This is a genomic window from Bradyrhizobium zhanjiangense (assembly GCF_004114935.1).
Lineage (GTDB): Bacteria > Pseudomonadota > Alphaproteobacteria > Rhizobiales > Xanthobacteraceae > Bradyrhizobium > Bradyrhizobium zhanjiangense.
Map to the genome: position 1 here is coordinate 3,901,463 of NZ_CP022221.1, position 111,270 is coordinate 4,012,732.

General features: G+C 64.5%; 114 protein-coding genes and 4 pseudogenes (2 of these 118 only partly in view). 58 read left to right on the forward strand and 60 right to left on the reverse strand.

Going from position 1 to position 111,270, the window contains the following annotated elements; genetic code table 11:
- Window positions 1–493: the beginning of a sensor histidine kinase gene (locus tag XH85_RS18300; protein WP_128932923.1), read on the reverse strand. The gene continues 878 nt to the left of window position 1, outside the view; the window shows 493 of its 1,371 coding nt (coding positions 1–493); its start codon is at window positions 491–493; the stop codon falls past the left edge of the window.
- Between the two features lie 212 nt (window positions 494–705).
- On the opposite strand from XH85_RS18300, the gene XH85_RS18305 reads away from it, so the two are divergent.
- The 5 genes from XH85_RS18305 to XH85_RS18325 all read left to right on the forward strand — a co-directional run bounded on the left by XH85_RS18305 (window position 706) and on the right by XH85_RS18325 (window position 5,059).
- Window positions 706–1,476 (forward strand): MotA/TolQ/ExbB proton channel family protein, encoded by a 771-nt coding sequence (locus tag XH85_RS18305; RefSeq protein ID WP_128932924.1) that lies wholly within the window; start codon window positions 706–708, stop codon window positions 1,474–1,476.
- Entirely contained in the window at window positions 1,473–2,159 is a 687-nt protein-coding gene (locus XH85_RS18310) for a hypothetical protein (RefSeq protein ID WP_128932925.1), read from the forward strand. Before XH85_RS18305 ends, XH85_RS18310 begins: the two co-directional genes overlap by 4 nt.
- Window positions 2,152–2,757, forward strand: a complete 606-nt coding sequence (locus XH85_RS18315) for a hypothetical protein (protein ID WP_091888981.1) — start codon at window positions 2,152–2,154, stop codon at window positions 2,755–2,757. The genes XH85_RS18310 and XH85_RS18315 overlap by 8 nt, the downstream gene beginning before the upstream one ends.
- 116 nt (window positions 2,758–2,873) lie before the next feature.
- Window positions 2,874–3,614 carry a metallophosphoesterase family protein gene (locus XH85_RS18320; protein ID WP_128932926.1) on the forward strand — a complete coding sequence of 247 codons (741 nt, stop codon included), beginning with the start codon at window positions 2,874–2,876 and terminating at the stop codon, window positions 3,612–3,614.
- A 5-nt stretch (window positions 3,615–3,619) separates the two neighbouring features.
- A complete protein-coding gene (locus XH85_RS18325) occupies window positions 3,620–5,059 on the forward strand; it encodes a serine/threonine protein kinase (RefSeq protein ID WP_128932927.1) in 1,440 nt (479 codons plus the stop codon).
- A gap of 22 nt (window positions 5,060–5,081) precedes the next feature.
- Here the strand turns inward: XH85_RS18325 and XH85_RS18330 are convergent, their stop codons facing one another.
- The 4 genes from XH85_RS18330 to rpe all read right to left on the reverse strand — a co-directional run bounded on the left by XH85_RS18330 (window position 5,082) and on the right by rpe (window position 6,481).
- The gene (locus XH85_RS18330; protein ID WP_128932928.1) at window positions 5,082–5,273 is read right to left on the reverse strand and encodes a hypothetical protein; all 192 of its coding nucleotides are present in this window, start codon (window positions 5,271–5,273) and stop codon (window positions 5,082–5,084) included.
- Between the two features lie 25 nt (window positions 5,274–5,298).
- Window positions 5,299–5,478 (reverse strand): hypothetical protein, encoded by a 180-nt coding sequence (locus tag XH85_RS18335; RefSeq protein ID WP_128932929.1) that lies wholly within the window; start codon window positions 5,476–5,478, stop codon window positions 5,299–5,301.
- 5 nt (window positions 5,479–5,483) lie between these two features.
- Window positions 5,484–5,627, reverse strand: a complete 144-nt coding sequence (locus tag XH85_RS45160) for a hypothetical protein (protein ID WP_164940187.1) — start codon at window positions 5,625–5,627, stop codon at window positions 5,484–5,486.
- A gap of 152 nt (window positions 5,628–5,779) precedes the next feature.
- Window positions 5,780–6,481, reverse strand: a complete 702-nt coding sequence (gene rpe / locus XH85_RS18340; RefSeq protein WP_128932930.1) for a ribulose-phosphate 3-epimerase — start codon at window positions 6,479–6,481, stop codon at window positions 5,780–5,782.
- A 282-nt stretch (window positions 6,482–6,763) separates the two neighbouring features.
- Between rpe and XH85_RS18345 the strand changes: the two genes are divergently transcribed.
- Entirely contained in the window at window positions 6,764–7,573 is an 810-nt protein-coding gene (locus XH85_RS18345) for an EF-hand domain-containing protein (protein ID WP_128932931.1), read from the forward strand.
- Here XH85_RS18345 and XH85_RS18350 read toward each other — a convergent pair whose 3' ends face one another.
- From XH85_RS18350 to XH85_RS18360, 3 genes are all read right to left on the reverse strand, one after another.
- Entirely contained in the window at window positions 7,574–7,798 is a 225-nt protein-coding gene (locus tag XH85_RS18350) for a KTSC domain-containing protein (protein ID WP_128932932.1), read from the reverse strand.
- A 261-nt stretch (window positions 7,799–8,059) separates the two neighbouring features.
- Window positions 8,060–9,061: a P1 family peptidase gene (locus XH85_RS18355; RefSeq protein WP_128932933.1), complete on the reverse strand. Its 1,002-nt coding sequence runs from the start codon at window positions 9,059–9,061 to the stop codon at window positions 8,060–8,062.
- Between the two features lie 58 nt (window positions 9,062–9,119).
- On the reverse strand, window positions 9,120–11,957 hold the full coding sequence (locus XH85_RS18360) for a PAS domain S-box protein (RefSeq protein WP_128932934.1): 2,838 nt from the start codon (window positions 11,955–11,957) through the stop codon (window positions 9,120–9,122).
- A gap of 235 nt (window positions 11,958–12,192) precedes the next feature.
- Between XH85_RS18360 and XH85_RS18365 the strand changes: the two genes are divergently transcribed.
- On the forward strand, window positions 12,193–12,576 hold the full coding sequence (locus XH85_RS18365; RefSeq protein ID WP_128932935.1) for a response regulator: 384 nt from the start codon (window positions 12,193–12,195) through the stop codon (window positions 12,574–12,576).
- A 76-nt stretch (window positions 12,577–12,652) separates the two neighbouring features.
- Here XH85_RS18365 and XH85_RS18370 read toward each other — a convergent pair whose 3' ends face one another.
- The 5 genes from XH85_RS18370 to XH85_RS18390 form a co-directional block, all read right to left on the reverse strand.
- On the reverse strand, window positions 12,653–13,771 hold the full coding sequence (locus XH85_RS18370; RefSeq protein ID WP_128932936.1) for a branched-chain amino acid ABC transporter substrate-binding protein: 1,119 nt from the start codon (window positions 13,769–13,771) through the stop codon (window positions 12,653–12,655).
- 171 nt (window positions 13,772–13,942) lie between these two features.
- Window positions 13,943–14,686, reverse strand: coding sequence for an ABC transporter ATP-binding protein (locus tag XH85_RS18375; protein ID WP_091888961.1), 744 nt, complete (start codon window positions 14,684–14,686; stop codon window positions 13,943–13,945).
- The gene (locus tag XH85_RS18380; RefSeq protein ID WP_128932937.1) at window positions 14,683–15,516 is read right to left on the reverse strand and encodes an ABC transporter ATP-binding protein; all 834 of its coding nucleotides are present in this window, start codon (window positions 15,514–15,516) and stop codon (window positions 14,683–14,685) included. The genes XH85_RS18375 and XH85_RS18380 overlap by 4 nt, the downstream gene beginning before the upstream one ends.
- Window positions 15,513–16,814, reverse strand: coding sequence for a high-affinity branched-chain amino acid ABC transporter permease LivM (gene livM, locus XH85_RS18385; protein ID WP_128932938.1), 1,302 nt, complete (start codon window positions 16,812–16,814; stop codon window positions 15,513–15,515). Before livM ends, XH85_RS18380 begins: the two co-directional genes overlap by 4 nt.
- 24 nt (window positions 16,815–16,838) lie before the next feature.
- Window positions 16,839–17,756, reverse strand: a complete 918-nt coding sequence (locus XH85_RS18390) for an ABC transporter permease subunit (RefSeq protein WP_128932939.1) — start codon at window positions 17,754–17,756, stop codon at window positions 16,839–16,841.
- A 269-nt stretch (window positions 17,757–18,025) separates the two neighbouring features.
- Between XH85_RS18390 and XH85_RS45165 the strand changes: the two genes are divergently transcribed.
- Window positions 18,026–18,187: a hypothetical protein gene (locus XH85_RS45165; protein WP_164940188.1), complete on the forward strand. Its 162-nt coding sequence runs from the start codon at window positions 18,026–18,028 to the stop codon at window positions 18,185–18,187.
- Between the two features lie 188 nt (window positions 18,188–18,375).
- Complete coding sequence (locus XH85_RS18400) at window positions 18,376–18,900, forward strand: hypothetical protein (RefSeq protein WP_128932940.1); 525 nt, start codon at window positions 18,376–18,378, stop codon at window positions 18,898–18,900.
- Here the strand turns inward: XH85_RS18400 and XH85_RS18405 are convergent.
- The 3 genes from XH85_RS18405 to XH85_RS18415 form a co-directional block, all read right to left on the reverse strand.
- Window positions 18,862–19,254, reverse strand: a complete 393-nt coding sequence (locus XH85_RS18405; RefSeq protein ID WP_091888951.1) for a carboxymuconolactone decarboxylase family protein — start codon at window positions 19,252–19,254, stop codon at window positions 18,862–18,864. The genes XH85_RS18400 and XH85_RS18405 overlap by 39 nt on opposite strands.
- A gap of 111 nt (window positions 19,255–19,365) precedes the next feature.
- Complete coding sequence (gene pcaD, locus XH85_RS18410; RefSeq protein ID WP_128932941.1) at window positions 19,366–20,148, reverse strand: 3-oxoadipate enol-lactonase; 783 nt, start codon at window positions 20,146–20,148, stop codon at window positions 19,366–19,368.
- A 37-nt stretch (window positions 20,149–20,185) separates the two neighbouring features.
- A complete protein-coding gene (locus XH85_RS18415; protein ID WP_128932942.1) occupies window positions 20,186–21,541 on the reverse strand; it encodes a 3-carboxy-cis,cis-muconate cycloisomerase in 1,356 nt (451 codons plus the stop codon).
- 169 nt (window positions 21,542–21,710) lie between these two features.
- Between XH85_RS18415 and XH85_RS18420 the strand changes: the two genes are divergently transcribed.
- The 11 genes and pseudogenes from XH85_RS18420 to adhP all read left to right on the forward strand — a co-directional run bounded on the left by XH85_RS18420 (window position 21,711) and on the right by adhP (window position 30,923).
- Entirely contained in the window at window positions 21,711–22,157 is a 447-nt protein-coding gene (locus XH85_RS18420) for an SRPBCC family protein (RefSeq protein WP_128932943.1), read from the forward strand.
- Window positions 22,158–22,292: 135 nt separating this feature from the next.
- The gene (locus XH85_RS18425; protein ID WP_091888943.1) at window positions 22,293–22,778 is read left to right on the forward strand and encodes a (2Fe-2S)-binding protein; all 486 of its coding nucleotides are present in this window, start codon (window positions 22,293–22,295) and stop codon (window positions 22,776–22,778) included.
- A gap of 33 nt (window positions 22,779–22,811) precedes the next feature.
- Window positions 22,812–23,618: an FAD binding domain-containing protein gene (locus tag XH85_RS18430; protein WP_128932944.1), complete on the forward strand. Its 807-nt coding sequence runs from the start codon at window positions 22,812–22,814 to the stop codon at window positions 23,616–23,618.
- Window positions 23,619–23,680: 62 nt separating this feature from the next.
- The gene (locus tag XH85_RS18435; RefSeq protein WP_128932945.1) at window positions 23,681–24,604 is read left to right on the forward strand and encodes an AAA family ATPase; all 924 of its coding nucleotides are present in this window, start codon (window positions 23,681–23,683) and stop codon (window positions 24,602–24,604) included.
- Window positions 24,605–24,767: 163 nt separating this feature from the next.
- A complete protein-coding gene (locus tag XH85_RS18440) occupies window positions 24,768–25,970 on the forward strand; it encodes a vWA domain-containing protein (protein ID WP_128932946.1) in 1,203 nt (400 codons plus the stop codon).
- A gap of 10 nt (window positions 25,971–25,980) precedes the next feature.
- Window positions 25,981–26,304, forward strand: coding sequence for an XdhC family protein (locus XH85_RS18445; protein WP_008564652.1), 324 nt, complete (start codon window positions 25,981–25,983; stop codon window positions 26,302–26,304).
- Window positions 26,305–26,306: 2 nt separating this feature from the next.
- Window positions 26,307–27,008: an XdhC family protein gene (locus XH85_RS18450; RefSeq protein WP_128932947.1), complete on the forward strand. Its 702-nt coding sequence runs from the start codon at window positions 26,307–26,309 to the stop codon at window positions 27,006–27,008.
- Window positions 27,005–28,609, forward strand: a complete 1,605-nt coding sequence (locus tag XH85_RS18455) for an NTP transferase domain-containing protein (protein ID WP_128932948.1) — start codon at window positions 27,005–27,007, stop codon at window positions 28,607–28,609. Before XH85_RS18450 ends, XH85_RS18455 begins: the two co-directional genes overlap by 4 nt.
- Window positions 28,610–28,818: 209 nt before the next feature.
- Window positions 28,819–29,208, forward strand: a complete 390-nt coding sequence (locus XH85_RS18460; RefSeq protein ID WP_091888931.1) for a DUF4189 domain-containing protein — start codon at window positions 28,819–28,821, stop codon at window positions 29,206–29,208.
- Between the two features lie 174 nt (window positions 29,209–29,382).
- Window positions 29,383–29,793 carry a DUF2000 family protein gene (locus XH85_RS18465; protein ID WP_128932949.1) on the forward strand — a complete coding sequence of 137 codons (411 nt, stop codon included), beginning with the start codon at window positions 29,383–29,385 and terminating at the stop codon, window positions 29,791–29,793.
- 135 nt (window positions 29,794–29,928) lie between these two features.
- Window positions 29,929–30,923: pseudogene (gene adhP / locus XH85_RS18470) on the forward strand (alcohol dehydrogenase AdhP).
- 105 nt (window positions 30,924–31,028) lie between these two features.
- On the opposite strand, the gene XH85_RS18475 reads toward adhP, so the two are convergent.
- The 3 genes from XH85_RS18475 to XH85_RS18485 are packed head-to-tail and all read right to left on the reverse strand — an operon-like array spanning window position 31,029 to window position 32,260.
- Window positions 31,029–31,442 (reverse strand): GFA family protein, encoded by a 414-nt coding sequence (locus tag XH85_RS18475; RefSeq protein WP_128932950.1) that lies wholly within the window; start codon window positions 31,440–31,442, stop codon window positions 31,029–31,031.
- 12 nt (window positions 31,443–31,454) lie between these two features.
- The gene (locus XH85_RS18480; RefSeq protein WP_128932951.1) at window positions 31,455–31,928 is read right to left on the reverse strand and encodes an SRPBCC family protein; all 474 of its coding nucleotides are present in this window, start codon (window positions 31,926–31,928) and stop codon (window positions 31,455–31,457) included.
- Window positions 31,925–32,260 carry an ArsR/SmtB family transcription factor gene (locus XH85_RS18485; RefSeq protein WP_128932952.1) on the reverse strand — a complete coding sequence of 112 codons (336 nt, stop codon included), beginning with the start codon at window positions 32,258–32,260 and terminating at the stop codon, window positions 31,925–31,927. The genes XH85_RS18480 and XH85_RS18485 overlap by 4 nt, the downstream gene beginning before the upstream one ends.
- A 108-nt stretch (window positions 32,261–32,368) precedes the next feature.
- On the opposite strand from XH85_RS18485, the gene XH85_RS18490 reads away from it, so the two are divergent.
- The 6 genes from XH85_RS18490 (at window position 32,369) to XH85_RS18515 (ending at window position 38,367) form a co-directional block, all read left to right on the forward strand.
- Window positions 32,369–33,064: a TetR/AcrR family transcriptional regulator gene (locus XH85_RS18490; RefSeq protein ID WP_091888919.1), complete on the forward strand. Its 696-nt coding sequence runs from the start codon at window positions 32,369–32,371 to the stop codon at window positions 33,062–33,064.
- On the forward strand, window positions 33,061–33,849 hold the full coding sequence (locus tag XH85_RS18495) for an HlyD family secretion protein (RefSeq protein ID WP_128932953.1): 789 nt from the start codon (window positions 33,061–33,063) through the stop codon (window positions 33,847–33,849). The genes XH85_RS18490 and XH85_RS18495 overlap by 4 nt, the downstream gene beginning before the upstream one ends.
- A complete protein-coding gene (locus XH85_RS18500) occupies window positions 33,846–34,778 on the forward strand; it encodes an ABC transporter ATP-binding protein (protein ID WP_128932954.1) in 933 nt (310 codons plus the stop codon). The genes XH85_RS18495 and XH85_RS18500 overlap by 4 nt, the downstream gene beginning before the upstream one ends.
- A gap of 12 nt (window positions 34,779–34,790) precedes the next feature.
- Window positions 34,791–35,954: an ABC transporter permease gene (locus XH85_RS18505; RefSeq protein ID WP_128932955.1), complete on the forward strand. Its 1,164-nt coding sequence runs from the start codon at window positions 34,791–34,793 to the stop codon at window positions 35,952–35,954.
- 30 nt (window positions 35,955–35,984) lie between these two features.
- Window positions 35,985–37,292: an adenylate/guanylate cyclase domain-containing protein gene (locus XH85_RS18510; RefSeq protein ID WP_128932956.1), complete on the forward strand. Its 1,308-nt coding sequence runs from the start codon at window positions 35,985–35,987 to the stop codon at window positions 37,290–37,292.
- Window positions 37,293–37,452: 160 nt separating this feature from the next.
- Window positions 37,453–38,367, forward strand: coding sequence for a PhzF family phenazine biosynthesis protein (locus XH85_RS18515; protein ID WP_128932957.1), 915 nt, complete (start codon window positions 37,453–37,455; stop codon window positions 38,365–38,367).
- 180 nt (window positions 38,368–38,547) lie between these two features.
- On the opposite strand, the gene XH85_RS18520 is transcribed toward XH85_RS18515, so the two are convergent.
- Both XH85_RS18520 and XH85_RS18525 read right to left on the reverse strand, forming a co-directional pair.
- Entirely contained in the window at window positions 38,548–39,009 is a 462-nt protein-coding gene (locus XH85_RS18520) for a DUF488 domain-containing protein (protein WP_128932958.1), read from the reverse strand.
- Window positions 39,010–39,017: 8 nt separating this feature from the next.
- Complete coding sequence (locus tag XH85_RS18525; protein WP_128932959.1) at window positions 39,018–39,854, reverse strand: DUF72 domain-containing protein; 837 nt, start codon at window positions 39,852–39,854, stop codon at window positions 39,018–39,020.
- A 101-nt stretch (window positions 39,855–39,955) separates the two neighbouring features.
- Here XH85_RS18525 and XH85_RS18530 point away from each other — a divergent pair, with 101 nt between their 5' ends.
- From XH85_RS18530 to XH85_RS18545, 4 genes are all read left to right on the forward strand, one after another.
- Window positions 39,956–40,321 carry a hypothetical protein gene (locus XH85_RS18530; RefSeq protein WP_128932960.1) on the forward strand — a complete coding sequence of 122 codons (366 nt, stop codon included), beginning with the start codon at window positions 39,956–39,958 and terminating at the stop codon, window positions 40,319–40,321.
- An 87-nt stretch (window positions 40,322–40,408) separates the two neighbouring features.
- The gene (locus XH85_RS18535; protein ID WP_128932961.1) at window positions 40,409–40,603 is read left to right on the forward strand and encodes a hypothetical protein; all 195 of its coding nucleotides are present in this window, start codon (window positions 40,409–40,411) and stop codon (window positions 40,601–40,603) included.
- 257 nt (window positions 40,604–40,860) lie between these two features.
- Window positions 40,861–41,994, forward strand: coding sequence for a glycosyltransferase family 2 protein (locus tag XH85_RS18540; RefSeq protein ID WP_128932962.1), 1,134 nt, complete (start codon window positions 40,861–40,863; stop codon window positions 41,992–41,994).
- 6 nt (window positions 41,995–42,000) lie between these two features.
- On the forward strand, window positions 42,001–43,503 hold the full coding sequence (locus tag XH85_RS18545) for a glycosyltransferase family 39 protein (RefSeq protein WP_128932963.1): 1,503 nt from the start codon (window positions 42,001–42,003) through the stop codon (window positions 43,501–43,503).
- Between the two features lie 36 nt (window positions 43,504–43,539).
- Here XH85_RS18545 and XH85_RS18550 read toward each other — a convergent pair whose 3' ends face one another.
- Window positions 43,540–45,429: a CHASE2 domain-containing protein gene (locus XH85_RS18550; protein ID WP_128932964.1), complete on the reverse strand. Its 1,890-nt coding sequence runs from the start codon at window positions 45,427–45,429 to the stop codon at window positions 43,540–43,542.
- A gap of 62 nt (window positions 45,430–45,491) precedes the next feature.
- Complete coding sequence (locus tag XH85_RS18555; RefSeq protein ID WP_128932965.1) at window positions 45,492–46,016, reverse strand: FecR domain-containing protein; 525 nt, start codon at window positions 46,014–46,016, stop codon at window positions 45,492–45,494.
- Between the two features lie 679 nt (window positions 46,017–46,695).
- Between XH85_RS18555 and XH85_RS18560 the strand changes: the two genes are divergently transcribed.
- Window positions 46,696–47,802, forward strand: a complete 1,107-nt coding sequence (locus tag XH85_RS18560; protein WP_164939647.1) for a DUF2778 domain-containing protein — start codon at window positions 46,696–46,698, stop codon at window positions 47,800–47,802.
- Between the two features lie 123 nt (window positions 47,803–47,925).
- Here the strand turns inward: XH85_RS18560 and XH85_RS18565 are convergent, their stop codons facing one another.
- Window positions 47,926–48,519 (reverse strand): cysteine hydrolase family protein, encoded by a 594-nt coding sequence (locus XH85_RS18565; protein ID WP_164940190.1) that lies wholly within the window; start codon window positions 48,517–48,519, stop codon window positions 47,926–47,928.
- Window positions 48,520–48,648: 129 nt separating this feature from the next.
- Here XH85_RS18565 and XH85_RS18570 point away from each other — a divergent pair, with 129 nt between their 5' ends.
- Window positions 48,649–49,482 carry a LysR family transcriptional regulator gene (locus tag XH85_RS18570; RefSeq protein ID WP_128937325.1) on the forward strand — a complete coding sequence of 278 codons (834 nt, stop codon included), beginning with the start codon at window positions 48,649–48,651 and terminating at the stop codon, window positions 49,480–49,482.
- Between the two features lie 176 nt (window positions 49,483–49,658).
- Window positions 49,659–50,411 (forward strand): signal peptidase I, encoded by a 753-nt coding sequence (lepB, locus tag XH85_RS18575; RefSeq protein ID WP_128932968.1) that lies wholly within the window; start codon window positions 49,659–49,661, stop codon window positions 50,409–50,411.
- A gap of 289 nt (window positions 50,412–50,700) precedes the next feature.
- Here lepB and groL read toward each other — a convergent pair whose 3' ends face one another.
- Window positions 50,701–52,341 carry a chaperonin GroEL gene (groL, locus tag XH85_RS18580; RefSeq protein ID WP_060736470.1) on the reverse strand — a complete coding sequence of 547 codons (1,641 nt, stop codon included), beginning with the start codon at window positions 52,339–52,341 and terminating at the stop codon, window positions 50,701–50,703.
- 44 nt (window positions 52,342–52,385) lie between these two features.
- On the reverse strand, window positions 52,386–52,700 hold the full coding sequence (locus XH85_RS18585; protein ID WP_128932969.1) for a co-chaperone GroES: 315 nt from the start codon (window positions 52,698–52,700) through the stop codon (window positions 52,386–52,388).
- Between the two features lie 381 nt (window positions 52,701–53,081).
- Between XH85_RS18585 and XH85_RS18590 the strand changes: the two genes are divergently transcribed.
- The gene (locus XH85_RS18590; RefSeq protein WP_128932970.1) at window positions 53,082–53,369 is read left to right on the forward strand and encodes an usg protein; all 288 of its coding nucleotides are present in this window, start codon (window positions 53,082–53,084) and stop codon (window positions 53,367–53,369) included.
- Window positions 53,370–53,376: 7 nt separating this feature from the next.
- Here XH85_RS18590 and XH85_RS48265 read toward each other — a convergent pair whose 3' ends face one another.
- From XH85_RS48265 to XH85_RS48275, 3 genes are all read right to left on the reverse strand, one after another.
- Window positions 53,377–53,793 carry an O-linked N-acetylglucosamine transferase family protein gene (locus XH85_RS48265; RefSeq protein WP_430649012.1) on the reverse strand — a complete coding sequence of 139 codons (417 nt, stop codon included), beginning with the start codon at window positions 53,791–53,793 and terminating at the stop codon, window positions 53,377–53,379.
- Window positions 53,794–53,916: 123 nt separating this feature from the next.
- A complete protein-coding gene (locus tag XH85_RS48270) occupies window positions 53,917–55,197 on the reverse strand; it encodes an O-linked N-acetylglucosamine transferase, SPINDLY family protein (RefSeq protein ID WP_430649011.1) in 1,281 nt (426 codons plus the stop codon).
- A complete protein-coding gene (locus tag XH85_RS48275; protein WP_430649010.1) occupies window positions 55,166–55,489 on the reverse strand; it encodes a tetratricopeptide repeat protein in 324 nt (107 codons plus the stop codon). Before XH85_RS48275 ends, XH85_RS48270 begins: the two co-directional genes overlap by 32 nt.
- Window positions 55,490–55,709: 220 nt before the next feature.
- On the opposite strand from XH85_RS48275, the gene XH85_RS18600 reads away from it, so the two are divergent.
- Entirely contained in the window at window positions 55,710–56,237 is a 528-nt protein-coding gene (locus tag XH85_RS18600; RefSeq protein ID WP_128932971.1) for a cupin domain-containing protein, read from the forward strand.
- 132 nt (window positions 56,238–56,369) lie between these two features.
- Here XH85_RS18600 and XH85_RS18605 read toward each other — a convergent pair whose 3' ends face one another.
- On the reverse strand, window positions 56,370–57,620 hold the full coding sequence (locus XH85_RS18605; protein ID WP_128932972.1) for a NupC/NupG family nucleoside CNT transporter: 1,251 nt from the start codon (window positions 57,618–57,620) through the stop codon (window positions 56,370–56,372).
- Between the two features lie 172 nt (window positions 57,621–57,792).
- Here XH85_RS18605 and XH85_RS18610 point away from each other — a divergent pair, with 172 nt between their 5' ends.
- Window positions 57,793–59,031 (forward strand): MFS transporter, encoded by a 1,239-nt coding sequence (locus tag XH85_RS18610; RefSeq protein WP_128932973.1) that lies wholly within the window; start codon window positions 57,793–57,795, stop codon window positions 59,029–59,031.
- Between the two features lie 135 nt (window positions 59,032–59,166).
- Here the strand turns inward: XH85_RS18610 and XH85_RS18615 are convergent, their stop codons facing one another.
- The 5 genes from XH85_RS18615 to XH85_RS18635 all read right to left on the reverse strand — a co-directional run bounded on the left by XH85_RS18615 (window position 59,167) and on the right by XH85_RS18635 (window position 64,291).
- Window positions 59,167–59,925 carry an SDR family oxidoreductase gene (locus XH85_RS18615; protein WP_091888875.1) on the reverse strand — a complete coding sequence of 253 codons (759 nt, stop codon included), beginning with the start codon at window positions 59,923–59,925 and terminating at the stop codon, window positions 59,167–59,169.
- A 24-nt stretch (window positions 59,926–59,949) separates the two neighbouring features.
- Entirely contained in the window at window positions 59,950–60,708 is a 759-nt protein-coding gene (locus XH85_RS18620; RefSeq protein ID WP_128932974.1) for a proteasome-type protease, read from the reverse strand.
- Window positions 60,709–60,913: 205 nt separating this feature from the next.
- A complete protein-coding gene (locus XH85_RS18625) occupies window positions 60,914–61,756 on the reverse strand; it encodes a transglutaminase family protein (RefSeq protein WP_128932975.1) in 843 nt (280 codons plus the stop codon).
- Between the two features lie 167 nt (window positions 61,757–61,923).
- A complete protein-coding gene (locus XH85_RS18630) occupies window positions 61,924–62,868 on the reverse strand; it encodes an alpha-E domain-containing protein (RefSeq protein WP_091888869.1) in 945 nt (314 codons plus the stop codon).
- A 4-nt stretch (window positions 62,869–62,872) separates the two neighbouring features.
- Entirely contained in the window at window positions 62,873–64,291 is a 1,419-nt protein-coding gene (locus XH85_RS18635) for a circularly permuted type 2 ATP-grasp protein (protein ID WP_128932976.1), read from the reverse strand.
- Between the two features lie 221 nt (window positions 64,292–64,512).
- Here XH85_RS18635 and XH85_RS18640 point away from each other — a divergent pair, with 221 nt between their 5' ends.
- The 3 genes from XH85_RS18640 (at window position 64,513) to XH85_RS18650 (ending at window position 66,539) form a co-directional block, all read left to right on the forward strand.
- Window positions 64,513–65,250, forward strand: a complete 738-nt coding sequence (locus tag XH85_RS18640) for a competence/damage-inducible protein A (protein WP_128932977.1) — start codon at window positions 64,513–64,515, stop codon at window positions 65,248–65,250.
- A gap of 42 nt (window positions 65,251–65,292) precedes the next feature.
- On the forward strand, window positions 65,293–65,820 hold the full coding sequence (gene gpt / locus XH85_RS18645; RefSeq protein WP_128932978.1) for a xanthine phosphoribosyltransferase: 528 nt from the start codon (window positions 65,293–65,295) through the stop codon (window positions 65,818–65,820).
- Window positions 65,821–65,921: 101 nt separating this feature from the next.
- Window positions 65,922–66,539 carry a hypothetical protein gene (locus XH85_RS18650; protein WP_128932979.1) on the forward strand — a complete coding sequence of 206 codons (618 nt, stop codon included), beginning with the start codon at window positions 65,922–65,924 and terminating at the stop codon, window positions 66,537–66,539.
- A 20-nt stretch (window positions 66,540–66,559) separates the two neighbouring features.
- On the opposite strand, the gene XH85_RS18655 is transcribed toward XH85_RS18650, so the two are convergent.
- Entirely contained in the window at window positions 66,560–67,582 is a 1,023-nt protein-coding gene (locus tag XH85_RS18655; RefSeq protein ID WP_128932980.1) for a methionine synthase, read from the reverse strand.
- Window positions 67,583–67,687: 105 nt separating this feature from the next.
- Between XH85_RS18655 and XH85_RS18660 the strand changes: the two genes are divergently transcribed.
- From XH85_RS18660 to XH85_RS18670, 3 genes are all read left to right on the forward strand, one after another.
- Window positions 67,688–68,296, forward strand: coding sequence for a 2-hydroxychromene-2-carboxylate isomerase (locus XH85_RS18660; RefSeq protein WP_128932981.1), 609 nt, complete (start codon window positions 67,688–67,690; stop codon window positions 68,294–68,296).
- Window positions 68,296–69,273: an NADPH:quinone oxidoreductase family protein gene (locus tag XH85_RS18665; RefSeq protein ID WP_128932982.1), complete on the forward strand. Its 978-nt coding sequence runs from the start codon at window positions 68,296–68,298 to the stop codon at window positions 69,271–69,273. The genes XH85_RS18660 and XH85_RS18665 overlap by 1 nt, the downstream gene beginning before the upstream one ends.
- A 430-nt stretch (window positions 69,274–69,703) precedes the next feature.
- Window positions 69,704–70,657, forward strand: coding sequence for an IS110 family RNA-guided transposase (locus XH85_RS18670; protein WP_128932983.1), 954 nt, complete (start codon window positions 69,704–69,706; stop codon window positions 70,655–70,657).
- A 17-nt stretch (window positions 70,658–70,674) separates the two neighbouring features.
- Here XH85_RS18670 and XH85_RS18675 read toward each other — a convergent pair whose 3' ends face one another.
- The 8 genes from XH85_RS18675 to XH85_RS18710 all read right to left on the reverse strand — a co-directional run bounded on the left by XH85_RS18675 (window position 70,675) and on the right by XH85_RS18710 (window position 81,288).
- The gene (locus XH85_RS18675) at window positions 70,675–71,565 is read right to left on the reverse strand and encodes a crotonase/enoyl-CoA hydratase family protein (protein ID WP_128932984.1); all 891 of its coding nucleotides are present in this window, start codon (window positions 71,563–71,565) and stop codon (window positions 70,675–70,677) included.
- 293 nt (window positions 71,566–71,858) lie between these two features.
- The gene (locus tag XH85_RS18680) at window positions 71,859–73,280 is read right to left on the reverse strand and encodes an amidase (RefSeq protein ID WP_128932985.1); all 1,422 of its coding nucleotides are present in this window, start codon (window positions 73,278–73,280) and stop codon (window positions 71,859–71,861) included.
- Window positions 73,273–74,445 carry a M20 aminoacylase family protein gene (locus tag XH85_RS18685; protein WP_128932986.1) on the reverse strand — a complete coding sequence of 391 codons (1,173 nt, stop codon included), beginning with the start codon at window positions 74,443–74,445 and terminating at the stop codon, window positions 73,273–73,275. The genes XH85_RS18680 and XH85_RS18685 overlap by 8 nt, the downstream gene beginning before the upstream one ends.
- Before the next feature lie 13 nt (window positions 74,446–74,458).
- Window positions 74,459–75,964, reverse strand: a complete 1,506-nt coding sequence (locus tag XH85_RS18690; RefSeq protein WP_128932987.1) for a M81 family metallopeptidase — start codon at window positions 75,962–75,964, stop codon at window positions 74,459–74,461.
- A 297-nt stretch (window positions 75,965–76,261) separates the two neighbouring features.
- The gene (locus tag XH85_RS18695; protein WP_128932988.1) at window positions 76,262–77,911 is read right to left on the reverse strand and encodes an ABC transporter ATP-binding protein; all 1,650 of its coding nucleotides are present in this window, start codon (window positions 77,909–77,911) and stop codon (window positions 76,262–76,264) included.
- Window positions 77,912–78,067: 156 nt separating this feature from the next.
- Entirely contained in the window at window positions 78,068–78,955 is an 888-nt protein-coding gene (locus XH85_RS18700; protein WP_091888843.1) for an ABC transporter permease, read from the reverse strand.
- Between the two features lie 19 nt (window positions 78,956–78,974).
- On the reverse strand, window positions 78,975–79,916 hold the full coding sequence (locus tag XH85_RS18705; protein WP_164934790.1) for an ABC transporter permease: 942 nt from the start codon (window positions 79,914–79,916) through the stop codon (window positions 78,975–78,977).
- 241 nt (window positions 79,917–80,157) lie between these two features.
- Entirely contained in the window at window positions 80,158–81,288 is a 1,131-nt protein-coding gene (locus XH85_RS18710) for a M20/M25/M40 family metallo-hydrolase (RefSeq protein WP_128932989.1), read from the reverse strand.
- Between the two features lie 269 nt (window positions 81,289–81,557).
- Between XH85_RS18710 and XH85_RS18715 the strand changes: the two genes are divergently transcribed.
- Window positions 81,558–83,168 (forward strand): ABC transporter substrate-binding protein, encoded by a 1,611-nt coding sequence (locus tag XH85_RS18715; RefSeq protein ID WP_128932990.1) that lies wholly within the window; start codon window positions 81,558–81,560, stop codon window positions 83,166–83,168.
- A 233-nt stretch (window positions 83,169–83,401) separates the two neighbouring features.
- Window positions 83,402–84,993: pseudogene (locus XH85_RS18720) on the forward strand (glycosyltransferase family 39 protein).
- A 9-nt stretch (window positions 84,994–85,002) separates the two neighbouring features.
- On the opposite strand, the gene XH85_RS45170 reads toward XH85_RS18720, so the two are convergent.
- The 4 genes and pseudogenes from XH85_RS45170 to XH85_RS18735 all read right to left on the reverse strand — a co-directional run bounded on the left by XH85_RS45170 (window position 85,003) and on the right by XH85_RS18735 (window position 87,424).
- The gene (locus XH85_RS45170) at window positions 85,003–85,140 is read right to left on the reverse strand and encodes a hypothetical protein (protein WP_164940303.1); all 138 of its coding nucleotides are present in this window, start codon (window positions 85,138–85,140) and stop codon (window positions 85,003–85,005) included.
- Between the two features lie 54 nt (window positions 85,141–85,194).
- A pseudogene (locus XH85_RS18725) lies at window positions 85,195–85,329 on the reverse strand (MFS transporter); the annotation flags it as partial.
- Between the two features lie 103 nt (window positions 85,330–85,432).
- Complete coding sequence (locus XH85_RS18730) at window positions 85,433–85,873, reverse strand: hypothetical protein (protein WP_128932991.1); 441 nt, start codon at window positions 85,871–85,873, stop codon at window positions 85,433–85,435.
- A gap of 300 nt (window positions 85,874–86,173) precedes the next feature.
- Window positions 86,174–87,424 carry a multidrug effflux MFS transporter gene (locus XH85_RS18735; RefSeq protein ID WP_128932992.1) on the reverse strand — a complete coding sequence of 417 codons (1,251 nt, stop codon included), beginning with the start codon at window positions 87,422–87,424 and terminating at the stop codon, window positions 86,174–86,176.
- A 354-nt stretch (window positions 87,425–87,778) separates the two neighbouring features.
- On the opposite strand from XH85_RS18735, the gene XH85_RS18740 reads away from it, so the two are divergent.
- The 4 genes from XH85_RS18740 (at window position 87,779) to XH85_RS18755 (ending at window position 92,095) form a co-directional block, all read left to right on the forward strand.
- Entirely contained in the window at window positions 87,779–89,077 is a 1,299-nt protein-coding gene (locus XH85_RS18740; protein ID WP_245474150.1) for a hypothetical protein, read from the forward strand.
- A gap of 722 nt (window positions 89,078–89,799) precedes the next feature.
- Window positions 89,800–90,546, forward strand: coding sequence for a phosphatase PAP2 family protein (locus tag XH85_RS18745; RefSeq protein WP_128932994.1), 747 nt, complete (start codon window positions 89,800–89,802; stop codon window positions 90,544–90,546).
- Window positions 90,547–90,807: 261 nt separating this feature from the next.
- Complete coding sequence (locus tag XH85_RS18750) at window positions 90,808–91,059, forward strand: acyl carrier protein (RefSeq protein ID WP_128932995.1); 252 nt, start codon at window positions 90,808–90,810, stop codon at window positions 91,057–91,059.
- A 616-nt stretch (window positions 91,060–91,675) separates the two neighbouring features.
- Complete coding sequence (locus XH85_RS18755; RefSeq protein ID WP_128932996.1) at window positions 91,676–92,095, forward strand: twin-arginine translocation pathway signal; 420 nt, start codon at window positions 91,676–91,678, stop codon at window positions 92,093–92,095.
- Window positions 92,096–92,120: 25 nt separating this feature from the next.
- On the opposite strand, the gene XH85_RS18760 is transcribed toward XH85_RS18755, so the two are convergent.
- Together XH85_RS18760 and XH85_RS18765 are read right to left on the reverse strand one after the other, a co-directional pair.
- On the reverse strand, window positions 92,121–93,323 hold the full coding sequence (locus XH85_RS18760) for an FAD-dependent monooxygenase (RefSeq protein WP_128932997.1): 1,203 nt from the start codon (window positions 93,321–93,323) through the stop codon (window positions 92,121–92,123).
- A gap of 19 nt (window positions 93,324–93,342) precedes the next feature.
- Window positions 93,343–93,588 carry a zinc-finger domain-containing protein gene (locus XH85_RS18765; RefSeq protein WP_007602543.1) on the reverse strand — a complete coding sequence of 82 codons (246 nt, stop codon included), beginning with the start codon at window positions 93,586–93,588 and terminating at the stop codon, window positions 93,343–93,345.
- Window positions 93,589–93,895: 307 nt separating this feature from the next.
- Here XH85_RS18765 and XH85_RS18770 point away from each other — a divergent pair, with 307 nt between their 5' ends.
- Both XH85_RS18770 and XH85_RS18775 read left to right on the forward strand, forming a co-directional pair.
- Window positions 93,896–95,032: a hypothetical protein gene (locus tag XH85_RS18770; RefSeq protein WP_128932998.1), complete on the forward strand. Its 1,137-nt coding sequence runs from the start codon at window positions 93,896–93,898 to the stop codon at window positions 95,030–95,032.
- 165 nt (window positions 95,033–95,197) lie between these two features.
- On the forward strand, window positions 95,198–95,953 hold the full coding sequence (locus tag XH85_RS18775) for an alpha/beta fold hydrolase (RefSeq protein WP_128937326.1): 756 nt from the start codon (window positions 95,198–95,200) through the stop codon (window positions 95,951–95,953).
- On the opposite strand, the gene XH85_RS18780 is transcribed toward XH85_RS18775, so the two are convergent.
- A complete protein-coding gene (locus XH85_RS18780; RefSeq protein WP_164940790.1) occupies window positions 95,911–97,314 on the reverse strand; it encodes a hypothetical protein in 1,404 nt (467 codons plus the stop codon). The genes XH85_RS18775 and XH85_RS18780 overlap by 43 nt on opposite strands.
- Before the next feature lie 276 nt (window positions 97,315–97,590).
- Between XH85_RS18780 and cysE the strand changes: the two genes are divergently transcribed.
- Window positions 97,591–98,415, forward strand: a complete 825-nt coding sequence (gene cysE, locus XH85_RS18785) for a serine O-acetyltransferase (RefSeq protein WP_091889465.1) — start codon at window positions 97,591–97,593, stop codon at window positions 98,413–98,415.
- A gap of 130 nt (window positions 98,416–98,545) precedes the next feature.
- Complete coding sequence (locus tag XH85_RS18790; protein WP_007602550.1) at window positions 98,546–98,764, forward strand: DUF3126 family protein; 219 nt, start codon at window positions 98,546–98,548, stop codon at window positions 98,762–98,764.
- A 16-nt stretch (window positions 98,765–98,780) separates the two neighbouring features.
- Here the strand turns inward: XH85_RS18790 and XH85_RS18795 are convergent, their stop codons facing one another.
- The 3 genes and pseudogenes from XH85_RS18795 to XH85_RS18805 all read right to left on the reverse strand — a co-directional run bounded on the left by XH85_RS18795 (window position 98,781) and on the right by XH85_RS18805 (window position 102,527).
- Entirely contained in the window at window positions 98,781–100,097 is a 1,317-nt protein-coding gene (locus XH85_RS18795; protein WP_128932999.1) for an FAD-dependent oxidoreductase, read from the reverse strand.
- Entirely contained in the window at window positions 100,094–100,399 is a 306-nt protein-coding gene (locus XH85_RS18800; protein WP_091889461.1) for a ferredoxin family protein, read from the reverse strand. Before XH85_RS18800 ends, XH85_RS18795 begins: the two co-directional genes overlap by 4 nt.
- A gap of 2 nt (window positions 100,400–100,401) precedes the next feature.
- A pseudogene (locus XH85_RS18805) lies at window positions 100,402–102,527 on the reverse strand (molybdopterin-containing oxidoreductase family protein).
- A gap of 195 nt (window positions 102,528–102,722) precedes the next feature.
- On the opposite strand from XH85_RS18805, the gene XH85_RS18810 reads away from it, so the two are divergent.
- Window positions 102,723–103,622 carry a helix-turn-helix domain-containing protein gene (locus XH85_RS18810; protein WP_245474153.1) on the forward strand — a complete coding sequence of 300 codons (900 nt, stop codon included), beginning with the start codon at window positions 102,723–102,725 and terminating at the stop codon, window positions 103,620–103,622.
- Between the two features lie 285 nt (window positions 103,623–103,907).
- Here the strand turns inward: XH85_RS18810 and XH85_RS18815 are convergent, their stop codons facing one another.
- Window positions 103,908–104,615 carry a hypothetical protein gene (locus XH85_RS18815; RefSeq protein ID WP_128933000.1) on the reverse strand — a complete coding sequence of 236 codons (708 nt, stop codon included), beginning with the start codon at window positions 104,613–104,615 and terminating at the stop codon, window positions 103,908–103,910.
- Window positions 104,616–104,837: 222 nt separating this feature from the next.
- On the opposite strand from XH85_RS18815, the gene XH85_RS18820 reads away from it, so the two are divergent.
- From XH85_RS18820 to XH85_RS45940, 3 genes are all read left to right on the forward strand, one after another.
- Complete coding sequence (locus XH85_RS18820; protein ID WP_091889455.1) at window positions 104,838–105,167, forward strand: DUF6949 family protein; 330 nt, start codon at window positions 104,838–104,840, stop codon at window positions 105,165–105,167.
- A gap of 94 nt (window positions 105,168–105,261) precedes the next feature.
- Entirely contained in the window at window positions 105,262–105,792 is a 531-nt protein-coding gene (locus tag XH85_RS18825; RefSeq protein ID WP_128933001.1) for a gamma carbonic anhydrase family protein, read from the forward strand.
- Between the two features lie 130 nt (window positions 105,793–105,922).
- Entirely contained in the window at window positions 105,923–107,515 is a 1,593-nt protein-coding gene (locus tag XH85_RS45940; protein ID WP_245473505.1) for a PAS-domain containing protein, read from the forward strand.
- Between the two features lie 160 nt (window positions 107,516–107,675).
- Here XH85_RS45940 and XH85_RS45180 read toward each other — a convergent pair whose 3' ends face one another.
- Window positions 107,676–107,849, reverse strand: coding sequence for a hypothetical protein (locus XH85_RS45180; protein WP_164940301.1), 174 nt, complete (start codon window positions 107,847–107,849; stop codon window positions 107,676–107,678).
- 96 nt (window positions 107,850–107,945) lie between these two features.
- Between XH85_RS45180 and XH85_RS18835 the strand changes: the two genes are divergently transcribed.
- Both XH85_RS18835 and XH85_RS18840 read left to right on the forward strand, forming a co-directional pair.
- The gene (locus XH85_RS18835) at window positions 107,946–108,275 is read left to right on the forward strand and encodes a hypothetical protein (RefSeq protein WP_128933002.1); all 330 of its coding nucleotides are present in this window, start codon (window positions 107,946–107,948) and stop codon (window positions 108,273–108,275) included.
- A gap of 103 nt (window positions 108,276–108,378) precedes the next feature.
- On the forward strand, window positions 108,379–108,717 hold the full coding sequence (locus XH85_RS18840; RefSeq protein WP_128933003.1) for a hypothetical protein: 339 nt from the start codon (window positions 108,379–108,381) through the stop codon (window positions 108,715–108,717).
- A gap of 195 nt (window positions 108,718–108,912) precedes the next feature.
- On the opposite strand, the gene XH85_RS18845 is transcribed toward XH85_RS18840, so the two are convergent.
- The 4 genes from XH85_RS18845 to XH85_RS18860 all read right to left on the reverse strand — a co-directional run.
- Entirely contained in the window at window positions 108,913–109,407 is a 495-nt protein-coding gene (locus XH85_RS18845; RefSeq protein ID WP_128933004.1) for a hypothetical protein, read from the reverse strand.
- 177 nt (window positions 109,408–109,584) lie between these two features.
- Window positions 109,585–110,316: an aspartate/glutamate racemase family protein gene (locus XH85_RS18850; RefSeq protein ID WP_128937329.1), complete on the reverse strand. Its 732-nt coding sequence runs from the start codon at window positions 110,314–110,316 to the stop codon at window positions 109,585–109,587.
- A 20-nt stretch (window positions 110,317–110,336) separates the two neighbouring features.
- On the reverse strand, window positions 110,337–111,215 hold the full coding sequence (locus XH85_RS18855) for an ABC transporter permease (protein WP_128933005.1): 879 nt from the start codon (window positions 111,213–111,215) through the stop codon (window positions 110,337–110,339).
- Between the two features lie 3 nt (window positions 111,216–111,218).
- Window positions 111,219–111,270, reverse strand: the 3' portion of a protein-coding gene (locus XH85_RS18860; protein ID WP_128933006.1) for an ABC transporter permease. 908 nt of this gene lie beyond the right edge of the window; only the last 52 of its 960 coding nucleotides appear in the window; its start codon lies off the right edge, out of view — the gene reads right to left on this strand; the stop codon is at window positions 111,219–111,221.

Below are 111,270 nucleotides of genomic sequence, written 5' to 3' on the forward strand. Positions count from 1 at the left end.
TCACGTTGAGGATGTACTCCCAGGCGAGCGAGATTGCGGCGGCGGCGTCCGGCGTCGCAACCACCGTGCCGGCGGCTGCCGCGCGGGGACTGACAGGCCGCACCACCTCGGCGTGGCTGCCGAGGAAGGTCGGCACGATCGATGCGAACCAGCGCGGCGGTGTCTTGCCGATGCCTTGGCTCTGGCCGCAGAGCGGCTTCTCGAACGCCGCGGCTGGCTGGAACTCGACGCAGACGCCGGGCGAGATCAGCTTCATCGTCTCCAGCGTGCGCCAATCCGGAATCGGCAAGAGATGCTCGCGGGCTCTGCTGCTGCGCAGCAAGAGCTCACGCCAGTACAGCGCCTGAAGCGCCTGCGCGACCCGCTGCGCGGAGGCCGCCGTCGCCCGGTCGACGCTGCGGTAGGCGTCGAACGTGGCCCACACCGTCGCCGCTCCCAGGCACAGCGCCACAATGAGCAGCAGACGGGCGACGAGCTGAAGCACGAGGCGCATGCGATCACCCCCAACGTTTGGTAAGCTCAGCCTAACAACGCCGCCGCGCCTTGCCAATTGCGGGGAACGGCAGGATGGCAGCTCGGGCAAATTTCCCAAGCCGGATTGGGCATGAGTCTTTGGACCTGGCGCGGCGGCTTTGATCTAATCGGGCAAGAATCTTTCTCGGCCAATCGTCGCAGCCAATCGGCGCAAGTCAGGAGCAGTGCAGCATGAGTTCTATGACGATTGGACCGATCGCGGGCCAAGCTGCCGACCCATCCGAGCGCAGCGCACTGCTGTTCTGGATGATCTTCACCGGGCTCTCGGTCTTCGCCGTCGTGCTCTTGTGGCGCTTCGGCCTGATCCACCTGATGCTGACCTCCGACCGCACCTACATTTCGAGCGTGATCGCGGTGCTTTATGTCGTCACCTGCGGCCACTGCTTCCTGCGGACGCGGGCGATCGCCCGTGAGGGCGCAGCGGCACGGCGCTGCCGGGCGGTGCTGTCGGCCGTCGGCGGCAGCAAGGCGCTGGATGCAGGGGCGACGGCGCTGCCGCGGGGCCTCGTGCGCGATCACATCGAGAGCCTCGTGACCAAGGCCGCCGCGCAAGGCTACCGGCCGGTCGACCAGACGCTGCTGCTGCGGACGCTGGCCGACCGGCTGCGCGGCTCCAACGGCTTCGGCGCTTTCGTCTCGGACACGCTGATGAAGCTCGGCCTGCTCGGCACCATCATCGGCTTCATCATCATGCTGGCGCCGATCGCGGGCCTGGATGCCGCCGACAAGACCGCGATGCGCTCCTCGATGGGGCTGATGAGCGACGGCATGGCGGTGGCGATGTACACGACGTTGGCGGGCCTCGTCGGCTCGATCCTGGTCCGCATCCAGTACTACATGCTGGATGCGGCGACCCAGCGGGTGTTCTCGGATGCGGTGGTGCTGACCGAGACCTATGTGACCCCGGTCCTGGAGCGCAGGGGATCTGGGACGCCGTCATGATGGATGATTTCGGTCTCTATCCGCGCGAGGAGGCGTTCGATCCGCTCGGCGTGATGCTGTTCAAGGCGCTCCAGGTGATCGCGTTCCTGTTCTTTCTGGCATTGCTTGCGGTCTCGCCGGATGCCAAGGACGGCAAGATCGATTCCAAGGCCGAGTTTATGATCACGCTGGACTGGCCGGACAATCACCCCGACGATCTCGACCTGTTCGTGCAGGACCCTGCCGGCAACATCGCCTGGTACCGCCACCGCGAGGCCGGCTTCCTCACGCTGGACCGCGACGATCGCGGCGGCGCCAATGACTTCATCATCGTCGCCGGCAAGAAGATCGCCTCGCCCATCCGCGAGGAGATCGTCACCGTGCGCGGCATCCTCGCCGGCGAATACACCGTCAATGTCTCGCATTTCGTCGCGACGACCGGCGAGCCCGTGACGGCCAATGTGAAGGTGCAGAAGCTCAATCCGACCGCGCAGGTGATCTTCGACAACAAGTTTACGCTCGACCACACCGGCGACGAGAAGACCGCAGTCCGGTTCCGGCTCGATGCCGAGGGCAAGGTGGTCAATGTGGATCAGCGGCCGAAGTCGCTGCTGGAGACGTTTCGCAGCAGTTGGCGCAACGGCGGCGATGTCGATCCCAAGACCGGTGTGAGCAAGAACGCTGTGAGGGTGCGCCGTGATTAGCCTGCAGACGGTCATCCTCTCGCTGTCGGTCGCCTACGCCGTCGTAGGCGCGCTGCTGCTGGTCGTTCTGGTCTATGCGCGGCTGCACTGGTCCCTGAAGGCGGTCGCGGTGGTCGTGACCAGCGCCTTCTATGTCGTCAGCTTCACCGAGATGCGCGGGCTGCTCGGCTGGGCCAGCTCCGACCGGATGCCGGCCGCCTTCAAGCTGCTCCAGGCCCGCATCGTCGAGCCGCATTCGCTGGAGGGCGATCCCGGCTCGATCTATCTCTGGGTCGAGGCGCTGGACGAAGACAATCGCCCGAGCGGCATTCCGCGGGCGTTCCGGGTGCCTTATGACGACAGGCTGGCCGACAAGACCCATGCGGCGCAGAACGAGATCGCGGCCGGGCATCCGCAGGGCGGGCGCGCCGCCGATTTCGGCGGCGGTGACGGCAGCCTGATCGACATGGTGCGGGAATATGTGACGCCGAAGACGATCCTGGAGACCAGTGGCGGCGATTCCTCGACCGGCGAGTTCAATGCCCCGCCGGCCGGCGCGCAAAGCGCTGTGTTCACGCCGCTGCCGCCGCCCCGGATGCCGCCAAAGGACGAGCAATAGGCCCTTCACCATCGCGGCAGCGACCCGCTGGAAAACCGACCCGCGCCGGCGCATGTTCTTGACGTCCCTCAATTTGGCCTTATCGGCTTCCGATAAGATTTGAGGGTGGAGGGTACGTGCTCCTAGCTGTCTTCTCGGATATCCACGGCAACCGGCAGGCGTTCGAGGCGTGCCTGAAGATCGCCCGTGCGAAGGGCGCGGAGCGCTTCGTCCTGCTCGGTGATTTCGTCGGCTATGGCGCCGATCCGGAATGGGTCGTGGACACAGCGATGGAGCTCGTCGCCGGCGGCGCCATTGCCGTGCGCGGCAATCACGACCAGGCGGTCAATTCCTCGGCCGAGACCATGAATGTCGAGGCGCAGGTCGCGATCGAATGGACCCGCGGCCGGCTCGATAGCGCGCAGCGGCGGTTCCTGGCCGAATTGCCGATGCTGGTGGAGGACGACGGCCGTCTGTTCGTGCATTCGGAAGCCTCCAGCCCGCAGCGCTGGCACTATGTCCGATCAACGGCCGATGCCGCCAAGAGCCTGATATCGACGCCCGCCCACGTCACCTTCTGCGGCCACATCCACAGGCCGGCGCTCTATTCGATGTCGGTGACGGCGAAGATGACGAGCTTTGTGCCGAAGACCGACGTGTCCGTGCAGCTCTTGCGCGGGCGGCAATGGCTTGCCGTGCTCGGTTCGGTCGGCCAGCCCCGCGACGGCGATCCATCCGCGGCCTTCGTGCTGTTCGACACGGTTTCGTGCCAGATCACCTATTGCCGCGCGCCCTACGATATCGAGACGGCCGCAAACCGGATCCGCGAGAACGGCCTGCCGCATTGGCTGGCCGACCGCCTCTCGCAGGGGCGCTGACGGCGATGCCGAAACCGCTGGTCAAATCAGGCGCTGTGATCGACGGCTTCACCATCGGCGAGTGCGTGCATGCTGGCGGAATGGCGACGCTGTGGACCGTCACCCATCCCGGCATCGATGTGCCCATGCTGATGAAGATCCCGCGGGTGTCGGAGGGCGAGGATCCCGCCGCGATCGTCTCTTTCGAGATGGAGATGATGATCCTGCCGCGGCTCGCAGGGCCGCACGTGCCGGCCTGTTTCGGCACCGGGGATTTCGCGCACCAGGCCTATGTCGTGATCGAGCGCATCGTCGGCACGACGCTCTACAAGCGGCTGCCGGACCTGCCGCTGCCCTATGACGAGGCGCGGCAACTCGTGGCGAAGATTGCGACCGCGCTCGCCGACCTGCACCGGCAGAACGTGATCCATCACGACATCAAGCCAAGCAGCATCATGTTCCGCGAGAGCGGCGAGGCCGTGCTGATCGATTACGGCCTGTCGCACCACAACCATCTGCCTGATTTGTTGCAGGAAGAATTTCGCCTGCCTTACGGGACCGCGCCTTACATGGCCCCCGAGCGGCTGCTTGGTGTTCGTGACGATCCGCGCAGTGACCTGTTCTCGCTCGGCGTGCTGCTCTATTTCTTCACTACGGGCGAGCGTCCGTTCGGCGAGGGTGAGACGTTGCGCGCGATGCGGCGCCGGCTGTGGCGCGATCCCTATCCGCCGCGCGCATTGCGCGCTGACTATCCGCCCTGGCTCCAGGAGGTGGTGCTGCGCTGCCTCGAGATCGAGCCGGTGTGGCGCTATCCAACGGCATCACAGCTCGCCTTCGACCTCACCCATCCGGATCAGGTCAAGCTCACCGCGCGCGCGGAACGGCTGAAGCGTGATTCCCTGGGCATCGCGTGGCGGCGCCGCTTCAATCAGGGCGTCATGCAGCCACGGGCGAAGTCGGATGTCGCGGCGCAGATCGCGTCGAGCCCAATTCTTGCGGTGGCGCTCGACACGGTGGAGGGCGCACCGGAGCTGAACGAAGCGCTCCGCGTGACGACCGCGCGCATCCTCGCCACACTGCCCTCGGCGCGGCTTGCCTGCCTCAACGTGCTCAAGCTCAACCGCATCGCGATCGACCGGACGCTCGACGAGCAGGGCTCCAACAAGCATATCGACCGCCTGGTCGCGCTCCGGCATTGGGCGACGCCCCTCAAGCTGGATGAGAGCCGGCTGTCGGTTCATGTGCTGGAAGCCGTCGATCCCGCCGCTGCGATCCTGGAGTTCGCCGCGGTCAATCATCTCGACCACGTCATCATCGGGGCACGGCAGAGCTCGTTCCGCCGTACGCTGCTCGGCAGCGTCTCGGCCAAGGTGGCCTCGGAAGCAGCCTGCACCGTCACCGTGGTGCGGCCGCCGCGAATGGCGGGGGATGCAGCCGAAGCGGATGCCGGCGAGGCGGCCGGATAGGGCTGCGCCTCCGAACGGCGGATCAGGCCGCGTGGACGGTGTGAGCAGCGCGCTTACGGCGGATGGGCCAGGAGAATTGCGGGCCGGGCTCGCCGTGATCCGCACTGCCGCCAAAATACTGGATGATCTCGCGGCAGGGCTCGCAGTTGAACAGGTTGCGCGACGCGGACGCCTTCGTCATTTCCTTCAGGCAGTTCGGGCAGTGCGGCTTCATGGTGGGCGGTCCGGAAAAGGAAATCTCAGTGTCGGCGCTGCGAGGAGAACGAATGGTCGAGGTCCGAATTGTCAGGCCAGGCATCGTTGTCCAGCGTGCCGTCGGCGCGTTCGAGGCGGCCGAACAAGTCATCGAGGCTCAGATGCGGGCGACGCGGGATCCGGCACCTGCGCTTCGGCTGGCGCTTCACGAGTGCGATCTGCATCGCGCTCAGTCCCGGTGACGATGAAGCGGGATGATGCGGGCCGAAGTTGGGGCCTTCACCGGTCGCGCCACGTAGAGGCTGCGAGCTGCAATCGCCGCATTGAATCCGAACCACAACGCTACGCCAGTCCAAACCAGGGTCGTCGTCATGATGTGCTCCCGTCAAAAGCAGGCAGGAGTCACTTGCGGTGATTTGCGCGAATCAGTGAAGTCCGGATGAGTACGGATCAAGATTGCAGTTTCTAGGCATTGCGCGCTGCAACACCGCTAAGATCCGCAGGTTTGCGGGCTCCCGATCCAGCTCAAATCGCTTCGCCGCGCGCCCCTAGCGCCGCGTTGCGGATGGCCGCGATGTTGGTCTTGTAGGCCTCCTGCGTGCCGCCCCTGAACACGGAGGTGCCAGCGACGAAGGCGTTGGCGCCCGCCGCCGCGAGCGCGCCGGCAACGTCAGGGCCGATACCGCCGTCGACCTCGATGTCGATCGGGCGTCCCGCAGTCATCGCGCGGATGTCACGGATCTTGCCGATCGCGGAGGGGATGAAGGTCTGGCCGCCGAAGCCGGGATTGACCGACATCACCAGCACGAGGTCGACCAGGTCGAGCACGTATTCGAGCGCGCTGATCGGCGTGCCCGGGTTGAGCGAGACGCCGGCCTTCTTGCCGAGCGCGCGGATGGCCTGGAGCGAACGGTGCAGATGTGGACCTGCCTCCGCATGGACGGTGATGTGGTCGCACCCGGCTTTCGCAAAGGCCTCGAGATAGGGGTCGCAGGGCGAGATCATCAGATGCGCGTCGAAGATCTTCTTCGTGTGCGGGCGCATCGCCTTGATGACATCAGGACCGTAGGAGATGTTGGGAACGAAGTGTCCATCCATCACGTCGAGATGGATCCAGTCGGCGCCGGCGGCATCCACCGCGCGCACCTCCTCGCCGAGCTTGGAGAAATCCGAGGCCAGGATCGAGGGTGCTATGGCCAGGGGGCGGGGGGCGAAGGCTTGGGTCATGGCGCGGTTTCCGGTGGCGGCCGAAACAAGAATGGCCTCGCCTAACATGGGCCTCCGCAGCGGGCAATGCAGGGGGAAGCTGCTTCCTGTGGGCGGAAATTTCTGCCGCGACCGGCACGAATTGCCGGTGTTCCCGGACCGTGCAAGGCGCAGCGAAGGCGGATTTCATTGAGCTTTTCACGCTGGCACGACGCTTGCTGACGTCTCTTTCTGGCGTCATCTCTTGCTGACGTCGTCTTCGGAACATTGGCCGCGGCATGCCGCATCGGTTGGAGTTGTGCAATGTTGTTCGCCCTCGGTGCCGTAGGCAGTGCGCTCGACGTGATCCAGTCGCTGACGAGCTCGAAATCGTCATCGGCAACGCAGAAGACGGGATCTTCCCAAGGCGCAACCAATCCATTCGCGATCGACAGCGGCAGCAGCAGCACGACCAGCGGCGCGACCTCGTCGATCAATTCGGGCAGGTATCCGCAGATATCGCCCGAAACGATGAATGCGTTGTTCGCGGCGCAAAGCCAGTCGACCGACGGCGCGAGCGGGGCGACCAGCTCGACCTCGTCGAGTTCGGCGTCCTCGACCTCGAAGGACCGGGAGGCGGCGCTGAAGGATCTGTTCTCGCAGATCGATGCGGATGGCGACGGCAAGATCACCAAGTCCGAGTTCGAGGATGCGCTGGGCGCCGGCGGCACCAATCTGGCGCAGGCCGACGACGTGTTCTCGAAGATGGATGCGAACTCGGATGACAGCATCAGCCTGGATGAGATGTCGAAGGCGCTGACGAGCGGCCATGGCCGCCATCACGCGCAAGGCGCCGGCGGATCGGGCGATGCGTCGGGCGGCGGATCGGAGTCTTCGTCGAAGGCAAGCAGGGGGTCGACCTCGACGACGACGACCAATGCCGACGGCTCGACCACCACCACCGTCACCTATGCCGACGGTTTCAAGATGTCGACGACTGTGCCTGGCGCGTCCAGCTCTTCAAGCGCGAATGGTGGCGGCAATTCGCCCTATGATTGGTTCGGGCAGATGATGCAGCGTCAGGCGCAGGCTGTGTCCGCGACCGCGTCCTCTTCGATGTCGATGAGCGTGTGATCAGGATCCGGCGCGTCCGGAGTATTCACGCGTGATCTCGTGACAGGCATAGCGGTCACGGATGTGCTGGTTGAAGAACGTTCCCTTTGAGCGCGCATCCTTGAACGCGGCAACGACCTCGGCCGGAACGTCCTCGTAGACATACAGGCGACCGCTGACGAAAGTCACCTTCAGCTCGCGCATATCGGGCGCATAGCGAAAGAAGCGGATCACGGAAGACGGCATGACGGTGCACCTTAGCCCGTCAGGCAAACGCGGCATCCGCCAATTCGTTGCTAAAGCATGACGAGATGAAGCTCGATAGCTGCAACAGGGAGGTGGGCTCCCTCTCCCGCTTGCGGGAGAGGGTTGGGGAGAGGGTGCTTCCGCAATGGGACAATCGCCTAGTGGAGAGAGCCCTCACCCGGCGCTTCGCGCCGACCTCTCCGCAAGCGGGAGAGGTGAGCGGCCCGCGGCAATCGATTCAACCTAATTTCCGTTTCGCTTCTAGCCAAACCGATCCCTCCAAGCCGGCTGGGCGCCCGCGAACGGCAAGGCCGACGCGCTGTAGACGCCACGCGCGATCGCGCGTGCGACCACGTTGGCAGCGATCGTGCCAAGCTCGGTGAGGCCGACCAGCGGCTCGATCGGCTTCGCGCACGTCGCGGCGGCGAACAGCACGTCGCCGTCGGTCGGCGCGTGCACCGGATAGATCGCGCGGGCAAAACCGGTATGCGCGATCATCGCCAGCCGCTTGGCCTGGGGTTTGGTCAGCACCGCATCAGTGACGATGGCGCCGATAGTGGTGTTTTCGCGCGCGCTCGCCGCGGGACCGCCCTTGATGCGCATGCGGAGCATGTCGTCGGTGAATCTGTCCGGCAGCCCGCGTCCGCCGAATTCGCCGTCCACCTCGAACGGCGCCGCCCAGAACCACGGTCCGTCGCCGACGGTGACGCTGCCCACCGCGTTGACGGCGACGATCGCCGCGACCTTGACGCCATCGGGCGTCACCGCCGAGGCCGAGCCGAGCCCGCCTTTGAACGTCGCGGTGGTGGCACCGAGGCCGGCGCCGACGCTGCCGAGCGCGAAGTCCGTGCCGGCGGCGGCTGCTGCTGCCGCGGCGTAGCCGAGGTCACGATAGGGCGAGAAGCGTCCCCAGGCCTTGTCGCCACCATTGAGGAGGTCGAACAGGATCGCGCCCGGCACGATCGGGATCAGCGCTTCGCGAACCCGGAAGCCGCGACCCTGCTCGGCGAGCCAGGCCTGCACGCCGCCGCCGGTATCGAGGCCAAAGGCGGAGCCGCCCGACAGCGCGATGGCGTCGACGCGCTCGACGGTGTTGGCAAGATCGAGCAATGCGTCCTCGCGCGTGCCGGGTCCGCCGCCGCGAACGTCTATGGCGGCGACCGCCGGAGAATCGAAGACAACCGCGGTCGCGCCCGAGCCGACTTTTGCGTCTTCGGCATGGCCGACGCGGACGCCGGCGATGTCGGTGAGGAGATTTTTCAAACTGGCCTCGTGAGCTGAGAGGAGTTCGCACCTGCGATAGCGCAGAGACGTCGCAGGCTCAACTGGCGAGGGCCGTCCTGAGCATCTTGGCGAGCTCGGACTTGCGGTAGGGCTTGGCCAGCAGCAGCACGCCGGAATCCAGCCGGCCGTGATGGACGATGGCGTTCTCGGTGTAGCCCGAGGTGAACAGCGTCTTCAGGTCGGGGCGGCGCTTGTGCGCTTCGTCAGCAAGCTGGCGGCCGTTCATGTTGCCGGGCATGATGATGTCGGTGAAGAGCAGGTCAATGGTCTTGTCGCTGTCGATGATGGTGAGGGCCTCGGCGCCGTTGGCGGCCTCGAGCGCGGTATAGCCGAGGCTCTTGACCTGCGTCACAACATATTGCCGCACCAGCGCGTCATCCTCGACGATCAGGATCTTCTCGTTGCCGCCGGCGATGGGCGCATTCTGGAGCGCTTCGAACTCGGTCTCCTGCACCCCGGTCGAGCGCGGCAGGTAGATCTTCACGCTCGTGCCGTGGCCTTCCTCGCTGTAGATCTTGATGTGGCCGCCAGACTGCTTGACGAAGCCGAACACCATGCTCAAGCCCAGGCCGGTGCCCTTGCCGACCTCCTTGGTGGTGAAGAAAGGATCGAACACACGGTCGATCAGGTCCGCCGGAATTCCGCTGCCGGTGTCGCTGACTGCAATCATCACGTAGCTGCCGGCGACCATGTCAGGGTTCATGCTGGCATAGCCATCGTCGAGGAAGATGTTGCGCGTCTCCAGCACCAAGGTGCCGCCGTCGGGCATGGCGTCGCGCGCGTTCAATGCCAGATTGAGGATCGCGGTGGAGAGCTGGCCCGGGTCGACCAGTGTCGGCCAGGCATCCTCGGTGAGCTGCGGCACGATCGTGATCTGCTCGCCGAGCGTGGGATGCAACAGCTTGGCGGCTTCGAGCACCAATGCGTTGACGTCGATCTCGCGCGGCTGCAGCGGCTGCTTGCGCGCGAAGGCAAGCAGGTGCTTGGTCAGCTGCGCGCCCCGCTCGGCGGCATCGTCGATCAACTTGGTGATGGCGGCAAGTTCGGGCCGGTCGGCGACGGCGTCGCTGAGAATGCCGATCGTGCCCGTGATGACGGTCAGCACGTTGTTGAAGTCGTGGGCGACGCCGCCGGTCAACTGGCCGATGGAGTCCATTTTCTGGACCTGCCGGAGCTGGGCTTCGGCGGCCTGCTTGTCGGTGAGGTCGCGGCCGATGAAGAAGTGGCGCTTCACCGGCTCCGACCAGGTGCCCATCCAGTTCAGCGTGACTTCGTGACCGTCGTAATGATAGTAGCGCGCCTCGAAACTGCGCTTGACCGCGCCGCGCCGGGCCGCGCGCATCTCGCTCCGCGTGTTCTCGAGATCGTCGGGATGGATGAACTCGGTCGCGCTGTGCCCGACCATGTCCTCAGGGCTGTAGCCGAGGATGTTCTTCACGCTCGGGCTGATCTGGACGAAATTGCCATAGCCGTCAGTGACCAGGATCAGGTCCTGCGATGTCTCGAAAATGCGCTGGCGTTCTTCGGTCTCGCGGCGCAGCTTTTCTCTCGCCTGCTTCTCTTCGGTAATGTCATGCGCGATCTTGGAGGCGCCGATGATCTCGCCATGATCTGTGCGCAAAGGGGAGACATTCAGGACAACGTCGAGCGGGCGTCCGTCTTTCCGGATGCGGATCGTCTCGTGCTGCGCGATCGACTCGTTGCTGGCGATCCGGTTGAGGATGCTCCTGACTTCGCCCTTGAGATCCGGCGGCACGATGATGTCGATCGGCTTGCCGATCGCCTCCGCAGCGGAATAGCCGAACAGATGTTCGGCGGCCTTGTTCCAGCCGGTGATGATGCCGTCGAGCGTTTTCGTGATGATGGCGTCGTTGGAGGACTCGACCACCGCGCCATACAGGGCGAGACGCTTGCCGTAATAGTCGCGTTCCGAAGCCGATTGCTGGCGCAACCTGCCGACGAGGCCCACCGTATGCGCCTGAAGGCGGACATTCTCGATGAGGAGCACCGCGAGCACGAAGGTCGCCGCGCCGAGCCCATAGAGCCGGCCGGCATAGAAGCCCAGATCGAAGCGTGCGACGTTGACGATCGCCGACAGCGCGATGTCGAACAGCCAGGCGCACATGACGACCATGAGCCAGACGTCGATCACCGAATGCGGCCTGCGGAACCAGAGCGAGACGAGCGCGGCAAAGCTCAGCGACCACACGAAGGACACGACACCGATCATTGTCGGCGTGTAGCGGCCGTCGCGCAGCAGGACCGGCAACAGATCGTGCTGCACGGTGACGATCCAAGTGAAGACCGCCATCGCGGCGATGATGCCGAGCACGCTGGCGCAGATCGCCCTCCTCGTCGCAGTCCGAACCCGCGGGCCTCCGTCCTTTTCCTTCAGCCAGGCATAGCCCAGCACGCATAGCGGGAAGACGCCGTGCCAGATCATGTAGAGCCAGACCGTGGTCTGCCGGCCCGCGCCGAAGAGCCCGGTCGGTGTGAACAGGCCGGGGAAGGTGAGGGCATGGACCAACGCCGCTGCGGCGGTGAAGAGATAACCGGTCGCGAGCCACAGCAACGCACGGGTCCGCAAGACTGCAAATTGCGACAGCAGCAGCACTGCCGTGACGATGTCGCTCACCGCGAGCGCCGATTGATAACTCGCCACGAAGGCGGGGACGGGCAGGAGCGGGGTACCCGCGAAGGGCACGGCCGCCGCGAACAAGATCGAGGACACGCCGACAATCGTCAATGCCGCGCTGCGGTCGGTCGAGGTGGCCGGCAGGGTCGAAAGAAATGTGCTTCGGTCGATCGGTGTAGGCACGTCCACCTCTCGCGGGTCGGTCTTGAGCAGGTCAGCTTTGAGCAGGGTTTTGAGCATCTCCGCTTCGTCTCATTCGGCCGTCAGCCTCGTTCATGGTAGCGAGTTCTGGCGCGCATCGTGAACGGAACCGGTGACGACTCAACCGAAGGTTACAGATTACTTAATTTCGGCGGGAACGCGGTATAGGACGGGTAAGATGCGCTTTTACTGGGTGGTGTCATAATGCCCCTCCGTCCCGGCGGGTTCCAGGTTTGAATCAGCGATTTTGATCTCAATATCGGAAGTTGTCCCCATGCCTCGCGTTCTGATCATCGACGACCAGAAGGACGTCCGCGCGATGGTCGCGATCGTGCTTCGGGTCAATCGTTTCGAGGTCGTAGAGGCTGAAAGCGGTGCGGCCGGGCTGAAAGCCTTCGCGGAAAGCTCGTTTGACGCGGCGATCGTCGACATCTTCCTCGGTGATACCAGCGGCGTCGACGTTATCGCGACCCTGCGTGAGCGCGCGCCTGCGCTGCCCGTCGTTGCGGTGTCCGGGATGACGACCCTCGATTTCATGGAATCGCCTCACCTCGCCGACGTGGTCTGCCTGCAAAAGCCGTTTCGGCCGAATGATCTCCTGCAAGCCCCGCGAAAGGCCCAGGCCGCGGCCGGCGGCGAGCTGCCGGCAGCCGTCTGACCTCACGCAAGAAGAAACGCCCCGGGGCAAGCCGGGGCGTGGTGGTGATTGGTCGGTCTGAGGCCACGCCAGCGGGCTAGGTGCCGCTGCCGGCGATCTCGGAGTAGCCGCCCTTGGCATCCCATTTGTAGACGACGTAGTCGATCTGCTTGATGTCGCCCTTGGCGTCATACTCGATCGGGCCGATCACGGTGTCCCACTTGCCGGCCTTCATCGCCGCCATGACCTTCTTGGGGTCGGTGGTGCCGGCCTTCTTGGCGGCCTGCGACCAGACCTGCATCGCCGCGTAGGTGTAGAGCGTGTAGCCCTCGGGATCGATGCCCTTGGCCTTGAAGGCCTCGACGATCTTCTTCGCCGTCGGCTTGTTGCGCGGATCGGGGCCGAAGGTGAACAGGGTGCCTTCGCCGGCCGGACCGGTGATGGAGGCGTACTCCTTGTCGGCGAGCGCGTCGCCGGCCATCAGCACGGTCTTGAGGCCCTGATCGCGCATCTGACGCAGGATCAGGCCGCTCTCCTGATGATAGCCGCCGACATAGACGAGGTCGATGTTGTCACGCTTCAGGCGCGAGACGATCGCGTTGAAGTCCTTGTCGCCCTTGTTGTAGGACTCGTACATCTTCTCGGTGATGCCGGCCTTGTTGAGCGCTTTCTTGGTCTCATCGGCAAGACCCTTGCCGTACGTGGTCTTGTCGTTGAGGATCGCGATGTTCTTGCCCTTGAAGTTCTTGGCGATGTACTGCGCCGCGATCAGGCCCTGCTGATCGTCGCGGCCGCAGACGCGCGCCACGTTCCAGAGCTTGCGCTCGGTGAACAGCGGGTTAGTCGAGGCGGGCGTGATCTGGAGCACGTTGCCGTCGGCATAGGCTTCAGAGGCGGGGATCGACGACGACGAGCAATAGTGCCCGGCCACGAACGGGATTTTCGCGCCGGCGATCTTCTCAGCGATCGAGCGCGCCTGCTTCGGATCGCAAGCGTCGTCCTCGACGGATAGCGCCAGCTTCTTGCCGTTGACGCCGCCGGCGGCGTTGATGTCGGTCACGGCCATCTCGGCGCCGTTCTTCATCTGGCGGCCGAAGGCGGACTCGCCGCCGGTCATCGGGCCAGCGACTGCGACGCTGACATCCTGCGCGAATGCCGCGCTCGACAGCGCGAGCGATGCGCCGAATGCCAGACCGATGAGCTTCAGTGATTTCATGAGATACCTCGCGGGTGGTCGCCTGTGGGAGTTGCCGGGATTGCCCGGTCCAAACCGGTCCCATTCTCGAATGAAATTGCCGAGAAGTCACCGGCAAAATACGGGCGTGGGCGGAGATATCTCGCCACATTGGGCCGCACGTGGTTCGCCCATAGTCGCCCTTGGGGGGCGTCAGCCGTGCCGGCCGCCTTCCAGATAGGCGGCGCGAATCTCGGGGCGCTGCAACAACTCGGCGCCGGTCCCCGCCAGCGTGATCAGACCATTGACCATGACATAGCCGCGATGGGCAAGCTTGAGGGCATGGTTGGCGTTCTGCTCGACGATCAGGACGGTCAGGCCGTCCTGCCGGTTCAGGGTGCGGATCGCATCGAAAATCTGGCGGGCGATCAGCGGTGCCAGCCCGAGCGAGGGCTCGTCCAGCAGGAGCAGGCGGGGACGGCTCATCAGGGCGCGGCCAATTGCCAGCATCTGCTGCTCGCCGCCGGACAGGGTTCCACCGCGCTGGGCAAAGCGTTCCTTCAGCCGCGGAAACAGCGTGAACACGCGCTGGAGCGTCGCCTCGCGCTCCGCATCGGTGCATCCGGTGGCATCCGCCCCCATCTGGAGGTTTTCCGCAACGCTCATGCGCGGGAAGATGCGGCGGCCTTCTGGCGATTGCGCGATGCGCAAATGCGCAATCTCGTGGGTGGGAACGTCGGTGATGTCGCGACCTTCGTACAGGATCTGGCCGGCGCGGGCGCGCGGCTTGCCGAAGATCGTCATCATCAGCGTCGACTTGCCGGCGCCATTGGCGCCGATCAGGGCAACGATCTCGCCGGCATTGATCTCGACATCGACGCCCTTCAGCGCCTCGATCTTGCCGTAGGCGGCACGAAGACCGTGGATCGCGAGCAGGGGAGTGGGGGCCGACGTCACGTCCCGCTCTCCATCACGGCCACGGCCTCGTCCTCGTCGGCGCCGAGATAGGCGGCGATCACCTTGGGGTCGTCACGGACTTCGCGCGGGGATCCTTCCGCGATCTTGACGCCATGGTCCATCACCACGATGTGGTCGGAGATCTGCATCACGACCGACATGTCGTGCTCGATCAGCAGGATCGAGGTGCCGAGCTCGTCGCGGATCGAGAGCAGGAGTTCGCCCAAGGCGGCGCTCTCGCGCGCGTTGAGGCCGGCCGCGGGTTCGTCCAGGCACAACAGCGCGGGCTCGGTGCACATGGCGCGCGCGATCTCGAGCCGGCGCTGATCGCCATAGGCGAAATTGCCGGCAGCGTCGTCGGCGCGGTCGAGCAGATTGACCCGCCTGAGCCAGTCGGTGGCGAGATCGATCGCGCGCTTTTCGGCGTCGCGGTAGGCGGGGACGCCGAGGAGACCGAGGAGGGTGAAGCCGGAGGCGCGCATCAATGGGTTGTGCTGCGCCACCATCAGGTTCTCCAGCGCGGTCATGCCGGGAAACAGGCGGATGTTCTGGAAGGTGCGCGCGACCTTGGCCTGCTTGGCGATGCGGAAATCGTTCAGCCGCTCCAGCGCGATGACCTTGCCGTCGTCATGCTTCAGGCGAATGGTGCCGCCGCTCGGCTTGTAGAAGCCGGTGATGCAGTTGAAGACGGTGGTCTTGCCGGCGCCGTTCGGTCCGATCAGTGCGGTGATCTTCTTCCGCTCAGCCGAGAGCGACAGGTCCTGCACGGCGACGATGCCGCCAAAGCGCATGGTGAGCCGGTCGACGCTGAGAATCTTGTCGCCGCTCATCCGTGCCCTTCCTTGACGAGGTCGGAGGAGATCGCCTGCGCTTTGGTCAGATACACGGTGGGGGAGCGGTGGCCGATCAGGCCGCGCGGCCGCCAGATCATGATCAGCACCATCGCCATGCCGAACACCAGCATGCGATAGGTTTCGAGGCCGCGGAACAGCTCGAAGCCGCCAATCATGGCGAGCGCTGCAAGCGCGACGCCGAGCTGCGAACCCATGCCGCCGAGCACGACGATGGCGAGCACCAGCGCCGATTCCTGGAAGGTGAAGGATTCCGGGCTGATGAAGCCCTGGCGCGTGGCGAAGAACGCGCCGGCGAAGCCGCCGAACATGGCGCCCGTCGCAAACGCCGTGAGCTTGGTGGTCGTGGTGTTGATGCCGAGCGCGCGGCAGGCGACCTCGTCCTCGCGCAAGGCCTCCCAGGCTCGTCCGATCGGCAGGCGGCGCAGGCGGATCGTCACCCAGTTGGTCAGGAGCGCAAGCGCCAGGATCAGGTAGAACAGGAAGATGATGCGGTGGGTCGCCGAATACTCGATGCCGAGCCTGGCGGCGAGCCCCTCATCGCTGTTGTCGAGCGGGATGCCGAAGAAGGTGGGACGCGGAATGCCGCTGACGCCGTTGGGACCGCCGGTGAGCTGCTGCCAGTTGATGATGACGAGGCGGATGATCTCGCCGAAGGCGAGCGTCACGATGGCGAGATAGTCGCCGCGCAGACGCAGCACGGGGAAGCCGAGCAGCACGCCCCAGAATGCGGCGAGGATGCCGGCGAGCGGCAGGCAGATCCAGAACGACCAGCCGAAATTGGTGGCGAGCAGCCCGTAGGAATAGGCCCCGACGGCATAGAAGGCGACGTAGCCGAGATCGAGCAGGCCGGCGAGGCCGACCACGACGTTCAACCCCCAGCCCAGCATGACATAGGTGAGCACGAGGATCGCGAGGTCGAGGATGTAGCGCTGGTCATAGAAGAAGACAGGTACCAGCAGCGTGAAGATCAGGAGCGCCGGCGCGAGAAAGCGGCCGATGAAGGACACACCGCTCTGCACCGCAGGCGGCACCAGCTTCTCGCCGCCATTGGGACCGATCCATTGCCGCACCAGCTCGATCAAGATCGAGCCGCCGAACACGATGGCGACGAGGGAGGCGAGCTCACCGAAGCGCGTCCAGTAGGTGAGCTGGCCGGAAGAGCCCGCCTCGGTGCGGATACCGACCATCAGCGAGAACAGCACCAGCGCGACCAGCGCGTTGATGACGGCTGTCTTCAGGAGGGAGAGGATGCCCGTTGCGGATCTGGCCGTCATGGTCGAGGGAGCTGTCACGCGGCGTCAGACTTTTTCGACTTCGGGACGGCCGAGCAGGCCGGTCGGCATGAAGATCAGCACGACAATCAGGATCGAGAACGCCGCGACATCCTTGTACTCGACCGAGAAATAGGCCGACCAGAACGTTTCGATCAGACCGATCGCAAGCCCGCCGAGCATGGCGCCGGGCAGCGAGCCGATGCCGCCGAGCACGGCTGCGGTGAAGGCCTTGATCCCGGCGACGAAGCCCATGAAGAAATCGACCAGGCCATAATAGAGCAGGTACATCAGGCCCGCGACCGCGGCGAGCGCGGCGCCGATCACGAAGGTCATGGAGATGGTGCGGTCGACGTTGACGCCGAGCAGCGCCGCCATGGTCTGGTCCTGTTCGCAGGCGCGCATGTCGCGCCCGAGCCGGGTGCGCGAGACCAGCCAGGTGAAGATCGCCAGCAGCACGATGGTGGTAATGACCACCATGATCTGGATGTTGGAAAGCTGGATCACGAAGCCGTCCGGGCTCTCATGCAGCGTGTAGCCGCCGGTGATGAAGGGCGGGATCGGCTTGACGCGGGCACCTTGCGTAACTTGCGAGTAGTTGGTCAGCACGAACGACATGCCAATCGCCGACAGCATCGGAGCGAGGCGGAAGGAATGGCGCAGCGGCCGGTAAGCGATACGCTCGATGGTCCAGCCATAGAGCGCGGTGATCGCCATCGAAACCAAGAGAACCACGAGCAGGATCACCGGGATTGCGGTGAGGCCGAACGAGATCAGGATCAGGAAGGTGATCAGCGCAATGAAGCCGCCGATCATGAAGATGTCACCATGGGCGAAGTTGATCATGCCGACGATGCCGTAGACCATCGTGTAGCCGATCGCGATCAGGCCGTAGATCGAGCCCAGGACGAGACCGTTGATGAGCTGCTGGGCGAAATAATCCATGCGCTGCCGTTTACCAAACCTGACGCGGCTCAAAGGGAGAGAGAGTTCTCAAGTTTCTTCTCGGGCCCCGGCAGCCCTTGAGCGTTCTTCCGGTTTTTGTAACAGGAGGGAACTGGCGGCTGCAACTGGCCAGATCCCGACATCAAGGCTTGTACAGAGGTCATTTTCACCTTCGGTTCCCACGAACAGTGAGGAACCGGGTTCCTGGGCAACCAAAATGGAGGGCGGCCGTTGTCTCGCCTCTGTCGTCCAACAAGGGAGTTCCCCGAATGACGAAGCAACAGAACCAGAATCCGGGTCAGCAGAATCAGAACCCCGGCCAGCGCACCCCTCAGCAGCAGCAGGGCGGCGGGCAGAAACCCGGACAGCAACAGCAGGATCCGATGCGCCAGGGCGACCGGCCCGGTCAGCAACAGGGTCAGGACAAGTAATTTGGGAGCCCAGGCGTGAGAATAGGGGCCCTGCCGTAAGGCGGGGCCTTTTTATTGCGGCGCCCCGGTCCACCGGGCAGTTAAGGTAAACAAAGGGTTTAAATTGCCGTCACAGTCCGATGCGAGTTAGCTCCGGCAAAGCCGCTGCCTTCCGTTGAGGGCCTTCGGCAAACCAAGCGGGAAGCGGCATGTTCAGGAATTGGCGGATCGGCTCGGTCAACGGCGCGCTGCTGGCGGCCTATTTCATCTCGGCCTGGACCCTCGTCGCCTTCAGCATCATGGTGGCACCGGTGCACGGCCTCTATGAGCGGCCGAGCGTCGCGGTCGCGCTGTTCCTCAGCGACCATCTCGAGATGACGGGAATGAGCACGGTGCGGGCCGCCTGGCTGCTGGCCCTGGGCCGACTGACCGTCGTGGCGTTCTTCGTGATCTATCTCGCGCTGCTCTGGATCCCCCGCACGCGGAAGAATGGCGGCAGCGACGAGGCGCTCGGCATTGCCCTGGCGATCGGCAGCCTGATCTCGTTTGCCAGCATGGTGATGGCCTCGAAGGTCGGCGAGATGGCCGCGCTCCGGCTGCACGCCACCGAGCTCTTGCTCTTGCTCGGTGCCGCCATCGTAGTGGTGATCGAGAAGCCGGCGACGGCGCCAAAGACCGTCGAGACCGCCGCACCGCTAGGTCTTGAGCAGGCCGAGCTCCTGCACAATCGCTGAGGCTTCCTTCACGGCGTGGTTCGCCGCCGGGACGCCGCAATAGATCGCCTGCTGCAGCAGGATTTCCTTGATGTCGTCGGGCGTGAAGCCGCCCTCGGCAAGCGCGGCGCGCACATGCAGGCGGAATTCGTCCCATTGCCCGAGCGCGACCATGGTGCCGATCACCAGCACCCGCCGCGTGCGCTCGTCGAAATGCGGCCGCGTCCATATCTCGCCCCAGGCATAGCGGGTGATCAGGTCCTGGAAGTCGGTGTTGAACGCGTTGCGGCCCGCGATCGACTTGTCGACCCAGGCGTTGCCCAGCACCTTTCGGCGCACATTCATGCCGGCATCGCGGCGGTTCTGGTCGTCCATTGTGTTTCCTCCTTCGTCATTGCGAGCGTAGCGAAGCAATCCAGAAATGCGTCCGCGGAGACAGTCTGGATTGCTTCGTCGCTACGCTCCTCGCAATGACGCGTTGTGAGATCAGCGCTGTGTCAAGAACCCCACCACCGCGTCCGTAAACGCGTGCGGCTGTTCGACGTTGGAAATGTGGGCGGCGTCGATGATGGTCATGCTGGCGCCGGGAACGTTCGAGCGGATCAGTTCGGCTGCCGAGATCGGCGTCGCCATGTCGTGGCGGCCGGCGATCACCAGTGTCGGGCTCTTGATCTTGGGAAGCAGCGCGCGCTGGTCCAGCGTCGACAGCGCCTCGCAGCAGGCGAGATAGCCCTTGACGGGGGAGGCGAGCAGCATCGACTTCATTCTGGCGGTGATCTCCGGCTCGCGCTCGCGGAAGTCCTGGGTCAGCCAGCCCGCGATCACGGCATCCGCGACCGCCGCGATGCCGCCCTTCTTCACGGCGTCGATGCGCTCCAGCCATTTAGTCGGCTCGGCATAATAGCAGGAGGTGTTGGCGAGGACGATCTTGCCGAAGCGTTCCGGCGCGTTGGCGCCCAGCCATTGCCCGACCATGCCACCCATTGACAGGCCGCACCAATGCACCTTCTCGATGTTGAGATCGTCGAGGATCGCGAGCACGTCGCGGCCGAAGCGCTCCATCGTGTAGGGACCGGGCGGCACGTTCGATTTGCCGTGGCCGCGGCGGTCGTAGCGGATGACGCGGAACACCTGCGTCAGCGCCTTCATCTGCGGCTCCCACATTTGCAGCGTGCAGCCGAGCGAGTTGGAGAGCATCAAGGTCGGTCCGCCGTCGCGGCCCTCGACGGAGACGTTGAGCAGGCATCCGTCGGCATCGATCATGGGCATGCGGCGTCTCCGTCGTATTTGGTCGTAATTGCGGTTCTTATTCGCGGTCCAGGCTGTCGAGCAGCCGGTCGATCAGGGCTTGGGAAGCTCCTTGATAGGCCATCGGCTCGAACAATGCCGCAATTTTTTCCGGCGGCAGATGAGCAGTGACTAGCGAAACAGCCGACAGCACCTCGCGCAGATGCTTCTTCTCGGCGACCGCGCGCTTGCTGGCGGCTTCGACGAGATGATGCGCATCGCTCTTGCCGATCTTCTCTGCCAGCGCAAAGGTGACCGCTTCCGCCATGATCAGGCCATGCGTCGCATCGAGATTGCTGCGCATGCGCGCGGCGTCGACGTCGAGGCCTTCGGCGATGTCGACGATGGCGGCAAGCGCCCCCGAGGTGACCAGCATCAATTGCGGCAGCGTCGGCCACTCCGCATGCCAGGGGCCGGCACTGCGCTCATGATCCTGCACCTGCGCGGCCAAAATCGTCGCGGCGAGCTGCGGGGCCATGGTCGCAGCGCCGAGAGCGCTTGCGGCGGCAACCGGGTTGCGCTTGTGCGGCATGGTCGAGGAGCCGCCGCGGCCTTCACCGGCAGGCTCGAACGCTTCGGCGACATCGGTCTGCATCAGCAGCGAGACGTCGCGCGCGATCTTGCCGCAGCTGCCGGCGAGAATTGCAAAGCAGGAGGCGGCTTCCGCGATGCGGTCGCGATGGGTGTGCCAGGGCGCCTCAGGCAGCGGCAGGTTCAGCTCCTCCGCCAGCCGCTCGGCGACCGCGAGTCCCTTGTCGCCGAGGGCTGCGAGGGTGCCGGCGGCGCCGCCGAATTGTAGCGCGAGACCCTCGCGGGAGAGCCGCCTGAGGCGGCAGCGGGCGCGGGCAAGGCTTGCAGCGTATTCGGCGGCCTTCAACCCGAACGGCATCGGCAGCGCGTGCTGGAGCCAGGTCCGCGCTACCATCGCGGTGGCGCGATGGGCTCGCGCCAGCGCGGCAAAACCCTTGATGGCGCGGCTGAGGTCGGTGTCCAGCGCATCGATGCCAGCGCGCAGCGTGAGCATGGTTGCGGTATCGATGACGTCCTGGCTGGTCGCGCCCCAATGCACGTAACGCGCGGCTTCCGCATCGGCCTTGCCGACATTGGCGGTCAGCGCCTTGACCAGGGGAATCGCGAGATTGCCTGATCGCGTTGCCGCCTCGGCCAGGGCTGCCATATCAAAGGCATCAGCCTTGCAGGCAGATGCGATCGGCCCCAGCGCGGATGCGGGAATCACAGCTGTGGCGGCCTCGGCCCGTGCCAGGGCTGCCTCGAAATCGAGCATGTTCTGAAGGGTCGACCGGTCGTCGCAGACCGCGCGCATGGCTGCGCTCGACAGCATCGGCGCGAGCAGGGGGGAGAGGGAAGTGCTCATATTGTGCGGGACCTAACCACCATGGCCCGCCTGTGCCAATCCCAAACTATCGGCGCAAGCTTTTTGCAGTTGCGAATATGCATTGCACGGGACCGGAGGCCGCCCTTTCCTTTACGTCCTCCGTGCGTTACTTGAACAGCATTATAGTTGTGCGATCCGGGAGGCACCCATGGCCATGACGATGAACGGCGAAGTCCAGCTTGCGGCGTCGCGCGAGGCCGTGTGGGACAAGCTCAACGATCCCGAAGTGCTGAAGGCCTGCATTCCCGGCTGCGAGGAGCTGGAGAAAACTGACGACGGCGGCTTTCGCGCAACGGCGAAAATGAAGGTCGGCCCGGTATCCGCGCGCTTCAGGGGCAAAGTCATGCTGTCCGATCTCGACCCGCCCAATGGCTACAAAATCTCTGGTGAGGGTGAGGGCGGGGTGGCCGGCTTCGCCAAAGGCGGCGCGGCCGTCAAGCTCGCGGAGAAGGACGGCGGCACGCTGCTCTCCTACGACGTCGAGGCGCAGATCGGCGGCAAGTTGGCGCAGCTCGGCCAGCGCCTGATCAACGGCGCTGCCAAGAAGCTGGCCGACGAATTTTTCGCGAACTTCGCCAAGGCGGTACAGGGCTGAAGGCTATCGCCTTTCGGCATGGCGCCTTGCGTCCGGGGTGATGTTGCCCCCGGGCATAATGGCCCATATGATGGGTTGGAATAATTATAAGAACCGCTTCGATGGGACCCGTCGGGGCGCTGATAGAGAGTGCTTATGGCAAAAATCTCCCTCATCGTGAACGGCAATCCAGTCACGGCCAACGTCGATCCCCGCACCCTCCTGGTGCAGTTCCTGCGCGAGAATCTGCGGCTGACCGGGACCCATGTCGGCTGCGACACCTCGCAGTGCGGCGCCTGCGTCGTGCATCTCGACGGCAAGGCCGTGAAGTCCTGCACCACACTGGCGGTGATGGCCGACGGCCACGAGGTCAAGACGATCGAGGGACTGGCCGCGGACGGTGCGCCGCTGCATCCGATGCAGGAAGCCTTCCGCGAGCATCATGGGCTCCAGTGCGGCTTCTGCACGCCCGGCATGATCATGACTGCGATCGACATCGTGCATCGCAAGGGCCATGAGCTCGACGACAACACCATCCGCGAAGAGCTGGAAGGCAATCTCTGCCGCTGCACCGGCTATCAGAACATCGTGGCCTCGATCTCCGCCGGCGCGAAGGCGATGGCCAAATCCGATCTCGCGTAAACCGCGCGCGCACTCCGCGATCAGGACACACCCATGTACGAATTCAAATATCATCGCCCTGGGACCGTTCGCCAGGCGGCCAATCTCCTGGTGAAGAACGAAGACGCCAAGGTGATCGCCGGCGGCCACACGCTGATCCCCGTCATGAAGCAGCGTCTCGCCAACCCGCCGCATCTGGTCGACCTCTCTCACATCGAGGGGCTCGACACGATCGAGATGAAGGGCCGCTCGCTGGTGATCGGCGCCACCGCCAAGCACGCCGAGGTCGCGGCCTCCGCCGTCGTCGGCGAGGCGATCCCGGCGCTCGCCAGCCTTGCCGGCGGAATCGGCGATCCCGCCGTGCGTCACAAGGGCACGATTGGCGGCTCGCTCGCCAACAACGATCCAACCGCAGATTATCCGGCCGCGGTGCTCGCGTTAGGGGCCACCATCGTCACCAACAAGCGCCGCCTCAAGGCCGAGGAGTATTTCCAGGGCCTGTTCTCGACCGCGCTGGAAGCTGACGAGATCATCACCAAGGTGATGTTTCCGCTGCCGAAGAAGGCGGCCTACATCAAATTCCGCAACCAAGCCTCGCGCTATGCGCTGGTCGGCGTGTTCGTGGCGCGGCGTCCGTCGGATGTACGCGTCGCCGTCACCGGTGCGGGCTCCGAAGGCGTGTTCCGCGTCACCGCGTTCGAGGAGGCCCTGAAGAAGCGCTTCTCGGCGAAGGCGCTTGACGGCATTGCGGTGCCGGCGGAAGGCCTCAACAGCGACATCCACGGCAGCGCCGAATACCGCGCGCATCTCATTGGCGTGCTGACGCGCCGCGCCGTCGATGCCGCCAATGCCAAGGGATGAGCTGACCTCATCCCTCGGCCCAAATCTGTCCCCGGTGAGGGCGTAGCGAGACTGGCTTTTTCATGACTTCAGCGGCCTCTTCTTCCGGTGCTTTGCCGGCATCGGTCGATGCGATGCTCGAACTCCTGACGTCGCGCGGCTACCTCGCCGAGCGAGCGCTGGCCACGGTGACCTACCTGTCGCTGCGCATGGGCCGGCCGCTGTTCCTGGAAGGCGAAGCCGGCGTCGGCAAGACCGAGATCGCAAAGGTGCTGTCGGCAGCACTTGGGCGGAAGCTGATCCGCCTCCAGTGCTACGAGGGCCTCGACGTCTCCTCCGCTGTCTATGAGTGGAATAGCGCCGCGCAGATGATCGCGATCCGGATGGCGGAAGCCGCCGGCGACACCGATCGCGACCAGCTCTCGAGCGACATCTTCGCCGACCGCTACATGATCAAGCGGCCGCTGCTTCAGGCGCTGGAGCCCGACGTTGCCGGTCCCCCGGTGCTGCTGATCGACGAGCTCGACCGCGCCGACGAGGCGTTCGAGGCGTTCCTGCTCGAAATCCTCAGCGATTTCCAGGTGACGATCCCCGAATTCGGCACCGTGAAGGCGCCGCACCCGCCGATCGTCATCATCACCTCCAACCGCACCCGCGAGATCCACGATGCGCTGAAGCGGCGCTGTCTCTATCACTGGGTGGACTATCCCGCCGCCGAGCGCGAGCTCGCGATCGTCAAGACGCGCGTGCCCGGCATCTCGGCAAAACTCTCGCAGCAGGTGGTGCGCTTCGTCCAGGCGCTGCGCAACCAGGACTTCTACAAGTCGCCGGGCGTCGCCGAGACCATCGACTGGGCCACCGCTTTGTCGGAGCTCGACGCCCGCTCGCTGACCCCGCAAGTGGTCGGCGATACGCTGGGCGCACTGCTCAAATACCAGGACGACATCACGCGGATGCAGGGCGATGCCTTGCAGAAGGTACTGAAAGACGCGACGACCGACAATTGACGCGCGTTAATTGAGTTCGTCGTTCCGGGGCGCGCGTAGCGCGAGCTACGGTGCGCAATTGCCCACCTGAGAATCCATCGGGCCGCAGAGTCGGTGGATGAATGGAGTCCGGGCTCGCGCCAAAGAGGGCGCGCCCCGGAATGACGAGGGGATGGATACGACCATGGCCATCAATCACCTTGCCCCGGAGCAAACCGAGCAGTTCGCCGACAACATCGTCGGCTTTGCCCGCGCGCTGCGTGCAGCTGGCATGCCGGTCGGACCGGGCGCCGCCATCGACGCCATGAGCGCGCTCCAGGTGATCGACATCGGCAGTCGCGCCGATGTCTTCACCACGCTCGAGGCGATCTTCGTCAAGCGCCACGAGCATGCGCTGATCTTCAAGCAGGCTTTCAACCTGTTCTTCCGCGCCTCGGAAGAATGGAAGCACATGCTGGATTCGGTGCCGCTGCCGGAGCAGGCCAGGAAGAAGCCGCAGGCAGGCTCCCGCCGTGTGCAGGAGGCGATGTCGCAGCCGCGGATGACGGAGACGCCGCAGCACCAGGAGCAGGATCTGCGCCTGTCGGTCTCCGACAAGGAGATCCTGCAGAAGAAGGACTTTGCGCAGATGAGCGCGGCTGAAATCGCCGAGGCGCTCCGCGCCGTCGAGCGGATGCACCTGCCGCAAGCCGAGCTCCTGACGCGCCGGCAACGACCCGATCCGCGCGGCCTGCGGCTCGACCTGCGCCGCACGCTGCGCGCATCTTTACGAACCGGCGGCGACATCATCGACATCCATCGCCTTGGACGTATCGAGAAGCCCGCGCCGATCGTCGCGCTGCTCGATATCTCGGGCTCGATGAGCGAATATACCCGCCTTTTCCTGCATTTCCTGCATGCCATCACCGATGCGCGCAAGCGCGTCTCGGTGTTTCTGTTCGGTACCCGGCTGACCAACGTCACCCGCGCCCTGCGCCAGCGCGACCCCGACGAGGCGCTGGCAAGCTGCTCGGCCTCGGTCGAGGACTGGGCCGGCGGCACGCGGATCTCGGCCTCGCTGCACAACTTCAACAAATTGTGGGCACGGCGCGTGCTGAGCCAGGGCGCCATCGTGCTGCTGATCTCCGACGGGCTGGAGCGGGAGGCCGATTCCAAGCTGGCCTTCGAGATGGACCGGCTGCACCGCTCCTGCCGGCGGCTGATCTGGCTGAACCCGCTGCTCCGGTTCGGCGGCTTCGAGGCCAAGGCGCAGGGCATCAAAATGATGCTGCCCCACGTTGACGAATTCCGCCCGGTACATAATTTGAGTTCGATCCAGGAGCTGATCACCACGCTCTCCCGGCCGCTGCCGCCGCATCACCGCAGCCTGATCCGCTCCGCAGCTTGAGAGGCCAGCCATGCTCGATCGCGACGAGGATATTCTGAAGGCAGCGGAGGACTGGCAAAAGGCCGGCCGTGGCGTTGCGCTCGCCACTGTGGTGGAGACCTGGGGCTCGGCGCCGCGCCCGGCGGGCTCGAGCCTCGTCATCAACGACGAGGGCACGTTCTTAGGCTCCGTCTCCGGCGGTTGCGTCGAGGGCGCCGTGGTCACCGAGGCCATGGACGTGATCGAGAGCGGCAAGCCCAAGATGCTGGAGTTTGGCGTTGCTGACGAGACCGCCTGGAATGTCGGGCTGTCCTGCGGCGGCACCATCCGCGTCTTCGTCGAGAAGGTGGGTTAGTCGTGAAGTTCGCGATCCTGCACGAACTCAACGCCGAGCGCGCCGCGCGCCGGCCGGTGATTCTGGTGACGGACACCGAGAGCGGCGAGCAGCGCTTGGTGAAAGCCAAGGACTTTGCCAAAGATCCGCTGCACGCAGAACTCGACAAGCAGCTTCGTATGGGCAAGAGCGCCAATGTCGAGGCCGGCGGCAAGAAGCTGTTCCTCAACGTATACGCGCCGACCGCAAAACTCGTCATCGTCGGCGCGGTGCATATCAGCCAGGCCTTGGCGCCGCTGGCACGCTCGCTCGGCTACGACGTCACGGTCGTCGATCCCCGCACGGCCTTTGCGAGCCCCGAGCGCTTCCCCGACATTCCGCTCGTCGCGGAATGGCCTGACACGGCGCTGCCGTCGCTCAATGTCGATGCTTACACCGCTTTCGTCGCGGTAACGCACGATCCCAAGATCGACGATCCCGCGCTGCTGCACGCCTTCGAGCGCAACTGCTTCTACATCGGCGCGCTCGGCTCGCGGAAGACACATGCGAAGCGCGGCGACCGGCTGCGGGCGCAGGGCGCCAAGGAGAGCGACATCGCGCGCATTCACGCGCCCATTGGCCTTGCGATCGGCGCGGTTTCTCCGGCCGAGATCGCGGTGGCGATCATGGCCGAGATCACGGCGGTGCTGCGGCTGCCTCCAAAACAAAAAGAAGAAGCGGCATGAAGTTCGGCCCGGCGAGCCCCAAGGATGCGATCGGCGGGGTGACCGTTCACACCCTGCGCCAGGGACCGCTGGTGCTCAAGAAAGGCACGACGATCGGCCCCGCCGAGGTCGAGGCGCTGGAGCGCGCTGGGATCAAGGACATCGTGGTCGTGCGCATGGAGGCTGGCGACGTCTCCGAGGACGTTGCGGCCGCCAGCATCGCGCTTGCCGTCGGCGGCGAGGGCATCCATGTCGAGCGCGCCTTCACCGGCCGCGCCAATCTGTTCGCCGCGCGGGCGGGCGTGCTGGTGATCGACCGCGCCGCGGTCGATCGCATCAACAATGTCGACGAGGCCATCACCTTTGCCACGCTCGCCGCCTACAAGCCGGTGGTCGAGGGCGAGATGGTCGGCACCGTCAAGATCATCCCGTTCGGCGTCGAAGAGGGTTTGCGCGATGCCGCGGTCAAGGCGGCCGGCAAGGACGTGCTCAGAGTAGCGCCTTATGTGGTCAAGCGTGTCGGGGTGGTTTCGACGCTGCTGCCGGGCCTGTCATCCAAGGTCATCGACAAGACGCTGCGTGTTACCGCCGAGCGGCTTGCGCCGGCCGGCGCCAGCATCATCGCCGAGCGACGGGTCCCGCATGAGGAGCAGGTGCTGTCGGCTGCGATCAAGGAGTTGCTGGGCCTTGGCGCCGAGCTCGTCATCGTGTTCGGCGCGTCCGCCATCGCCGACCGCCGCGACGTGATCCCGGCGGCGGTCACCGGCATCGGTGGTGAGATCGAGCATTTCGGCATGCCGGTCGATCCCGGCAATCTGCTGCTGATCGCGCGCGCCGGCGAGGTGCCGGTGCTGGGCGCGCCGGGCTGCGCGCGCTCGCCGGTCGAGAACGGTTTTGACTGGGTGCTGATGCGGCTGCTCGCCGGCATCAAGGTGACGCGGTCCGAGCTGATGGGCATGGGTGTCGGCGGCCTCCTGATGGAGATCGTGACGCGGCCGCAGCCGCGCGCAAAACCCGAGACCGAGGGCAACAGCCAGGTCGCCGCCATCGTTCTGGCGGCCGGCCGCTCCACGCGGATGGGCGGACCGAACAAGCTGCTCGCGGAGTTCAACGGCAAGAAGCTGGTGCGGATCGCCACCGAGCAGGCGCTGGCCTCGAAGGCGTCCGAGGTGATCGTCGTCACCGGACATCAGGCCGAACTGGTCGAGCAGGCACTGCAAGGCCTGAAAGTCAAGTTCGTCCGCAACCCGGATTTCGCCGGCGGCATCGCAAGCTCGGTCAAGGCCGGCATCGCCGCCGTGCCCGAGACCTGCGACGGCGCCCTGGTGTGCCTCGGCGACATGCCGCTGATCGACGCCGGTCTGATCGACCACCTCATCGACGGCTTTGCACCCGACCGCGGCAACCTCATCGTCGTGCCCGTCAGCGAAGGCCGCCGTGGCAACCCCGTGCTGTGGTCGCGCCGCTTCTTCAAGGAGTTGTTGACCCTCGACGGCGATGTCGGCGCGCGGCATCTGATCGCCAAGCACACTGAAGCGGTGGCCGAAGTGCCCGTGGATGGCGAGAGCGCCTTCCTCGACATCGACACCCCGCAGGCGCTGGAAGCGGCAAGACGCGGATGACGCTTCCGTAAACGCTGCCGTAGGATGGGCAAAGCGAAGCGTGCCCACCAATTTGCAGGTAGTTGTGAGGACAGATTGGTGGGCACGGCGCTGCGCCTTTGCCCACCTTTCGGCATCTCTCACCCCTCCGATTTCAACCACCCGTTCACCATCTGGAAACGACCCCCGCTTAGAGTCCCTCCACCTGCCTTGGGGGGAGGGGTTTTTCCATGGCTTCGAACGTCGTCGCGCGCCGTTGCGCGATGTTTTTCTTTGCGTTGTCGGTTTGTGTCTCCGGCGCCCGTTACATCACCGAAGCCCACGCGGCGGGCGCTATTGCGGTCGGCAAGTGCGGCGCGTATGGCCAGGCCTATGATTACGGCGCCGAGCACGAGGCGCGCGCCGCGGCACAGAAACAGTGCAAGGGCGATTGCACGACCGTGACGATGAAGCGCGCCTGCGCTGCGATGTCGGTCGATCTCGCCAATCCCTGCGGCGCTTATGGCTTTGCCGTCAAGCCGAAGATTTCGGACTCGCTCAATGCCGCCACGCGCGAATGCTACAAATATGGCGGCAAGGAATGCGTGATCCGCGCCTGGGCCTGCGACGCCAAGGGTTGATCCTTCGAGCGCTGATTCCTCTTGCTGTCATTCCGGGGCGATGCAACGGTACCGCGCGGTGCGCGGACCTGAGCATCGAGCCTCCCCCGACTTTGGGACGCGATGGATTCTCGATGCGCAGCGCATCAGAGCTCGCGCCAAGTGGCGCGCCCGGAATGACATCTAGGAATACACATGCAGTTCGACACCAAGATCGCTGTCGTGATCCGCACCGATCTTCAAGCTTGGCAGAAGCTCAACGTCGCGTCTTTCCTGACGAGCGGCATTGCCGCGGCCTTTCCGGAATGCATCGGCGAAGCCTATGAGGACGCCTCGGGCACGAAATATCATGCGCTGATCGGCCAGCCGATCCTGATCTATGGCGCCGATGGTCCGGCATTATCGCGCGCGCTCGACCGGGCGCTGACGCGCAACGTCAAGCCGGCAGTCTATACCGAGGACATGTTCAAGACGACGCATGACGCCGCCAATCGCGAAGTGGTGAGGGCGGTGATGCGCACCGACCTCAATCTCGTCGGCATCGCGATGCGCGCCGAGCGCAAGGTAATCGACAAGATCATCGACGGCCTCAAGTTCCATAGCTGAGCCCGCAGGCGCGTCACGTCGTCCGTCGTGTCGTGATGGCGATCGGGTTGCGCAAAGTTTGTGCTGTTTGACGCCCATCAAAGGAGGACCGCTCGGTATCGCTAGTCTCAGTCTGTAATGCAAAGGAGCAGACCGATGCCGACCATGAAAGCCGCAATTGTCAGACAATTCGGCAAGCCGCTGGTGATCGAGGACGTGCCGGTGCCGCAGCCCGGTCCGGGCGAGGTTCTGGTCAAGGTGAAGGCCTGTGGCGTCTGTCACACCGATCTGCACGCCGCGTCCGGCTTCCCGGCCATGAAGCAGCCGGCATCGTCGCCGCGGTCGGGTCCGGCGTGAAGAACCTGAAGGTCGGCGATGCCGTGGGCGTCGCCTGGCTGCACGATGCATGCATGTCTTGCGAATATTGCGAGACCGGCTGGGAGACGCTGTGCGAGCACCAGCACAACACCGGCCACAGCGTGAACGGCGGCTTCGCCGAATATGTCATCGCCTCGGCCGCCTTCGCCGCAAAGCTGCCGGCGAGCGTCGATTTCGCGGCCATTGCGCCGATCCTCTGCGCCGGTGTTACCACCTACAAGGGATTGAAGGAGACCGAGGCGCGACCCGGCGAGTGGGTCGTGATCTCAGGCGTCGGCGGGCTCGGCCATGTCGCAATTCAGTACGCCAAGGCGATGGGGCTCAAGGTCGCGGCGGTCGATATCGCCGAGGACAAGCTCGCGCTCGCACGTGAGGCCGGCGCCGATCTCGCGGTCAACGCACTCGCGGCAGGCGCCGTGGACAATGTTCTTGCGGCAACAGGGGGCGGGGCGCATGGCGTGCTGGTGACGGCGGTGTCGACCGCAGCGTTCGCCCAGGCACTGAAGATGGTGCGCCGCAAGGGCACCGTCAGCCTCGTCGGCCTGCCGCCGGGCGAATTCCCGACGCCGATCTTCGATGTCGTGCTCAAGCGCATCACCGTGCGCGGCTCGATCGTCGGCACACGGCGCGATCTCGACGAAGCCATCGCGTTTGCCTCGGACGGCAAGGTCAAGGCCGAGGTGACGAAGGTGCCGCTCACGCAAATCAACGACGTTTTCGACCGCATGAAGGCCGGCAAGATCGACGGCCGCATGGTGCTGGATTTTGGCTAAAGCATGATCCGGAAAAGTGCGAAGCGGTTTTCCGAACAGATCATGCTCAAACAACAACCTAAAGCGCGATGACGATTCATCCCAATCTCATCGCGCTTTAGCATCTCACCCCGGCGGCATGCCTTCGAACTTTATCAGGCTGGCGTCGAGGCGATCCCAGTCATAGCCGCGCGCGGCGAAAGTGACCGCCTGCGGCTTGTAGCGGCCGGGCTCGTCGAGGGTTGCGGCGCGGATCGTGAAGACGCCAGGCTGTGCCGCGAAGGTCATGTACACAGGCACGCCGCATTGTGTGCAGAAGCCGCGTGTCTTCACGTTGCCGCTGTCGGCGACCATGTCCCAATGCTTCGCTTCGCCGGTCAGCGTGACGCCGGCGCGCGCGAACGTTGCGTACGAGCCATGGCCGCTGCCGCTTTCCCGCTGGCAGTCCCGGCATTGACAGTGATTGCTGAACAGCGGCTCACCGGCAATCGAATAGCGGATTGCGCCGCAGGCGCAGCCGCCAGTAAAAGGCTTGTCCATCGCGATATCTCCTCACTTCTCGCCGCTGATCTCGTCGAGCTGTCTGACGACCTTCTTCCAGCCGCCGCTCATCACGTTGTAGGCCGACTCGTTCCTGGGCATCACGAAGCCCGCATGGACAAGGCGAATCCGCGTGCCGGCTTCGACCGGGGTGAGGGACCACGTCACGACAGTGTCGAGCGGCGCGCCGTAACCGGTGTTGCGCTCATCGCCGCCCTTCCAGGCGTAGACGAGGCGCCTGTTGGCCACGACCTCGAGAACCCGGCAATGAATGACGCCATCCCAAGCGCCGCCAGGGGTGGTCTGGAACGTGAAGGTGTTGCCTTCACTCGCCTCGAAGCCGGTCGGCTGCATCAGCCAGCGCGCGATCAACTGCGCGCTGGTCAGCGCCTTCCAGATCGTCTCCGGCGCATGAGGGAGCACTTCGTCAATGACGATGTCCCGGATGTTGTCTTGGGTCTCGGCTTTCAACTCGGCTGCATTCACGGATCGATCTCCTTCAAGAGGTCACGCAGGTTCTGGAAGCGCTCGCGCCAGAACACGCCGTAGTGGTCCATCCAGGTGATCAGCGGCTCGAGGCCGCGCGGCGCGACGCGGTAGTAGACATTGCGGCCCTCGGCGCGCTCGGCGACGAGGCCGGCTTGCTTGAGGGATTTCAGGTGCTGCGAGATCGCGCCTTGGGTCACGCCGCTGCCGCGTGTCAGCTCGGCGACGCTGATTTCCCTGCTGTCGAAGACGCGTTCGAACACCGCGCGGCGCGTTGGGTCGGCGAGGGCGCGCATCACGGCGGTTACGGGGTTGGGGGTGACTTCCATCATGAGAAACGCATTAGCATGTGCTAATTCATTAGTAAACACTAATTTGTCGTGTCGGCCTCGACTTCTTCGTTGATTGACAATGACTGACTAGTCAGTCATAAATAGCAAATGACGAAGAAGCCCGCCAGAACAGCGATTGCATCCGTGGCCCGAGCCGGGAGCCACGCACCCGAAGCCGGCGCTGACGCCGAGGCCCGCGTGTCAAACCGCGCCGCCCGGGCCGCGGAGCGGCGTGCAGCGATCGTGGAGGCGGCGATGGACGAGTTCATCACGCGCGGCTTTGCCGCGACGCGGCTCGACGACATCGCGAAGCGCGCCGGTGTCGCCAAGGGCACGATCTACCTGCACTTCAAGGACAAGGAATCGATGTTCGAGGAGCTGGTGCGCATTGTCATCGTGCCGGTGGTCACGCGCCTCACGGCGCTGCCGCCGCCGGTGGGCTCGGTGCGCGACCTGATAGAGGCCTTCGCCGGCAACTTCCTGAAGGAGGTCATCGGCACCAGGCGCGGCGATCTCGTCCGCCTGATCGTGGCGGAGGGGCCGCGCTTTCCATCCGTTGCCGATTTCTACTACCGCGAAGTGGTCTCGCGCGGGATTGCCGCCATGCGCGCGCTGATCGAGCTCGGCATCGCCCGCGGCGAGATTCGGGAGAAGGATCTCGCGCGCTATCCACAGATACTGGTCGCGCCCGCGATGATCGCGGTGATCTGGCAGAGCCTTTTTGTGCGGCATGCGCCGCTCGACGCGCAGGACATGCTGCGCGTTCATCTCGATTTGATTTTTGGCGAACGGAGGACGACATGAGGTCGTCACGAGCGATTTTTGGATTTGCATTGGCCGTCGTGCTCGCAACCGTGCTTGCAGCCTGCAACGAGAAGCGCGATCCCGGATTCCAGGGCTGGGTCGAGGCCGACATGATCTTCGTCAGCCCGGACGAGGCCGGCCGGGTGACCAAGCTCAATGTCCGCGAGGGGGACGAAGTCAAGGTCGGCGATCACCTCTATTCCGTCGATGACGATCTCCAGCTGGCCGATCTCAACCAGAACAAGGCGACGCTGGCGAATGCGCAGCAAACCTATGACCGGGCGGCGTCGCTGAACAAGACCGGCTCGGGCACGCAGGCCAATCTGGACTCCGCCGTGTCCGCCTTGCGCGTCGCACAAGCGCGGGTGGCGACGTCGGAGACGCGGATGGCGCGACGCAAGGGCTTTGCGCCGGTCGCCGGCACCATCCAGCAGATCTATTTTCGCGAGGGCGAGATGGTGGCGGCGCAGCGGCCGGTGCTCTCGATCATGCCGCCCGGCAACATGAAGCTGCGCTTCTTCGTGCCGGGGGCCGAGCTGCCGAAGCTCGCCATCGGCGACACGGTGCGCATCGCCTGCGACAATTGCGCGGCCGATCTCACCGCAAAGATCTATTTCATCGCAACCTCGGCCGAATATACCCCGCCCGTCATCTACAGCCTCGATGAGCGCAACAAGCTGGTCTATCTGATCCAGGCGCGGCCCTCGCGGCCCGACGCCTTGCGCGTCGGACAGCCGATCGACGTCCATCTCAATCCGAAGACACCGGTGGCGGACAAGCGATGAGCGGCGGCAACGGCATCGCGATCGACGTCAAGGGCCTGACCAAGTCGTTCGGCGGCCGCGAGGTCGTGCACGATCTGTCGATGCAGGTGAAGCGCGGCTCGATCTACGGCTTCCTCGGGCCGAACGGCTCTGGCAAGACAACGACCATCCGCATCCTCTGCGGCCTGCTCACGCCCGACAGCGGCGAGGGCACCTGCCTCGGATACGACATCCGCCGCGATGCCGAAAAGATCAAGCGCCAGGTCGGCTACATGACTCAGCGCTTCAGCCTGTACCAGGACCTCTCGGTGCGCGAGAATCTCGAATTCGTCGCCCGGCTCTATGGCCTCACTGACGCGCGTGGCGCTGCTCGCGACATGATCAAGCGACTCGGGCTCTCCGGCCGCGAGGAGCAGCTCGCCGGCGAGCTCTCTGGCGGCTGGAAGCAGCGCCTGGCGCTAGGGGCCTGCACGCTGCCCAATCCGCAACTCCTGCTGCTCGACGAGCCGACCGCCGGCGTCGATCCCAAGGCGCGGCGCGACTTCTGGAACGAGATCCATGCGCTCGCCGCCGACGGCCTCACCGTGCTGGTCTCGACCCACTACATGGACGAGGCCGAGCGTTGTCACGAGATCGCCTACATCGCCTATGGCCATCTCCTGACGCATGGCACGGTGGAGCAGGTGATCGCCAAATCCGCGCTCACCACCTACACTGTCACAGGCGAAGACCTGAATGGGCTCGCGGCCGAGCTCACCGGTAAGCCCGGCATCGACATGGTGGCGCCGTTCGGCACCTCGCTGCACGTTTCGGGGCGCGACGTCGCTGCGCTCGAAGCCAGCATCGGGCCGTGGCGCGAGAAGAGCGGCCTGGACTGGCAGAAATCGTCGCCATCGCTCGAAGACGTGTTCATCGAGCTGATGAGCCATTCCAAGGACAATTTCCAGTAAGGACAATGTCCAATGAGCGTTGTCGATCATCCCGCGCCACAGCACGAAATCCGGGAGCGCTTCGGCTTCTGGAGACGCTCCTATGCGATGCTGATCAAGGAGTTCATCCAACTGAGGCGAGATCGCGTCTCGTTCGCGATGATCGTGATGCTGCCGGTGATGCAGCTCATGCTGTTCGGCTACGCCATCAATACCACGCCCCATAATCTGCCGAGCGCGGTGCTGCTCCAGGAGGATTCCGATCTCGCCCGCTCGATCCTGAAGGCGCTGGAGAACACCGCCTATTTCCGCTTCCTCTATGAAGTGCACGACGTTGAAGATTTCGACAATCTGCTGAAATCCGGCAAGGTGCTGTTCGGCGTCGAGATCCCGCGCGGCTTCGAGCGGGCGGTGCGGCGCGGCGACAAGCCGGCGCTGCTGGTCGCGGCCGACGCCACAGATCCCGTTGCGGCGAGCTCGGCGATCGGTTCGCTCGGCATGGTCGTGCAGACCGCGCTCAAGCACGATCTCTACATCGGCGATCCCCCGGAGATGCCGTTCGAGATCCGCGCGCATGCCCGTTACAATCCAGCCGCGGCCTCCAGCCTCAACATCGTGCCGGGCCTGGTCGGCACCATCCTCACCATGACCATGCTGATCTTCACCGCGCTGTCGGTCACGCGCGAGGTCGAGCGCGGCACCATGGAGAGCCTGTTGTCGATGCCGATCAAGCCGGTCGAGGTGATGTTCGGCAAGATCGTGCCTTACGTGCTGGTCGGCTTCGTGCAGGCCTTCCTCATCATCGGCATCGGCGTCGGCCTGTTCGGCGTACCCGTGCTCGGCAATCTGTTCCTGCTGGCGCTGCTCTCGACGCTGTTCATCACCACCAATCTGTCGATCGGCTACACCATCTCGACGCTGGTGCAGAACCAGCTCCAGGCCATGCAGATGTCGATGATGTTCTTCCTGCCCAGCATCCTGCTCTCCGGCTTCATGTTCCCGTTCGCGGGCATGCCGGCCTGGGCGCAATATGTCGGCGAGGCCCTGCCGCTGACCCATTACCTGCGCATCGTCCGCGCCATCATGCTGAAGGGCGCGACCATGCAGAACCTGCGCTTCGACACGCTGGCGCTGGCGGCCCTGATGCTGCTCGCCATGACCATCGCCGTGACGCGCTTCCGCCGCACGCTGGATTGAGGCACAATGCCCCCGGAATCGAGGGGTGAAATGGTCAGGTTTGCAAGCAGGAAAGCCCGGCAGCATGCCGTGCTGTCGGAGGATTTCGAGCGCGAGCTGACGCGGGAGGTGCTGCGCACCGAGCTGTTGCGGGTGCGCGCGCTGATCATGACGGGCTGCGTCATGATGTTGTTCCTCACCACGATCTACCTGATCGATCCCGCTGTCGTGAACCGGGTCTGGCGCGGAACGGAAGGGCTCATCGAGATTTACGGCCTTCTGGTCGGCTTCATCCTGTTCGAGGTCTGGGTCCACACCCAGATCAGGAAGAACCTCCGCCTTGATCGCGACCTGCCGGTGATCAGGCGCTATCTCGGCACGCTGATCGAGACGTCGCTGCCCACGGTGATCCTCATTCTCCAGATCCGGACCATGGGCGCGACCCAGGCGCTCGGCTTCGCCGTGCCGCTGATGTACTTCATCTTCGTCATTCTCTCGACGCTGCGGCTCGATTTCTGGCTCTCCACTTTCACGGGGCTCGTGGCCGCAGCCGGGCTCCTAGCAATCGCGCTGTATTACAATTCGGCGAGCGAGGCCGACGAACCCCTGATTTATTTCCACGCCGTGCGGAGCATCATCATCCTGATCTGCGGCGTGCTCGCCGGCGCCGTCGGCGCCCAGCTGCGGCGGCAATTTGCCGCGAGCATTGCGGCGACCACCGCGCGGGACCGGGTGACGAATCTGTTCGGCCAGCACGTCTCCCCGCAGGTGGTGGAGCGGCTGATGGCGGCGGGAACGACTGCAGGCGGCGACCTCCGCCGCGTCGCGGTGATGTTCGTCGATTTCCGCGGCTTCACGGCCGGTGCGCAGTCGCGCACGCCTCAGGAGGTAGTCGACCGGCTCGACGGCGCCTTCGCCGTTTTGGTCGATATCCTCGACCGCCACGGCGGCATCGTGAACAAGTTCTTGGGCGACGGCTTTCTCGCGCTGTTCGGCGCGCCATTGGAGGCCTCCGACGCCGCGCACCGCGCGGTCGCTGCCGGCCGCGAGATGCTGACGGCGATGGACCGCATCAACGCGCAGACGAGCTGGCCGCTGCGGATCGGCATCGGCATCCATTTCGGCGAGGTCGTCGCCGGCAACATCGGCTCGCCCCGGCGCAAGGAATACACGGTCATCGGCGACACCGTGAATTTCGCCTCGCGCCTGGAGGCGCTGAACAAGGAGCTCGGCTCCCAGCTCCTGATCTCCGAGTCCGTGCGCGAGGCGCTGGGAGACGACGGCAGCGATGCCGTCGCGCTCGGCGAGGTCGAGGTGCGCGGCTATGAGCGGCCGGTCGCGGTGTTTCAGCTGGGGTGAGCGCTGTCTAGAGCGGGGCGTAGGCAAGGCGCCCGCAACGTCGCTTCCGCGAATGCTCCGATTGCTCCGAATTTTGGGGCATGACGGGCGATGTCGCCGGCCTGTAGACTTGTCGGCGATGCGGCCGGTTGCGGCCGCGACTTGCATGGGGAAGTGAAAGATGCAGCGCCGCTACATCACCGTCGATGTGTTCACCGACCGCGCCTTCGGCGGCAATCAGCTCGCCGTGGTGCTCGATGCCGGCGGGCTGTCCACTCAGCAGATGCAGTCAATCGCCACCGAGTTCAACTATTCCGAGACGACCTTCGTGCTGCCGCCGCGTGACAAGGCGAATGATGCCGAGGTGCGCATCTTCACCCCGGTCAGGGAGATGCCGTTCGCGGGTCACCCGAATGTCGGCACGGCCTTCGTGCTGGCGACGATCGCCAAGGAGCCGAAGCCGCGCTTGCTGTTCGAAGAGAAGGCCGGACTCGTGCCGGTCGACGTCCGGCGGGAGCAGGGCCGGGTGGTGAGCACCGAGCTCACCGCGCCGCAGCCGCTGGCGCGGTTGTCGCAACTGTCGGCCGCGGATGCCGCGAGCTGCATCTCGCTCAGCGCGGAGGATATCAGGGTCGACCGTCACGCGCCGCAGGTCGTCGGTGTTGGAACGCCATTTTTGGTGATCGAGCTGCATTCGCGCGATGCGCTCAAGCGGGCGAGGTCCGACGCGGCGGCCTTCGGCAGGATATTTCCGCGCGACGGCGCAGTCTCGGCCTGGTTCTATACGCGCGATGTGCCCGCGGCGGAGGCGCCCTGCGAGCTTCAAGCGCGGATGTTCATGCGCGGCGCCGGCGGTCTCGCCGAGGACCCTGCCACCGGCAGCGCCACGGTCGCGGCCGCCGCGCTGTTCGCCGATCTTGACCCCGCGCGCGACGGCGAATTGAAGCTCACGGTCGGCCAAGGCTTTGACATGGGCCGCCCGAGTCTGCTGCTGACGCGGGTGCGCAAGCAGGACGGCAAGATCATCTCGGCCCATGTCGGCGGCAGCTGCGTGCAGATGATGGAAGGGACGTTTCGGTTGGCGGGAGAGGGCTAGGGTGCTCTCAGCTCGTCATTCCGGGGCAGCGCATCGCATGCGGGTAGACCCGTCATCCTGAGCTGCGAGCCCTTGCGAGCCTCGAAGGATGTACGGCCGAACCGCACCTCGGTGGCACGCCGTCGTCCTTCGAGGCCTCCGCTTCGCTACGGCACCTCAGGATGACGGCTACGGCGGCAGCTACACCTGCCGCCCCGCCAAATTCTTCACCGCCACGCCATCGCGCTCCTCGATGATCTCCGCGATCATCTGGCGGTGGCAGTGGGTGTGGTCGCGCTCGTAGCAGAGCAGGCACACGGGGCCGGCCTTCTTCACCAACGCCGAGAGCTCGTCCATCTCTTCTCGCGCCTGCGGCGTCTTCAGGTGCTGTGAATAGATTTTTTCCAGCACATCGTATTGGCCGCTGCGGGCGGCGAGGCGGCCTTCCTTCGGCGTGCCGAGCGCGGCGAGATGGATATAGGCGATACCGCGTTCGTCGAGTCCTGCGGAGAGCTGCTTCTTGGAGAATCCCGGCCGTCGCGAGGACGTCACCGCGCGCACGTCGACCACGAGCTTGACGCCGGCCTGTTCCAGCTCGTCCAGCACGGCCTTGGGCGGCGTCTGCTCATAACCGATGGTGAAGAGCTTCTTCGCCTTTGCCATGGGAGACCTCAGCTCACACGGGCGATCAGTTCCATGGCGCCGTGCGGCGCGCGCACCTTGCCCTCGTGGATGACGTAGGCGAACACGTCGCGTGGCTCCTTCTTGGGCTTGGCCTTGTCAACCTTCGGAAGGTCGTCGGGCTCGCTTCCCGACGCCCAGGCCTGAAAGCGCTCGGCCCAGGCATCGAGCTGCTTCGGCGGATAGCAGGTCTTGATCTCGTCATTGCCCTTCTGAAGCCGCGCATAGACGAAATCGCCGGTGACGTCGGCAATCGCCGGATATTTGCCGTGCTCGGCGAACACCACCGGCGTCTCGAATTCGCGGATCAGCGCGACGAAGTCAGGCGTGCAGAAGCTGTCATGGCGCACTTCCACGACGTGGCGCAGCGCGCGGCCCTCGAGCTTGCGCGGCAACAGCTCCAAGAACTTGCCGAAATCGGCGCCGTCGAATTTTTTGGTCGGCGCGAACTGCCAGAGCACCGGCCCGAGATGGTCGCCGAGCTCCAGCACGCCGGAATCGTAGAATCGTTTGATGGAATCGCCGGCCTCGGCGAGCACGCGGCGGTTGGTGGCGAAGCGCGGTCCTTTCACCGAGAACACGAAACCGTCCGGCACCTCGCTCGCCCATTTGCGAAAGCTCTCCGGCTTCTGCGAGCCGTAATAGGTGCCGTTGATCTCGATCGAGGTCAGTTTCGAGGCGGCGTACGACAACTCCTTGGCCTGCGTCAGCTTCTCCGGATAGAACACGCCGCGCCAGGGCTCGAAGGTCCAGCCGCCGATGCCGATGAAGATGTTGCCGGATTTTTTGGACGCGGTTTTTGCTTTGGCCACGGAAGGATCTCGCATCGACGGGGAGGGGCCTCATCCTAATCAAACCAGTTGTGATTGGCCAGTTGGCCCGTCCCGTCTAAGCTCGCGAGCCGGACCCGCGAAGCAGGAGAACAAGAATGCGGATGCTGTTGCTGGGAGCCGCGCTCGTCATGATGACATCTGCTGCCATGGCGGATGACGACGATGCGAAAAGCGCACAGAAGCTCGCCCAGCAGGGCCGCGACGATTACTGGCATTGCCTGGCGCGGGAATATTCCCGCGACTCAAATCAGGGCCTGTCGGAACAAGATTTTGGCCGTTCGGTCGCGGGCGCCTGTCCGTCGGAGCGGCAATATTACCGGGTGGTGCTGCTCGACTATCTCACCACGCAATATCCCAACGTCGATTCCGGTGCCCATCTCGCCACCGCGAACAGGGCGGTGGAGTCGGCGCAGAAGGACATCGTGACGGCCTTCGTCAAGCACCGGCCGCCGCAGAAATAACTCCATTGACCGTTGCTGCCCGGCAGCTCTTCCGGCTGCGCGCTCATCCATGGTATCACTGGGCGCATCTGGAACAGGGATGGGTCCATGTCGTCTGAGTCGGTGGGGGGCATTCTGGGCGCGATCGTCGCGGCGATCGTGCTTGCGGTCGCCGTCGTGTTCGGACCGATCGGCCAGTACGGCAAGCCGGCGAAAGTCGAGCAGGCCCCTACTGCGGCACCCGCAGCCCCGGCCGCTCCGGCGCCGCGAGGGCCGGTGATTCGGGAAGTCCCCAACCAATAGGGCACCAAAATCGGGTTTTGGCCCCCTTGCGAAGCGGATTCGTCGTTCCTATCTAGCTTCCAACGGCGACGTTGAGCGAAAACTCCGTCGCTGGGACGACCTTGGAATAGCTTGGGCCTGCGCCGGATGTACGCGCGGTCCGCCGTTCCGGGGTCGTTGGCATTTTAGGGCCTCTTTTGGGCCGTTCCCCTTGGAAACCCCGGCTTGGTAGCGCAAGAACTTGGCAGCGCATGACGTGGCGGATATACGCTGCCGTCATGAATGAAGCGATCAGACCGGGCGTCGACAACCTGCCGCAGGCTCAAGAGGGGCCGGAACTGTCGGTCATCGTCCCGACCTTCAACGAGCGCGACAACGTCACGGTGCTGTACCGGCGGCTGGAGGCGACACTCATCAACGTCGCCTGGGAAGTCGTGTTCGTCGACGACAATTCGCCCGACGGCACCTGGGACGTCGTGCGCGCGCTGGCGCAGCGCGACAGCCGCGTGCGCTGCGTGCGCCGCATCGGCCGCCGCGGCCTGTCGGGCGCCTGCATCGAGGGCATCCTCGCCTCGAGCGCCCCCTTTGTGGCCGTGATCGATGCCGACCTCCAGCACGACGAGACGCAACTGCCGAAGATGCTGTTGCTGCTCGCGAGCGACGAGGCCGACCTCGTGGTCGGCAGCCGCTACATCGAGGGCTACAAGAGCGAGGGTTTCAACAAGCAGCGCGCCGGCGCCAGTGCCCTCGCGACCGAGGTCGCCAGGAAGATGCTGCGGGTCGAGATCGCCGATCCCATGAGCGGCTTCTTCATGATTCGCCGCGATCGGTTCGAGCAGCTCGCGCCAAAGCTTTCGGTGCACGGTTTCAAGATCCTGCTCGACCTCGTCGCGACCGCGCATGGCGGCTTGCGGGCGGTCGAGATTCCCTACACCTTCGGCGCCCGCCAGCATGGCGAGAGCAAGCTCGATTCCATGGTCGCGCTGGACTTCCTCGGCCTCGTCCTGGCCAAGCTGAGCAACGACATCGTCTCGCTGCGATTCATCCTGTTCGCGATGGTCGGTGGCATCGGCCTCGTGGTGCACTTGACCACGCTGTTCATCGCGCTTCAGCTGTTCAAGGTGCCGTTCCCGGAGGCGCAGGCCGCCGGCGCCATCGTCGCCATGACCAGCAACTTCATTCTCAACAACTTCCTCACCTATCGCGACCAGCGGCTGAAGGGTCTTGCGCTGCTGCGCGGCCTGATCGCCTTCTACATCGTGTGTAGCGTTGGCCTGCTCGCCAATGTCGGCGTCGCCTTCTCGGTCTACGACCAGGAGCCGATCTGGTGGCTGGCCGGCATGGCCGGCGCGCTGATGGGCGTGGTGTGGAATTACGCGATGTCCGGACTGTTCGTCTGGCGCAAGAAATAGCGCGATATGGGCGGAGCTGACGCGGGGATCGTCCGCAACACCGCGCTGGCAATTCTTGCGCTGGTCGGCTTGCGACTGGTCGCCGCCGCGTTCACGCCGATCACCTTCGACGAAGCTTATTACTGGATGTGGTCGAACGATCTGGCGGGCGGTTACTACGACCACCCGCCGATGGTGGCCTATGTTATCCGCGCCGGCACCATGATCGCCGGCAACACCGAGCTCGGCGTCCGCCTCGTCTCGATCCTGCTGGCGCTGCCGATGAGCTATGCGGTCTATCGCTCCGCTGCGATTCTGTTCGGCGGCGCGCGCGTGGCCGCGAACAGTGCCATCCTGCTCAACGTGACGATGATGGCGTCGGTCGGCACGCTGATCGTGACGCCCGATGCGCCGCTGCTGGTCGCCTCCAGCTTCGTGCTGTTCTTCCTCGCAAAGGTGCTGGAGACCGGCCGCGGCGTTTGGTGGCTCGCGGTCGGCGCAGCCGTTGGCGCGGCGCTGCTGTCGAAATATACGGCGATGTTCTTCGGGCTCGCGATCCTGATCTGGCTCGCGGCCGTGCCGAAGCTCAGGCCCTGGTTCCTCTCGCCGTGGCCCTATCTTGGTGGTCTCGTTGCTCTTGCGCTGTTCTCGCCAGTGATCCTCTGGAATGCGGACCATCAATGGGTCTCGTTCGCAAAGCAGCTTGGCCGCGCCAGAATCGAGGACTTTCGTCCCGTCTTCATCGCCGAACTGATCCCGACCCAGATCGCGTTCGCGACCCCGCTCGTCTTCATCCTGGGCGCGATGGGGCTGCATGCGCTGACCTGGCACCGGGCCGGTGCATTGGCCTCGCGCGTGCTGATCGAGACGATGTTCTGGACCATCGTCGCCTATTTCGTCTGGCATTCCCTGCATGCGCGCGTCGAGGCCAATTGGTTCGCGCCGGTCTATCCGCCCTTCATCGTCGCCGCGGCCGCCGCCGCCAATCTCGTGCAATGGAAGCCGCGCCAGCGGCGCCTGGTCGATTTCTGCCTGCGCTGGGCCGCGCCAACAGGCGTCGTGATGTTTGCAGCCCTGATCGTTCAGGCCAATACCGGCTGGCTGTCCGGATATCGCCGCGATGCCACCGTGCGCAGCGTCGGCGTCGGTTGGCGCGATCTTGCTGCCGAGATCGAAGCCGTGCGCATGCGCAGTGGCGCGACTTGTGTGCTCGCGCAGGACTATGGAACCACGGGCTGGCTTGCCTTTTATCTACCGCGCGGCACCTGCGTGGCGCAGCAGAGCCAGCGCATCCGCTGGGTCAACATGCTCGAGCCCGATCCCAAGCTGCTCGCAGGCAAGCTGCTCTATGTCGACGAGCTGCGCAGCGATGGTCATCCCGTCCTCAACGACCTCTTTGCGACGGTGACGCAGATTGCGCAATTGCAGCGCAAGCGCGGGCCGCTCGTGGTCGAGACCTACGGCATCGATCTCTTGGAAGGCGCCAAGGGCGACGTGCTCGACCGCTCCCCGCCGCCGGAAGCGCGGTAGCGGCCGCGCTGTCTCCGCATCGTCGTCCTGGCGAATTCAGTCCATCACCTCGGCCTTAGCCGCAGCCTGGCTCGGCCCATCCCGGTCCCGCCAGAACCAGACGGTCACGACGCCGGAGCGGCCGCGGACTTGGGTGAGCAGGGGGCCCGACAGGACGCCGTCGGGAGCGCCGTGGAAGTCAGCGGTATTCAGCAGCGTATCGCTCAGCGCAAGCCGCGCGTCGTGCTGGGCGGCGATCTCCATCAGCCGGCTCGCGACGTTGACGGTGTCGCCGGTCGCCGTGATGTGCTGATGGCTTTCGCCGAGGCGGGAGGCGACGATCTCGCCGAAATGCGCGCCGATCTTGAAGCCGAGCTGATCTCCGATCGCTGGCGGCAGCGAGGCGATCCAGTGCTCGACGCCGCGATGCAAGTCGATCGCGCATTTCAGCGCGCGCACCGCGTCATCGGGCATGGCGCGCGGCAGGCCGAACAGGATCATGGCGCCATCGCCGAGAAAGCCGGTGATCAAGCCGCCGCAATCGACCGCAGTCTTGTCGATCAGCGCGTGAAACGCCTTCAGCATGTCCTGGAGCGCGTCTGGATCGGTCCGTTCGCTCAGCGCCGTGAAGCCGGAGAGATCGATGAAGACCACGGCTGCGTCCTGGCGGACGGGCTTGGACAGGAAATTCGGATCGCGCGCCAGCCAGTCCTGCACCGCCGGCGCCTGGAATTGCGCTAGCGATCTGCTCTTGGCGGCGAGATATTGCGTGCGGCGGCCTCCCGCCCACAACTGCACGCCGGCAAAGACCGCAACTGGCGGCACCGTGGCCGCGAGCGTGGTCGCGGCGTTCAGCCAGATCCCATGCGTGAACGCGAATACGTTGAGCCCGGCCCAGGCGAGCATCACCGCGGCCGCCGCCATGACGCCGAGCGCACTGCGCCGCCAAGCGAGCAGGCCGACTAGCAGCATCGGCAAGAGGATCGCGGCGAGTGCGTCGGCGATATGGACCCTGCGGTCGCGCACGACGCTATCGCCGGCGACAAGGTGGGTGATCGCGGTCGAGACCACCTCGACGCCGGGCATCAGCGAATCGAACGGCGTCGGGTAGAAGTCGCCGCCGCCGGCGACCGTGGCGCCGATCACGACGATCCGGTTCTCGATCACCGCGCGGTTGAGCGTGCCGTCGAAGATGCTCTGCGCGCTGACGGTGCGGATGGTGCGGCGCGGGCCGTAATAGGTGATAGGCAGCGCGAAGTCGCTGTCGGTCGGCACCGTGCGTTCGCCGAGCCTGAGATGATCCGGCGCGATCGTCAGCGGCTTGTCCAGCGCGCGGGCCGCCACGCGCAAGGGAAACGACAGCTCGACCTTGTCGGCCGTCCGGAACAGCATCGGCACCGAGAGCGGCGAGCCCGACTGTCCCGTCGCGACATTGACGACGCCGACCTCGGCATGGTCGGCGAATGCAGGCAGCGGCAGCAGAAAGCGCTCGGCCTGCGGCAGGACGGCGAGGGGACCTTCGCTGCTCGGCGCCACGGTCTCGCTGGCGGCCGGGAAGATCGCCGCGGCGGCGAGCACCATGGGACCGGTGGCAAGTGTATTTGCCAGCGTCGCATCTCCGATCGCGGCGCTGCGGTCGACCAGCAGCAAGTCGATCGCGACGACCTTCGGCTTGAATTGCACGATGGTGTCGACGACACGGGCGAGATCGGCGCGCGGCAGCGGATAGCTGCCGCCGCGCTTCACCACGGTATCGTCGATCGCGACGATGGTGACGAGATCGGGCGGACGTTGCACGCCGCGAACCTGGGTCCGCCAATCCGTCAGCGTCGCTTCGAGGCGGTCGAGAAAGCGCAGATGGCCGTTGGCGTGTGCGGCATAGACGCCCGCGCCCCACAGCGCGGTGAGGACGAGCGCCATCAGGATCTGAACGCGTCGGCTACGCATGCGGTCGGTTTGCAATCTTCTATTGTCCAAATCTCATCGGCCGAGCGTTGTTTGACCCTGCCTTATTGTCCAAGCCTCGCCATCAGCGCGTCGACGCGCGGCTGGCCCCATGTCTTGACGGTCAACGGGCCGGTTGGCTCGACATCGACGCCTTCGCCCGGTCCAAGCACGACACCGCGTCCACGGGCCCTGCGGCTCACGCCGACACGGCCGTCGGCAACGAACACGGAGGTCTTGGCGTCAGCGACATCGACCGCCCATTTCGTGCCGCGCACCGCGGCGATCGCCTGCGGCGTCAGCACCTTGAACGGATTGCCGCCGGACTTCTTGGGCACCTCGATCAGCAGGGCTTTGCTGCTCAACTCCACGGAGTCTATATGTCCGTCGCGGTTGGCGTCCTTTAGTTCAAATCTGGCGCCGTTTTCGGCAACGATCGTGATGCCGTTGTCGCAGCGCCAGACTTGCGTGCCCGCGACCGACGGTGATGCCGTGCAGCCCGCATTGGTCGCAGGCTGTGCACTTGCAAACCCAATCAACAACGATGACCACGCCACGGCGTAAAACCCGGCGCGTGAAAAGCCTCTCATGCCAGCCTCCGTTTCGCGTGCTCGGCACAGTTTCAAGGCGATGTTGATACGCCACCGTATCACCCGCAGAGGCTGCTGAAAAGTGCCGAGGTGAGAGCTATTTTCTCGTGGCGGCGATTGCCAGACCGGCGCGATCAACTTTCAGTCACGGCGCCGTGCCGCATGAGCGCTTCCGTTCGCGATGTGAGATGCGCGTGAGCTGTTGCCGCGATCGGCCGGCTCAGGGCAGGGCTGCTGGAAGCGGAGTCCACCAGCCTCGCGCAATGCTCAGCCGCTAGGGTGAGGCGGTATTGAAGACCACGAAATTGACTTGGTTGGATGCGTTTACAAAGGCGGCCGAAGAGGTCCGCTGACCGCACCGATCCGGCCGAGAATTATAGTTAACAGTCTCGCCTAAGTCCGTAGTTCTGCGGGCTTTTTTCTCGAAATGGGACAGCATTAACGAGTTGCCCCACATCCGCCTGAACTTAATCCGCATTTAACTAAAAGTCGCCTTAATGACGCTCCGACCCTCTGCGAGATGCTGTTCCCGGATCGTGACCAGCGGCGCTTCGAAGGGGGACTGAGTGACACCGTCCTGGACGCAAGGCGAATGAGTACGAGTATCGCTGCGCAGAGTAACGCGGCACGGAAGTCCAAGAAATTCTCGAAGAATTATTCGCGGAAATCTTCCCGGAAAATGACCACCCACAATTGGCTTGGCGCCGCGGCGATCGGCTGCGTCGTGATCGGCGCCGGCTGGACCATCTACACCAACATCCTCGGCGCCAGCGTCTATCCAACCGTCGGCAACAGCGGCTACGACGAGCCGGTGATCAAGCGCGCGCCCAAGGTTGCGCTGCGCGAGGCGGGTGAGGCGGTCAAGGAAGCCTTCGCGCTCTTGCCCGACCGGTTGCAGGTGGCCGCGCCGATCTCGCGCGAGATGTTCAACGAGCGCTTTGCCGCGGCTGCGACGCAAGGCGTGGCCTCGAACGCGGCCAGCGCCGCGCCTGCCGCGCCCGCAACCAAGGTTGCCGAGGTCAAGGAAACGTCGAAGGACGCGCTGAAGGAGGCCGCGAAGCCGAGCGTGATCGCGAAGGTCGCGGACGCGCTGAAGCCGCACGGCTCGGCCAAGATTGCGGACGCTGGCAAGGCCAAGCGCGCTGACGCAGGCGTGCAGCTGGCCTCGGCCGATCCGGCCGAGATCGTGCCGGCGCCCGAGGCAAAGCCAAAATCCTTCGCCGATCGCGCCAAGGCCGCGGTGATGTCGATCACCGGTCCGCGCCAGTCGATGGTCGAAAAGCTCTGGGGCAAGCGTGAGCCGTCCGGCGGGCTGCTCGCCTATGCCTCGGCCGATGCCAGCATTACCGCGTCCATCGCGCCGAAGGAGCAGAACCCGATGTTCGGCGGCGCGCCGCCCTATGAGCGCGACACCGCGGTCTACGACATCACCGCAAAGACGGTTTATCTGCCCGACGGCACCAAGCTAGAGGCGCATTCCGGCCTCGGCTCAAATCTCGACGACCCGCGCTCGTCGAAAATCCGCATGCGCGGCGTGACGCCGCCGCACATCTACACGCTGAAGCCGCGCGAGGCGCTGTTCCACGGCGTGCCGGCGCTGCGCCTGACCCCGGTCGGCGGCGAGAGCGCGATCTACGGCCGCGACGGCTTGCTCGCACACACCTTCATGCTCGGACCGAACGGCGATTCGAACGGCTGCGTGTCGTTCAAGGACTATTACGCATTCCTCGACGCCTACCGCAACAAGGGCATCCGCAAGCTCGCGGTGCTGGCGCGGGTGGAGTGACGTCGGCAAAGCCCGCCGATGTCTGCCCGTCTAAAGCGCGATGAGATGAGGATGAATCGTCATCGCGCTTTTGGGCCGACTTCAATGCCCCCTTGCGGGGAAAAGCCCAGATTCAGCCGGCACTCACGTCAGCGCATCGCCGCGCGCGATGATCGCGAAGCGGTCTGACAGCTCGGCCAGCGCGACCTCGTGGATGGTCCGGGCGTCCAGCGTGCCGCCGCGGCCGTCGGGTAGATCACGCGTGGCGCAGGCATCGGCATCGATGGTCGTGCGAAAGCCAAGATCGAGCGCGGCACGGGCGGTGGAGCTGACGCACATATGCGTCATGAAGCCGGCCAGCACGATGTTCTTGCGTCCACTCGCGGCGAGCTGCGCCTGCAAGTCAGTGCCGGCGAAAGCGTTCGGCAACTCCTTCTCGATCACGAGCTCGTCCGCACGCGGCGCGAGCTCGGCGACGATGGCGCCGCGATCGGCGGAGCGATCGAACAGGCCGCCGGATTTGCCGCGATGGGCGATATGGATGATCGCAGATCCGCGCTCACGCGCCCGTGCCAGCAGGGCAGCCGCCCGCGCAATCGCAGGCTTGGCGTCGGGCAGGGCGAGGGGACCTGCGAGATATTCATTCTGGATGTCGATCAGCACCAGCGCGGCGTCGCCAAGACGCGGCGGGGTGAGGTCGGCATCGGCGAGCTGCAGCAGGGTCTTTGCGGGCGTCATGATCTTCAGAATCTCCAAGGCGGAACGTTGACCTAGCATAGCTCGTCGGGTGCCTGCTGATATGCAGGGATATTGCAGCCGATGGCTGCGATATTGCAGGTCAATGCCGGCCGATATAGGCTTGAAGCCATGAATTGGGACGACCTTCGCATCATCGCCGCGGTCAGGGACGAGGGCACCTATGCCGGCGCCAGCGCGCGGCTGCGCATCGACGAGACCACGGTCGGACGCCGGCTGTCGCGCATCGAGCGAGCGCTCGGCCTGCGCCTGTTCGAGGCTGCGGACGGTCTCCGCAAGCCGACCCGTCAGTGCGAGGCGGTGCTGGCGCACGTCCAGGCCATGGCGGTGCATGCCGCCGAGATCGGCCGCATCAGTGAAAGCTTGCCGGGCCCGGTGGGACGACTGCGCATCGCCACGACCAATGCAGTCGCCGAGGAGGTGCTGGCGCCGCGCGCGAGCGACTTCCTGCGCGCCAATCCCGGCCTGATACTGCAATTCCTGACCTCGAGCGAGAACGTCAAATTCTCGCGCTGGGAGGCCGATCTGGCGATCCGTCTGCGCAAGCCCGACAAGGGCGATTTCTCGATCTCCAGACTCGGCGACATCCGCATCTACTATTTCGAACCGGTCGCGACCGAAGGCGAGCCGGTGCTGTGCGCCTATCCGGACGAGCTCGGCACCATTCCCGAGATGCAATTCCTGCGGGCGAAGAAAATCCGGCCGCGCTGTGTCACCGACAATGTCCGCGTCATCCGCACGCTGATCCGCTCGCACCGGGCCGCAGGCGTGCTGCCGGAGCACAGCTGCACCGATTTGCTCGGCGACCGCCGCCTGCGCGCCACGCTGCTGCCGAAACGGCGCGACGTCTGGCTGCTGGTGCAAAACCATCTCAAGCGCGACGCCGCGACCCGCGTGACGATCGACTGGGTGCGGGCCTGCTTCAGCGAGCTTGCGCGGCGATAACCCCGAGAGCGCGTGAAAACCGGAGGGCCGCCCATTGGCGGCCCTTCACATATCCGTCTGTCGCCCCGCGATGAACGCGTGGCCGCCCTGTGCGACCAAGATCACGGAGCCGGGATTGCACGCGCGCAAAAGTTGCGTAATCTCGCGACGACTACGGAATTGATCAGGGCAGGTGCATGACCATTCTTGAGGAAACGATCCGGCCGCGGTCGTCGGCGCAGTCGCGGGAATGGAAGGCGATTGTCATCCTGATCCTGCTGATCCCGGTGCTGTGGTCGCCGCCGTTCCTGTTTCGCTTCTTCCTGTATCAGCCGTTCAACATCCCTTCTGGTTCGATGGCGCCGACGCTGATGGTCGGCGACTACGTCTTCGCCGCGAAATATGCCTATGGCTACGGCCACTATTCTTTCCCGTTCGCGCAGTCCTGGATCTCGGGCCGCGTCTTTGCCGCCGAGCCCGAACACGGCGACATCGTCGTGTTCCGGACGGCGAAGGACAGTTCGGTCGATTACGTCAAGCGCGTGGTCGGGCTGCCCGGCGACCGCATCCAGATGCGGCAGGGCCAGCTCATCCTCAACGACCGCCCGGTGACGCGCGTCGCGCTCGAGTACGGCCTCGCCGGCGCTGCCTGCGGTGTGGACGGCGGCGTCAAGGTCAAGCGCTGGCGCGAGACGCTGCCGAGCGGCGCGTCCTATGTGACCTATGATTGCATCGACAACGGCTTCCTGGACAACACCAACGTCTTCACGGTGCCGCCGGGCCACGTCTTCGTGCTCGGCGACAATCGCGACAATTCCACCGACAGCCGCATGATGTCGACATTCGGTTTCGTGCCGATGGACAATCTCGTCGGTAAGGTAACGCGGATCTTCTGGTCGCTCGACGAAGACGGCGCGCCGCACATGGAGCGGCTGGGGAAGGTGGAGTGAGGCCAGATCATTCCGCGCAAAAGATCGTCATTCCGGGGCGGCGGAAAGTGCCGAGCCCGGAATCCATTGATCCGCAGACTCGGTCCGGAGGTTGGCATGCTGTCACTGCCGCCTGGATTTCCGATCTTCCATGTGAGGGGATCAGGCGAACACGTCAGTCGCAAGTGCTGAAATGGATTCCGGGCTCGCGCCCAACAGGGGCGCGCCCCGGAATGATGAGCGGAGAAAAACAAAGACCCCGGCATCGCTGCCGGGGTTTCGCATTTCGTCGTTTGCCAGAGTGGCTGGATCAGAAGTCCATGCCGCCCATGCCGCCGCCGGGGGGCATCGCCGGACCGGCGCCGCCCTTCTTGGGCAGCTCGGCGACCATGGCTTCCGTGGTGATCAGGAGCGCGGCCACCGAGGCTGCGTTCTGGATCGCGGTACGGACCACCTTGGTCGGGTCGATGATGCCCTTCTTGACGAGGTCGGCATATTCGCCGGTCTGGGAGTCGAAGCCGTAATTGTAGGCCTTGTTCTCCAGGATCTTGCCGACGATCACCGAGCCGTCTTCACCGGCGTTGATCGCGATCTGGCGAGCGGGAGCCGACAGCGCCTTGCGCACGATCTCGACGCCGGTCTTCTGGTCGTCGTTCTTGGTGCGCAGGCCCTTGAGCTGCTCGGAGGCACGGAGCAGGGCGACGCCGCCGCCCGGGACGATACCTTCCTCGACAGCCGCGCGGGTCGCATGCATCGCGTCATCAACGCGATCCTTGCGTTCCTTCACCTCGACCTCGGTCGCGCCGCCGACGCGGATCACCGCGACGCCGCCGGCGAGCTTGGCCAGACGCTCCTGGAGCTTCTCACGGTCGTAGTCCGAGGTGGTCTCCTCGATCTGCGCCTTGATCTGGGCCACGCGCGCCTCGATGTCGGCCTTCTTGCCGGCGCCGTTGACGATCGTGGTGTTCTCCTTGTCGATCATCACCTTCTTGGCGCGACCGAGCATGTTGAGCGTGACGTTCTCGAGCTTGATGCCGAGATCTTCCGAGATCGCCTGGCCGCCGGTCAGGATCGCGATGTCCTGCAGCATGGCCTTGCGGCGATCGCCGAAGCCCGGAGCCTTGACGGCCGCGACCTTGAGGCCACCGCGGAGGCGGTTCACGACCAGGGTCGCGAGGGCTTCGCCTTCGACGTCCTCGGCGACGATGACCAGCGGCTTGCCGGTCTGCACCACGGCCTCGAGCAGCGGCAGCAACTCGTTCAGCGAGGAGAGCTTCTTCTCGTTGATGAGGATGTAGGCGTCGTCCATCTCAACGCGCATCTTGTCGGCGTTGGTGACGAAGTAGGGCGAGATGTAGCCGCGGTCGAACTGCATGCCCTCGACGACGTCGAGCTCGGTCTCGAGCGACTTGGCTTCCTCGACGGTGATGACACCCTCGTTGCCGACCTTCTTCATGGCGTCGGAGAGGAACTTGCCGATCTCCTGGTCGCCGTTGGCCGAGATGGTGCCGACCTGGGCGATCTCGTCGTTCGAGGTGACCTTCTTGGAGTTCTTCTGGAGGTCCGCAACCACGGCTTCGACCGCGAGGTCGATACCACGCTTGAGGTCCATCGGGTTCATGCCGGCGGCAACGGACTTCGCGCCTTCCTTCACGATCGCCTGAGCGAGCACGGTGGCGGTGGTGGTGCCGTCGCCGGCCGCGTCAGCGGACTTGGAGGCGACTTCGCGCACCATCTGGGCGCCCATGTTCTCGAACTTGTCGTCGAGCTCGATCTCCTTGGCGACGGTGACGCCGTCCTTGGTGATGCGGGGAGCGCCGAACGACTTGTCGAGCACGACGTTGCGGCCCTTCGGACCGAGCGTGACCTTCACCGCATTGGCGAGGACGTCGACGCCGCGCAACATCTTGTCGCGCGCTTCAACCGAGAATTTGACTTCTTTGGCTGCCATCTGGAATTTTCCTTGAGGTGTTTGACTGGAGGGAAAGAGGGCTCTTAGGCCGCCTTCTTCTTGGAAGCGGGGACGTCGAGGACGCCCATGACGTCGCTTTCCTTCATGATCAGCAGGTCTTCGCCGTCGATCTTGACTTCGGTGCCGGACCACTTGCCGAACAGCACGCGGTCGCCGATCTTGAGGTCGATCGGGATCAGCTTGCCGGCTTCGTCGCGGCCACCGGGGCCGACGGCGATGACTTCGCCCTGGGAGGGCTTTTCCTTGGCAGTGTCGGGAATGATGATGCCGCCAGCGGTCTTCTCTTCTGCGTCGATGCGCTTGACCACGACGCGGTCGTGAAGCGGACGGAATTTCATGCAGTCCTCCTAAGCAATTGCACGAGTTGAGGATTTTTAGATGGTTAGCAGTCGTTGCCCGCGAGTGCTAGCACGGGCGAGGCAGAAATAGGACGGGAATTTTGCGGGGGCAAGGGCTTCTAGCAGAAAAATTAGCACCCGGAAGCGCGGACTGCCAGAATCTCTTTTCCATCGTTAACGGTGCGCCAGGCCCATATTAGCACGGAGCCGCGTCTGCTGCTAACGCATTGAATTTCAACAGCTTGTTAAACTTTTGGGCTTGAGATGAATTGTCAGTTTGCGTCACATTTCGCTCATGTGAGCGCATCAGTACCGGGTGGCTCGTCAAGCACACACCGACCAGGCCGCCCCCTTCAATGCGCTCCTGCAAAGGAGGTTGGCATGGGACTGCGGAGTGGGGGCATTTCCGAGGATTTCCGGAAACAGATGCTGGGTTACGGGCTGACGACGGCGCAAATTCTCTATCGGATGCCGGATCATCCCTCGCTGCTCCAGACTTACGTCTGGCAGAACTACGACATGTTTCCGAAATTTCCGGCGCTGAAGGATTTCCTCGCCTTCTGGCAGGAGAAGCTCGACGGGCCCCTGTTCTCGGTGACGGTGGCACATTCCAAGCTGATCAAGCCGGCCGAGCTGCGCGCCGTAGATGGCGTGTTCCGGCTGCATTGAGGAGAGATCAGCCGGCGCCGCTGCAATAGCGTTTCCACATCGCGCGATAGGCGTCGTCCACCGCTCGCGCGTATGAGGCAGGATTGCCGGCGGCCGCAGCGTCGATCTGTCCGGGCAGTTCGCGGCGCAGCTTGTCGAGGTCGCCGATCTGCGCCGCCCCGCTAGCTGCGATTTCGATATAGGCCTCATTGCCATCCGCGACCCAGTTCGGCAGGCCAAGCGCGGTGAGGATGGCGCCGCCGGCACGGCTGGGCAGACTGGTCCCGAGCTTCGCCACCACGGGCACCCCCATCTGCAAGGCCTCCAATGTGCTGACGCCGCCATTCTGTGGGAAGATGTCGAGCGCAATGTCGACGCGATTGAACGATGCCAGATGTTCGCTTCGCAAGGTGGCTCCGAGCAGATCGACGCGTTCGGCCGGCATCGGCAAGCCGCAAACCGCGCCAGCAGATTGTCGCGGACCAGTTGATCGTCCAGTGCAACATCCTTGATCAGAAGTCGCGAACCCGGCACCCGCTCGAGAATCCTGGACCAGACTTCCACCGCCTCATCCGAAATCTTGCTGATGCGGTGTGACGAAGCCGTTCGAGAGCGCCGGCATTGGCGCGCGAGCAATCCCGGCCGGCAGTGGTGCCAGCGTCACGAAGCACGGCAGGTCGACAATGGTCTCCGCAAACAGATGCCGAACCGCGAAAGGAATCGCGACGGGGTCCGAGAACAAATAATCGATCGTTGGCAGCCCCGTGCCAGTGCCGTGGCCCCAACCATGCACCTGGATCGGTGCCGGCTTGCGCGCGAACACGCCGAGCCGGTTTCCTCTGGTATGGCCGGACAGATCGATCAGGATATCGACGCCATCGGCGCGGATCTGAGCGGCGAGGCGATCGTCGGTCCATTGCGAGGCGTCGCGCCAGCGATCGGCGAACCCTTGAAATTCGCTGGTCGTCGCATCCACCTTTGACGAACAAGAGTAGCACACGATCTCGAACTGCGCCCGGTCATGGTGTTGCAGGACTGGCTTGAAGACGAACGCGGCCGAATGCGCGTTAAAATCCGACGAGACATAGCCAAGCACCAGACGGCGATCCAGATCGCGGTCATTGTCATGCGGTCCCGCCGCTTCTAAAGCGATTTTCGCGCCGATCTGCTCCCACCATACTCGCCGCGCTTGCTGATGCTGCTCAACGCTGGCGTCCGGTACAAAATCGAGCGTGAATATCTTGTTGGAAATCGCGCTCTGGAGGTCAGGCTGGATGTCAAGGGCTCTGTCGAAGCTGGCGAGGGCTTCCTCGACCCGGCCTAGCCCGGCGAGACAAAGGCCGAGCACCGAGTGAGCTTGAATGGAATCGGGAGCGATCGCGAGGGCCTTCTCGCAATCGTGCGATGCCTGGGCAATTTGCTGGATCTGGAGCAGGACACTGGCCCGTGCGAGCCACCCATTCGCGTCGTCGGGTGCCAGCGCGATTGCTCGATCGCCGTCTGCCAGGGCTTCGTCAAATCGCTGAAGTTCTTGCAACGCGATGGCGCGGTTCGCGAGCGCTGAGGCATAGTCAGGCTTGATCGACAGCGCGCGGTTCAGGCTTGCGACGGCCTCGTCATAGTTGCGCTGACGGCAGAGCGCCCAACCCCGACCGTTGTGGGCTTCGGCAAGGTTGGCGTTAATCGCGAGCGCCTTGTCGTAGCTCTCGAGCGCTTCCTGGACGAGATCAAGGGCCACGCTCGCGTTGCCGAGATTGGACAGGGCCAGGGCGTAGTTAGGTCGCAAGGCGAGGGCCTTTCGATAGCTCTCGCGTGCGTCATCGTGACGTCGTAGCCCCGTTTCGCGCAACGCCTAGGCTCATATGAGCCTCGGCAGATCGCGGATCCACGGCAACCGCTCGGCTTAGCAGAAGTTCGGCTTGCTGGTAGTTTTTGGCATCGGACTCCAAAGTGCCGAGCATATGCAGCGCGATGAATTGGTTGGGTGCGAGCTGCAGAAGTTGGCGATAGGCCGCCTGGGCCTCGGGGAAAAGCCCCATCTTGTGCAGCTGGAGTGCGTGTCCGAGCAATGGCAACACTTCGGCCTTCTGCCGTTTCTGAAGCCGGGCATTTTGAAATGCACGCTGACCTACGTTGCCCATGAATCAATTCCCCCAGAATCTCCCGGCGAGATTAATTCAGCGTGAGAACGAATACGAGACGATGGCCGCGCGCCACGACAGCTTGGGACAAGATAGGACCGATTGGGTCGTCGAGTGACTGGCTTTAAGCCCGGCAATTGCTGCCTCGTCCAAGACTGGATAATCTGCCTTCGGGTTGTACCCGTCCGGCGGGGCGCGGCTCAGATCAGGGAGGCAGACAATGGCCAAGCAAAAGGCATCAAGACCCGAAACGAAGACCGCGGTGAAGAAGCGGAGCGGCGCCAAGGCAGCGGCGCGATCCTCGGCACGCAAGGCGGTGAAGGCGAAGGCCCGCACTGCCGCACCCAAGAAGCTCGCACGTCCTAAGCAGCGCATCGCGATCAGCCATCACCGGGAGGAAGACTTCAAAGCCGACGGCCTGCGCGCCTACGCCAAATACCGCGACCTCGGCATTGCCGAGGCGACCCACGGCCTCGCGCAAGCGCATGTGATCCGCCTGCAAGGCCCCTGCAATCCGGCCGAGGTCTCAAAGCTGCACTATCACGACGTCGACTTCCAGATGGTCTACGTGCTCAAGGGCTGGGTGAAGACCTACATGGACGGCCAGGGCGAGACCTTGATGAAAGAAGGCAGTGCCTGGACCCAGCCGCCGAGGATCAAGCACATGATTCTGGATTATTCGGACGACGTGGAATTGCTGGAGGTGATCCTGCCGGCGGAATTTAAGACGGTGGAGTTGAAGGCGTAGGCGCTATCAGGAACAGCGCACAACTCTCTCCACTCGTCATTGCGAGGAGCTCTTGCGACGAAGCAATCCAGACTATCTCCGCGAACACATTTCTGGATTGCTTCGCTTCGCTCGCAATGACGCGGAGAGAGTCTACGTCAACACCCCCACCACCGCTCCCATCAGGCACGTCGTCAGCGTCCCCGACACGATCGACTTCAGCCCGAGCGCGTTGATCTCCTCACGTCGCTCTGGCGCCATGACGCCGAGGCCGCCGATCATGATGCCGAGGCTGGCGAAATTGGCGAAGCCGCACATCGCGTAGAGCATGATCAGGCGCGAGCGCGGATCGAGCGTATCGGGTGGTAGCTTCGAGAAGTCGACATAGGCGATCAGCTCGTTGAGCACGGTTTTCGTGCCCATCAGACTGCCGGCGGTGACCGCCTGGTCCCATGGCAGCCCCATCAGCCAGCACACCGGCGCCATCACCAGACCCAGCAGCCGTTGCAGTGAGATTGGGGCGCCGCCGATATTAGGCAGCAGGCCGAGGATGGCGTTGACGAGATAGACCAGCGCCACCAGCACCAGCAGCATCGCAACGATGTTGATCAGCAGCTCAATCCCCGCACTCGTCCCTTTCACGATCGCGTCCATCGTCCCGGAGACCTCCATCTCGGGGTTTTCCAGCGCGCCGCCGGTGCGCCTGTCTGAGGTCTCGGGCACCATGATCAGGCTGACGAGGATCGCGGCCGGCGCGCCCAGCACGGAGGCGATGACGAAATGCGCAGCGGCATCGGGGATAAGGGGAGCGAGGAGCGTCGCATAGAGCACCAGCACCGTGCCGGCGATGCCGGCCATGCCGCCGGTCATCACCAGGAACAATTCGCTGCGCGTCATCTGTTTCAGATACGGCCGCACGAACAGCGGTGCCTCGACCATGCCGAGGAAGATGTTGGCGGCGGTGGAAAGCCCGACCGCGCCGCCGACGCCTAATGTGCGCTCCAGCAGCCAAGCCATGCTCCGCACGATCGGCGGTAGCACGCGCCAATAGAACAGCAGCGTCGTCAGCACGCTCATCACCAGCACGATCGGGAGCGCCTGGAACGCCAGGATGAAATCGGCACCCGGCACCTTCACGTCAAAGGGCAGGGGGCCACCACCGACATAGCCGAACACGAACGAGGAGCCGGCGCGCGAGGCCGCGGAGATCGCACCGACCGCGTCGTTGATGGCGCCGAAGGCGCGCGCGACGATCGGCAGCTTCAGGAGGACGATGGCGGTCGCGAAGGTGGCGACGAGGCCGATCGCCGCCTGTCGCAGCGAGACGGCGCGCCGATTTTCTGCCAACGCGAAGGCGATCAGCAGCAATGCGAAAATGCCGAGTGCCGATTGCAAGCGCAGCATGATGTCCCCAAAGCCCCAATGATTATGGCCGCGCCTGCGGTGCAAAGGCAATGCCGGCACATGCGGGAGGCGTCCCGCTGTTGACAAGCCGGTCCGCCTCAGTCACGCGGGGCACGTCGAGAACCAGGGGGCAGATGGTCCGAGGGTGACCCAAGAGACGATCCAAGAGGCGATGCCAGAGCAGCCGATACCAGCCAGTCGGCCGGTCAGTGCCCGCGCGCTCCTCGCCCACCGCGCCTTCCTGTTTTTCCTGCTCTCGCGCAGCCTGTCGCGCTTTTCCAGCCAGATCGCGGCGGTCGCGATCGGCTGGCAGATCTACGATCTCACCGCCTCGGCCTTCGATCTCGGCATGGTCGGCCTGGTCCAGTTCCTGCCGACCGCGCTGCTCGTGTTCGCCGCTGGACACGCCGCCGATCGCTACGAGCGCAAGCGCGTCGTCCAGCTCTGCCAGCTCGTGGAAGCGGCGACCGCACTCTACCTGGCCCTTATCACCTATCTTGGCGCCGTCGGCGAGGTGCAGATCTTCGTCGCGACCTTCGTGCTCGGCATCGCCGGCGCTTTCGAGAGCCCGACCACGGCGGCGCTGTTGCCGCTGATCGCGCCGCAAGGCTCGCTCCAGCGCGCCACCGCGGTCTCCAGTGGCGCGGCGCAGGTCGCGACCATCACGGGTCCGGCGCTCGGCGGCTTTGCCTATGCGGTGGCGCCACATCTTGCCTATGCCGTAATGGTGCTGTTCTGGATCCTTGGGATGATCCTGACCGGCTTCATCCGCCCGCGCCCGCAGGCGGTCGCCAAGGAGGGGACGAGCTCGGACAATGTCTTTGCGGGCGTCCGCTTCATCCGCGGCAATCCTGCGATCCTCGGCACCATCTCGCTTGATCTGTTCGCGGTGCTGTTCGGCGGCGTCACCGCGCTGTTGCCGATCTATGCCCGCGACATCCTCCAGACCGGGCCGGTCGGGCTTGGCGTGCTGCGTGCGGCACCTGCGGTCGGCGCGCTCTTGATGACCATGGTGCTGGCGCGTCACGCCATTTCGCGGCATGTGGGCCTGCGCATGTTCCAGGCCGTGATCGTGTTCGGCGTCGCCACGATCGTGTTCGCGCTGTCGTCCTGGATGTGGCTGTCGGTGCTTGCGCTCGCCGTCCTGGGCGCGGCCGACACGATCAGCGTCGTGATCCGCTTCTCGCTGGTGCAGCTGTCGACGCCCGACGAGATGCGCGGCCGGGTCGGCGCGGTGAACTTCCTCTTCATCAACGCCTCGAACCAGCTCGGCCAGTTCGAGAGCGGGCTCACCGCCGCCCTGTTCGGCGCCATGCCCGCCGCCGTGCTCGGCGGCGTCTGCACGGTCGCAGTGGCGCTCTTGTGGATGAAGCTGTTCCCGAGCCTGCGTCGGGTGGAGAGCTTGGAGTAGGGCGGGCTCCGCTCCTTCCACGCGTCATTGCGAGGAGCCCTTGCGACGAAGCAATCCAGAATCTTGTCGCGGCGACAGTCTGGATTGCTTCGCTGCGCTCGCAATGACGATTGGGGAGGCGCCGCGTTCTTTAAATTACCCCCGCCCCACGAACGGCATCTTGGTCGCCATGACCGTCATGGTCAGCACGTTGGCATCGAGCGGCAGGCTTGCCATGTAGGCAACGGCATCGCCGACCGCCTTGGCATCCATGCGCGGCTCGTGCTTGGTGGTGCCGTCGGGCTGGAGCACGCCGGGGCCGTTGACCATGCGGTCGGTCATCGGTGTCGCCGCATTGCCGATATCGACCTGGCCGACCGCGATGTCATACATGCGGCCGTCGAGATTGGACGCCTTGGTGAGGCCCGTGATGGCGTGCTTGGTCGAGGTGTAGGCCGCCGAGAATGGTCGCGGCGCATGCGCCGAGATCGAGCCGTTATTGATGATGCGGCCGCCGCGCGGCGTCTGGTCCTTCATGATGCGGAAGGCGTGCTGCGTGCACAGGAACGGGCCGGTGAGGTTGGTGTTCACCACCGCCTGCCACTGTTCGAGGCTGAGATCCTCGAAGTTCACGGCCGGCGCGCCCATGCCGGCATTGTTGAAGAGCACGTCGAGGCGGCCATAGGTGGCCTTCACCTTGTCGAACAGCGCGGCGATCGAATCCGGCTTGGTCATGTCGGCGGTGACGCACAGGCTCTTTCCCGCAGGGCCGAGCTTCGCGGTCTCCTCGAGCATGTCGAGCCGGCGCCCTGTGAGCACCACGGTGAAGCCGGCGTTCATCAGCGCCAGCGACGCCGCACGCCCGACACCGGTGCCGGCGCCCGTCACCACTGCGATCTTCTTTGTTTCACTCATTGTTTCCTGCCTTTTCTTTCGCTGTCAGGTTTTCGGTTCTTTTTCGTTCTTGTAGGGCGGGCGCGGAATGTTCTGATGCGCGGCGCGCAGCGCCGCCGACCAGCGCGAGCGCAGATCGTGGAAATAGGGCTCGCCCGCCTCGATGCGGTGATTGAGATCGGCTTCGCAGGCATCGTTGCGCACCACCAGCACGTCGATCGGCAGGCCGACGCCGAGATTGGAGCGCATGGTCGAGTCCATCGAGATCAGGCCAGTCTTCAGCGCCTCGTAGAGCTCGACGTCGTAGTGCATGGCGCGGTCGAGCACCGGCTTGCCGTATTTGTGCTCGCCGATCTGCAAGTACGGCGTGTCGGTGGTGCACTCGATGAAATTGCCGGCGGTGTAGATCATGAACAGGCGCATCCGGGAGCCCTTGATCTGGCCGCCGAAAAGGAAGGAGACGTCGAAGGAGACATCCTCGGATTTCAGTGCCGGCCCTTCGGTCGCGTGCACCGCCCGGATCGCCCGGCCGATGCGCTGGGCGGCCTGGAACATGGTCGGCGCGTTCATCAGCGTCTCGACCTCGCCCGTGTCGGGGTCCTCCAGGCCTTCGGTCAACGTCGACAGCACCGACTGGCTGATGGCGAGGTTGCCGGCGCTGGCGATCGCCATGATGCGCTCGCCGGGCTTGGAGAAGATGTGCAGCTTGCGGAAGGTCGAGACGTTGTCGAGGCCGGCATTGGTGCGGGTATCGGCGATCATCACCAGACCGTCCCGAACCAGGATTCCGCAACAATAGGTCATTTCCAGTCCCCGAACGCGTTTGCGCGAAATTACTAGCCAATTTCGGGGGCCGCTCCAACCCCCGATTCCCGGGGACACGTCATTCCGGGGCGCGCCCAGCGCGAACCCGGAATCCATTTATCCACTAGCTCTGCGGCCCGATGGATTCTCAGATGCGCAATTGCGTACCGTAGCTCGCGACGTTGTCGCTCCCCGGAATGACGATCTAACTCTGCCACTGTGACTGCGATTGCCCGCCGCGGCCGGCCTGCTCGACCTTGACCGCCACCGTCAGCGTCTCCGTGCCGCCGCCATAGCGGGTGCCGCGCACGGGGGCTGCGCCGAGATAGTCGAGCCCGATCGCGACGCGGACATGGGCGTCGGTGGCGCAGATGCTGTTGGCAGGATCGAAGCCGACCCAGCCGAGATCGGGCACATAGGCTTCCGCCCAAGCATGGCCGGCCTCCTGATGCACCGTGCCGTCGGAGCGCAGGAAGTGCCCGGAGACGAAGCGTGCCGGCACGCCGCCGCTGCGCGCGCAGGCGATGAAGATGTGCGCGTAGTCCTGGCACACGCCGCGCTTGAGCGCGAAGGCTTCGGCCGCCGAGGTGCCGCTGTTGGTCGGGTCCTCGTCGAAGGTCATGTGATCACTGATTTGCGTCATCAACGTGTGCAGGAAGCCCAGCGTGTCGCTCTCGGCCTCGCTGCGCAACTGGCGCGCAACCGCCATCATCGCCGGATTGACGGTGGTGAGGTCGGTTGCGCGCAAAAACATGCCGGCCGGAAAGCGCTCGTCCGTGCCGCGCAGCACGCCGCCGGTGTCGTGAGTCTCGATCAGGCCCTCGGCGATGATCTTGATGTCACTGAGGGGCCCGCAGGACAGCACATGGGTGACGTTGCCGAACGCGTCCTCGTGGGTGTCGAGCTTGGTGTCGGTCGAGACGTCGATCTGCCATTCCGCCACATATTGCCCGTCATGGCTGCCGGGCGTCATGCGCAGGATCTGGATCACGCTGGTGGCCGGCGGCTCGTAGCGATAGGTCGTGGTGTGCTGGATTCGCAGGCGCATGGTGGACCGTGCAATTAGTGGTTAGCCCGACTGCTCCCGCGAAGAAGCTCGTCATGCCCGGGCTTGTCCCGGGCATCCACGTTCTTCCTCGTCGCGTGAAAGCAAGAACGTGGATGGCCGGGACAAGCCCGGCCATGACGATATCCCATTTCGTCAGTCGAGGGCCATCAGATCAAATACTGCTTCGTGATGATTTCGCCCAGCCTGGAATTGTCCGCGATGAATTCCTGAATGAATTCATGCACGCCGTGCTGGAAAATGTCGTTCATGTTGCTGTGTTCGAGCCGGTTGCGGATGCCGCGGGCGTGGCGCTGGGCCGGGCCCTGGCGGCCATAGGCGACGCCGATCTGGTCGAGGTTGCGCACGAGATTGCCGTAGCAGCTTGCCAGCGAGCGCGGCAGCGTGTCGTTGAGGATGAGCAGGTCTGCAATCAGCCAGGGTTTCAGCGTCTCGCGGTAGACCCAATGATAGGCCGTCAGCGCCGAGACCGAGCGCAGGATGGAGCTCCACTGATAGAAGTCGAGCGGGCCGCCGACATGCTCCTCCTCGGGCAATAGCACGTGATACTTCACATCGAGGATGCGCGCGGTGTTGTCGGCGCGTTCGAGATGCACGCCCATCCGCGAGAACCAGTAGGCATCGTTGCGCAGCATGGTCCGATAGGCCGAGCCATCGAAGCGCAGCGAGGTCTCCTGCACGAAGCGCAGGAATTTGGCGAGGTCCTCGCGCGTCGAGGTGCCCTTGCTCCAGACCGCCTGAAGCTCGATCCAGGCCGAGTTGATGGTGTCCCACATCTCGCTGGTCAGCGCCGTGCGCACCGAGCGCGAGTTCAGCCGCGCTGCCTCGATGCAGTTCCGGATCGAGGACGGGTTGTCCGCCGAGAACGAGAGATAGTCGACGACGTTGTGCTCGTTGGCTTCCTCATATTGCTGATAGAAGCTGGCGGCGACGCCAGCGGTGAGCAGCGCCGAGTCCCATTCATTGGTCTTGCCGATATAGGCGGCGGGAAGCGCGGTGACGCGCAAGGTCGCATCGATGGTGCGCGCGAGATACTCGGCCCGTTCGACGTAGCGGGCGAGCCAGTAGAGGTTTTCGGCGGTACGCGACAGCATCTCTCTACTCGTCCAAAATCCAGGTGTCTTTGGTGCCGCCGCCCTGGCTCGAATTCACCACCAGGGAGCCTTCCTTCAGTGCGACGCGTGTCAGCCCGCCAGGCACGATCGTGGTGCGCTTGCTCCCCGTGAGCACGAAGGGCCGCAGGTCGACATGGCGTGGCGCGAGGCCTGACGCCGTGCAGGTCGGGCAGGTCGAGAGCGCCAGCGTCGGCTGCGCGATAAAGCCTTCCGGCTCACGCTTCAGCTTCTCGCGGAAGGCTTCGATCGTGGCCTTGGTCGCGGCGGGGCCGATCAGCATGCCGTAGCCGCCGGAGCCATGGACTTCCTTGACGACGAGCTCGCCGAGATTGTCCAGCACATAGGCGAGATCCTTCGGCTCGCGGCAGCGCCAGGTTGGCACGTTCTTCAGGATCGGCTCCTCGCCCAGATAGAATTTTACGATATCGGGCATGTACGAGTAGATCGCCTTGTCGTCGGCGATACCGGTGCCGACCGCGTTGGCGAGCGTGATGTTGCCGGCCGCATAGGCCGACATCAGGCCGGGCACGCCGAGCACGGAATCGGGGCGGAAGGTGAGGGGGTCGAGGAAATCGTCATCGACGCGGCGATAGATCACGTCGACCCGCTTCAACCCTTCCGTGGTCCGCATGAACACTTCGTTGTTCTTGACGATGAGGTCGCGCCCCTCGACCAGCTCGATGCCGAGCTTGTCGGCGAGGAAGGAATGCTCGTAATAGGCCGAGTTGTAGACGCCGGGCGTGAGCAGGGCGACGGTCGGCTCGCCGGAAGCACTTTGCGGCGCGACCGAGCGCAGCGCGGCGAGCAGCTCGTCCGGATAGCGTTCGACCGGCGCAACCTTGTGGCGGGCGAACAGATCCGGGAACAGCCGCATCATGATCTCGCGGTTTTCCAGCATGTAGGACACGCCCGAGGGCGTCCGCGCGTTGTCCTCCAGCACGATGAAGTCTTCTGCGTCGACACGGACGATGTCGATGCCGGCGATGTGCACGTAGACGTCGTGCGGCACCTGCTGGCCGTTCATCTCGGGCCGGAACACTGGGTTCTGGAAGATCAGATCGTCGGGCACGATCTCGGCGCGAAGGATGTCGCGGCCGTGATAGATGTCGCGCAGAAACATGTTGAGCGCGCGCACGCGCTGCTTCAGGCCCTTCTCCAGCAGCGCCCATTCCTTGCCGGACATGATCCGCGGGATCACGTCGAACGGGATCAGGCGCTCGGTCGCCTCGGCTTCGCCATAGACCGCAAAGGTGATGCCGATGCGGCGGAACAGGAGCTCCGCCTCCTGGCGGCGATATTCGAGCGCCTCGGGAGGCGTCTCCTTGAGCCAGCGCGCCAGCTCCTGATAGGCGGGGCGAAGGTCCCCGCCGGGAATATTCATTTCATCAAACGCGATTGCCATAGATCCCGATTTGTTTCCGTGGCCATGCGGCAAGAGTGCATGACTTTCATGTGGTAGCAAGGGGCGGGCCAGCGCGATAAGCATGGAGGATGGGCATTTGCCGGGGATGCCCGGCGGCTTGCCTGAAAAAATGGCTGAGGATTGCTTATTTCGGCAGCAAAACCGCGTGACTTGAACGCGTTACCTCGGCAAAGTCGGCGCCACAGGTGAGGGACAGTTTTATGAGCGAGATCGTCACGGCAGGCATTCTGGTCATTGGGGACGAAATCCTGTCCGGCCGGACCAAGGACAAGAACATCGGCTTCATCGCCGAATATCTGACCAATATCGGCATCGACCTGAAGGAAGTGCGGATCGTCTCCGACGAGGAGGACGACATCATCGCCGCGTTGAATGCACTGCGGCAACGCTACACCTATGTCTTCACCACTGGCGGCATTGGCCCGACCCATGACGACATCACTGCCGACAGCGTCGCCAAGGCCTTCGGCGTCGGCATCGACCATCACCCGGAGGTGGTCGCCCGCTTCCGCGAGCGCTGGAGCGAGCAGGATCTCAACGAGGCCCGCTTGCGCATGGCCCGCATCCCTGATGGTGCCGAGCTGATCCAGAGCGCCACCATCCTCGCCCCCGGCTTCAAGATCGGCAATGTCATCGTGATGGCCGGCGTGCCCTCGATCATGCAGGCGATGATGGACATCGTCTCGCCCAAGCTGAAATCCGGCGTGCGCATGCTCTCCGAATCGGTCCGCGCCAATGCGCGCGAGGGTGACATCGGCAGTCCGCTGCGGGCCATTGCCGCCGCTCACCCCGACACCATCATCGGCAGCTATCCCTTCATGGACGAAGAGCAGAGGCCCAACACCAATCTCGTGGTGCGCTCGCGCGATGCCGAGAAGCTCGCGGCGGCGATGGCGGCGGTGAAGGAAATGCTGGCAGGATTGAACATCACCCGCTAAAGCGCCCAGCTTGCTGGACGTTTGACGAAGCAGGAGACGACAATGGCTGGTGAAGCACCGGAACTGAGCGCGCAGGAGCGGGCGGGCAAGGCCTTCCCGGTCTCGTGGGACCAGTTCCACCGCGATTGCCGGGCGCTGACCTGGCGGCTGAACGAGGTCGGCCCGTTCCATGCGGTGATCGCGATCACCCGTGGCGGCCTGGTGCCGGCCGCGATCGTGGCGCGCGAGCTCGGCGTGCGCGTCATCGATACGGTCTGCATCGCCAGTTACGAGCATAACAAGCAGGGCGAGCTCCAGGTCCTCAAGGGTATTTCCGAGGCGGCGATGAAGCTCGGCGGCGGCACCGGCAAAGGGCTTTTGATCGTCGACGATCTCGTCGACACCGGCAAGACCGGCAAGCTGGTGCGCGAGATGCTGCCCGACGCGCATTTCGCCACGGTCTATGCCAAGCCGATGGGCCGTCCGCTGGTCGACACCTTCATCACGGAAGTATCACAGGACACCTGGATCTTCTTCCCCTGGGACACCGCGCTGTCCTACCATCCGCCGCTGCGAGATGGGGCGGCGTGACTGTCGCCGTCATTGCGAGCGAAGCGAAGCAATCCAGACTGCTTCCGCGGATGCATTTCTGGATTGCTTCGCTTCGCTCGCAATGACGGGCGGAGGCAGCCATGCCCCTGCAAAACCGCGTCACGCCGACAGGCGACATCATCGCCACCCCTCATCGCGGCCTGTTCACCGGCAACCGCGGCATCATTCATGATCCCGCGACGAAGACGCTGCTGAAGAAGCGCTCGTCGTCGCCGGCCTGGCTCACCTGCACTTGCGAATTCCGCGGCCGGCGCCGCGAGGTGATGGCACAGCGCAGCTGGACCGAGCTGTTCTTCCTGGACGAGGCCACTGCGCTCGCCGCCGGCCATCGCCCCTGCTTCTATTGTCGCCGCGACGATGCCAATCGCTTCCGGGCCGCATGGGAGAAGGGCAATCGCGTGCACAGCGTCCGCATGCACGACATCGACACGGTACTGCATCACGAGCGGCTCGATCACGGTAGGAAACGACTGCACGCGCTGCTGGTGCCGCTGCACCAGCTTCCCGCCGGTGCGATGGTTCAGCAGGGTGCGGAGAGCTTTCTGGTGACGCAGGGCAGGGCCCTGCTGTGGTCACCGGCGGGCTATAGCGCGGTCGAGCGTCAGCTCAGCGAAGCGGCGTTGCTGACGCCGCCCTCAACGCTGCGCACATTGAACGCCGGCTACGCGCCAGTGTTGCATCCGACGGCGCTGCCTTAGCGCAGCGCCCGCCTTTGCCATTACCCGAGTTTCTCGCGGGCCAGTGCGGCTCCTGCGCCGAGCGCCGCCAGCTTGGCTTCCGCGATCTCCCGCCGCATCGGCGCCATGCCGCAATTGGTGGTGGCGATGATGTTGCTCTTGGGGACGAATTTCGATACCGCCTCGATCACCTTCACGACGTCCTCGGCGGTTTCCACCGTATCGCTGGCGACGTCGATCACGCCGGCCTGCACGATCTTGGTCTTGAGCAGCGCCAGCAGGTCGAGCGGCACCTTCGAATTGCGGCACTCGATCGCGACCTGCTGGATCGGGCTGGCGTCGATCGCCGGAAAGATCTGCTCATACTGCCGCCATTGGCTGCCGAGCGTCTCCTTCCAGTCGGTGTTGGCCTTGATGCCGTAGCCGTAGCAGATGTGCACGGCGGTGGCGCAGGAGAGGCCCTGCGCCGCGCGCTCCAGCGCCTTGATGCCCCAGTCGTTGACCTCGTCCATATAGACGTTGAAGGCGGGCTCATCGAACTGCACGAGATCGACGCCGTCGGCCTGGAGCGCCTTGGCCTCCTCGTTTAGCAGCTCGGCGAAGGCGAACGCCATCTTGACGCGGTCGCCGTAATAACGGTCCGCAATCGTGTCGATGATGGTCATCGGGCCGGGCAGGGTGAATTTCAGCTTCTTCTTCGTGTGCGAGCGCGCAACGCGCGCCTCGTCGGCATGAACGCGGCCCTTGAGCCGGAGCGGAGCAACCACCTGCGGCACCATCGCCTTGTAGCGGTCCTTGCGGATGCCCATCTCGACCTTGTGGGCGAAGTCGATGCCTTCGATCTTCTCCAGGAAGCCGTGCACGAAATGCTGGCGGGCCTGCTCGCCCTCGGTGACGACGTCGATGCCCGCGTCCTCCTGGATCTTCAGCCAGATCAGTGTCGCGTCGCGCTTGGCGCGCAAGAGCTCTTCGCCCTGCGACTTCCAGGGTGCCCAGAGCATATTGGGCTCGGCGAGCCATTCCGGCTTCGGCAAGGAGCCGGCGATCGTGGTTGGAAACAGCATGGCGGCCTCCCGGCGGGTTGTGTTGCGCCCCTTCCTGCCATGTCTTAACGTCGACGTACAGAACGACAAAAGTCGTCAAACCCGCGACGCCGGACCGGAAACGCCATGATCGAATTCTTCTTCGACTGTTCCAGCCCCTGGACCTATCTCGCCTTCCACAACATCCAGCCGCTCGCGAAGGAGCTCGGCGCGGAGATCATCTGGCGGCCGATCCTGGTGGGCGGCATTTTCAACACCGTCAACCCGAGCGTCTATGCGCAGCGGGAGAAGCCGGTGCCGCTGAAGGCGCGCTACATGAAAAAGGACCTCGCCGACTGGGCCCGCTCGGCTGGCCTGTCGATCAAGATGCCGCCGACGGTGTTTCCGGTGAACAGCGTCAAGGCGATGCGTGGCTGCATCTGGCTGGGCAAGGACATGGTGCCATTCGCCACCGCCGTGTTCGAGGCCTATTGGGGCGAGGACAAGGACATCTCGCAGGACGCGGTGCTGGCCGAGATCTGCAAGAAGGTGGGTATCGACGAACAGAAATTCTTCGCCGGCATCGCAGAGCAGGGCATCAAGGACCAGCTCAAGGCGAATACGGAGGAGGTCGTCGCGCGTGGCGGTTTCGGCTCGCCGACGATCTTCGTCGGCAAGACCGACATGTATTTCGGCAATGACCGCCTGCCGCTGATCCGCGAGGCGCTGCAGCGTCAAAGGGCGAGTGCGGCCTGATGGTGCGGGCTGTCGTTTGCCGCGAACTCGGCGCGCCCGAGACGTTGCGGCTGGAAGAGTTTCCGTCGCCGCCGCTTGGGCATGGCGAGGTGCGCGTTGCGATCCGCGCTGCCGGCCTGAACTTTCCCGATGTGCTGATGGCGGCGGGCGAATATCAGCTCAAGCCGGAGCTGCCGTTCACGCCCGGCATGGAAGCCGCCGGGGACGTGATCGAAGTGGGGGCGGAGGCGGGGGGCGTTGCCGTCGGCGACAAGGTCATCGTGAAGATGCGCCACGGCGCCTTCACCGATGAGGCGGTGGTGACGCCGTCGCAGCTCACCCCCAAGCCGTCCACGTTCGACTATGCGGAAGCTGCGACCTATCTCGCCGGCCACGGCACGGCCTATCATGCACTGATCGATCGCGGCCGGGTCGCGCCGGGCGAGGTGTTGCTGGTGCACGGCGCCGGCGGCGGCGTCGGCCTTGCCGCCGTCGAGATCGGCAAGATGCTGGGCGCGACCGTGATTGCGACCGCCTCCAGCGACGAGAAGCTGGCGATCGCGAAATCGCGCGGCGCCGATCATCTCGTCCGCTACGATCGCGAGCCGTTTCGCGATGCCGTCAAGCGCATCACCGACGGCCGCGGCGCCGATGTCGTGTTCGATCCCGTCGGCGGCCAGGTTTTCGAGGATTCGATGCGCTGCATCGCCTGGGGCGCGCGGCTTCTGGTGATCGGCTTCACCGGCGGCATCGGTTCGGCCAAGACCAATCTGCTGCTGATCAAGGGCGCCAGCGTGTTGGGGGTGCGCGCCGGCGAGGCCGTGCGGAGAAATCCCGCGCTCGGCGAAGTGCGCCTGAAGGCACTGCTGCAATGGGCGGAGGAAGGCAAGCTGCGCCCGAACGTCTCGCATCGCCTGCCGCTGGAAGACTATGCGAAGGCGATGCGGTTGCTGATCGAGCGCAAGGCGATTGGGCGCGTCGCGCTGATTATGGATTGACGGTGCCGCTGAACCGCGGCTGCGCGAAGCGCAGTCCGCTGGCGTAATCCACCACTTCTACCAGAGCGGAAAGCAAAGAGGTGGGTTACGCCCTGCAGTGCCGTAGGGTGGGCAAAGCGACTTGTCCGCCGTAGCGCGGAGAGCGAAGGCGGAAGCGTGCCCACCATTCTGGTTTCGGTTGCGGGTAGATGGTGGGCACGGCGCGATGCGCCTTTGCCCACCCTTGTAATAGCGCAATCAGATATTGTCGGCGTGTTCCGTGAGGAATGGCCTGCCGCGGCTGCAACCCGCGGCAGGCCGCTGGCGATCGGATCGCGCCCACCCTGAGCAGTTTGTGGCTGCCCCGTAGCAGGATCGCGCCAGCACCTTCATCGGACCCGGATGGTTGCCGGAACAATCAGGTTCGCTTCACAAGGCAGGGTCGACGAAGATGGCACAGACTAGCACGACGACAGCGGGAATCGATACGTCCAAGGCGAAGCTCGACATTGTAGTTCATGGTCGAGACGAGGGTTGGGAGGTCGCCAACGACCTTCCCGGTTGGCGGAAGCTGGTGCAACTGCTGACCAAAGCTGGCGTCAAGCGAGTCGGGATCGAAGCGACCGGCGGTTACGAGTGTGGGGTAGTGGAGCATTTGCGTGCGGCCGGCGTCATCGTGCTGGTGCTGCAGCCGATCCAGGTCAAGGCGTTCGGCCGCTCCCGATTGCGTCGCGCCAAGAACGATACGCTGGATGCCGCGCTGATTGCTGCCTGCGCGGCATCGCTCGAAGAGGTGAGGAGTGCGCCGGATCCGCGCTTGGCGGAGCTCGCCGAGCAGCTCACCTTCCTCGAGCAGATCGAGGACGACATCAAGCGCTTCAAGACCCGGCTCGAGCATCTCGATAAGCCTGGGCTACGCCGCATCGTGCTGGATGACATTGCCCGGTTGAAGGCAAGGCGGCTCTCCCAAATCCGTCACATCGCCAAGCAACTACGCGCTCACCACGATCTCGCTGTCCGCCTTGACCTAGTGATGAGCATTCCCGGGATCGGTGAGCGCACGGCACTGGCCCTCCTGGTCCGCATGCCTGAACTCGGCCGTGTCAGCCGGGAGGAAGTCGCAGCCCTTGCCGGGCTGGCTCCCTTCGACAACGATAGCGGGCAGTACACGGGCCAACGCCGTATCGCCGGCGGCCGCGCTCGCCTGCGTCGCTCTCTGTTTGCGGCAGCCCTGCCTGCGGCCTTCCGCTGGAATAAGGCCGTCATGGCCCTCTATGCCCGCCTGACTGCGGCCGGAAAGGCTCACAATGCCGCTCTCATCGCATGCGCGCGCAAGCTGCTCATCTATGCCAACACCGTCGTGCAACGCGGAACGCCGTGGACTGAAAAACTCCTCGGCGTTTAATGGTTGCTACGAGAGCCTCACTTGTACTCCCGCTCGGTCCACCACGGGAAATAATCCGGCATATCGCTGGACACCTTGTTCTTGAACTGCGCCGGACGCTTCTCCAGGAACGACACCACGCCTTCCTTCACGTCCTCCGAACGGCCGCGGGCATAGATGCCGCGGCTGTCGACCTTGTGGGCCTCCATCGGATCGTCTGCGCCCATCATGCGCCACATCATCTGGCGGATCAGGGCGATCGATACCGGCGCGGTCTTGGCGGCAAATTCCTTGGCAAGTGCGCGCGCGGTTGGCAGGAGATCATCCGGCGCGACGACCTTGCTGACGAGACGCCCCGCAAGCGCCTCTTGTGCCGGGAAGACGCGGCCCGAATAGCACCATTCCAAGGCCTGCGAGATGCCGACGATGCGCGGCAGGAACCAGCTCGAGGCGGCCTCCGGCACGATGCCGCGCTGGGAGAACACGAAGCCGAAGCGCGCGGCGTCCGAGGCGATGCGGATGTCCATGGCGAGCTGCATGGTGACGCCGATGCCGACCGCGGGGCCGTTCACCGCGGCAATCACCGGCTTCAGGCATTTGAAGATGCGTAGCGTGACCTGACCGCCGCCATCGCGCACCTGCGAATCGCTATAATCGACCTTGCCGTCGGCGAAGCGCTTCACCGGCCCGCGGCGCGCGTCGCGGTCGAACGTGTCGGCGCCGGAGGAGAGATCGGCGCCCGCGCAAAAACCGCGGCCGGCCCCGGTGACGATGATGGCGCGAACATTGTCGTCCTTGTCGGCGGCGTCGAACGCGCCGATCAACTCTGCTTGCATCTGCGCGTTGAAGGCGTTGAGCTTGTCGGGCCGGTTCAGCGTAATGGTGAGGATCTGCTCGGCAACCTCGTATTTGATCGTCTCATACGCCATGGTGGTTTCCTTCCGTTGTTCTTTTCACTGCGTGAGCGGCAGAGGCTTATCCTCCCCTGTAGGGGGAGGGTCGATCGCGCGTAGCGCGAGCGGGGTGGGGTGATCTCTCCTCTCGGGCACGGTCGGACGCGGAGAGACCGTCACCCCACCCCGTCTCACATCTCGCTTCGCTCAATGTGAGCCGACCCTCCCCCTCCAGGGGAGGGTAAGCAAGAGAGGCTCCGCATGCTGCCCGTCCCAAGTCATTCGGGCTTGCGCCTAAAGGGCGCGCTTCCCGGGATGAGGAGAGCGTCTTACCGCCCCGGCGGCTTGGGCCAGGGCCGCTGCGCCCCGCGCAGACCCTCAAACACCTTGGCAATGCCGAGCACGCCGATATCGTCGAAGCGGCGGCCGACGATCTGCACGCCGATGGGAAAACCCTTGGCGTCGAAGCCGCCGTTGACGGAGATCGCAGGGTTCTCCGACATATTCCACGGCACGGTATAGGCGATGTGCTCGAACGGCTTCATCGGATCGTTGGTCGGCGAGGCCCATTCCACCGGATAGTTCACGTTCGGGGCGGTCGGCGAGACCACATAATCGAGCTCGCAGAACAGTTTTCCTGCGGCCGCGCGGATCGCCATGGTCTGGTTGAAGCCGCGGATGACGTCGACGCCGGACAGCTTGGCGCCGGACTCGCCCCACTTGAAGATGTAGGGCAGCACCTTGGCCTGCTCGGCCGGCGTCAGCTTGGACAGATCGTCCCACATCCGTGCACGCCAGAAATTGTCGAGGCCGTCGAGCATCTCGCGGGTGAGGATGCCGTCGACCTCGGTGACGACGGCGCCGGCGGATTCGAACGCCTTGGCCGCCTTCACGGCGACCTCGCGCACCGGCTTGTCCAGCGGCATGCCGACGCCGGGATCGAGCATCAAGCCGATGCGCAGTTTGCGCGGAGACTTCTCCAGCCCCTTCCAGTTGAGGGGCTCGGCCGGCAGGCTCATGCCGTCGCGCCGGTCGGGTTTTGCAATCGCGCTCATCATCAGCGCGCAATCATCGACCGTGCGGGTCATGGGTCCGGCGACGCGGCCGACGTAGGTGGGATCGATCGGCACGCGGCCAAAGCTCGGCTTCAGGCCGACGAGGCCGCACCAACCCGCGGGCAGGCGCACCGAGCCGCCGATATCGGTGCCGAGATGCAACGGACCATAGCCGGCTGCCGCGGCAGCACCGGCGCCCGCGCTGGAGCCGCCGGGGTTCTTGGAGAGGTCCCAGGGATTGCGCGCGAGCGCGTGGAAGCTGGAGAGACCGGAGGACAGCATGCCGTAATCGGGCATGGTGGTCTTGGCGAAGATGATCGCACCGGCCTCGCGCAGCCGCGCGGCGGGAGGCGCGTCCTTCTCGGCCGGCACCAGCTTGACGCTGGCAGCGCCCAGCGGCACCGGCACGCCCTTGGTCGCGATATTGTCCTTCACCGTGACAGGCACGCCGTCGAGCGCGCCGGACGGCTCGCCGCCGGTCCAGCGCGCGGTCGAGGCCTTCGCGGCCTCGCGCGCGGCCTCGGGGTCGAATGCATAGAGCGCTTTCAGATGCGGTTCCCACGCCGCGACGTGCGCAAGCACGTCCTCCAGCACCTCGCTCGGCGAGAACTGCTTGGCGCGATAGCCCGCGATCAGATCGACCGCGGACAGATCATGCAGCGAGGTGACCGTCTCTTCGGCGCTCTTTTTATGCATGGCTACCCACCGGCATGCGGGTCTCGATGATGCGGGCGAACATGCTGGCGCCGATCGGCAGGATCTTGTCGTCGAGCACGAAGCCGGGATTGTGCACGGGCACCGAGCCGTCGTGGCCAACCCAGAAATAGGCGCCGGGAATGGTCTGCAGCATGTCGGCAAAATCCTCGCTGCCCATCTTCGGCTGGGCGCGGGTGATCACGTTGGCGGGATCGACCACCGTGCGCGCGACCTCCTCGACCACCTTGGACTGCTCGACCTGGTTGATCAGGACGCCAAAAGTGTCGCGGATGTCGGCTTCGATCGTGCACTGGAACGCAGCTGCTATGCCGGCACAGATCGTGCGGATGCGCTCGCTGATCAGGGCGCGAACTTCATCCGAGAAGGTGCGGATGGTGCCGCAGAGATGCGCTTCGCCGGGGATGACGTTGTAGGCGGAGCCGGCATGGATCTGGGTGATCGAAATGACGGCGGACTGCAGCGGCTCGACGTTGCGGCTGACGATGGTTTGGATCGCCTGCGCCAGCGTGGTCGCGATGATCACCGCGTCCTTGGACCGCTCGGGCATCGCGCCATGCGCGCCATAGCCGGTGATGCGGAGGTCGAAGAAGTCGGCGCTGGCCATCGCCGGACCCGGCAGGATCGCGATCTCGCCATGGTTGAGATCGGGCGCGTTGTGCAGGCCGTAGAGCTCGTCGCAGGGGAATTTCTCGAACAGGCCGTCCTTGATCATCGCGCGGGCGCCGCCGAGGCCTTCCTCGGCCGGCTGGAAGATCAGGTGCACAGTGCCGTCGAAATTCCTGGTCTCGGCGAGGTAGCGCGCGGTGCCGAGCAGCATGGTGGTGTGGCCGTCATGACCGCAGCCGTGGAAGCGGCCGGGGATCTTCGAGCTCCATTTCAGATTGGTGTTCTCCTCCATCGGCAGCGCGTCCATGTCGGCGCGCAGGCCGATGCGCTTGCCGCTCGTCCCCTTGCCCTTGATGACGCCGATCACGCCGGTGCCGCCGAGACCGCGATGCACCTCGATGCCCCAGCTCTTCAGCTTGTCGGCGACAATACCGGAGGTGCGCACTTCCTCGAACCCGATCTCGGGATGGGCGTGGAGGTCGCGCCTGATAGCAGTGAGTTCGTCGGCATAGCCGTCGATGCGGTCGATCGTGGGCATGTGTCCTGTCCGGTTAGCGTGATGGGGGATGGAAGGCGGGGCCGTTCGGCTTGATGCGGATGCCCGGCCGCAGGCGCGTCCAGGGCAGGGAGGCGGTGTCGGCCGGCATCGCGCCGGGGGCGGCGCAGATCAGCAGCTTCTCCGCGATCGGCTCGAAATCGGCGCGGAAGTGCACCGAGCTCTTGTTGACCAGGATCTTCTGCGCGGTCGGCTCGATGCCGACATAGCGGTACATCGCCTGGTCGGCGAGTTGCGCCTTGTGCGAGGAGACGACGACGCGGACGTCACCGATGCGCAAGGCTGCGGAGGGGCCCATCTCCATCTCGCGGCCGCCATAATAAGGACCGGGCGCGATGAAGCGGCCGTCGGAGAGCTTTTCGACGACGAAGGTCTCGCGATAGGGCTCGTCGCCGGGGATGCCGGATTTGCCGCCGAGCGACAGCGTCACGGTGGCGCCGACGCCGGCTTCATGCGCCGCCTTGGCCGAGACCGGATCGTAGATCGCCCCCGTCGCGGCGCTCGCGTTGTTGCGCACCAGCGCGCGCAGCATGCCTGTGGTGTCGGAATCCCCGCCCGCGCCGGGATTGTCCTGGGTGTCGGCGATGATGATCGGCTTGCTCGCGCTCTTGGAAAGCTCCATCGCGTGGCGCACGCATTCGTCGGGTGACCAGATCTTGCCGTCGAAATCGTCCTCGTGGCTCTCGATCAGCTTGAGAAGCGCATCCGCCGCGCGATCGGCGTCGGCTTGCGTCTTGCCATAGGCGAACACGCTCGGTCCGCAATCGCGGAAATCGGCTGCGGGGAAGCCCGGTGCGAAGGACAACGTCGGAACCGCATCGCTCTCCAGCGCGGCGAGCCTCTCGTAGATGCATTGGGTGGGCTGGTCGTTGGTACACTGCCAGCTGATCGGGATCAAGAACGGCAACTGCCGGAACGCCTTTGCGAAGCGCTGCTTGGTCTTCAGCAGCAGCGCCAGATGTTTTGCGCAGGCGCGGCCGGTCGCAGCCATGTCGACATGCGGATAGGTGCGGTAGGCGATCAGCGCGTCGGCGTGCTCGATCATCTCGGGCGTGACGTTGGCGTGCAGGTCGAGGCTCGCGACCAGCGGAACATCCTTGCCGATGACGCGGCGCACGCGCGCCAAGATCTCGCCTTCGCCATCGTCGAGATGTTCGGTTACCATCGCCCCGTGCAGGTCGAGATAGACGGCATCGAGCGGACCGGCGGCTGCGATGCCGTCGACCATCACCTTCACGATGCGCTCGAAAGCATCCTTGGTGACATGCGCCGACGGGCTCGCACCGCAGGCGATCGTTGGAATGAGTTCCCAATCGTGTACTTCAGCGCTGTCGACGAAGCCGGCGAGACCGACATTGATGCGCCGCATCACCTTCAGCACGTCGGCGCCTTCAGTCATCGCCGGCCAGCCGCCGCCATGCTGGAAGTCGGCGAACGTCGCCTTGGTCGGAGCGAAGGTGTTAGTCTCGTGCAGGAAGCCGCCGACGGCGATGCGTGTCATTACTCAGTCCAGGCCATTGAAAGTGCGCGACGTTAGCCTCTGCTTTGCCGCGAGAGCAAGGTGGGAAGCAATCGCGCCATGCATAGGGTCAGATCGTTTTGGGAATGCTGCGGATGCGGTGGGGTGTTGTGAGAGGAGCCATCTGCCATACCTCCGGTGTCGTCCTGGCGAAGGCCAGGACCCATACCGCGAGGTCTATCTATGGTGTGCGCTGCTAGTCCCGAGCGATGAGTCTTCGCCAAACTTCTCGCGGGGTAATGGCTCCTGGCTTTCGCCAGGACGACAGCGGGGAGATTTTTACGCGCTCGCCCCCACGCCCTCTGCCACCGGCCGGAAGTTCGCAAAGTCCCAGTCGCGCCCCGGAGCCGCATCTAGCAGCGCCTTGGTGTAGGCCTCCTTCGGGTGCGTCAGCACTTCGGCGGCGGGACCCTGTTCGACGACGCGGCCGTGCTGCATCACCACGACCTCGTCGCAGATTTGTGCGGCGACGCGCAGATCGTGGGTGATGAACAGGATGGCAATGCCGAGCCGCTTCTGGATCTCGTCCAGCAGTTCCAGCACCTGCGCCTGCACGGAGACGTCCAGCGCGGAGACCGCTTCGTCCGCGACCAGCACGTCGGGATCGAGCGCGAGCGCACGGGCAATGGCGATGCGCTGGCGCTGCCCGCCGGAGAACTGATGCGGATAGCGCGACACCGCATCGGCGGGCAGGCCGACCAGCTCCAGCAGCTCGCGCGCCCGCTTCATCGCGTCAGTGTGTGCCACGCCGTAATTGATCGGGCCTTCCGCGATGCTCTCGCCGACGGTGACGCGCGGATTGAGCGAGCGGTAGGGATCCTGGAACACGATCTGGATCTTCTGCCGGTGCGGCTGGAGCAGGCGGCGCGAGATGTCGGCGATCTCGCGGCCGGCGAGGCGCACGCCGCCGGAGGTCGGATCGATCAGGCGGACGATGCAGCGCGCGACCGTCGACTTGCCCGAGCCGCTCTCGCCGACGATGCCGAGCGTGCGGCCCTTGCGCAGCGTCAGCGTCACCTTGTCGGCGGCGACGACCTCGCGGCCTTTGCCGAAGAAGGCGCGCTCCTTGTAGACCTTGCTGAGGTCGTTGGCCTCCAGCACCACCGGCTCACGGGTCTCCTCGCGCGGCGACCGCGGCACCAGGCTCGGCACCGAGGCGAGCAGGTTCCGGGTGTACTCCATGGTTGGATTGCGCAGCACGGTCTCGAGCGGACCGGTCTCGACCAGGCGGCCTTGCCGCATCACCGCGACGCGGTCGGCGATCTCCGCGACCACGCCCATGTCGTGGGTGATGAACAGCACCGCCGTGCCGTGATCGCGCTGGAGATCGCGGATCAGGGTCAAAATCTGCTTCTGCGTGGTGACGTCGAGCGCAGTGGTCGGCTCGTCCGCGATCAGGAGCTTTGGTTCGAGCACCAGGGCCATTGCGATCATGATGCGCTGGCGCTGGCCGCCGGAGAGGCGGTGCGGGTAGGAGGCGAAGATGCGCTCGACCTGCGGCAGGCGCACCTGCTCCATCATATCGAGGATGCGCTTCTTCCGTGTTTTGGCGTCGAGATCGGTATGGGCGCGCAGGACTTCGTCGATCTGGCGGCCGACCGGCACGACCGGATTGAGCGCGGTCATCGGCTCCTGAAAAATCATCGCCATCTGCGTGGCGCGGAGCTGGCGCAGGCGGCGGTCGGTCGCGGTGAGCAGCTCCTCGCCGACCAGCTTGACGCTGCCGCCGGTCGGCACCAGCGTGCCCTTGGGCAACAGGCCCATCGTGGTGAGGGAGGTCACCGACTTGCCCGAGCCGCTTTCGCCGACGAGGCACAGCGTCTCGCGCTCGCGCACCTGGATCGAGATGCCGTCGATGATCTTCGGCCCGCCCGGCTTCTTGCCGACGGAGACGACGAGATTGTTGATGTCGAGGATGGTGTTGGTCATCAGGTCACTCCATCGTCATTGCGAGGAGCCCGCGACAAAATTGCAAAGCAATTTTGCGCTGGCGACGAAGCAATCCAGAATCTTTCCGCGGAGGCAGACCGGATTGCCTCGCTTCGCTCGCAATGACGGAACAAGGGGATGGGCCGGCGAAACAAATCACTTCCCCTCCCGCTGCTTCATGCGCGGATCGAGGGCGTCGCGGGCGGCATCGCCGATCAAATTGATGCTGAGGATGGCGATCGAGAGCAGCAGGCCCGGCCAGAAGATCAGCGACGGCTTGAGCTGGAAGTACTGGCGGCCCTCGGCCATGATATTGCCCCATGTCGGCGTCTCCGGTGAGATGCCGGCGCCGAGGAAGGAGAGAATGGCCTCGGTCAGGATCGCGGAGGCGCAGACATACGTGCCCTGGACGATCAGCGGCGCGATCGTGTTCGGCATCAAATGCCGCCACATGATCTTCGGCAGGCTGGAGCCGACCGAGATCGCCGCCTCGACGTAAGGCTCCTCGCGCGCCGACAGCACCACCGAGCGCACCAGGCGCGCCACGCGCGGGATCTCCGGAATGGTGATCGCGATCAGCACGGTCCAGAGGCTGGCGCCGGAGAGCGACACCACGGCGATCGCGAGCAGGATGCTCGGCATCGCCATCAGGCCGTCCATGATCCGCATCATCACGGCATCGACCAGCTTGAAGAAGCCGGAGACGAGACCGATCGCAAGGCCAATGGCGACGGAGAGAATCGCCGAACCGATGCCGATCAGGAGCGAGATGCGGCCGCCATAGATGACACGCGACAGCAGGTCGCGTCCGTAGGCGTCGGTGCCGAGCAGGAACTGCGCCGACGACGGTTTGAGCCGCTGCGACGGCGCGAGCTGGATCGGATCATGCGGCGCGATCAGCGGCGCCACGATCGAGATCACCACGACCAGCGCGAGGCAGACCGTGGCCGTCGCGATGATCGGCGTCGAGGTAAGAAATCCGAACCGCGGCCGCAGCGGCGACGTGATCGGAATGGACGACTGGGGGAGGCTATCAACCGACATTCTTGTTCTTACCCTTGCCTCAGTACCGGATCCGGGGATCGAGCAGCGTATAGGCGACGTCGATCAGGAGATTGACGACGACATAGATCAGCGACGTCAGCAGGATCATCGCCTGGATCACCGGATAGTCCCGCGCCAGCACCGCGTCCACGGTGAGGCGGCCGATGCCGGGAATGTTGAACACGCTCTCGGTGACGACGACGCCGGAGATCAGCAGCGCAAATCCGGTGCCGATGACGGTGATGACGGGCACCGCCGCGTTGCGCAGCGCATGCCGCATCATCACGGCGACTTCGTTGATGCCCTTGGCGCGTGCGGTGCGGACGTAATCTTCGCCGAGCACGTCGAGCATTGCTGCGCGGGTCATGCGCGCGATCAGCGCGATGTAGATGAAGGAGAGCGCGCAGGTCGGCAGGATGATGCGTTCGAAGAACGGCCCGAAACCATTCGAGATGCTCTTGAAGCCTTGCACCGGCACCCAGCGCAAATCGATCGCGAAGATTTCGATCAGGACATAGCCGACCACGAACACCGGCACGGAGAAGCCGAGCACCGACAGGCCCATCACGAAGCGGTCGATCCAGGTCCCGTGCTTCCACGCCGCGATCACGCCCAAGGGCACGGCGACGATGACGGCGAGAATGATCGTCGACAGCGCGATCGAGATCGACGGCTCGACACGCTGGCCGATCATCTTCATCACCGGCAGGTTGGAGATCAGCGAGGTCCCGAGGTCGCCGTGCAGCAGCTTGTTCACCCAGGTGACGAACTGCACGATCAGGGGCTCGTTGAGGCCGAGCGAGGTGCGGATGCGCTCCAGCCGCTCCGGCGTCGCGTTGTCGCCGGCGAGAATGGCGGCGGGATCGCCGGGGGTGAGGCGGAGCAGCAGGAAGACGAACAGCGCGACGACGCCCATCACGGGCACGGCGGCGAAGATTCGGCGAACGAGATATCCGAGCAAGTTGGATCCGTCAGATTAGAGTCAAATCGTGGCAGGGCGTTCGGCAAGCCTGCCATCAGCCTAACATTTCAGCAATTCCCGTGCCATCCGGGCCACAGCTTTTGCAGTGCGGCCAGTCGTTGTAGGGTGGGCTAAGCGGAGCGTGCCCACCACGTTCAGCAAAATGGTGGCATGGCGCTTCGCGCCAAAATGGTGGCATGGCGCTTCGCGCCTTTGCCCACGCCACGGAATAGCTTCACCATTACTCCAGCGTTGCCAGCAGCCCCGCCATCAGCCGGCCGCGTTCGACCAGGCTTTCGACCTCGATATACTCTTCGAGCGTGTGTCCGTTGCCACCACGCACGCCTAGGCCGTCGAGAGTCGGGATCCCCATTGCGCCGGTGAAGTTGCCGTCGGAGCCGCCGCCGGCACTCGCATGCGGCAGTTCGGCGCCGAGCGACTTGGCGATGCCGCGGGCCTTTTCATACAACGCCATGGTCCCGGCATCCGGTTCCCACACCGGGCGCGTCACGCCGCGGGTAACCTTGAAGGTGACATCATTGGTTGTGCCTGACAGCGCCAGCATCCTCTCGACGCCGCGATCGAGGTCGGCCTGGCGCTTGGCCATCGACAGCGCCTCGCCTGTGGCGGTCGTGGCAACGCAATTGACCCATTGTCCGCCATGCACGACGCCGACCGAGAAGGTGCAATCGTCCGTGGTCATCGCGTCGATCGCGAGGATCTGCCGGGCCATCTCGCGGATCGCCGAGCGTCCCGCCGACAGCGTCGCGCCGGCGTGGCTCGGCCGTCCCGTCGCCTCGAGATTGAAACGCGCGATGGCGTAACGTCCGGTGGTGACGCCATTGTCGGCGCGGCCAGGCTCGGGCACCAGCACGTATTTGTTGCGCGCGGCCTCCGCCTCGATGATGTCGCGGGTCGAGGGCGTGCCGACTTCCTCGTCGGGCGTGAAGAGCACCGTGATCGGCAGCGGCGTGGTGAAGGCGGCGCGCGCCAGCTGCCGGATCGCTTCCAGCGAGAGATAGTTGCCGCCCTTCATGTCGTAGATGCCGGGGCCGTAGCACTTGTTGCCCTCACGCCGCCATTTCAGCTTCTCGATGGTGCCGACCGGGTGGACGGTATCCATGTGCCCGGCGATCAGGATGCCGGGCTCGCCCTGCTTCGGATGGGGAAAGCGCGCGCGGATCACGTCGCCAAAGCCCCGGCGGCCGGCGATGCGTTCGATGGTCGCACCCATGATGGCCATATCCTGCGCTGCGAAATCGAGCATGCGATTCACGGCGCCCGCGTCCCAGGTCGGGCTCTCGCATTCCACCCAGCCGCGCAGGCCCTGGAGCATCGCCTCGGAATCGAAGGGAAGATTGGCTGGATTCATCTCAATGTCTCTCAAGCTTCGAAAATGGAACGCGCATTGCATCGGCGCGGGGCAGGACAGGCAGAGAGTGTTGTAGAGCCAAACCGATCCTTGTGGAGCCCGTGCACACGCCGCGAGGGCTTGCAGCGAAACCGGATTGACGCGCTCGGCACTGTCTGCAAGTCTCGAAAAGATAAAGGCATTGCATGAGGTTAGTTCGCCCAAAGAACGAACCGGATGCTCAACCAATAATCTGCCTTTGAACAGTTTCACGTCAGGAGAAACTTTCCATGTTCAACTTCATGCGCCGGGGGTCTCGCGCGTTTGCCTCCAAACTTGCGCTATCGGTCGTCGCGCTGTCCACGGCGATGGCCTCGCCGGTGTTTGCCGCCGGCAAGACCATCACGGCGGTGATGCATTCGGATCTGCGCATCATCGATCCGATCTTCACCACGGCCTACATCACGCGTGACCATGGCTACATGGTTTACGACACGCTGGTGGCCACCGATTCGAACTTCAAGATCCAGCCGCAGATGGCGGACTGGAAGATCTCCGACGACAAGCTCACCTACACCTTCACGCTGCGCGACGGCCTGAAGTGGCATGACGGTGCACCGGTCACGGCGGAAGACTGCGTCGCCTCGCTGAAGCGTTGGGCCGCGGTCGACGGCATGGGCCAGAAGCTCATGGATTTCACCGCGAGCATCGAGGCGACGGACGCCAAGACCATCACGTTGAAGCTCAAGGAGCCCTACGGCCTCGTGCTCGATTCGATCGGCAAGCCGTCCTCGCGCGTCGCCTTCATGATGCCGAAGCGCCTCGCCGAGACGCCGCCGGACAAGCAGATCCCGGAGCAGATCGGCTCGGGTCCCTTCAAGTTCGTGCAGTCGGAATTCCAGCCGGGCGTGAAGGCGGTCTACGTCAAGAACACCGATTACGTGCCGCGCAAGGAGCCGGCGAGTTGGACCTCCGGCGGCAAGGTGGTGAAGGTCGACCGCGTCGAATGGATCACCATGCCGGACTCCCAGACCGCGGTGAACGCGCTGCAGTCGGGCGACATCGATTTCATGGAAAATCTGCCCTACGACATGCTGCCGATACTGGAGGCGAACAAGGAGCTCACGCTCGAGGTCTCGAACAAGTTCGGCTTTCAGACGCTCGGCCGGATGAACTTCCTTCATCCGCCGTTCGATAACGTGAAGGTGCGCCGGGCTGCCTTGCTGGCGATAAACCAGAAGGACGTGCTCGACGCGCTGGTCGGAAACCCGAAGTACCAGAAGATCTGTGGCGCGTTCTTCGTGTGCGATACGCCGCTCGCGACCGAGGTCGGCGGGGAAACCCTGGTGAAGGGCAACGGCATGGCGGAAGCCAAGAAGGCGCTCGCCGAGTCCGGCTATGACGGTACCCCGGTCGTGATCATGGCCCCTGGCGATGTCACGACGCTGAAGGCGCAGCCGATCGTTGCGGCCCAGCTGCTGCGCGAGGCCGGCTTCAAGGTCGATTTGCAAGCGACCGACTGGCAGACCGTGGTGAGCCGCCGCGCCAGCCAGAAGCCGCCGAAGGAGGGCGGGTGGAACATGTTCTTCACCAACTGGGTCGCGGCCGACGTCTCCAACCCGATCACCAATCTCTCGATCGGCGGCCAGGGCAAGAAGGGCGGCTGGTTCGGCTGGGCGGAAGACGCCAAGATCGAGCAGCTCAAGGACGCCTTCGTCCGCGCGTCCTCGCTCGACGAGCAGAAGAAGATCGCAGCCGACATCCAGAAGGAAGCGTATGAGCAGGTGATCTACATTCCGCTGGGGCAGTATCTGCTGCCGAGCGGCTGGCGCAAATCGCTCAGCGGCGTGCTCGACGGTCCCGCGACTCCGCTGTTCTGGAACATTGACAAGTCGGAGTAGGGGCAGGCCAGACCACGCGTCTTTCGTCTCCCTCACCACGCGGCGCCGCTGTCATCAGCGGCGCCGTTGCCTTTTGTCGACCTTGCGTTGGCTGAGAGGCCGGAGCGTTTTTAACCGTTCCAGTTTTCAATTGTTGCTATTTGTTTCTGTCCTGAAATAGATGTGTCGTCCTCGCGCATCGCTTTTCCTTCTTTCATTTGATTCCCGTGCCGCTCGATTTTGCATTCCAGGCGATGGCCGAACGGTCCGATCGTGCGCCGGCGCGATGGCGCCGGCCTTTCTTGCACTGGACGCGGTCGAGACAGGCTGGGCCGTGCCGCTTCTCATCGCCTGCTTTGTCGCGATCTGGACGCTTTATCTCGTGATCGCGTACGCCGGCAGCGGCCTGCATCCCGATACGCTCGAAGCGTGGACCCTGGGTCGGCATTTCGCCTGGGGTTATCACAAGCATCCGCCATTGACCGGCTGGGTTGCCGCTAGCTGGACCTTCGTCTTCCCCCTCAGCGACTAGTCGCTGCAATTGATGGCGATGGCCAACGCCGGGCTTGCGCTGTATTTCGTCGACCGGATCGCGCGGCAATTCGTGAGCGGGCACAAGCGCGTCCTGGTGCTGCTGCTCCTGATGCCGACGCCGGCCTATCAATTCCATGCCCAGCGCTTCAATGCCAATGCCGTGCTGCTCGCGGTCTGGCCGCTGGCGACCTGGTGCTTCCTGCGCGCGTTCGAGACGCGCGCCGCGTCGTGGGCGGTCGCGGTGGGGTGCACGACGGCGCTGGCAATGCTCGGCAAATATTATTCGATCTTTCTCGTCGCGAGCTTCGCGTTGGCCGCGCTGGCGCACCCGGCGCGGCGCGCCTATTTCACCTCCGCTTCGCCCTGGATCTCGGCGGTGGTCGGGCTCGCGGCGCTGTCGCCGCACGTCGTGTGGCTCGCGGCCACGGGGGCGTCGACTTTCACCTATGCGCTGGCCCATGCCAACGGCAATGCCTTAAGCTCGCTCGGCGAGGCCAGGAACTTCCTGCTCGGGCTGGCGGCGGCCATGAGCGTGTCGGCCGTGCTATGGGTCTTGATCGCCGGCACGCGGCTGAAGCAATTTCCGGCCGACTTCGCTGCAATGAGCCCGGGTCTGCGGCTTCTGTTCTACGTCGCCATGGGCACGATCACGTTGCCGGTGCTGACATCGCTCGTGATGGGCACTGATCTGCCGTCGCTGTGGGCATTGCAGGGGCTGTTCCTGTTCGCCGTTCTCGTGGTTTGCGGCGCGCGCTATCCGATCGAGCGCTTCTACACCGTCAACCTCACCGTGACCGTGGCTGGCGTCGCGCTCGTTGCGGTCATGGTCGTAGCGCCGATCCATGCCGTCTATCGCAACGATCACGGTTACGAAGAAGGCCGGAATTTCTACGCGCAGGTGGCCGGCGAATTGACGCGCGAATGGCGCGAGCTGGCCGGCACGCCGCTCAGCGCCGTGAGCGGTGATGATTCGCTGGCCTTCGCGACGGCGTTCTACAGCCCCGACCATCCGCATTGTGCACGGCCGTTCGAGCATCAAAACTCCTGGGGCTTGCCGCGCAAGGCGACGCTGGACCGCGGCTGGGCCGCGCTCTGTTTTCGCGGCCAGGACTATTGTGGCAGGTGGATGGAATGGGTGTCCTCGAAAGCCGGACACGTCGTCAGGCGCGAGTTCACCGTGCAGGCAACTCTGTGGGGGCGGCCCGGCCTGTCGCGGAAGGTGGTCGTGCTGATGGTGCCGCCGCGAGGAAGCGGGGCGGCGCCCGAGAGCGCTGCTGAGGATTTCAGCGCCCGCAGGCGGGCGGCCGAATAGATTTCGTGATCAGCAATGGCTGTCGCGTACCTGCTCGAGCCCCTCGCTCGCCAAAGGCGTCGTGAACGTGGTCTGCTCAGCGTCCGGCTCCGAACGCTCCTGTTTCTGCGGTTTCGCCTCGCGGTTTTCGCGGTGTTCCAGTTCCATTAACGTGGCCTCTCGAATTGCTGCAGGACAACATCGAGAGGGACGGGAAGTTCCTCACGCGATCGGGCGATGATGCGGCTTGAACAGCCGTCCCTTTTCCACCGCCAGCACGATCGCGAGCGCTGCGAGCATCGACAGGAAGAAGCCGACCGAGAACGGCAGCAGCGTGCCGTCGAAGCTTCGCCCGATCAGGGACTCACGCATGCAAGCGAGGTGCTTTTTGCGCCGTGGGGAATGACCGACGATTGACCTTCAATTGCTTTCGCGAAGGCAATCGCAAGAGCTGCAACGGCTACACCAGCGAAGATGTCCACAAAGTAGTGTCCACCCCACAAGGGCGTTGCTGCCAGCATTGCAACGCACTGAGCATGGCATCCTGCAATGGCAAATTTGCAGATGCTGCGACGTAGGTCAGGACGGCCCCGAGCATGGACACAAGGCCTAACTGGGCGATGGAAATAAGAACGTACGCAATGCGCACGGCGCGTACTCGTGACAACAAGACGTGACCTGCCGCCGTGAGACCTGCAACCGTCGCCATGCCCCCCAACAACTCGCCTTCGAGGGCCATCGAGAGTTTCAACAAGGCAAGGGATACACCGACGAATAGCGCCAGAATTGTAATAGTGATCCAGTTCAGCAGGTAGAGACCATAGGCTTCCACTGCTTCTGAACTCGTTTGCGCTCCCGCGGATTGGGCGGGACTGTTTCTCACGTAAGCACGAACGGTCATGCGCCGCCATTTCCTGCATCTTCCGGGAAATATATGGCAACACAACCTTTAATATATCAACAACCTGACGACGTCATTAGGCGATGAAACAACCCTCATTCCCAATCGAATCTCTACGAGAGCAGGATCCATTCCGGCAAAATTGAAATAAAGACATCGCATAATCTCAAGATTAGAGATGTCTGCACAAGTGACGACTTCCACTAGGAAGGCGTCAGGGCGCTCTTGTGGCACCGACCGTTACGTTAAAGTGTATAACGCGCTCAGCAGGGCGCGCCCGCCCCGAACGTCCGAGCTTCCTCACGCGGTGGGGCGATGATGCGGCTTGAACAGCCGTCCCTTTTCCACCACCAGCACGATCGCGAGCGCTGCGAGCGTCGACAGGAAGAAGCCGATCGAGAACGGCAGCAGCGTGCCGTCGAAGCTTTGGCCGATCGCCATGCCGACCACGATTCCGATCAATGTCGTGATCGAGCCGTAGAGCGAGGAGGCGGTGCCGGCGATGTGGCCCTGCGGCTCCATCGCGAGCGCGGTGAAATTGGCGACCATCATGCCGAACGAGAACATCATCAGGGCGGAGAGCACCATGAACAAGGATAGCGGCAGCACGCCGAGGCTTTCGGTCAGCAGCATCACGCCGGCCACCGCGGTGTAGAGCGTCAGTGCCCCATGCGAGATCACGCGCATGCCGAGCCGACCGACCAGCCTCGCGTTGAGGAAGCCGGCGATGGCGGTGCCGGCCGCGATCGCCGCGAAGGCGAGCGGGAAGTAATGGCCGAGGTGATAGATGCCGGTGAAGACCTGCTGGGCGCAGAAGACGTAGGCAAACAACGCGCCGATGACGCTGCCGGCGGCCGTGGCGTAGCCGATGGTCTGGCGATGGGTCACGGTCTGCCGGAAGGCCGAGAGCACGTCGGCGGGTGCCAGCGACCTGCGCTCGGACTCGGGAAGGGTTTCGGGCAGTCGCAGCACGCACCATGCGAGCGCGAGCAGGCCGTATAGCATCAGCACCACGAAGATGCCGCGCCATGCCGTCACCAGCAGCACCGCCTGTCCGAACGAGGGGGCAATCACGGGCACCGCGATGAACACCATCATCGCGAGCGACATCACGCTCGCCATGCGGCGGCCGACATAGCAGTCGCGCACGATCGAGGTCGCGATCACGCGCGTCGCCGAAGTGCCGAGCCCTTGGAGTGCGCGCGCCAGCAGCAGCGTCTCGAACGAGGGCGCCGCGACCGCCAGCACGCTCGCCACCGCATAGACCGCCATGCCGCCGAGCAGCACCGGGCGGCGGCCGAAGCGGTCCGACAACGGGCCCATGACGAACTGGCCGGCGCCGAAGCCGACCAGGAAGGTCGACAGCACCAGTTGAAGATGGTTGGCGACGGGAATCTTGAAGGCGGTGCCGATGTTGGGCAGGGCCGGCAGCATCATGTCCATCGCAAGCGGATTCAGCGCCATGATGGACGCGATCACGATGACGAATTCGGGAAAACCCATGGGACGGTGTCCGGAGGACACCCAATCGTCGGCATTGACGTCGGACAAGGAAGCTCACCTCTGAAACTGAGGGCGTTATCCATTCCGATGTTGCGTTGCACAACCCCCGTTTCGGGATGGCTGTCAGGCAGGGCCGGAGCGGACAAGAATTGGTGAGATGGCCGCCTTTCCTTTCCTGCCGGATTCTCCAGATCGCGCAACCCCCCGTGGCCGGAAACCACTGATTCACCATCCCTTCCTAAAGATCGGCGTCCGGCGCGGCCCGCCGGTCCGGCAGGATGAAACCGAAACGCATTCTGCCCACAGTGCGGCCGAGATGAGGAGGCGCCGCAGCGGCGCCCAGAGAAACAAGCCAAACAAAGGTATCCGCCTGTGTCCGAGATGTCCGGTGCAGCACGATGGTTGGAGCCCGCAGCCGACACGGCTGCGAGGCGGAACGTCTGGCTTGCCTGCCTGATCGCGCTGACTGCGCTGCTGGTGCTCGGCAATCTCGCCAACGACGCCAGGCTCGATGTGAAATATGGCTGGGACGTCCGGGTCAATTGCGCGGCAGTCGATGCGCATGCCGACGGGCTCGATCCCTATTTCGTCAAGAACCTGAAGGGCACCAAGCTCTCTTATCCCTATCTGCCCGTGACGCTGGACGTCTTCCGCCCCCTGTGCGCGGGCGGCTTTCTGGTCGATCATTACAGAAGCATCTTTCTCGTCCTCGCCGTGATCTGCGGCCTGCTCTTGCCCGGGCTCGGCCGAACGGGCACGAGCGCGCGCGATGCTGCGCTCAAGGTGCTGTGCGCGCTCGGCGCGTTCGTCGGTTTCGAATGGGTGCAGGCGTCGGGGAATTTCGCGATTCTAAGCGGCCTGCTGACCGCGATCGCGCTGTCGCTCCTGCTTCGTCCGCTTCCCTCTGGAGAAAACACGAGCTTTCCCTTGCGCCTTGCCGGCGCTGCACTGCTCGGCCTCGTGACCTCGTTCAAGCTGGTGTTCTGTCCCGTGCTGGCTGCGCTCTATTTCCTGCCGCTGCCGCGCAGTCGCAAGCTGGCGCTGATCGCGATGGCGGCGTTCGGCTTCGCATTGCCGGTCCTGATGTCGAGGCTGCTGTATCCTGATCTGTTCGCGAGTTGGCTGCTTGCAATTGCGGGTCAGATCCCGAACCAGCATGCCGTCGATCTCGTGGAGATCAATCCGTCGCTGCTGCTGCTGGCGCGGGACCTGATGGACCATGCCGGCCTCGGTGACAGCAGGCTGGCCATGTTCGCGACCTATGCGCTCGCAGCACTCGCGCTCGTGCTGGTGCCGTTCGCCCTGTCCGTCCTGCGCGTGGCCGCGAGCCAGCCGGTGCGGGAGGGGGGATCGCTTCTGACGCGGCTGGATCGCTGGCTGATGGACCAGCCCCGCACGGCCATGCGCGTCACGGTGCTTGCCATGTTTGCGCTCTATCTCAGCTCGCCGCGCCTCAAGGAATATGCCTTCTTCGAGCTCGCGCTCTATGCCGCCATCCTCATCGTCGATCTTCCGGCCATGGCGCTCGCCGGATGTCTCTCGGTCGGTCTGCTCATTCCCGCACTGATCTCGCTTCTGGGAGCAGCATTCGAGGGCAGCTTCATTCTCCTCACGGTCGCGCTGATGTGCTTCTGGATCCTGCTGCTCGACTTCCGTGCCGAGCCGAAACGCCTAGAGCCGCGCATAGTGGAGTCACGTTGAAGGGCTCACGATCGCGCTGAATCGCTTCTGCGCGCATTCCGGAGATCCGACCTCCGATCTCACATCCATGAAGGCATTGTAGGAACCGGATCGAGCCCGAAGTCGGCCATCGATCTCGACCAATGCTGGTGTGGTTGAGCAGATAACGGCGCCTAACAAAGTTCCGTGCGCGAGATCAACCCGCGGCATCCGCGTCGGCGTTAACGATCTCGTGGAATGCTCGGTCGCGTTCCGAATGCCGCCATGACCGCAATTACTCGTCCAAGCGGGGGCGAGGATGGAGCTTTGCCAAGGCGCAAAGGATCACCGCCCACCCGGCTTAGGTTGTCTTGATTAAATCTACACGCGCTCGTTGTCAAACTATTAAAGGTTGTATTGCCATACATGTCTTCGGAATTGCTGGGAATGACAAATGGCGGTTCAGGCATGCTCGATCGGTGGTCTTGCTCGTTCGACAGGTGCTCTATCAACCCCAGGGGCAAGGGCGGAACTCGCGGTTTGCCTTAATCTTTTTCAGCTCAACTGGGTTCTCATCGCAGCCACGCTGGCCGTCTTCGTCGTTGGGATGCGTCTAGCCGGTTTTCAATTGCGGGTAAGCAGCCATCTGCTCTATTTCGGAATTGCCGGCGTGTACGGAGTGGTCGGTTATCTAAATCTGAAATCAAAACTCAGACATCGCCCTGTTCTTCATTGCTCAAATCGTTCTTCAACTTCTTCTTCTGGTGTCGATCGGCTATCTCGCGGCGACAGCCAACTTTCCAATGCAGGACACGAATCTGCTGGCCATGGATCGGGCGCTCGGCCTGGATTTTCGTGCTTATCTGGCGTTGGTCAACCGGCCGGGTCTGATCGATGCTCTTGCAGTGACCTACGACTCCATTCGATGGCAACTGGTTCTGATCGTGGTTGTCGTTCCACTGCTCGGTCATTACAGGCGCGCTGCGGAGTTCTCGCTCGGATTTGGCCTGACGTTGGCTATCACGAGCCTCATCTCCACGCTGTTCCCAGCGACCGGCGTCTATGAAACCGTAGGACTACACTCAGCGGACCATCCCAATTTCGAGCCCTCCGTCTACAACGCGACGCTGCGCGAGCTCCCCCTGGTGCGCGACGGCACAGTGAAGCTGCTCGATGCGTTTCAACTGGGGCCGCTTCTGACCTTTCCAAGCTTTCACGCGGTCTCGGCAGTCTTGTACATGTGGGTGCTCTGGCCGATCCGCTGGGTCCGGGGCATCGACGTGCTATGGAACGCGGTCATGCTGGCCGCGACCCCGATCGGAGGGGGACACTATTTTGTCGACGTGTTCGCCGGGGTGGTCCTCGCCATCGCATCGATCTGGGTCATCAAAGGCATCGGCGCACGTCTTGCGCCCGAGCAGGATCGGGAGAGAGTCATCTCGCAGATCTCCACCGTCGACCCATTGGCGATGGTCGAGCCCGACGGAGATCTGAGCCCGCAATCGTCGTAGTGCTGCGGTGGAAATATGGTTGAAGGCGCGCATGACCGGGTGTCGGCCAAGCCGAAATCCATCTGGTTGCTGCCTTCATTTTATGCGGCGTTAAATTGCCCGCCGCGCGAGGTTGTGGGATCCAGGCTCAGCCCGCGCATTGGGAATGATTTGGGTCATCCTCTTCTTCTGTCTTCTGCATGTCTTCGACGCTCCGCTCGACCGTGTCCACACGATCTGGCAGCGCGCTGATTTTCTCGCATACCTCTTGGGAGTTGACACATGGATCTGAACGTCCGCTCGAAAATGCGCGACTATGTCGTCCAGCGGCTCAGCCTGCGCGGAGATCATTCTCCGGTCGAGGACGATGAGCTCTTGTTCACCAGCGCCCGGCTCGACTCGCTGGATGCGGTCGAAATCATCATGTCGCTGGAGATGGACTACGGGATCGATTTTGCGCGGATCAATTTCGATCTGACGCAGCTGGATTCGATCAACGCCATCTGCGATCTGGTGGATGCGGTCAACGCGTGACCAGTCCAAATGGCTCTTTAGCCATTCGTCCGTGTGAGATGTCACAGACGCTTCGCACGATGCTCTCACCTGGTGCGGGCGGCCGGACTCGAACCGGCACAGGCCTTGCGGCCCCACGGATTTTCATACCACTTCGGCTTTCGCCGCCGCCCTTTCGGCGTTCGTGGTCTGGACTATCCCTTCACCCTGGCGCTTGTCCGCTGTAGGTGCTGCCCGTCTAGTCTCTACACCTTCCCCCTGGCGGGGGCTTGGCTCGGGATTGCCAGTGAAGGTTTCCCCGACTTTGAGCAGTTCTGCTCCTGAAGTTTCCTCCAGGGCACTCAATGGCTTAAGTCCGATGCGTCTACCAATTCCGCCACGCCCGCATCGGCCCATCTATACGGCGCAATTGCCCGACGGGCAAAGAGAATACAGCCGATTCCGCGCACGATTTGAGCCGCTTACCTCAGGGGCTTCAGCTCGGATTCCGTCACGTCCTCGGCCCTCTGGCATTGCTGCTTTGTTGGCTCTATAGGCGGTTCTTCCTTGAGCGAGTCGGGTGCACGAGGCAAAGCCTCAATCCGGACATCTATTGTTGCTTTAGGCATTCTCAATCCGCGGGGACTAATCATCCGGCATGGCTGCTTCGTTTTCCTCTTCCCTGCGCTCCTGCAGCGTGCTGCTCGCGGCCGGTGCTTTGCTGTCCGGCTGCGCCGGCATGAGTGAGACGGTCGCGCCGGCCTTCGCCGATCCCGGCAAATACGAATTGTATGACTGCAAGCAGCTCGAGACCGAGCGCAAGGCGCTCGCGAACCGCACTGCCGATTTGCAGAAGCTGATGGACAAGGCCCAGACCGGCGCTGGTGGCGCGGTGGTGTCCGAGCTTGCCTATCGCAACGACTACATCGCGGCGCGGGGCCAGGCGCAACTTGCCGATGAGGCCTGGCGCCGCAACAGGTGCCGGGAAACACCGCCCGGGCCGACACCGCCCGCCGCGCCGCCGTCATCCGCGGCCGCTGCCAAGCCGGCGTCGAAATCCGGAAAAGCGATCCGCTGAGGCACCGCGCCGGCGGCGCCTGGACTCAAGGCCGCCAGTTGTAGATCCAGTCCTGCCGCGCCAGCATGCGGTCCGGGCCGAGCGCGCGGATCGCAAGATCGCGCGCGATCGCGAGCGGCCCGCTGAAATGATAGATGCGGCCCTGCTGCCGCGCCGTCCGCTGCACCCGGCGCACGCGCGCCTGGCGCGCGCGGCCATATTGCGTCAGCGCAGCCGTGATGCCCGCGGTGCTCTCGGCCGCCTCGACGCTCAAATGCCGCGCGAGCACGGCGGCATCCTCGATCGCCATGCCGGCGCCTTGGGCTGCGAACGGCAGCATCGCATGCACGGCATCGCCGAGCAGCCCGACTGGCCCCTTGCTCCAGGGGCAGCCGTCAGGCACCCCGAACAGCGCCCATTTCCGCCAGGCGTCGACCGGGGCGAGCATCATCCGCGCCGACGGCGGCCAGCGCGGCGCGGCGAAAGCCTCTATCACCTCGTGGGGATCGCCGGGCGTGCTCCAGCCCGGCCTGTTCCAGGTGCCCGGCAGCACCGCGACCACGTTGATCTGGCGTCCGCCTGCGATCGGATAGGCCACGAGATGCGCGTTCGGGCCCATCCAGAGCTGCACTCGGCGCGCCGTGTAGTCCTTCGGCAGTTGCGTCGCATCGAGCGTGCCGCGCCAGGCGATCAGGCCGGAAAAGCGCGGCTGCACTTCGGGGAACAGGTGCTGGCGGACCGTCGACCAGATGCCATCGGCGCCGATCAACGCGCTGGCGAGATCGCTGCGGCGGATCGTGCCGCTGCGATGGACCACCGTCAGCCCCTTGGCGTGAGGCGCGACGTCCTCGAAGGTCGCGCCCAGCTTCAGGTCGATATCGGGATGGTCGGCAACAGCGCCCGCCAGCGCCGATTGCAGATCGGCGCGGTGCACCACCCAATAGGGGGCGCCGGCGCGCGCGGAGGCTGCTTCGCCGAGCGGCATGCGCAGCAGCTCGCCGCCGGCCCGCGCGCTCATGATCGAGACCGCTTCCGGGATCACGGCGCGCAGCTTGAGGCGTTCGGTGAGACCGAGCTCGACCAGCACGCGGCTGGCATTGGGGGAGAGTTGCAGGCCGGCGCCGACTTCCTCGAGGCGCTCGGCCTTCTCCAGCACGACGATGCGGAAGCCGCGGGCCGCGAGCGCAAGCGCGGCCGTCAGTCCACCGATGCCGGCACCGGCAATGACAATCGTTCGGGAGAGCGCCACCCCTGACCGATGAGACCGGTCAGGCCACCTTGTCCTTCAGCACGCATTCCGGCGGACGGGCTTCGCCCGCCTTCAGGTCGGCCGCGAAGCGGTACAGCGTCGAGCAATAGGGGCAGATGATCTCGTTGTCGTTGCCGAGGTCGAGGAAGACGTGCGGATGATCGAACGGAGGGTTGGCGCCCACGCACATGAACTCTTGCGAGCCGATCTCGATGACGGGAACTCCGGCATCGTTGTGGAAGTGCGGGACGACATGGTCGGACATCGTAGTTCATCCTGGAGTGGCAATGGCGACAGGTACAATCGGAAACTGACGCGGCATCTTTAAGGCGCCGCGGACCATACTGGTGGGTTCAGATGATTGCTAGTCCAGCGGAACCGAAAGGTTCGCAATTGCCCCATGCTCATTTGCTCATGCAAATTCGACACAATCTTGGGGCCTGAGAGAAGCCCTTCTTTCGTCGGTGGCGTTGTGTCGCAATTTTGGCATACTATGTCTGTCGACGAGCATAATTGCGACGAAAGACGAATCGTCAGGCGTCAGCGATTTTAGGACCGTCCAGGCTTTCCGCATGAAATGGCTGCAAATCAGCACAGCGTTGGCCGGTGTCGCGGCATGCAGCTTCATGCTCGCGCAGGTAGCACCGCACGCCCGCGAGGCCGGCGCGATCCTCGCCGCCCAGGACGATCCCGCCGTGCTCTCCGAGCTCAAGCTCGATGCGCTGCTGCGGCAGAACGAGCGCCTGGTTCAGGACAACATCGAGGCTGCGCTCGCCGCGGGCGACGCCGATCTCGCCGACAGTTTCGTCGCGCTCGCGCGTGACCGTAACATCGCGCTCCCGGACGACCTCCTGAGCCGCGTCAGCGACGCGGTCAAAGCCGAGAATTCCACCTCACATTTTGCCAAACGATTTGCCACCGGTCTCGTCACCGGCAATGCCGACGACGTCGCGAGCCTGTCGGGAACGGTGGCCGGCGATCTCTTCGTGATCGGCGACATCAGGGACGTTGTCCGGGAAGGCAAGCATCTCGCCATGGGCGAGGACACGGACCGGCTCGTGCTGGGGCTTGCGGCGGCGGGCCTTGTGGTGACGGCGGCAACCTACGTCTCGGTCGGTGGTGCCGCGCCGGTGCGCGCCGGGCTGACGCTGGTGAAGGACGCGCGCAAGGTGGGGCGGCTCGGTGAGGGGCTTGCGGCATGGGCCGGCCGGTCGGCGCGCGAGATCGTCGACACGCCGATGCTTCAGAACGCGGTCGCCAAGGGGTCGGTGCTGCGGCCGGGTGCGACCATGAGCGCGATCAAGGCTGCGTTCCGCGCCGAAAAGGCCGGCGCGCTGGTTCGGCTCGGCAAAGACGTGACGCGCGTCGCCGAAAAGACCGGCACGCGCGGGGCGATGGACACGTTGCGGATCGCCGACGGCCCGAAGGATGTTGCGCGCGCGGCGCGGCTTGCGGAGGCGCAGGGCGGCAAGACCCGCGCCATCATGAAACTGCTTGGCCGCGGCGCGCTGCTCCTCATCGGCGGTGCGTTCGATCTGACGCTCTGGCTGTTCGGCGCGGCACTGACGCTGTTTGGGCTGTTGTCCTCGATCAAGGCGACCACGGAGCGCCTGACCCAGGCCTGGTGTGATCGCAAGCGCGCGCGGCGGCTCCGCCGGGCGCAGATGGCCGCCGAGGCCGCTCTGGCGGATGCAGCCCTCAGGGCCTAAAGCGCGATGAGATTGAGGTAATTCGTAGCCGCGCTTGAGGCTATTGTTTGAGCATGATCTCCGCGCAAACGCGTTCCGCGTTTGCGGAGCGGAAAAACCGCTGCACACTTGTCCGGATCGTGCTCTAAGATCGACTTTCCCCCCTCCAGACCCGCGGAACTGATGATGCCGAGCTTCCACAACGGCGCCGTTGAAATTGCCTATCTCGACGAAGGCGAGGGCGACCCGATCATTCTCCTGCACGGCTTTGCCTCGAGCAAGAACGTGAACTGGGTCTATCCGACCTGGGTCTCGGAACTGCGCAAGAACGGCCGCCGTGTTGTCGCGCTCGACAATCGCGGCCACGGCGAGAGTGCGAAGCTCTACGAGCCTGCGCAGTACTCGATTCCGGTCATGGCCGGCGACGTGCTGGCGCTGATGGATCATCTCGCCATCCCGCAGGCCGACATCATGGGCTATTCGATGGGCGGACGGATGGCGGCGTGGCTCGCGCTCAACGAGCCGCAGCGCCTGCGCTCGGCGATCCTCGGCGGCATCGGCATCGGCGGCCTGATCGAGGGCACCGGTCCCGGCGAGAACGTCGCGAAGGCGCTGGAGGCGCCCTCGTTCGACGACGTCACCGATCCCGTGGGTCGCACCTTCCGCGCCTTTGCCGATCAGACCCGCTCGGACCGCCGGGCGCTCGCCGCCTGCTTGCGCGGCACGCGCGAGCTCATGACGAGAGCGCAGGCCGCACGCATCGAGGTGCCCGTGCTGATTGCGGTCGGCACCGCCGACGACGTCGCGGGCTCTGCCGGCGCACTCGGCGCGATCATCCCGGGCGCGCAAGTGCTCGATATTCCCGGCCGCGATCACATGCGGGCGGTCGGCGACAAGGTCTACAAGACCGGCGTGCTCGATTTCCTCTCACGCCGTAGCTGAGTCTCGTCCGTCGGCGCCTCGTCGCCGAACGCGCGAAACAGCGCGGTCAGCACCACGAAGGTCGCAATCCACACCATCCGCGCGCCATAGCGGTCGTGCGGACCGGAGATCACGCCGCAGATGAAGGCGTTGCCGAGCAGCGCCAGTGTCACGGTCGCTGCCAGCAGCGTCAGATCGTCGAGCCGGCGCCTCGCGAGCGCATGCACCAGCAGCCCGACGAGCGCTGCCATCGAGGCCAGCGCGACGGGGATGTGCAGCCAGTTGACGTCGTCGAAATTGACGGCCCAGTGCTGCTGCCGCGCCGCGCGCATCGGCGCGACTTGCGCGGGTATGTAGCGCTCGATGATGCCGTAGGTGTGCGGAATCCAGCCGTTGGTGCCTTCGCCGGTTGCGACATGCAGCAATTGCTGGCTCATCGCCCGCAGCGCCGCGCCGGCCTGCCAGGCCGGATAGTCCGCGAGCGAATGCACGACGATGTAGCCCATCTCCTCGTTCAGGCCTTCGAACCGGCCGAGCGTGTTGAACATGCTCTTGCCCCACAGAAACTCGTCGGCGGTCGCCGGCAGCTCGTTGCGATAGGGGCAGAGCTTGTAGCGTTCGCGCGGGCAATGATCGTTGAGATAGCGCGCAACGATGCCGTCCTGCATCATGCGGCCGAAGGCGACGCCATAGCCGCCGGGTGTCCAGGTCCATTTGCCCGACAGCGCATAATTCGCCGACATCAGCATCAGGCCGCCCGCGACGATGGTGAGGCTCGCCAGCGCCAATCCCGCGAGCGGAAGGCGAGGTCTGAGGAGCGGCCGCGCCATCCAGCCGGCGGCGCACAGACCGAGCAGCACGCCGAGCGTTGCGCTGTGGGTCGCTGCGGCAAAGGCGGTGAAGACGAACAGCGCGATTTTTTCGAGCCGCGAGGTGCGGTGTGCTCCGATGACCAGCAGGAACAGCGACAGCACCGACAGTCCCGCGAAGATGTCGGTGAGCAGCATGCTCGCCAGCCAGGGCAGGGCGGTCGACATGATCAGGAGCAGGCTGATCGCGACGAAGCGGAAGGTCTGCATCAGCCCGAGCACGCGCAAGCTGAGCTGCAATAGCCACAGCGTCGCCAGCGACTGGACCGCGACGTTGATCCAGAAACCAAAGCTCTCGCCATAGTGCAGATAGAGGCCGAACACGGTGGAGCGGCTCGGGACGAGATAGCCCTCGTACCAGCGCGCCAGATAGCCGCCGGTATCCCATTGCAACAATGGATAGCCGTTCCAGAACGCCGGCGCGATCATCAGCAGGGGCAGGGCCATTGCGGCCAGCCGCAGCCAAAACGAGCCCGCGGCGCGCGCGCGCAATTGGTCGGTGGTGATGCTCAAAACTGTTCCGTCCTCGGGGCGACCATGCCCGCAATAACGGTTGGGGGAGAATTCACCAATAGTTTGATGCGGCCCGGCTTGAATTTGGCAAAACTCTGACCACTTTGAGCCGACCTTGCCGCTTGGGGGCGTCAGAAGAAAGTATTGTGTTTCAATGTCTTGGCGCGCTTTCGCAAGGCAAGGCACTGTTCACTCTCAGGCAAGCCGGCCAGGACTTTGTCGCGTAGACTGTGCTATAGAGCCAACAAAACCAGCCCATTCGAAAGAGCAATTCCCATGGCAGTGCATCAGGTCAATCCGGGAGGAAAGCTCGCATCGCTCGATCCGATCTGGGACCGGATCCGGAGCGAGGCGGAGGACATCGTCCATCGCGAGCCCGAGCTTGCGACCTTCATTTATTCGACGGTGCTGCATCACAGCCGCCTCGAAAATTCCGTGATTCACCGTCTCGCCGACCGGCTCGATCACTCCGCGCTGTCGGGCGATCTCGTGCGCCAGACCTATGACGAGGCGCTGCGCGACGATCCCGATCTCGGCAACGCCTTTCGCGCCGATCTCGTCGCCGTCTACGACCGCGATCCCGCGACCTCGCGCTTCATCGATCCCTTGCTCTACTTCAAGGGCTTTCATGCGATCCAGACCCATCGCTTGGCACACTGGCTCTATCTGAAGGGCCGCAAGGATTTCGCGTATTACCTCCAGAGCCGTTCGTCCGCGGTGTTCCAGACCGACATCAACCCCGCCGCGCGCATCGGCCGCGGCATCTTCCTCGACCACGCCACCGGCTTCGTCTGCGGTGAGACGGCGGTGATCGAGGACGACGTCTCGATCCTGCACGGCGTCACGCTCGGCGGCACCGGCAAGGAGAACGAGGACCGTCATCCGAAGATCCGCCATGGCGTGCTGATCGGCGCCGGCGCAAAGATACTCGGCAACATCGAGATCGGCCATTGCGCGCGCATTGCCGCCGGCTCGGTCGTGGTCAAGCCGGTGCCGCACAACGTCACGGTTGCGGGCGTGCCCGCCAAGATCGTCGGCGAAGCCGGCTGCGCCGAGCCGTCGCGCACCATGGATCAGATGATCAACGCGATGGGGCTTTGATCTCCGTTTGATCGGAACGGGGCCGGATTTTCCGGCCCTTTCCGTCCCAAAATTCTTTGGCAATTCATGCTGGCGGTTCGTCGCGTCTCGTCGTAAACCCCGCCAACCAGATTTCGATTGGAGACTTGCCGTGGACGTCAAGGAAGTGAGAAAGCTCGACGCGTATCTGAAGCGCGTGTTCGGCAATCCCAAGATTCGCGTCGTGCCGCGGCCGAAGAAGGACGATTCCGCCGAGGTCTATATCGGCGAGGAATTCATCGGCGTGCTCTTCGTCGACGACGAGGACGACGACCGCTCGTTCCAGTTCCAGATGGCGATCCTCGAGGACGACCTCGTCGACCAGGAGTAGGCGTAGCGCCTCGGAGTCACGCATCCACCGCGGCGAGCATCTCGGGGATCGTGACAAACTTCTCCCGGGGCTTGCCGAGCGCGGCCCCCCGGCGTTTCTCGGCCGCGTCGATCGTGCCCCAATCCGGATAGCTCACGATGCGTGCGACGCGGCCGGTCAGGCGCGCAAGCAGTGCGTCAGGCGTATCCGAGCGCGGCCGTCGATGGGCGATATCCGCCAGGACGACCTCTGCGGTGGCAATCCCGCAGCCGCGATTGGTGCCGATCGTGCCGTTCGGTCCGCGCTTGCTCCATCCGCAGACATAGAGGCCCTCGATCACCGAACCATCGACTGCGACACGTCCGTCGACGTTCGCATGCACGCCGCGATGCGCGTCATAGGGAACCCCGGCCACAGGCGTGGTCTTCCGGCCGACGCTGCTGAGCGAGAGGCCGCATGCGATGTCCTCGATAGCGCCCGATCCTTGCTTGAACGCGATGGCCTCTAGGCGGCCCCGTCCTCGGAGCGCGACAGGAGACAGACCAAAGCGAAAAACGCAGCGCCGTGGCTTCGTCACGGCCGTCCGCGAGAACGCGCGCAGCAACGACAATTTTTCGGTCAGCTCCGGATCGTTGGGACGTCGCGGCTCGAATTCTTCGGAGGTGACGTTGCGCACGTCGACGCATGTGTCGCATGCGCCGAGTTCGAGAAAGTCACGTAATTCCTTTGCGGTGAACCTGGCCTGCGCCGGTCCGCCGCGGCCGACGACGTGGATTTCGCGGATCCGGCTCTCTGCCAGGACGTCGAGCGCGTGGCGCGCGATGTCGGTCCGGCGCAGCTCGTCCGCGGTCTTGGCGAGGATGCGCGCCACGTCGAGAGCGACGTTGCCATGGCCGATGACGATCGCGGTCTCATGCCGAAGATCGAACCACAGATCCGCAAACTGCGGATGCCCGTTGTACCACGCGACGAAATCGCCCGCCGTGTGGCTGCCCGGCAGTGCTTCGCCGGGGATGTCGAGCGCCCGGCTCAGTTCCGCGCCTGTCGCGAGCACAACGGCGTCATAGGCCTCGCGCAGCTCGTCGATCGTGAGGTCGTCTCCGATCGTGACGCCGCCGATGAAGCGAAACCCGGGCATGGCGGCGATGCGGTCGAAGGCCGTTGTGACCTGCTTGAGCTTCGGGTGGTCGGGGGCAACGCCGAACCGTACCAGGCCGTACGGCACGGGGAGCCGTTCGAACATGTCGACAGTCACGGGCGCGCCCGAGCGCAACAGGGCCTCGGTGGTGTAGAAGCCACTCGGTCCGCTGCCGACGACGGCGATGCGAACTTCGTTTGCAGCAGACCCCGTCATCGGCCCAGCGCCTGCCTGCGTTCATCGGCCCCCGGCAGAGCCGGCAGGCGCGCACTGATGACGGGAGTTTCAGTCGCGCGCTTGCGGTTGACGTCGATCCAGTACTTCTTGTCCGCGGCGAGGCGATAGTCGGGCTCGATCGCGCCGACCGGGCATGCCGGCGCGCAGCCACCGCAATCGATGCAGTTTTCCGGATCGATGTAGGTCATGGTGTCGTCGACGTGGAAACACTCCACGGGACAGACGGTAACGCATTCGGTGTATCGGCAGCCGCGGCAATTGTCGGTGACCACATATGTCATCGTCAGGCCCCGCTGACCTGAACGAGGATGTCCGAGAATGTCGGGGCACGGCCGAGGTCGGCGAAGGCGGGAGGCGTCAGCACGTGAACCGTCGCGCCCTTGCGATTGGATCGCTGCCAGTAGCCGGACGGCGCCACCACCACACCCGGCATGACGTCGGCCGAAACGGTCGCGAAGGCCTCGAACGCGCCACGGTCGTTGAACACGCGAATGGGCGCGCCCGCGACGATGCCACGCTGTGCCGCATCGTCCGGATTGAGGAGCACTGCCTGTTCCTCGCCCGCCTGCGCGGTCTGTGCCGGCAGGTTGCCGTAGTTCGAATTCAGGAAGGCGTGGCTCTTCGGCGAGATCAGGCTGAGCGGATAGCGCGTCGCGAGCAGGGGCGCCGTGCGCGGGTTCTCGTTCGGCGGGATGTAGTGGGGCAGGTGATCGACTGGCGCGGCGTCCTGATCGCCATTGTAGCCCTGGCGGAACAGCGGCACCACGAAGTTGCCGCCGCCGGCGATGGTCGAGCTGAACTCGCACTTCCCTGATGCGGTCGGAAAATTGCCCTCGCGTGCGGCGCCCAGTCGGCCGGCGCGGGCATGTTGAGGCGCGCATAGCCCTTGGCCTTGATGCCGTCGAGCGTGATCCCGGCGAGCACCGGGCTGCTCCAGTCGAGTGAGGCTTCGATGATCTCGTCGTCGCTCCGGAAGAAGGCCGGGTCGGTGATGCCCATCGCGCGCGCGAGCCGGCGGAACAGCTCGGTGTTGGACACGGCTTCGCCGAGCGGCGCGATCGCCTGGTTGTTGTAGGACAGATAGAGATGCCCCCAGGAGAACATGATGTCCTTCTGCTCGAGCTGCGTGGTCGCGGGCAGAACGATGTCGGCGTATTTGGCGGTGTCGGTCAGGAAGTGCTCGCTGACGACGGTGAAGAGATCCTCGCGTTCTAATCCCTTTTCGAGCTTGCCCTGTTCGGTCACCATCGCCATTGGATTGGCGTTGTAGACGAAAAGCGCCTTGATCGGCGGATCGAAGCCGAGCTCGCCCGTCAGCGCCGCTCCAAGGCGCCAGGAATTGAGCACGCGCATCTTCTCCGGCTGGAGATCGGGACGCATCAGCACGTCCCATCTGACCGGGAACGCCCAGATCGGGAGCTGGAGCAGCCCGCCGCCGACATGCTTCCAGGCACCGATCAGTCCCGGAAGACAGGCGATCGCGCGCACGGTCTGACCGCCGCCGGCATGCCGTTCGACGGCGACGCCAATGCGCACGACGGCCGGTGGTGTCGTCGCATATTCCCGCGCCAGCTTGACGATGTCGTCGACGGGAATGCCGGTTTCCTGCGAGGCGAATTCGGGTGTGTAGCTGGACGCCCGCGCGGCCAGCTCGTCGTAGCCCACGGTGTATTTGTCGACATAGTCGCGATCGACCAGATTCTCCTTGATGATGACGTGGATCATCGCGAGCGCCAGCGCAGCATCGGTGCCGGGACGGATCGGAATATGCCAGTCGGCGAGGCGTGCGGTGCGGGTGCGGACGGGATCGATCACCACGAGCTTGGCACCGGCCTTCTTCGCCTGCTCGATGAACGGCCAGTGATGCGAGTTCGTGCTCAGTGTGTTGCAGGCCCACAGGATGATGTATTTCGAGTGCACGAAGCTTTCGGGGTCGACGCCCGGCGTGTGCCCGATCGTCATCATGTACGCCGTGCATGAGGCGGAATCGCAGAAGGTGCGCTCTAGAACCGTCGCGCCGAGCTTGTTGAAGAGGGGATCGCCGACGTTCAGCCCATTGATGATGCCCTGCGTGCCCAGATAGCTGTAGGGCAGGATCGCCTGCGCACCGTGCTCGGCAATGACGGATGTCCAGCGCGAGGCGATGGTCGCGAGCGCTTCCTCCCAGGAGATCCGCTGGAACTGCTTGGTGCCCTTCGGTCCGACGCGTTTGAGCGGATACAGGACGCGCTTGTCACTGTAGACGCGCTCCTCGTAGTTGTTGACCTTCACGCAGAGCCGTCCGCGCGTGAAGGGGTGATCGGGATTGCCCCGGACGGCGATGGCCTTGCCATCCTCGACCGTGGTCAGGATGGAGCAGGTGTCCGGGCAGTCGTGGGGGCACGCGCCTATTACCGTGGTCCGGGCCATGGGTCTCTCCGCTTCCCGATTCAAGTCGGTCAAGGATGCGGCCGGCGGGCGCGGCCTGGCTTTTCAAAATGTGCGGTCTTGTTGTCCCGGACTGCTCTCGGCCCGTGGACGGCCGGCCGGATGTCTGGCATGCTAATTGCTGGACCCGGCAATACCTTTCTACCCACACATCGCGTGATCTGGCGGAGATTTCCGATGGGTATGCTCGGCAATTCTGTCGATAAATATGTTACCGGCAGAATGCTTCAGACGTCCAACGACCGGCGGTGGGGACACCTTTTGGCCGAGCGATGGAGCCATGAGCCAGGCGATCTTCCGCCGCAATTGCCGCGCGACACCGAGATTGCAATCCTGCTACGAGGCAGCTCGGTCGTCGATCGCGAAGGCGCAGGCATGCGGCAGCGCACCTTCGGCCGAAAGGGCACCGTCTGGCTCTGCCCGGCCGGCATCCGCGAAGACTTCATCCGTGTCGAGAACCAGATGCAGGAATGCCTGCATCTCTTTCTCCCCGGCAAGCCGTTCGACGACACCATGCTCCGGGATCTGGACATCGATCCCTCGGGTATCTCGATCCGCTACGAGACCATCGATCAGGACATGTTCATCGAGCACGTTGCTGACCGGATCCTGAAGGAGCTCGAACAGGAGACCTCCACCGGCCGGCTCCTGATCGAAAGTCTCGGGCGCGCGTTGTCAGCCCATCTCGTGCATACCTACTCGGCAACTGCAGTCAGGCTCCGGCAAATCAACGCCGGTCAGCGGCCACTCGACGCCAAGCGGCTGTCGCGCGTGACGGAGTTCATCGATGCATCCGTCGAGCGCGAGTTCACGGTCAAGGATTTGGCATCGGTGGCGTGCATGAGCCCGGCGCATTTCTCTCGCAGCTTCAAGGCGGCGACAGGTAGCGCGCCGCATGAATATGTCAGCCGGCAGCGTCTCGATCTGGCCAAGCGGCTGCTGTCCACCAGCGATCGCCCGCTGGTCGACATCGCCTATGCCGCGGGATTTTCATCGCAGGCCAATTTCAACCGCGCCTTCCGCAAGGCGGTCGGGACGACGCCGAGCCTGTATCGGGCGCAGAAGGGCCGGGACTGAGGCTTCCGTCAGAGGACGGCGTCAGGGGCAACAGGATCAGAGCGATCTGGCCGGTCTCGTCAAACCCCAACCGCTCGCGCCAAAGCAATTGGGCGCCGGGAGGTTGGCGCGTCATTCAAATCCGCCATCGCCATGATGCCATCATGCTCCTGTTTTGCCCGACGGGTCAAGGTGGATTTCGTAAAATACGAAAATGCTCCATGCGGCAGATGCTTGGCTATTGTGCATGGGGTTGTTTTCGAGATTTTTTGTCGGGAGGCTACAGCCCGCAAGCTGCGATGACTGTCAGCTCCGCGGCCCGCGCAGCTGCGCCGTCAGCTTCTCCATTGCCTCCGCCACGTCACGCCACTGCGACAGCCAGCTCCGCGGAAAGCGGAAGGTGAGGTCGGCGCCGCCGACGCGCCGCTCGGAGAGGCACATGCCGGGCGTCGACGCATCGCGGGTGCAGCGCGCGCTCAGCGCGGGGCTTGCGGCGGAATAGAGGTCCTCGCTGCCGTAAGGGGTGTCAGCGCGGAACATCCGCATCGTCAGGCCTTCCTCGGGCTGGGTTGCGGCCTGGTCGAGATAGCGCGGATAGATCGTGGCTGTTCGCTGCTCCGGCGCGAGCGCATCGTGATGGGCCGCGATCGACAGGAAGATGCGATCGATCGATTGCACCGTCGCCTCCACCGTGTCGGCGGTGACGTGCTTCGGTGCGCCGGGCGGCTCCAGCGAGGGATAGAGGAAGTCGAGATCGATGCGCTCCTGCGGCCCGGTGTGGCGCTGGATCTTCATCCGGATCGCCGATGTCGGCAGGTTGAACAGCGTGCCGCCGACGCTCACCGGCAGCTTGTCCGGGGCGTTCGCACCGCGCGTGCCCCAGGTCGGCCACAGCAAATAGGCGACGAGCGCCACCGCGCACGCCGCAGCCGCGCCGCTGAGCACGATCGGGACGACGTGCGCGCGGGTGTGCGTGCGGGGAGAGCGAGAGGAGGCTGCCGAAAACACCGTCATGAGCTAACGCAAGGTAAGCCGAAGTCGGCCGCTGGCCGACGAATCAGCGGCGAATATGCCATGTGGCGGCGATTTCGCGCAGCGCCCCCGGCTGCGGGAAAGGGGGAGAGCCCTGCGCCGGACGGGAGGCGGCGTTAACCTTCTCTTAAGGATAATGTAGCGTTAACCGGCACTATTTGTCACAGGAAAGGTGCCAGCGTTGCGTAAGGGCGGACCGTTCCGATGACACCTGAAGCTCTCAATACCTTCTTCTCGATCTGCATCGGTTTCGCGCTCGCGGGCGCGCTCGTGAACGGATACCAGGCGGTCGCGCAGCGTCCCGCCGGCTTCGGCCTGTTACAGGACGGCGTGGCGCCGAAGACCTTCGCGGCGGTGCCGTTCCTGGTCTTCGCGGCGCCCTTCATCATCATGCGCAACACGCTGCGCGGCATGCGCGTGGAAAGCCGCCGCGCCGAGTTCGTGATGATGGCGACCCTCATCGCCGGCTTCTGGAGCATGATGAGCGGCACCTTCTTCCTGATGACGCTGCGCGCAGCCGGCGTGCTGGGCTGACGCCTCCGGCGCGTTCAGTGCTGCCCGGCCGGGCGACCCTTTGCGTCCAGGCCGCCGTTTCGCTATGCCAGGATCGTCCTGACAGGAGACCTCCATGGCGATCTACGAGCTCGACGGGCAGGCGCCCGACCTTCCCGCCGACGGCAATTATTTCATCGCGGAGACCGCCACCGTGATCGGCCGGGTGCGCCTGAAGCCGGGCGCGAGCGTCTGGTTCGGCGCGGTGCTGCGCGGCGACAATGAGTGGATCGAGATCGGCGAGGGCGCCAACGTGCAGGACGGCTCGACCTGCCACACCGATCTCGGCTTTCCGCTTGTCATCGGCAGGAACTGCACGGTCGGCCACAACGTCATCTTGCACGGCTGCACCATCGAGGAGGGCGCGCTCGTCGGCATGGGCGCGATCGTGATGAACGGCGCGAAGATCGGCCGCAACAGCATCGTCGGCGCCGGCTCCGTCATCACCGAGGGCAAGGAGTTCCCCGAGCGCTCGCTGATCATCGGCTCGCCGGCGCGCGTGATCCGCACGCTCGATGACGCCCAGGTCCAGAAGATGGGGAGTGCGGCGAGGTTCTACGTGGCCAACGGTCCGCGGTTCAACAAGGGCTTGAAGCGGATCGGCTGAGATGCCCGCCGGCTGTGCCTAGCCCCCACGGCAATGGTTCCGTACCGTAAAAATACAGGCGGGCCCTTTAATCCTCCGCTAGCGCGATCACGCTTATCGTTGAGCGTTTTCAACCAGGAGGAGCGGCGCCATGGACGCGACGGCGCTGGGATCCGGCTTCGGAGCCGGAACCAAATTTCTGAAGAAAGTCGTTCGTTTTGTTCGCGGCGCCGACACGCTGACGGTCGTGGAGAAGGTTTACAGCGTCGCCGGCTTCCTGGCGATCGTCACCACCTTCCTGCTCGTGATGTCGATCCAGTCGGTGCGCTTGCAGACGACCTATCGTCAGATGCATGCGTCCTCGGCTGCGGCGGCGATCAACGTCGGTCGCATCAAAGCGCTGATCTATGCGATCGTCATGGAGTCGCGCGGCATCTACATGACGGCCGATCACGGCAAGATGAAGCAGTTCGCGGACGGCCTCTTGCGTCGCAACCGTGAGCTGGCCGAGGCCGTGAAGAGCATGGAGAAGGACGTCGGCGACGACGATGCCGAACTGTTCGCGAGTTTCCGGCAGCGGATCACGCAGTTCATCGACTTCCGTCAGGAGCTGGTGCGGCGCGGAGTGGAGATCAGCTCGGCCGCGGCGCGCGAATGGGGCGACAACGACGCCAACCGGACAGTGCGCAGTAAGCTCAACAGCGGTATCGAGGCGCTCGAGCGCATCTACCATCAGCGCGCTCGCGAGGCGGACGAGCTCGCCAACGAGAACCGCTATGCTGCCGCCTATCTGTTCGCGCTCGGGCTGGCGGCGCTCATCCTTGCGGGACTGAACGTCATCGTCATGCGGCGATCAGTGGTCGGCGCGCTGGCCGAGATCACGCAGGCGACTGACCGGATCGCGCAGGGCGACGTCAAGAGCGAAGTGCCGCATCTGCGCCGTCACGACGAGATCGGGCATCTTGCGCGCGCGGTGCAGAATTTCCGCGACGCGGTGGCGCGCATCTTCGAGCTCGAGGAGCTCGAGCTCGGCACCGCCCAGGCGCGCGACGCGGCCATGACCGAGCGCGACAAGTTCAACGACAAGTACCAGGCCAAGAAGTGGCAGCTCTCCGCCGCGATCAACAGCATGCCGCAGGGCCTGATCATGCTGGACGGCAAAGCCAACGTGGTGGCGATGAACGCCAACTACCGGCGGATCTACAATCTGCCTGAGACGATCCAGCCCGGATCGACGCTCGAGGAAATCCTCCAGCACCGAGTCAAGAGCGGACTGTTCAGCGGCGACGTCACGAAATATGTCGGGGCGGTGCGCGACCGGATCGCCAGGCGGGAGCCGACGGCCTACGAGATCTCCCTCAACGACGGCCGCATCATCAAGATCTACGAGCGGCCGATGGACGGCGGCGGTTGGGTGTCGGTGCAGGAGGACGTCACCGAGCAGCGCCAGCGCCAGCGTATCCTGGAGCGGATGGAGCGCTTCCTCGCGACCATCATCGAGAACGTGGCCGAGGGCATCATCGCCAAGGACGCGTGCAATCTGCGCTACGTCTTCGTCAACAAAGCCGCCGAGAAGATGATCGGCATGTCGCGTGGCGAGATCATCGGCAAGACGGCGCGGGAATTGTTCTCCGTGGAGGCGGCCGAACTGATCGAGCGGCGCGACCAGCAGCTGCTGGGCAGAAGCAGCAGCTCGAGCCGATCGTCGATACCATCGACAATCCCGCGCGCGGCCGCCGTGTGATCTCCGCCCGCCGCGTTCAGATCGGCGGCGCCGACGAAGAGTCCCACATGTTCGTGACCATGGTCGAGGACCGGACCGAGAGCATGGTGGCGGCCGCATAGTGACCGGATCGCGCCATCCGGAGGGGGGAGCGTCAGTGTCCCTCGGATCCGCGCGGTCCCTACGATCCGCGCGGTCCCTCGGATTCGCGCGCTTCGGTCGCGCCCGCAACCTTCTCGTGGCCGGCGGCCCATAGTGCGTGCTCGTCGCTACCGTCCAGGTAAGGATTGGCCTCGGCGGGGATGCTTTCGCGCGCGGCGCGCTCGCCTTCAGCAAAAGGATCGCGATCGGTCATCGTGATTTGGCCTCCTCGCCTTCAAGCTGACCTGACGGCATTTGTTCCGGAACAGGTGCTCGCCGCAGCGGTTGACCGGCAAAGGGAGAATTTCCGATGTCTGCCAGATCGTCCGCAATCAAGACCATGATGGTGATCCTCGCGCTCACGGCGATGCCGGCCACCTCGTTCGCGCAGGCGACCGGCGGCTCTGCCGGATCAACCGGAGGCTCTGCGGGTTCGACCGGAAGCTCTGCGGGACCGACGGGGGGCGTCACCAACTCGCCAGCTCCGCCGCCCGGGACCAACAGCCTGGGGACGGCTCAATCATCCGGTCCGGGCTCCGGTGCCACCATCGGCACCGGCTCGGGCGCCGCGGACGCCACCGTCAATGCCGAGAACCGGCTGCTCGACAAGAAGATGAAGAGCATCTGCCGCGGCTGCTGACGCTCGCGCGGAATTGAGACAATGTGGCTGTCAGGAATGCCCAAGCGACATTAGCTTGATCCTGCTTTGAAGCGTGGAGCGTGTCCACGCGGAGGATCGAGTGATGTTAGGCAAGATGATCATGACGACGCTGGCCATCGCGGCGGTCGGGCTGTCGGCACCGCACGTGGCCGAGGCGCGCGGTTTCGGCCATGGTGGCTGGGGCCATGGCGGGCACGGCCATTGGCATGGCGGCGGCTTCTGGCCGGGCGTTGCGATCGGGGCGGGCCTTGCCGGCGCCGGCTACTACGGCACTTATTATGGTTATGGCTATCCCTATTACGGCAGCCCCTATTATTATGGTGCCGGCTACGACGACGGTTACGGCGGCTGCTACGTCGTTCGGAAGCGGGTCATGACGCCAGCTGGATGGCGATACCGCCGCGTGGATGTCTGCGAATAGCATCCTTGGCGAATAGCTGGGCCCATCAAAGAACAAGGCCGTTGACGCAGTATACCGTCAACGACCTTGCCAGCCCCGGACATTGAAATCGGCTTACGCCATCCGGTAACCGCGAGGATGGCGCGGAATCACACGGGCGAATGTGATCCAGTTCACAAGTGGCGAAAATAAAGTTCCAATCGCGCTGGGATCGGCTCAGCCGCGCGAACGCTTGCGCGCGCTGGCGTGGACGCGTTGCCGCGCCGGTTTCCTGCGGGTAACCGAGGGTGTTTCAGCCTCGGTGGCCCGGGCGCTGGCAAAGGACTGCCGCAAGCTATCGATGGACTCGTTCAGCGTCGCGACCTGCTCGGACAGGCGCTTGGTGTCGGCCTGCTGCGCTGCCATCAGCCGCTTCATGGTCTGGAGCTGATCCTGCACGACCTGGAGCTGGTCGATCGATTCCTGCTGAGTCGCCTCCAGCCCCTTGGTCTTCTCGACCAGCTGCTCGGACACCTGTGCCGTGCGGGCCTGGAGCAGCCGCGATGCCACCACCCGATCGGTCTCCGGTGCCGCTCCAGTATAGGCGCGCCAGACCGCAATCGAGGTCACGCCGGCGATGAGCAGGAGAAGTGCGGCGGCGGTCAGCGCGATCGGTTGGCCGCCGAGGCGAAGCAGGGGGGTGGACGGTGTGTCCTGTGCGAGATCGATCATCGCGAACAAAGCCCAAATTGAAACTTGGTGCGTGGCGAAGGCCGGCAACCAGAGGTCGCCGGGGCGTCCCGAAAGCCTTACGTTTCGGCAAGGAATAGGACCAAAAAGAGGCTAAGGACAAAAAAACCAGCAATCAGGAGACCTTAGGGCCTCCGAAGGCCTCTTAAGGGGCACGGATCAGGGCTGAAACGGCGAAAACGTCCCGGAATAGGTCTTCGACCGAGGCCTCGCATAGGGGCCGAGGCGGGACGTCGTCAGTCCCAGCCGCACTACTGATTCCGCCAGCGTCACGGCGGCGGCGACGCCGTCGACGACGGGCAGGCCGTACGTGGCGGCGAGCTCGCTGGCGAGATCGGCCATGCCGGCGCAGCCGAGCACGATCGCCTCCGCGCGGTCGTCGCGGATCGCGGCCGAGATCTCGGCGGAGATCTTGCCGATGGCGTCGGCGTTGCGCTCCTCCAGTGCGAGCACGGGGACCTCGGCGGCGCGGACGCCGGCGCAGCGCTCGGCGAGGCCGTATTTCCGCAAGTTGTGTTCGATCGGCACGATGGAGACACCGAGGGTCGTCACCACGGCAAAACGCGCCGCGATCAGGCTCGCCATGTGGAAGCCGGCTTCGCCGATGCCGACCACCGGTGCCTTGGCGGCGGCACGCGCTGCGTCGAGGCCGGTGTCGTCGAAGCAGGCGATGATGTGCGCATCCGCGCCGTCGCGATCAGCCTCGCGGATGCAGCCGAGCATGCCGGGCACGGCGAAGGCCTCGTCGTAAAAACCCTCGATCGAGACCGGGCCCATCGCCGGCTGGCGCGCATCGATCACGGTGCCGGGCAGGGCGATGCTGCGCGCCGCAGCGGCGATCTTTGCGGTCATCGACGCGGTGGTGTTGGGATTGACGACGTGAAGGCGCATCGGATCAGACAAGTCCCTTCTCAGACGAGTCCCTTGCCGGCGTCCGAGCCCTTGGCCGCCTGCCGCTTGTTGAGCATGTGGATGGTGCCGAGCGCAAGCGTGATCACCGCGAACGACACTGCCGAGATCACGGTGCCGAGCGCGTAGATGTCGGGGTTGGTCACCGTGGTGGTGAGGCCCTGCAGATCCAGCGGCAATGTATTGACCGCGCCGATCGCCTGGCTGGAGCGCGCGAGCTCGTCCCAGGACAGCGTGAAGCCGAACAGGCCGATGCCGATCACCGAGGGCAGGATGATCGGCAGCACGACGTGACGGAAGGTCTGCCACGGCGTCGCCCCGAGATCGCGCGCGGCTTCCTCGAGCCTGGGGTCGAATCGGTTGAAGATCGCAAACATGATGAGCAGGCCGAACGGCAGCGTCCAGGTCAGGTGCGCGCCCAGCCCGGAGGTGAGCAGACCCATCGAGGTCTCGAAATTCTCGTTCCAGTGCGCCTTGACCAGATCGTCGATGATGCGGAATTCGAGCGAGATGCCGAGCGAGGTGATGATCGAGGGCACGATGAGGCTCGCAATCGCCGAATAGAACAGGATGCTCTGTGCCTTGAATTTTCTGCGGAAAGCCATGCCGGCGGCGACGGACAGGACGACGGTGGCGATCATCACGATCACCCCAAGCAGCAGCGAGCGGCGGAAGGCTGCGCCGAGATCGACGATGCCGGTGCCCTGGAACAGTTTTGCGATCCAGAACGTCGATACACCGTTCATCGGGAAGGTGAGGCCGCCTTGCGGACCCTGGAACGACAGCACGTAGATCGCGATCATCGGCCCATAGAGAAACAGCACGTAGGCCGCGAAGAAGATCGCGAGCACGTAGAAAGAGCGCGGACGTCCTTCCTTCATGCTCTAGAGCTCCTTCTTGATGTCGACGATGCGCGACATCATGGTGATGATCAGG

Coding starts and splice junctions, on each gene's coding strand:
- XH85_RS18685 (WP_128932986.1), bottom strand. CDS start 74,445: ATGCCCACGATCGACCGCATCGACGGCTATGCCGACGAACTCACTGCT.
- XH85_RS18430 (WP_128932944.1), top strand. CDS start 22,812: ATGTACGAATTCAAATATCATCGCCCTGGGACCGTTCGCCAGGCGGCC.
- XH85_RS48265 (WP_430649012.1), bottom strand. CDS start 53,793: ATGCCGGCCGAACGCGTCGATCTGCTCGGAGCCACCTTGCGAAGCGAA.
- XH85_RS18710 (WP_128932989.1), bottom strand. CDS start 81,288: ATGAATCCAGCCAATCTTCCCTTCGATTCCGAGGCGATGCTCCAGGGC.
- XH85_RS18570 (WP_128937325.1), top strand. CDS start 48,649: ATGAATTGGGACGACCTTCGCATCATCGCCGCGGTCAGGGACGAGGGC.
- XH85_RS18440 (WP_128932946.1), top strand. CDS start 24,768: ATGGCCATCAATCACCTTGCCCCGGAGCAAACCGAGCAGTTCGCCGAC.
- XH85_RS18650 (WP_128932979.1), top strand. CDS start 65,922: ATGCCCCTGCAAAACCGCGTCACGCCGACAGGCGACATCATCGCCACC.
- XH85_RS18460 (WP_091888931.1), top strand. CDS start 28,819: ATGGCTTCGAACGTCGTCGCGCGCCGTTGCGCGATGTTTTTCTTTGCG.
- XH85_RS18635 (WP_128932976.1), bottom strand. CDS start 64,291: ATGGCAATCGCGTTTGATGAAATGAATATTCCCGGCGGGGACCTTCGC.
- XH85_RS45180 (WP_164940301.1), bottom strand. CDS start 107,849: ATGACCGATCGCGATCCTTTTGCTGAAGGCGAGCGCGCCGCGCGCGAA.
- XH85_RS45170 (WP_164940303.1), bottom strand. CDS start 85,140: ATGGAACTGGAACACCGCGAAAACCGCGAGGCGAAACCGCAGAAACAG.
- XH85_RS18695 (WP_128932988.1), bottom strand. CDS start 77,911: ATGACCAACACCATCCTCGACATCAACAATCTCGTCGTCTCCGTCGGC.
- XH85_RS18750 (WP_128932995.1), top strand. CDS start 90,808: ATGGATCTGAACGTCCGCTCGAAAATGCGCGACTATGTCGTCCAGCGG.
- XH85_RS18345 (WP_128932931.1), top strand. CDS start 6,764: ATGTTGTTCGCCCTCGGTGCCGTAGGCAGTGCGCTCGACGTGATCCAG.
- XH85_RS18855 (WP_128933005.1), bottom strand. CDS start 111,215: ATGAAGGAAGGACGTCCGCGCTCTTTCTACGTGCTCGCGATCTTCTTC.
- XH85_RS18520 (WP_128932958.1), bottom strand. CDS start 39,009: ATGGCAAAGGCGAAGAAGCTCTTCACCATCGGTTATGAGCAGACGCCG.
- XH85_RS18620 (WP_128932974.1), bottom strand. CDS start 60,708: ATGACCTATTGTTGCGGAATCCTGGTTCGGGACGGTCTGGTGATGATC.
- groL (WP_060736470.1), bottom strand. CDS start 52,341: ATGGCAGCCAAAGAAGTCAAATTCTCGGTTGAAGCGCGCGACAAGATG.
- XH85_RS18715 (WP_128932990.1), top strand. CDS start 81,558: ATGTTCAACTTCATGCGCCGGGGGTCTCGCGCGTTTGCCTCCAAACTT.
- XH85_RS18815 (WP_128933000.1), bottom strand. CDS start 104,615: ATGACGGTGTTTTCGGCAGCCTCCTCTCGCTCTCCCCGCACGCACACC.
- XH85_RS18665 (WP_128932982.1), top strand. CDS start 68,296: ATGGTGCGGGCTGTCGTTTGCCGCGAACTCGGCGCGCCCGAGACGTTG.
- XH85_RS18530 (WP_128932960.1), top strand. CDS start 39,956: ATGCGGATGCTGTTGCTGGGAGCCGCGCTCGTCATGATGACATCTGCT.
- livM (WP_128932938.1), bottom strand. CDS start 16,814: ATGACGGCCAGATCCGCAACGGGCATCCTCTCCCTCCTGAAGACAGCC.
- lepB (WP_128932968.1), top strand. CDS start 49,659: ATGACCATTCTTGAGGAAACGATCCGGCCGCGGTCGTCGGCGCAGTCG.
- XH85_RS18435 (WP_128932945.1), top strand. CDS start 23,681: ATGACTTCAGCGGCCTCTTCTTCCGGTGCTTTGCCGGCATCGGTCGAT.
- XH85_RS18510 (WP_128932956.1), top strand. CDS start 35,985: ATGGTCAGGTTTGCAAGCAGGAAAGCCCGGCAGCATGCCGTGCTGTCG.
- XH85_RS18445 (WP_008564652.1), top strand. CDS start 25,981: ATGCTCGATCGCGACGAGGATATTCTGAAGGCAGCGGAGGACTGGCAA.
- XH85_RS18310 (WP_128932925.1), top strand. CDS start 1,473: ATGATGGATGATTTCGGTCTCTATCCGCGCGAGGAGGCGTTCGATCCG.
- XH85_RS18640 (WP_128932977.1), top strand. CDS start 64,513: ATGAGCGAGATCGTCACGGCAGGCATTCTGGTCATTGGGGACGAAATC.
- XH85_RS18565 (WP_164940190.1), bottom strand. CDS start 48,519: ATGACGCCCGCAAAGACCCTGCTGCAGCTCGCCGATGCCGACCTCACC.
- XH85_RS18795 (WP_128932999.1), bottom strand. CDS start 100,097: ATGACGGGGTCTGCTGCAAACGAAGTTCGCATCGCCGTCGTCGGCAGC.
- XH85_RS18730 (WP_128932991.1), bottom strand. CDS start 85,873: ATGACCGTTCGTGCTTACGTGAGAAACAGTCCCGCCCAATCCGCGGGA.
- XH85_RS18535 (WP_128932961.1), top strand. CDS start 40,409: ATGTCGTCTGAGTCGGTGGGGGGCATTCTGGGCGCGATCGTCGCGGCG.
- gpt (WP_128932978.1), top strand. CDS start 65,293: ATGGCTGGTGAAGCACCGGAACTGAGCGCGCAGGAGCGGGCGGGCAAG.
- XH85_RS18490 (WP_091888919.1), top strand. CDS start 32,369: ATGACGAAGAAGCCCGCCAGAACAGCGATTGCATCCGTGGCCCGAGCC.
- XH85_RS18605 (WP_128932972.1), bottom strand. CDS start 57,620: ATGCTGCGCTTGCAATCGGCACTCGGCATTTTCGCATTGCTGCTGATC.
- XH85_RS18325 (WP_128932927.1), top strand. CDS start 3,620: ATGCCGAAACCGCTGGTCAAATCAGGCGCTGTGATCGACGGCTTCACC.
- XH85_RS18330 (WP_128932928.1), bottom strand. CDS start 5,273: ATGAAGCCGCACTGCCCGAACTGCCTGAAGGAAATGACGAAGGCGTCC.
- XH85_RS18675 (WP_128932984.1), bottom strand. CDS start 71,565: ATGGCGTATGAGACGATCAAATACGAGGTTGCCGAGCAGATCCTCACC.
- XH85_RS45165 (WP_164940188.1), top strand. CDS start 18,026: ATGACGAAGCAACAGAACCAGAATCCGGGTCAGCAGAATCAGAACCCC.
- XH85_RS18305 (WP_128932924.1), top strand. CDS start 706: ATGAGTTCTATGACGATTGGACCGATCGCGGGCCAAGCTGCCGACCCA.
- XH85_RS18765 (WP_007602543.1), bottom strand. CDS start 93,588: ATGTCCGACCATGTCGTCCCGCACTTCCACAACGATGCCGGAGTTCCC.
- XH85_RS18405 (WP_091888951.1), bottom strand. CDS start 19,254: ATGGACGACCAGAACCGCCGCGATGCCGGCATGAATGTGCGCCGAAAG.
- XH85_RS18590 (WP_128932970.1), top strand. CDS start 53,082: ATGGGACTGCGGAGTGGGGGCATTTCCGAGGATTTCCGGAAACAGATG.
- XH85_RS18550 (WP_128932964.1), bottom strand. CDS start 45,429: ATGCGTAGCCGACGCGTTCAGATCCTGATGGCGCTCGTCCTCACCGCG.
- XH85_RS18625 (WP_128932975.1), bottom strand. CDS start 61,756: ATGCGCCTGCGAATCCAGCACACCACGACCTATCGCTACGAGCCGCCG.
- XH85_RS18390 (WP_128932939.1), bottom strand. CDS start 17,756: ATGGATTATTTCGCCCAGCAGCTCATCAACGGTCTCGTCCTGGGCTCG.
- XH85_RS18680 (WP_128932985.1), bottom strand. CDS start 73,280: ATGCATAAAAAGAGCGCCGAAGAGACGGTCACCTCGCTGCATGATCTG.
- XH85_RS18350 (WP_128932932.1), bottom strand. CDS start 7,798: ATGCCGTCTTCCGTGATCCGCTTCTTTCGCTATGCGCCCGATATGCGC.
- XH85_RS18560 (WP_164939647.1), top strand. CDS start 46,696: ATGACCACCCACAATTGGCTTGGCGCCGCGGCGATCGGCTGCGTCGTG.
- XH85_RS18800 (WP_091889461.1), bottom strand. CDS start 100,399: ATGACATATGTGGTCACCGACAATTGCCGCGGCTGCCGATACACCGAA.
- XH85_RS18775 (WP_128937326.1), top strand. CDS start 95,198: ATGCCGAGCTTCCACAACGGCGCCGTTGAAATTGCCTATCTCGACGAA.
- XH85_RS48275 (WP_430649010.1), bottom strand. CDS start 55,489: ATGGGCAACGTAGGTCAGCGTGCATTTCAAAATGCCCGGCTTCAGAAA.
- XH85_RS18420 (WP_128932943.1), top strand. CDS start 21,711: ATGGCCATGACGATGAACGGCGAAGTCCAGCTTGCGGCGTCGCGCGAG.
- rpe (WP_128932930.1), bottom strand. CDS start 6,481: ATGACCCAAGCCTTCGCCCCCCGCCCCCTGGCCATAGCACCCTCGATC.
- XH85_RS18495 (WP_128932953.1), top strand. CDS start 33,061: ATGAGGTCGTCACGAGCGATTTTTGGATTTGCATTGGCCGTCGTGCTC.
- XH85_RS18600 (WP_128932971.1), top strand. CDS start 55,710: ATGGCCAAGCAAAAGGCATCAAGACCCGAAACGAAGACCGCGGTGAAG.
- XH85_RS18655 (WP_128932980.1), bottom strand. CDS start 67,582: ATGCTGTTTCCAACCACGATCGCCGGCTCCTTGCCGAAGCCGGAATGG.
- XH85_RS18515 (WP_128932957.1), top strand. CDS start 37,453: ATGCAGCGCCGCTACATCACCGTCGATGTGTTCACCGACCGCGCCTTC.
- XH85_RS18825 (WP_128933001.1), top strand. CDS start 105,262: ATGGCGATCTACGAGCTCGACGGGCAGGCGCCCGACCTTCCCGCCGAC.
- XH85_RS18755 (WP_128932996.1), top strand. CDS start 91,676: ATGGCTGCTTCGTTTTCCTCTTCCCTGCGCTCCTGCAGCGTGCTGCTC.
- XH85_RS18485 (WP_128932952.1), bottom strand. CDS start 32,260: ATGATGGAAGTCACCCCCAACCCCGTAACCGCCGTGATGCGCGCCCTC.
- XH85_RS18615 (WP_091888875.1), bottom strand. CDS start 59,925: ATGAGTGAAACAAAGAAGATCGCAGTGGTGACGGGCGCCGGCACCGGT.
- XH85_RS18810 (WP_245474153.1), top strand. CDS start 102,723: ATGGGTATGCTCGGCAATTCTGTCGATAAATATGTTACCGGCAGAATG.
- XH85_RS18400 (WP_128932940.1), top strand. CDS start 18,376: ATGTTCAGGAATTGGCGGATCGGCTCGGTCAACGGCGCGCTGCTGGCG.
- XH85_RS18465 (WP_128932949.1), top strand. CDS start 29,383: ATGCAGTTCGACACCAAGATCGCTGTCGTGATCCGCACCGATCTTCAA.
- XH85_RS18820 (WP_091889455.1), top strand. CDS start 104,838: ATGACACCTGAAGCTCTCAATACCTTCTTCTCGATCTGCATCGGTTTC.
- XH85_RS18610 (WP_128932973.1), top strand. CDS start 57,793: ATGCCAGAGCAGCCGATACCAGCCAGTCGGCCGGTCAGTGCCCGCGCG.
- pcaD (WP_128932941.1), bottom strand. CDS start 20,148: ATGCCCATGATCGATGCCGACGGATGCCTGCTCAACGTCTCCGTCGAG.
- XH85_RS18630 (WP_091888869.1), bottom strand. CDS start 62,868: ATGCTGTCGCGTACCGCCGAAAACCTCTACTGGCTCGCCCGCTACGTC.
- XH85_RS18545 (WP_128932963.1), top strand. CDS start 42,001: ATGGGCGGAGCTGACGCGGGGATCGTCCGCAACACCGCGCTGGCAATT.
- XH85_RS18700 (WP_091888843.1), bottom strand. CDS start 78,955: ATGTCGGTTGATAGCCTCCCCCAGTCGTCCATTCCGATCACGTCGCCG.
- XH85_RS18660 (WP_128932981.1), top strand. CDS start 67,688: ATGATCGAATTCTTCTTCGACTGTTCCAGCCCCTGGACCTATCTCGCC.
- XH85_RS18835 (WP_128933002.1), top strand. CDS start 107,946: ATGTCTGCCAGATCGTCCGCAATCAAGACCATGATGGTGATCCTCGCG.
- XH85_RS18540 (WP_128932962.1), top strand. CDS start 40,861: ATGAATGAAGCGATCAGACCGGGCGTCGACAACCTGCCGCAGGCTCAA.
- XH85_RS18335 (WP_128932929.1), bottom strand. CDS start 5,478: ATGCAGATCGCACTCGTGAAGCGCCAGCCGAAGCGCAGGTGCCGGATC.
- XH85_RS18455 (WP_128932948.1), top strand. CDS start 27,005: ATGAAGTTCGGCCCGGCGAGCCCCAAGGATGCGATCGGCGGGGTGACC.
- XH85_RS18670 (WP_128932983.1), top strand. CDS start 69,704: ATGGCACAGACTAGCACGACGACAGCGGGAATCGATACGTCCAAGGCG.
- XH85_RS18475 (WP_128932950.1), bottom strand. CDS start 31,442: ATGGACAAGCCTTTTACTGGCGGCTGCGCCTGCGGCGCAATCCGCTAT.
- XH85_RS18505 (WP_128932955.1), top strand. CDS start 34,791: ATGAGCGTTGTCGATCATCCCGCGCCACAGCACGAAATCCGGGAGCGC.
- XH85_RS18840 (WP_128933003.1), top strand. CDS start 108,379: ATGTTAGGCAAGATGATCATGACGACGCTGGCCATCGCGGCGGTCGGG.
- XH85_RS45940 (WP_245473505.1), top strand. CDS start 105,923: ATGGACGCGACGGCGCTGGGATCCGGCTTCGGAGCCGGAACCAAATTT.
- XH85_RS18500 (WP_128932954.1), top strand. CDS start 33,846: ATGAGCGGCGGCAACGGCATCGCGATCGACGTCAAGGGCCTGACCAAG.
- XH85_RS18360 (WP_128932934.1), bottom strand. CDS start 11,957: ATGCTCAAAACCCTGCTCAAAGCTGACCTGCTCAAGACCGACCCGCGA.
- XH85_RS18425 (WP_091888943.1), top strand. CDS start 22,293: ATGGCAAAAATCTCCCTCATCGTGAACGGCAATCCAGTCACGGCCAAC.
- XH85_RS18585 (WP_128932969.1), bottom strand. CDS start 52,700: ATGAAATTCCGTCCGCTTCACGACCGCGTCGTGGTCAAGCGCATCGAC.
- XH85_RS18370 (WP_128932936.1), bottom strand. CDS start 13,771: ATGAAATCACTGAAGCTCATCGGTCTGGCATTCGGCGCATCGCTCGCG.
- cysE (WP_091889465.1), top strand. CDS start 97,591: ATGGCAGTGCATCAGGTCAATCCGGGAGGAAAGCTCGCATCGCTCGAT.
- XH85_RS18850 (WP_128937329.1), bottom strand. CDS start 110,316: ATGCGCCTTCACGTCGTCAATCCCAACACCACCGCGTCGATGACCGCA.
- XH85_RS18845 (WP_128933004.1), bottom strand. CDS start 109,407: ATGATCGATCTCGCACAGGACACACCGTCCACCCCCCTGCTTCGCCTC.
- XH85_RS18365 (WP_128932935.1), top strand. CDS start 12,193: ATGCCTCGCGTTCTGATCATCGACGACCAGAAGGACGTCCGCGCGATG.
- XH85_RS18380 (WP_128932937.1), bottom strand. CDS start 15,516: ATGAGCGGCGACAAGATTCTCAGCGTCGACCGGCTCACCATGCGCTTT.
- XH85_RS18690 (WP_128932987.1), bottom strand. CDS start 75,964: ATGACACGCATCGCCGTCGGCGGCTTCCTGCACGAGACTAACACCTTC.
- XH85_RS18525 (WP_128932959.1), bottom strand. CDS start 39,854: ATGCGAGATCCTTCCGTGGCCAAAGCAAAAACCGCGTCCAAAAAATCC.
- XH85_RS18415 (WP_128932942.1), bottom strand. CDS start 21,541: ATGAGCACTTCCCTCTCCCCCCTGCTCGCGCCGATGCTGTCGAGCGCA.
- XH85_RS45160 (WP_164940187.1), bottom strand. CDS start 5,627: ATGACGACGACCCTGGTTTGGACTGGCGTAGCGTTGTGGTTCGGATTC.
- XH85_RS18555 (WP_128932965.1), bottom strand. CDS start 46,016: ATGAGAGGCTTTTCACGCGCCGGGTTTTACGCCGTGGCGTGGTCATCG.
- XH85_RS18770 (WP_128932998.1), top strand. CDS start 93,896: ATGAAATGGCTGCAAATCAGCACAGCGTTGGCCGGTGTCGCGGCATGC.